87 protein-coding genes, 1 pseudogene and 1 riboswitch are annotated in these 115,343 nt (G+C 52.8%); of the genes and pseudogenes, 45 read left to right on the top strand and 43 right to left on the bottom strand.

The genetic code is table 11. The features are described from left to right. Positions 1-152: 152 nt before the first annotated feature. Positions 153-485 carry an STAS domain-containing protein gene (locus X474_RS08095; RefSeq protein WP_044348029.1) on the bottom strand — a complete coding sequence of 111 codons (333 nt, stop codon included), beginning with the start codon at positions 483-485 and terminating at the stop codon, positions 153-155. 429 nt (positions 486-914) lie between these two features. Then, on the bottom strand, positions 915-2,252 hold the full coding sequence (locus tag X474_RS08090) for an ATP-dependent 6-phosphofructokinase (protein WP_197282024.1): 1,338 nt from the start codon (positions 2,250-2,252) through the stop codon (positions 915-917). A 569-nt stretch (positions 2,253-2,821) separates the two neighbouring features. Between X474_RS08090 and X474_RS08085 the strand changes: the two genes are divergently transcribed. The 5 genes from X474_RS08085 to X474_RS08065 all read left to right on the top strand — a co-directional run bounded on the left by X474_RS08085 (position 2,822) and on the right by X474_RS08065 (position 10,264). After that, the gene (locus X474_RS08085; protein ID WP_044348364.1) at positions 2,822-3,985 is read left to right on the top strand and encodes an iron-containing alcohol dehydrogenase; all 1,164 of its coding nucleotides are present in this window, start codon (positions 2,822-2,824) and stop codon (positions 3,983-3,985) included. 329 nt (positions 3,986-4,314) lie between these two features. Further along, complete coding sequence (locus tag X474_RS08080) at positions 4,315-5,508, top strand: DegT/DnrJ/EryC1/StrS family aminotransferase (RefSeq protein ID WP_044348028.1); 1,194 nt, start codon at positions 4,315-4,317, stop codon at positions 5,506-5,508. A gap of 4 nt (positions 5,509-5,512) precedes the next feature. Further along, entirely contained in the window at positions 5,513-6,250 is a 738-nt protein-coding gene (gene kdsB, locus X474_RS08075) for a 3-deoxy-manno-octulosonate cytidylyltransferase (RefSeq protein ID WP_044348027.1), read from the top strand. 110 nt (positions 6,251-6,360) lie between these two features. Further along, positions 6,361-8,346 (top strand): heterodisulfide reductase-related iron-sulfur binding cluster, encoded by a 1,986-nt coding sequence (locus tag X474_RS08070; protein WP_044348026.1) that lies wholly within the window; start codon positions 6,361-6,363, stop codon positions 8,344-8,346. Between the two features lie 142 nt (positions 8,347-8,488). After that, positions 8,489-10,264 carry a sensor histidine kinase gene (locus X474_RS08065; RefSeq protein ID WP_044348025.1) on the top strand — a complete coding sequence of 592 codons (1,776 nt, stop codon included), beginning with the start codon at positions 8,489-8,491 and terminating at the stop codon, positions 10,262-10,264. Positions 10,265-10,469: 205 nt separating this feature from the next. Here the strand turns inward: X474_RS08065 and pheA are convergent, their stop codons facing one another. The 3 genes from pheA to X474_RS08050 all read right to left on the bottom strand — a co-directional run bounded on the left by pheA (position 10,470) and on the right by X474_RS08050 (position 14,113). Beyond that, positions 10,470-11,543, bottom strand: coding sequence for a prephenate dehydratase (gene pheA / locus X474_RS08060; protein WP_044348023.1), 1,074 nt, complete (start codon positions 11,541-11,543; stop codon positions 10,470-10,472). A 340-nt stretch (positions 11,544-11,883) separates the two neighbouring features. After that, a complete protein-coding gene (locus tag X474_RS08055) occupies positions 11,884-13,539 on the bottom strand; it encodes an AMP-binding protein (protein ID WP_044348021.1) in 1,656 nt (551 codons plus the stop codon). Between the two features lie 7 nt (positions 13,540-13,546). Beyond that, on the bottom strand, positions 13,547-14,113 hold the full coding sequence (locus tag X474_RS08050) for a helix-turn-helix domain-containing protein (RefSeq protein WP_044348020.1): 567 nt from the start codon (positions 14,111-14,113) through the stop codon (positions 13,547-13,549). A gap of 434 nt (positions 14,114-14,547) precedes the next feature. Between X474_RS08050 and X474_RS08045 the strand changes: the two genes are divergently transcribed. The 3 genes from X474_RS08045 to X474_RS08035 all read left to right on the top strand — a co-directional run bounded on the left by X474_RS08045 (position 14,548) and on the right by X474_RS08035 (position 16,784). After that, entirely contained in the window at positions 14,548-15,171 is a 624-nt protein-coding gene (locus tag X474_RS08045) for a TetR/AcrR family transcriptional regulator (RefSeq protein ID WP_052515002.1), read from the top strand. A gap of 76 nt (positions 15,172-15,247) precedes the next feature. Continuing rightward, positions 15,248-16,012, top strand: a complete 765-nt coding sequence (locus X474_RS08040; RefSeq protein WP_044348019.1) for a tectonin domain-containing protein — start codon at positions 15,248-15,250, stop codon at positions 16,010-16,012. Positions 16,013-16,151: 139 nt separating this feature from the next. Beyond that, complete coding sequence (locus X474_RS08035; RefSeq protein WP_082464232.1) at positions 16,152-16,784, top strand: pyruvoyl-dependent arginine decarboxylase; 633 nt, start codon at positions 16,152-16,154, stop codon at positions 16,782-16,784. Positions 16,785-16,824: 40 nt separating this feature from the next. Here X474_RS08035 and X474_RS08030 read toward each other — a convergent pair whose 3' ends face one another. From X474_RS08030 to X474_RS08010, 5 genes are all read right to left on the bottom strand, one after another. Then, positions 16,825-17,970 (bottom strand): mechanosensitive ion channel family protein, encoded by a 1,146-nt coding sequence (locus tag X474_RS08030; protein WP_044348018.1) that lies wholly within the window; start codon positions 17,968-17,970, stop codon positions 16,825-16,827. 151 nt (positions 17,971-18,121) lie between these two features. Then, a complete protein-coding gene (locus tag X474_RS08025) occupies positions 18,122-19,591 on the bottom strand; it encodes an acetate--CoA ligase family protein (RefSeq protein ID WP_044348017.1) in 1,470 nt (489 codons plus the stop codon). Beyond that, positions 19,584-20,270, bottom strand: a complete 687-nt coding sequence (locus X474_RS08020) for an acetate--CoA ligase family protein (protein WP_044348016.1) — start codon at positions 20,268-20,270, stop codon at positions 19,584-19,586. The genes X474_RS08025 and X474_RS08020 overlap by 8 nt, the downstream gene beginning before the upstream one ends. Positions 20,271-20,277: 7 nt before the next feature. Beyond that, positions 20,278-20,736, bottom strand: a complete 459-nt coding sequence (locus X474_RS08015; RefSeq protein ID WP_082464231.1) for a MarR family winged helix-turn-helix transcriptional regulator — start codon at positions 20,734-20,736, stop codon at positions 20,278-20,280. A 137-nt stretch (positions 20,737-20,873) separates the two neighbouring features. Beyond that, on the bottom strand, positions 20,874-23,585 hold the full coding sequence (locus tag X474_RS08010; protein WP_044348014.1) for a glycosyltransferase family 39 protein: 2,712 nt from the start codon (positions 23,583-23,585) through the stop codon (positions 20,874-20,876). Between the two features lie 342 nt (positions 23,586-23,927). Here X474_RS08010 and X474_RS08000 point away from each other — a divergent pair, with 342 nt between their 5' ends. Continuing rightward, on the top strand, positions 23,928-24,407 hold the full coding sequence (locus X474_RS08000) for an acyl-CoA thioesterase (protein ID WP_052515001.1): 480 nt from the start codon (positions 23,928-23,930) through the stop codon (positions 24,405-24,407). A 259-nt stretch (positions 24,408-24,666) separates the two neighbouring features. Here the strand turns inward: X474_RS08000 and X474_RS07995 are convergent, their stop codons facing one another. The 5 genes from X474_RS07995 to X474_RS07975 form a co-directional block, all read right to left on the bottom strand. Next, positions 24,667-25,374, bottom strand: a complete 708-nt coding sequence (locus tag X474_RS07995) for an ABC transporter ATP-binding protein (protein ID WP_044348011.1) — start codon at positions 25,372-25,374, stop codon at positions 24,667-24,669. 1 nt (position 25,375) lies between these two features. Next, complete coding sequence (locus X474_RS07990; RefSeq protein ID WP_044348010.1) at positions 25,376-26,158, bottom strand: ABC transporter ATP-binding protein; 783 nt, start codon at positions 26,156-26,158, stop codon at positions 25,376-25,378. After that, complete coding sequence (locus X474_RS07985) at positions 26,155-27,204, bottom strand: branched-chain amino acid ABC transporter permease (RefSeq protein ID WP_052515000.1); 1,050 nt, start codon at positions 27,202-27,204, stop codon at positions 26,155-26,157. The genes X474_RS07990 and X474_RS07985 overlap by 4 nt, the downstream gene beginning before the upstream one ends. Before the next feature lie 2 nt (positions 27,205-27,206). Continuing rightward, positions 27,207-28,103, bottom strand: coding sequence for a branched-chain amino acid ABC transporter permease (locus X474_RS07980; RefSeq protein WP_044348009.1), 897 nt, complete (start codon positions 28,101-28,103; stop codon positions 27,207-27,209). 92 nt (positions 28,104-28,195) lie between these two features. Further along, positions 28,196-29,347 (bottom strand): ABC transporter substrate-binding protein, encoded by a 1,152-nt coding sequence (locus tag X474_RS07975; protein ID WP_044348007.1) that lies wholly within the window; start codon positions 29,345-29,347, stop codon positions 28,196-28,198. Positions 29,348-31,716: 2,369 nt separating this feature from the next. Here X474_RS07975 and X474_RS07970 point away from each other — a divergent pair. Both X474_RS07970 and X474_RS07965 read left to right on the top strand, forming a co-directional pair. Beyond that, a complete protein-coding gene (locus X474_RS07970; RefSeq protein WP_044348006.1) occupies positions 31,717-32,361 on the top strand; it encodes a cytidylate kinase-like family protein in 645 nt (214 codons plus the stop codon). A 625-nt stretch (positions 32,362-32,986) separates the two neighbouring features. After that, positions 32,987-33,514, top strand: a complete 528-nt coding sequence (locus X474_RS07965) for a metal-dependent transcriptional regulator (RefSeq protein WP_044348005.1) — start codon at positions 32,987-32,989, stop codon at positions 33,512-33,514. A 719-nt stretch (positions 33,515-34,233) separates the two neighbouring features. Then, a riboswitch (cobalamin riboswitch) is annotated at positions 34,234-34,422 on the bottom strand. A gap of 110 nt (positions 34,423-34,532) precedes the next feature. On the opposite strand, the gene X474_RS07960 is transcribed toward X474_RS07965, so the two are convergent. The 3 genes from X474_RS07960 to X474_RS07950 all read right to left on the bottom strand — a co-directional run bounded on the left by X474_RS07960 (position 34,533) and on the right by X474_RS07950 (position 38,181). Continuing rightward, positions 34,533-35,831, bottom strand: coding sequence for a thiamine pyrophosphate-dependent enzyme (locus X474_RS07960; protein WP_044348004.1), 1,299 nt, complete (start codon positions 35,829-35,831; stop codon positions 34,533-34,535). After that, entirely contained in the window at positions 35,824-36,942 is a 1,119-nt protein-coding gene (locus X474_RS07955; RefSeq protein WP_044348003.1) for a transketolase C-terminal domain-containing protein, read from the bottom strand. Before X474_RS07955 ends, X474_RS07960 begins: the two co-directional genes overlap by 8 nt. Positions 36,943-37,284: 342 nt before the next feature. Next, positions 37,285-38,181 (bottom strand): alpha/beta hydrolase, encoded by an 897-nt coding sequence (locus tag X474_RS07950; RefSeq protein WP_044348002.1) that lies wholly within the window; start codon positions 38,179-38,181, stop codon positions 37,285-37,287. 500 nt (positions 38,182-38,681) lie between these two features. On the opposite strand from X474_RS07950, the gene X474_RS07945 reads away from it, so the two are divergent. Both X474_RS07945 and X474_RS07940 read left to right on the top strand, forming a co-directional pair. Then, the gene (locus X474_RS07945; protein ID WP_044348001.1) at positions 38,682-39,572 is read left to right on the top strand and encodes a multiheme c-type cytochrome; all 891 of its coding nucleotides are present in this window, start codon (positions 38,682-38,684) and stop codon (positions 39,570-39,572) included. Next, positions 39,569-40,846: a tetratricopeptide repeat protein gene (locus X474_RS07940; protein ID WP_156360675.1), complete on the top strand. Its 1,278-nt coding sequence runs from the start codon at positions 39,569-39,571 to the stop codon at positions 40,844-40,846. The genes X474_RS07945 and X474_RS07940 overlap by 4 nt, the downstream gene beginning before the upstream one ends. A 64-nt stretch (positions 40,847-40,910) precedes the next feature. Here the strand turns inward: X474_RS07940 and X474_RS07935 are convergent, their stop codons facing one another. The 11 genes from X474_RS07935 to X474_RS07885 all read right to left on the bottom strand — a co-directional run bounded on the left by X474_RS07935 (position 40,911) and on the right by X474_RS07885 (position 53,717). Continuing rightward, positions 40,911-41,657, bottom strand: coding sequence for a hypothetical protein (locus tag X474_RS07935; RefSeq protein WP_044347999.1), 747 nt, complete (start codon positions 41,655-41,657; stop codon positions 40,911-40,913). 286 nt (positions 41,658-41,943) lie between these two features. Further along, positions 41,944-42,930: a hypothetical protein gene (locus tag X474_RS07930; protein WP_044347998.1), complete on the bottom strand. Its 987-nt coding sequence runs from the start codon at positions 42,928-42,930 to the stop codon at positions 41,944-41,946. A gap of 321 nt (positions 42,931-43,251) precedes the next feature. Further along, positions 43,252-44,289, bottom strand: coding sequence for an ABC transporter ATP-binding protein (locus tag X474_RS07925; RefSeq protein WP_082464264.1), 1,038 nt, complete (start codon positions 44,287-44,289; stop codon positions 43,252-43,254). A gap of 31 nt (positions 44,290-44,320) precedes the next feature. Then, entirely contained in the window at positions 44,321-45,319 is a 999-nt protein-coding gene (locus X474_RS07920; RefSeq protein WP_044347997.1) for an ABC transporter ATP-binding protein, read from the bottom strand. After that, positions 45,316-46,305 (bottom strand): ABC transporter permease, encoded by a 990-nt coding sequence (locus X474_RS07915; protein WP_052514998.1) that lies wholly within the window; start codon positions 46,303-46,305, stop codon positions 45,316-45,318. The genes X474_RS07920 and X474_RS07915 overlap by 4 nt, the downstream gene beginning before the upstream one ends. Before the next feature lie 3 nt (positions 46,306-46,308). Continuing rightward, the gene (locus X474_RS07910) at positions 46,309-47,229 is read right to left on the bottom strand and encodes an ABC transporter permease (protein ID WP_044347995.1); all 921 of its coding nucleotides are present in this window, start codon (positions 47,227-47,229) and stop codon (positions 46,309-46,311) included. Between the two features lie 17 nt (positions 47,230-47,246). Continuing rightward, positions 47,247-48,728: an ABC transporter substrate-binding protein gene (locus X474_RS07905; protein ID WP_044347994.1), complete on the bottom strand. Its 1,482-nt coding sequence runs from the start codon at positions 48,726-48,728 to the stop codon at positions 47,247-47,249. Positions 48,729-48,993: 265 nt separating this feature from the next. Beyond that, on the bottom strand, positions 48,994-50,277 hold the full coding sequence (locus X474_RS07900) for an FAD-dependent oxidoreductase (RefSeq protein WP_197282023.1): 1,284 nt from the start codon (positions 50,275-50,277) through the stop codon (positions 48,994-48,996). A 79-nt stretch (positions 50,278-50,356) separates the two neighbouring features. Beyond that, positions 50,357-52,075 carry a thiamine pyrophosphate-binding protein gene (locus X474_RS07895; RefSeq protein WP_044347992.1) on the bottom strand — a complete coding sequence of 573 codons (1,719 nt, stop codon included), beginning with the start codon at positions 52,073-52,075 and terminating at the stop codon, positions 50,357-50,359. A gap of 36 nt (positions 52,076-52,111) precedes the next feature. Next, on the bottom strand, positions 52,112-52,900 hold the full coding sequence (locus X474_RS07890; RefSeq protein WP_044347990.1) for a TrmB family transcriptional regulator: 789 nt from the start codon (positions 52,898-52,900) through the stop codon (positions 52,112-52,114). Between the two features lie 247 nt (positions 52,901-53,147). Further along, the gene (locus X474_RS07885) at positions 53,148-53,717 is read right to left on the bottom strand and encodes a flavodoxin family protein (protein WP_044347989.1); all 570 of its coding nucleotides are present in this window, start codon (positions 53,715-53,717) and stop codon (positions 53,148-53,150) included. A gap of 315 nt (positions 53,718-54,032) precedes the next feature. Here X474_RS07885 and X474_RS07880 point away from each other — a divergent pair, with 315 nt between their 5' ends. From X474_RS07880 to X474_RS07830, 11 genes are all read left to right on the top strand, one after another. After that, a complete protein-coding gene (locus tag X474_RS07880) occupies positions 54,033-54,311 on the top strand; it encodes an NHLP leader peptide family RiPP precursor (RefSeq protein ID WP_044347988.1) in 279 nt (92 codons plus the stop codon). A gap of 62 nt (positions 54,312-54,373) precedes the next feature. Next, the gene (locus tag X474_RS07875) at positions 54,374-54,652 is read left to right on the top strand and encodes a nitrile hydratase subunit alpha (protein ID WP_052514997.1); all 279 of its coding nucleotides are present in this window, start codon (positions 54,374-54,376) and stop codon (positions 54,650-54,652) included. Positions 54,653-54,766: 114 nt separating this feature from the next. Next, complete coding sequence (locus tag X474_RS07870) at positions 54,767-56,848, top strand: RiPP maturation radical SAM C-methyltransferase (RefSeq protein WP_082464229.1); 2,082 nt, start codon at positions 54,767-54,769, stop codon at positions 56,846-56,848. Next, on the top strand, positions 56,845-58,863 hold the full coding sequence (locus tag X474_RS07865) for a RiPP maturation radical SAM C-methyltransferase (protein WP_044347986.1): 2,019 nt from the start codon (positions 56,845-56,847) through the stop codon (positions 58,861-58,863). Before X474_RS07870 ends, X474_RS07865 begins: the two co-directional genes overlap by 4 nt. Beyond that, complete coding sequence (locus tag X474_RS07860) at positions 58,860-60,401, top strand: radical SAM protein (RefSeq protein WP_044347985.1); 1,542 nt, start codon at positions 58,860-58,862, stop codon at positions 60,399-60,401. The genes X474_RS07865 and X474_RS07860 overlap by 4 nt, the downstream gene beginning before the upstream one ends. Next, the gene (gene hutW, locus X474_RS07855) at positions 60,394-61,923 is read left to right on the top strand and encodes a heme anaerobic degradation radical SAM methyltransferase ChuW/HutW (protein ID WP_044347984.1); all 1,530 of its coding nucleotides are present in this window, start codon (positions 60,394-60,396) and stop codon (positions 61,921-61,923) included. Before X474_RS07860 ends, hutW begins: the two co-directional genes overlap by 8 nt. Positions 61,924-61,935: 12 nt before the next feature. After that, complete coding sequence (locus X474_RS07850) at positions 61,936-64,275, top strand: TOMM precursor leader peptide-binding protein (protein ID WP_044347983.1); 2,340 nt, start codon at positions 61,936-61,938, stop codon at positions 64,273-64,275. An 11-nt stretch (positions 64,276-64,286) separates the two neighbouring features. Then, positions 64,287-65,648: a SagB/ThcOx family dehydrogenase gene (locus tag X474_RS07845; protein WP_044347982.1), complete on the top strand. Its 1,362-nt coding sequence runs from the start codon at positions 64,287-64,289 to the stop codon at positions 65,646-65,648. Beyond that, positions 65,645-67,336: a M50 family metallopeptidase gene (locus X474_RS07840; RefSeq protein ID WP_044347981.1), complete on the top strand. Its 1,692-nt coding sequence runs from the start codon at positions 65,645-65,647 to the stop codon at positions 67,334-67,336. Before X474_RS07845 ends, X474_RS07840 begins: the two co-directional genes overlap by 4 nt. A gap of 236 nt (positions 67,337-67,572) precedes the next feature. Continuing rightward, complete coding sequence (locus X474_RS07835; RefSeq protein WP_052514996.1) at positions 67,573-68,232, top strand: TetR/AcrR family transcriptional regulator; 660 nt, start codon at positions 67,573-67,575, stop codon at positions 68,230-68,232. Positions 68,233-68,994: 762 nt separating this feature from the next. Beyond that, positions 68,995-70,782 carry a YadA family autotransporter adhesin gene (locus tag X474_RS07830; RefSeq protein ID WP_197282021.1) on the top strand — a complete coding sequence of 596 codons (1,788 nt, stop codon included), beginning with the start codon at positions 68,995-68,997 and terminating at the stop codon, positions 70,780-70,782. 78 nt (positions 70,783-70,860) lie between these two features. On the opposite strand, the gene X474_RS07825 is transcribed toward X474_RS07830, so the two are convergent. Next, a complete protein-coding gene (locus X474_RS07825) occupies positions 70,861-73,095 on the bottom strand; it encodes a glycyl radical enzyme family protein (RefSeq protein ID WP_052514994.1) in 2,235 nt (744 codons plus the stop codon). Between the two features lie 232 nt (positions 73,096-73,327). Continuing rightward, a complete protein-coding gene (locus X474_RS07820) occupies positions 73,328-73,915 on the bottom strand; it encodes a TetR/AcrR family transcriptional regulator (RefSeq protein ID WP_044347980.1) in 588 nt (195 codons plus the stop codon). A 468-nt stretch (positions 73,916-74,383) separates the two neighbouring features. Here X474_RS07820 and X474_RS07815 point away from each other — a divergent pair, with 468 nt between their 5' ends. The 13 genes from X474_RS07815 (at position 74,384) to X474_RS07755 (ending at position 91,983) form a co-directional block, all read left to right on the top strand. Continuing rightward, positions 74,384-75,391, top strand: a complete 1,008-nt coding sequence (locus tag X474_RS07815; RefSeq protein WP_044347979.1) for a TRAP transporter substrate-binding protein — start codon at positions 74,384-74,386, stop codon at positions 75,389-75,391. Positions 75,392-75,482: 91 nt separating this feature from the next. After that, positions 75,483-75,965 carry a TRAP transporter small permease gene (locus tag X474_RS07810; RefSeq protein ID WP_044347978.1) on the top strand — a complete coding sequence of 161 codons (483 nt, stop codon included), beginning with the start codon at positions 75,483-75,485 and terminating at the stop codon, positions 75,963-75,965. 4 nt (positions 75,966-75,969) lie between these two features. Beyond that, on the top strand, positions 75,970-77,259 hold the full coding sequence (locus X474_RS07805; protein WP_044347977.1) for a TRAP transporter large permease: 1,290 nt from the start codon (positions 75,970-75,972) through the stop codon (positions 77,257-77,259). Between the two features lie 22 nt (positions 77,260-77,281). After that, a complete protein-coding gene (locus X474_RS07800; protein WP_044347975.1) occupies positions 77,282-78,775 on the top strand; it encodes a class I adenylate-forming enzyme family protein in 1,494 nt (497 codons plus the stop codon). A gap of 65 nt (positions 78,776-78,840) precedes the next feature. Beyond that, entirely contained in the window at positions 78,841-79,986 is a 1,146-nt protein-coding gene (locus X474_RS07795) for an acyl-CoA dehydrogenase family protein (protein WP_044347973.1), read from the top strand. A gap of 477 nt (positions 79,987-80,463) precedes the next feature. Further along, on the top strand, positions 80,464-81,417 hold the full coding sequence (locus X474_RS07790; protein WP_044348351.1) for an HlyD family secretion protein: 954 nt from the start codon (positions 80,464-80,466) through the stop codon (positions 81,415-81,417). Further along, entirely contained in the window at positions 81,417-82,334 is a 918-nt protein-coding gene (locus X474_RS07785; protein ID WP_044347971.1) for an ABC transporter ATP-binding protein, read from the top strand. Before X474_RS07790 ends, X474_RS07785 begins: the two co-directional genes overlap by 1 nt. Next, a complete protein-coding gene (locus tag X474_RS07780) occupies positions 82,334-83,473 on the top strand; it encodes an ABC transporter permease (protein ID WP_044347969.1) in 1,140 nt (379 codons plus the stop codon). The genes X474_RS07785 and X474_RS07780 overlap by 1 nt, the downstream gene beginning before the upstream one ends. Positions 83,474-83,740: 267 nt before the next feature. Beyond that, positions 83,741-84,415: a response regulator transcription factor gene (locus X474_RS07775; RefSeq protein WP_044348350.1), complete on the top strand. Its 675-nt coding sequence runs from the start codon at positions 83,741-83,743 to the stop codon at positions 84,413-84,415. Then, positions 84,412-85,701, top strand: a complete 1,290-nt coding sequence (locus tag X474_RS07770; RefSeq protein WP_044347967.1) for a sensor histidine kinase — start codon at positions 84,412-84,414, stop codon at positions 85,699-85,701. Before X474_RS07775 ends, X474_RS07770 begins: the two co-directional genes overlap by 4 nt. Before the next feature lie 240 nt (positions 85,702-85,941). Beyond that, complete coding sequence (locus tag X474_RS07765) at positions 85,942-87,477, top strand: efflux transporter outer membrane subunit (protein ID WP_082464227.1); 1,536 nt, start codon at positions 85,942-85,944, stop codon at positions 87,475-87,477. Positions 87,478-87,544: 67 nt separating this feature from the next. Beyond that, entirely contained in the window at positions 87,545-88,843 is a 1,299-nt protein-coding gene (locus X474_RS07760) for an efflux RND transporter periplasmic adaptor subunit (RefSeq protein ID WP_052514991.1), read from the top strand. Next, positions 88,840-91,983, top strand: a complete 3,144-nt coding sequence (locus X474_RS07755) for an efflux RND transporter permease subunit (RefSeq protein WP_044347966.1) — start codon at positions 88,840-88,842, stop codon at positions 91,981-91,983. The genes X474_RS07760 and X474_RS07755 overlap by 4 nt, the downstream gene beginning before the upstream one ends. A 134-nt stretch (positions 91,984-92,117) precedes the next feature. Here the strand turns inward: X474_RS07755 and X474_RS07750 are convergent, their stop codons facing one another. Further along, complete coding sequence (locus X474_RS07750) at positions 92,118-93,134, bottom strand: hypothetical protein (RefSeq protein WP_044347965.1); 1,017 nt, start codon at positions 93,132-93,134, stop codon at positions 92,118-92,120. Positions 93,135-93,554: 420 nt separating this feature from the next. Here X474_RS07750 and X474_RS07745 point away from each other — a divergent pair, with 420 nt between their 5' ends. From X474_RS07745 to X474_RS07720, 6 genes are all read left to right on the top strand, one after another. After that, on the top strand, positions 93,555-96,191 hold the full coding sequence (locus tag X474_RS07745) for an ATP-binding protein (protein ID WP_052514990.1): 2,637 nt from the start codon (positions 93,555-93,557) through the stop codon (positions 96,189-96,191). Between the two features lie 366 nt (positions 96,192-96,557). Next, positions 96,558-97,604, top strand: coding sequence for a helix-turn-helix domain-containing protein (locus X474_RS07740; RefSeq protein WP_044347964.1), 1,047 nt, complete (start codon positions 96,558-96,560; stop codon positions 97,602-97,604). 265 nt (positions 97,605-97,869) lie between these two features. Continuing rightward, entirely contained in the window at positions 97,870-98,760 is an 891-nt protein-coding gene (locus tag X474_RS07735) for a DUF4198 domain-containing protein (protein ID WP_044347963.1), read from the top strand. A 167-nt stretch (positions 98,761-98,927) separates the two neighbouring features. Next, complete coding sequence (locus tag X474_RS07730) at positions 98,928-101,357, top strand: efflux RND transporter permease subunit (protein WP_044347961.1); 2,430 nt, start codon at positions 98,928-98,930, stop codon at positions 101,355-101,357. After that, complete coding sequence (locus X474_RS07725; RefSeq protein WP_052514989.1) at positions 101,350-102,153, top strand: outer membrane lipoprotein-sorting protein; 804 nt, start codon at positions 101,350-101,352, stop codon at positions 102,151-102,153. Before X474_RS07730 ends, X474_RS07725 begins: the two co-directional genes overlap by 8 nt. A gap of 3 nt (positions 102,154-102,156) precedes the next feature. Continuing rightward, complete coding sequence (locus tag X474_RS07720; protein WP_044347959.1) at positions 102,157-103,662, top strand: DUF1302 family protein; 1,506 nt, start codon at positions 102,157-102,159, stop codon at positions 103,660-103,662. 293 nt (positions 103,663-103,955) lie between these two features. Here the strand turns inward: X474_RS07720 and X474_RS07715 are convergent, their stop codons facing one another. The 10 genes and pseudogenes from X474_RS07715 to X474_RS07670 form a co-directional block, all read right to left on the bottom strand. Continuing rightward, the gene (locus X474_RS07715; protein ID WP_044347957.1) at positions 103,956-105,023 is read right to left on the bottom strand and encodes a potassium channel family protein; all 1,068 of its coding nucleotides are present in this window, start codon (positions 105,021-105,023) and stop codon (positions 103,956-103,958) included. Positions 105,024-105,345: 322 nt separating this feature from the next. Then, positions 105,346-105,588 carry a TIGR04076 family protein gene (locus X474_RS07710; protein ID WP_044347956.1) on the bottom strand — a complete coding sequence of 81 codons (243 nt, stop codon included), beginning with the start codon at positions 105,586-105,588 and terminating at the stop codon, positions 105,346-105,348. Between the two features lie 100 nt (positions 105,589-105,688). Further along, positions 105,689-106,156, bottom strand: coding sequence for a MerR family transcriptional regulator (locus tag X474_RS07705; protein WP_044347955.1), 468 nt, complete (start codon positions 106,154-106,156; stop codon positions 105,689-105,691). A gap of 457 nt (positions 106,157-106,613) precedes the next feature. Then, positions 106,614-106,853, bottom strand: coding sequence for a tetratricopeptide repeat protein (locus X474_RS27220; RefSeq protein ID WP_156360673.1), 240 nt, complete (start codon positions 106,851-106,853; stop codon positions 106,614-106,616). Then, positions 106,804-107,166: a tetratricopeptide repeat protein gene (locus X474_RS07690; RefSeq protein WP_052514987.1), complete on the bottom strand. Its 363-nt coding sequence runs from the start codon at positions 107,164-107,166 to the stop codon at positions 106,804-106,806. Before X474_RS07690 ends, X474_RS27220 begins: the two co-directional genes overlap by 50 nt. A 512-nt stretch (positions 107,167-107,678) precedes the next feature. After that, on the bottom strand, positions 107,679-107,936 hold the full coding sequence (locus tag X474_RS07685) for an SEL1-like repeat protein (protein WP_269433186.1): 258 nt from the start codon (positions 107,934-107,936) through the stop codon (positions 107,679-107,681). Beyond that, positions 107,916-107,996: pseudogene (locus X474_RS27005) on the bottom strand (SEL1-like repeat protein); the annotation flags it as partial. The pseudogene X474_RS27005 and the gene X474_RS07685, both read right to left, overlap by 21 nt. Before the next feature lie 54 nt (positions 107,997-108,050). Continuing rightward, positions 108,051-109,334: a tetratricopeptide repeat protein gene (locus X474_RS07680; protein WP_052514986.1), complete on the bottom strand. Its 1,284-nt coding sequence runs from the start codon at positions 109,332-109,334 to the stop codon at positions 108,051-108,053. A gap of 446 nt (positions 109,335-109,780) precedes the next feature. Continuing rightward, the gene (locus X474_RS07675) at positions 109,781-111,136 is read right to left on the bottom strand and encodes a tetratricopeptide repeat protein (protein WP_044347951.1); all 1,356 of its coding nucleotides are present in this window, start codon (positions 111,134-111,136) and stop codon (positions 109,781-109,783) included. Between the two features lie 80 nt (positions 111,137-111,216). Further along, positions 111,217-111,537 carry a hypothetical protein gene (locus X474_RS07670; RefSeq protein WP_052514985.1) on the bottom strand — a complete coding sequence of 107 codons (321 nt, stop codon included), beginning with the start codon at positions 111,535-111,537 and terminating at the stop codon, positions 111,217-111,219. A 114-nt stretch (positions 111,538-111,651) separates the two neighbouring features. Here X474_RS07670 and X474_RS07665 point away from each other — a divergent pair, with 114 nt between their 5' ends. Both X474_RS07665 and X474_RS07660 read left to right on the top strand, forming a co-directional pair. Continuing rightward, positions 111,652-113,481, top strand: a complete 1,830-nt coding sequence (locus X474_RS07665; protein ID WP_197282020.1) for an ATP-binding protein — start codon at positions 111,652-111,654, stop codon at positions 113,479-113,481. A 2-nt stretch (positions 113,482-113,483) separates the two neighbouring features. Continuing rightward, positions 113,484-114,815, top strand: coding sequence for a sigma-54-dependent transcriptional regulator (locus X474_RS07660; protein ID WP_044347948.1), 1,332 nt, complete (start codon positions 113,484-113,486; stop codon positions 114,813-114,815). On the opposite strand, the gene X474_RS26455 is transcribed toward X474_RS07660, so the two are convergent. Next, positions 114,816-115,343, bottom strand: a 528-nt coding sequence (locus tag X474_RS26455; RefSeq protein WP_044347945.1) for a hypothetical protein, incomplete at its 5' end; no start/stop codon positions are given.

The following is a 115,343-nucleotide window of genomic DNA, read 5'->3' as shown; positions in this document are numbered from 1 at the left end:
AGATTTGCAGTGACCTTTCCGGGGATATTAAACTGTGTTTTTGGGGTTAACCCGATCCAAACAGGAAGGTCTAAGAGCAATATCCGTCTATTAAAATCGTTGCCGCCCGTTAATAGGGCGGCTTCGGCGGTTTCGGTCTTTCAAGTGGCTTCCTAAAAAGCCTCCATGGCTGACTCAGTGTTCTGGGTGATTTGAAAAATAGTATTGAAACCTGCTACTTCAAATACTTCTTGAACATAAGGCCTAAGGGCGCATAAAACCAGTTTGCCTTTTTGGGCGCTTATCTTTTTGGCGGTGGCCAACAAAACCCTTAGGCCTGCAGAAGAAATATATTCAACACCCTGCATATCAACCAGAATATTTACTTCGCCCTTTTCCATGGAGCTGTTTAAGCTGCTCTCCACTTCTCCGGCGGATTGCGCGTCAAAGCGTCCGGTTAGGGAAACAATCAATACCTTGTCTTCCCGACTCTGGTCTACCTGCATTAGTTTTACGCCTCCTTAAAGGACATTTAACAACTGGAGCCTCAAGTTATCAGCAAAAACCGTCTGTGGCAAGACAGTCGGTTCAAATGCCAAGAAGGCTGATCAAAATGCCCTGTGCTAAACCGGTGTGCGCCTTCTGAACACCTTTTCATATTTTATTGCCCGACTTCTGAGTTTAACCTGACAAGCGGGGCTTTTCAGCCCTTAGTTTGCTGACAAAGTCCTCCTGGACTTTGTCAGAGGCCATTTGGTAAAAACGCGGTTTTGCCAAATGGCTCGAATTACTCGTCTTAAGAAATCCTCGCAATTCGGCGGGCCGTCATCCGGGGTCCCCAAAATCTCTGATTTTAGGGGTATTTCATGGCCCGCGTTCAGGCTGTTTGTCAACATCCTGGGGGCTTTTCAGCCCTCTTTGTCTAAAAAATTCAGTTATTCATTCACCATATGGGGTTGTCCGGTGGCTTCCCGCACGGAACGCCAAAGACTGCCCTCGGGGTCCACTTTTTTGCGGTTTTTTATGGCCAGTTCCACAGGCACATGGACAAAGTGGTTGTCCCATTGGGAGACCATCATCCCGGTCTTGCCGGTCAAAGCCGCGTGGACAGCCGCGTGTCCCAAAAAACCTGTGTAGATGCGATCGTTTGAATTACAAGGCACAGAGCGAATCAGATATGAGGGATCTATGTATTTCAGGTTCAGCTCAATGTTTTTTCCCTCAAAGTGCTGGTTGATACGTTTTTTGAGATAAGTCCCGATGTCTCCCAGGCGCAGGTTGCCGCTTGCGTCTCTACCCAGGTCTTCCTCGGTAAAGATATTCTGGCCCGCGCCTTCGGCCACCACAACAACGGCATGGCCTCGGTCCCTTATTCTGTCTTCCAAGTGCTTTAAAAGCCCGCGTTCGCCTTCCAAGTCAAATTCCACCTCAGGAATCAGGCAGAAGTTGACCTCGGTCAGGGCCAAGGTGGCATGGGCCGCCACAAATCCGCTCATTCGCCCCATGAGCTTTACCAACCCCACTCCGTTCGGCGCGCCGGTCGCTTCATTGTGGGCGCCTAAAATGGCTTGAGCAGCCTCCTCCACCGCAGTTTGAAAACCAAAGGTCTTGCTGACAAAGCAGATGTCGTTATCAATGGTCTTGGGAATGGAGACCACTCCCGTTTTAAGGCCTCTTTTGGTTATCTCCTCCACTATGGCCCTGGAGGCCCGCAGGGTGCCGTCGCCTCCGATCATGAACAAAAGACCTAGATTGAGCCTTTCCAGGGAATCCACGATCTCTTCCATGGATTGGGAGCCTCGACTCATGCCGAGATAAGAACCTCCCCGTCCGTGTATGCCTTCCACCAACGTAGGGGTGAGCTCCACAATGTCGTGGCCGAACTTGGGGATGAAACCCTGGAGCCCGAATTTTATGCCGACCACGTTGGTGACTCCGTAAATGTGGTGGAGCTGTAAAACTATTGAGCGGACCAGGGAATTGATCCCCGGGCACATGCCCCCGCAGGTGACAATGGCCGCCTTCAGTTTGGTGGGGTCGAAATAAATTTTGGAGCGGGGACCGGCCAGTTCAAAGGTCACTTCCCTGGGTTCACATGAGTCCGCTGTGTCCATTACGAAAGGGTTAACCCTGACAAACTCATTATTGTCGATAAAATGCCTGAAGCCCGGACTGTCTCCTTGCCTGGTGATGATGGGGTTTTGAATTTTGGCAGGCCCCAGACTTTGGATTTTGGTGTCTTCGGGTTTCAGGTTTCGGATGATGGACTGCACTGTATCCCTCCATTGAATTGGGAAGAAAGGCACTTTCGGCTTGGCCTTGTCTAAACCACCGGCCCGCTCGCATCACATAATTGTAATAGCCCTATAGCTTATTTGGAATCATCTAAAAAACAAAACCAGATCCGGCAAGCAAATCAAAAGGATGGATCTATGCTACCTAATTCTTCGAGGCTAGCACCGCCTTTTATGCGGGGTCAAGCGGCAACTATGTGACCTGAAAAACTGTTTTTGAAATGAGACAGTGGTGTTCCTTGCGCTTTTTGCCTTTTTTATGTCTTTTCCCGTAAATTAGGGGCCGGGGTGGCAGGCTCAATAAATCGGTATATAGTTCCCACTTAGCCCCGGTGCTTTACATTTCATACTCTTATGCTACCATCAAGAGGCTGATGTGTTGCGCTTTTAGGTGCGATTTACCAAAATAACGCCAGGATATGAAGAACATGCCCTGGATGGACGGCTTATTTTTATCATGCCGACCACTTTTTTCCCGAGCGATGAGGTTTTTTCATGAAACCTGCCGTTTTAAAACAACCAAAAATAATTTAAATCGAGGAAGTAATATGGTGACTCAATTCACCCTGGAAGGGGTGCGCAGAACGATTTTCGGGCAGGGGTGCGCCTCTGAATTGGGAGCGGAAGCAAAGCTTCTGGGAGCCAAATCCGTTTTGGTCGTTGTGGACCCCAATGTGCTTGAGGCCGGCGTTGCGGAACCCGCCCTGAAAAGCCTGGAAGACGCGGGACTTGAGACAACGGTTTTCAGCGGATTGACCAGAGAGCCTGAACCGGCGGAAGCTGACGAAGCGGCCCAGGCCGGACGGGGCGCCATGGCCGACGTTGTGGTCGGTATTGGCGGCGGCAGCGCCCTGGACATGGCCAAGGCGGCTTCGGTCCTGCTGACCAACCCCGGCAAGGCTGTGGATTATGTGGGACTGGACCTGGTCAAGGAACCGGGAAAGCCGGTTATCTGCCTGCCCACCACTGCGGGCACGGGCAGCGAGGTTACCTTCACCGCTGTCTTTACCAGGCGTTCAGACAAATTCAAGGGTGGGATAAACGGGCGCTTTCTGTATCCCCATACCGCCATGCTGGATCCCTTGCTCACCGTCACCTGCCCTGAGTATGTGACCGCCACCACCGGAATAGACGCCCTGACCCATGCCATGGAAGCCTATACCAGCCTGGCGGCCAACCCCATCAGCGACAACAACGCCCTGATCGCCATTGCCCTTATCGGCGAAAATTTAAGGAAGGCCGTGGCCAACGGTGAAAACCTGGAGGCCAGGGAGGGCATGCTTCTGGGAGCTTACTATGCCGGTTTGGCCCTGGCTCAGGCCGGAGTGGGCGCGGTCCACGCCATGGCTTATCCCTTGGGCGCTTTCCATGATGTGCCGCATGGCGAGGCCAATGCCGTGTTGTTGCCCTATGTGCTGGAATACAATGTCATGGCCTGCCCCGACCGCTTTGCGGATATGGGCAGGGCCCTGGCCGAACTGCCTGATTCCATGACCGAGAGGGAGCTTGCCGAGGCCTGCGTGGAAGAGGTTTATTCCCTGGGCAGTGACGTCGGCATACCCCCCACCCTGCACGAGCTTAAGCTTCCCAAAGACGAGATAAAGGCCTGGGCGGAAAAGGCCATGACTGTGGCCAGGCCCATTGCCAATAATCCCCGCAAGGTGACAGCCGAAGATCTTGCTTCCTTATACGAAGACGCTTTTGGCGTTTAGGCTGCTGCCTGATATAAGTGCTTTTGACCTTACCCGCTTCAGGGGGCGGTCCGTTTTCGCCTCCTGAAGCCCGAATAAATTCCTGAACGCACATTTTGGGCCCCACCTTTAAATATTATGCTGTTGTCAGTTTTGTTTCGGGTGCAAAAGGCCCTTTGGCATAAATGCAGATTCTTAATTTTTTAAAGGGCGTTCAGTGATGACTGTGATATTTTAAACCGATTAATTGGCCGCCGGCCTTAAAAGAACAACCAGTGGGAGAGCCGGTTGGCCCGGCGCAAGGCAAAATGACATTCTGTGTCCTTGCCTAAGCGCAAAAAGGAGTGAAAATGCCTGGATTTGAATGGTTGGGTGAAGAAGAAAAAAACGCCGTGGCCGAGGTCATGGAACGCAAGGTTCTTTTTCGTTACGAATTCGCCAATGAACGTAAAGGTGTTTACACGGTCCGCGAGTTTGAAAAGGCCTATGCCGATTTCGCCGGTTGCTCCCACGCCCTGGCCGTGACCAGCGGAACCACCGCCCTTAAGGTGGCCCTGGCCAGCCTGGGGATCGGACCCGGCGACGAGGTCATCACCCAGGGCTTCACCTTTGTGGCCACCTGGGAATCAATTCTGGATGCCGGGGCCACACCGGTCTTCTGCGAGATCGACGACACCCTTTGCCTGGACCCCGAAGACCTTGAGGCCAAGATAACCGATAAAACCCGTCTTATAATTCCGGTGCACATGATGGGGGCGGCCGCCAGGATCAAAGAGATCATGGCTGTGGCGGACAAACACGGCATTCCGGTTATGGAGGATACGGCCCAGAGCGTGGGCGGCACCTTGGACGGCAAGGCGCTCGGCACCTTTGGCCGCATGGGCACCCTTTCCTTTGATCCGGTCAAGACCCTCACCTGCGGCGAGGGGGGCATGGTCATTACAAATGATGAGGAACTCTATGTCAGGGCAAGTGAATATCATGACCATGGTCATGACCACAGGCCCGTGGGCAGGGGCAATGAGGGACGCCGTTTTTACGGCTTTAACTGCCGCATGAACGAGATGCAGGGTGCGGTCGGTCTGGCTCAGCTGGCCAAGCTGCCGAAGATGCTTGAAACCCAGAAACAAACCAAGGCCGCCCTTAAGGAGGCTCTGGAGAGGGTTCCCGGGCTCACCTTCCGCCATGTGCCGGACGAGGCCGGAGACACGGCCACTTTTATTTCCTGGTTCATGCCCGATGCCGAGCAGGCTAAAAAATTGGCCGAATTATTGGCCAAACACGGGGCCGCGCCTGTGCCCTGGGGGGTGAACACCTGGCACAACTATGCCCATTGGGAGCACCTTCATGCCGGTTCCTCGGTGATCAGAAGCGGCTGGCCTTTTAAACGGCCCGAGGGAGACTTAAACTACGACCCCGCCGCCTTGCCCCGCACAACCGCACTTTTGGACCGTTGCCTTTCCTGGCAGATCATGCTTGGTTGGGATGAAGATAAACTGAAGCAAATGACCCAAGCTATTAATCAATCTGTGTCGGAGTGGTAGTTAATTGTCCCTACACGTAATAATCCCGGCTCGCTACGGCTCCAGCCGTTTTCCGGGCAAGCCTTTGACCCTGATACAGGGCAAACCCATGATCCAGCATGTCATGGAACGGGCGGGCCAGGCTGAAAATGTAGAAACCGTGGCTGTGGCCACGGATGACGAGCGCATCAAGGAGGCTGTTGAGGCCTTTGGCGGCAGGGCCATAATGACCCCGGCCAAGATGCGCACCGGCAGTGACCGGGTGGCATTGGCCGCCGGTGAGCTGGGACTGGGTCCTGATGAACTGGTGATCAATGTGCAGGGGGATCAGCCGCTTTTGCCCCCTGCCTTGATTGACCAGATAGCTGCGCCCATGCAAAAAGAACCGGACCTGGATATGGCCACACCTGTGGTGGTCATAACCAGGCCCGAAGAGATAGACGACCCCAATCACGTCAAGGCCGTGATGGACCAAAAGGGAAATGCCCTTTATTTCTCCCGCCAGGCCATACCCTATCCCCGTGATGGTGGAGAAGTCACCTATTACAAACACCTGGGGGTTTACATTTACCGCAAGTCCTTTTTGGACCGCTTCCAGGAGTTTGAAAGCGGCAGGCTGGAGAATATTGAAAAGCTGGAACAGCTTAGGACCTTGGAGCAGGGCTGCACCATCCGTCTGGTGGTGAGCACCTGGGATTCCCCTGAGGTGGATCGCCCTGAAGACGCCAAGCGGGTGGAGGAGTTGATGGCCCGGACGGGCTGATTAAGAGATGAAGCCCCCGGGTGTGCAACCTTTTGCCGGTCTTTTGAGATCGAAAAAAGGGTGAAGTGCGTGTTCTTGCTTGAACCTGTGCTTATCTCAAGGGGGCTTCAATGGATACTAGTGCGGCAAGAGAAACTTTTTTCGGGTCAGGCCCTGCCTGGCCCTTTTATTTGCTGGCCTTTTTGGCGGTCTGTATTTTTGCAGCAGGCGTTTATTCCCGCATAACTGTCTGGCAAAAGGGCTATCCGGCCCGGTTTAAATTTTCCTTGGGAGGCTTGGTGAAAAACGGCCTTTTGCTGGGACGTTTATGGATGCAAGACCCCCTGGCCGCATTGCTTCACTGTATGGTCCTTTGGGGTTTTTTGATTCTTTTTCTGGGAACCTGTCTTTTATCCTTTCATGAATGGATTTTGACCTTTTTAAACGGCCGTATTTATCTGGTTTTTGCCCTGACCCTGGATCTGGCAGGCATTGTTTTTGTGCTCGGCGCGGCAGGACTTTTTCTAAGGAGGATTATTCTCTCCGGATCCCGTTTACCGGGCAATTGGCAGGATTGGGGACTTTTGGCTCTTTTACTGTTGGTTGGCTTGACCGGTTTTCTGGCCGAGGCCGCCAGGCTGGCTGTGGTGAGGCCTCCCTGGAGTTGGAGCCAGCCTGTGGGTTTTTGGCTGGCCGGTATTTTGTGGCCTGCCGAGCCGCCAGGGGCCGCCGCCCTGGCCGGGGTCTGGTGGATTCACGCCTTGGCCTCCCTGACGTTGGTGGCTTTTTTACCCTGGTTCAAGCTCTGGCATTCCCTGGCCGCTCCCCTGAATCTGGCCCTGACTCGCAAACGGGTTTATGTTTCCGCCGAAGACTGGGAAGAAAAAGGGGCTGAGTTTTGGTTTGAAAACCTTTTGAGCGCCGATGCCTGCGCTCAATGTAATCGTTGCGAGCTGGTTTGCCCTTCCAGCCGGGCAGGTGAGGGCCTCTCTCCCAGGGCCTTTACCAAGGAATTTGCAGAATACGCACGTTTAAAAAACGCCCCCCAAGGCGGAGTTTTTTTGGGGAAGGGCGGCCTGTCAGATAGAGGGAGCGAGACAACCCTTTCGGCTCAAGAGGCCTTTTACTGCACCACCTGTGGGGCTTGCAAAGAAGTTTGCCCGGTAATGAACAGCCCTTTGGATCTTTTGCTGAATATGCGTGGTAATGTGATAGAGCAGGGCACCGAAGTTCCGGGGCCGGTGAACAAGGCCCTGGGCAGCCTGACTAAATACGGCAATCCCTGGGGCGCGACCCGCAAGAAAAAGGCTGCTTGGGTCAAGGAACTTGATTTGGTGGATCTGGCCAAAAATAAAGCTAAAGTGGACTGGCTGTTGTTTGCGGGCTGCACCACCTCCCTGGATGCCACGGCCACGCCCATGGCCCGGGCCATGGCCCGGATAATGCTGAGGGCCGGTCTTACCACCGGAGCTTTAGGTAAAAAAGAGCCCTGTTGCGGTGACCTGGCCAGAAGATTGGGCGAAAACGGGCTGTTTGAAATGCTGGCCGAGGATGCGCTTGAGCTTATGGAGGCAAGGGAAGTTCATAAAGTGGTGACCATGAGTCCCCATTGCGCATATACCATGACTCAAGAATATCCTCCCCTGGCCGGAGAATTGAAATCCGAGATAAATTCCCTGCCCGAGGTTTGGCACTACAGCCAGGTTTTGGATAATCTTATTGAACGCCGGATTATAAAACCCGGTGTTCTGGAAGGAAAGACGGCTGCTTTTCACGATCCTTGCTATCTGGGGAGGCACCGCGGCATTTTTGATCCGCCTCGCAGGGTCTTGAAATCCCTGGGGTTGACAGTCAGGGAGATGGCGGATCACCATCAGAATAGCCTTTGCTGCGGAGCAGGCGGCGGTCGCATGTGGAACGCGGAGCTTGATGGGGCCGAAACCCAGATATCCCATTTGAGGGTGGCCCAGGCCAGGGAGACCGGCGCTGAATATTTGGTTACGGCCTGCCCTTTGTGCTTGATAATGCTTACCGACGCAGTCAAGGCCATGAACTTGGAGGAGGAAATACAGGTTGTTGATCTGGCCTGCCTCACCGATGAGTCTTTGGCTGGTTAGCTTTTTTGCTGCCTATGTTAAAATACCCACCCTGAAAGTATTACGCTGCATGCTGAAATAGTATGGTTTTTTTATTGGAAAGGTAAGCAAAAAACGGTAGGTTCAAAGTTTTAGGATCCAGTCGTCAAAAACGGGAGAATAGATGAGCGCTGCGCAAAAGACCAGTAATACTGCTTCCACGGAACTTCCGGAAAATCAAGAAGGGCGTTTTGACCGGCCGGGAATGTATACCCGGGTGTTGCCTCAAGATCAGGATTTTTGTTCGTTTCTGGCCCAAGCCAAGCCGTTTTTTGATATGGCCGCGACTATGCTGGTCGGTATAGACAGCGATGGTGCGGTTCAGATGGCCAATGAAAAATGCCTTTTGATGCTCGAAGCCACGGAAAAACAGGTGGTGGGGCAGAACTGGTTTGACAAATTTGTGCACAAAGCCGATAGGTACAGGGTCAAGCAAAGATGGCAGGGAGTTCTATCCGGGGCTCGCAAACCTGCCAGGACTTTGGAATATCGCGTAACCTCTCTTTCGGGAAAAACAAGGGATCTTTATTGGACCAGCAGTCTGCTTACTGACCGGAAAGGCGCGATTGTCGGGTTGCTTGGCACGGGCGAAGATATTACCCAGCATAACCTGATGCAAAAAAAAGTGGAGCAAAAGGCCAGGGAGATGGAGGCCAACAATAACGAACTCCTGACCCTGAAAAAGATTCTGGTTAAAAGCCGCAACAAACTTTCCGCTGTTTTTGATTCCTTAAACGATATCATTGTCTCTGTTACTCCCGAAGGAAAAATCGAATCACTTAACCTGGCAGCGGCCCAAAGGGCCGAGCTTCACCCCAGTAAGCTGGTTGGTTTGCCGAGCTTGGAGTACCTGGATAAAGCCCGGGTTCACCCCAATATCAGGGCCGCTCTTTTGCACTGTTTTGACTTGATGGAGCGTAAAGGCGCCAGCGAGTACAAGGTGGTGGAAGCTCCCGGCCATGACGGACCCCAATTTTTCGAGGTTATCGGCATGCCGGTTTTTGATTCCCAGGGGGATTTTTCTCTGGGGATTATTCACGTAAAAGATGTAACGGTGTTGAAACGTATGGAGATAGAGGTGCGCAAGGCCAACGAGTTGTTGGAAGAAAAGGTGGTGGAACGCACCAAGGAACTGAGCCTGGCTAAAGACGAACTCCAGGAGGAGAGGGACCGCCTGGCAGAGGTTAACGCCCAGTTGCGCCGGTTGGACCAGTTGCGTCACGACCTGACCAATATGGTGGTTCACGACCTCAAAGGCCCCTTGGCCGAAATAATGGGCAACCTGGATCTGTTGTCTTATGGTGATTTGAGTCAAACTCAAGCCGAGGCCAGGGATTTGGCCCTATTGGGGGCTGACGACCTTTTACGCATGATAATGAACCTTTTGGAGATCGATCGCCTGGAAGAAGGGCGGCTCACCATAAATCCCCGGCAGGTGGAGATGGGCGAACTGGCCCAGGGGGTGGTGGATAAATTCAAGACCCTTATCAGCCTGAAAGGTACAGACGTAAAGGTGTTGAATGAAAAAGAGGTTTTTTTAAAGGCTGATCCGGGGCTCTTGGAAAGGGTGATACAGAACCTTTTGACTAATGCCCTTAATCACACTCCCGGTGAAGGCGGCATAACTCTATGGTCTGAACCTGGTGAGGATAAGGGAGGCGTGTTTCATATCCAGGACACCGGCGAGGGCATCCCCCCGAAATATCATCAGCATATCTTTGAGAAATTCCGCCAGGCCGGTGACACCAACCTCCCTCGCACCAGTACGGGTCTGGGCTTGAGCTTTTGTCGCATGGCGGTTGAGGCCCATGGGGGCCGCATATGGTTTGACAGTGAAGAGGGCAAGGGAACGGTTTTTCATTTCTGGCTGCCCCAGGAGCCAGTCACGGAAAAGGACTGAAACCCGGCGGGAATATACCTGAATGCTTCGCATCTTAGGGGCTCCGGGGGTGACGGGCCGCCGAATTGGAGCCTTTGTTAAAGCGGGCAGCGTAAGTAAAAAAGGCAAAACAGCTATATTGGCAAGGAAGAATCCGCCAAAGTCCAGGAGGATTTTGGCGGTGGAAATAGACCCCGGGCGGATGATTTCCGCCCGGGGTTTTTGTTCAGGCAGCCTTGGCATAGGAGCCAAAGACCTTGATCAAGGACACGCATTTTTCCAGAGAAGCCAGGGCCTGCTGGACCTCTGGCTGCTCCACATGGCCTTCCAGATCGGCAAAGAAATAATAATCCCATGGCTTGTCCCTGATGGGACGGGATTCAATGCGGGTGAGGTTGATGCCTTGCTCCGCCAGGGCGGCCAGGGCGTTTAAGAGTGCGCCGGGCTGGTGGGGGGCCACAAAAAGGATGGAGGTCTTGTCCTGGCCGCTCTCCGGCAACTGGGCCTTGCTCAGGATCAAAAAACGGGTCTGGTTAAAGACCGAATCCTGGATATCCCCGGCAATTATGGAGAGGTTATGGACTTGAGCCGCCTGGGGCGGGGCCAGTAGGGCGGTTTTGGGGTCCTGGAGGACCATTTCCACTCCCTGGGCTTCGTCCTTGAGTTCTATCCAGGCGGCCTGGGAGAGGTTGGTGTTTAAAAAATTCCGGCATAATTCAAGCTGATTGGGTTTGCCCGCCACTTTGTTTATCCGGGATAGGTCCCTATTCTGACCCAAGAGGGAATAGGTGATGGGGGTGAGGATCTCACCGATTATTTTGAGGTCCGAATCAATCAAGCGGTCCAGGGTGGCGTGCCTGGGGCCGGTGAGGCTGTTATCAACCGGCACGACTCCAAAGATCGCCTGGTCCCTTTCCACCATTCTGAACACCTCACAGATCGAGGATTGCAGTGAATATTCTGCACCTTTGCCGAAATGGCTTTGCGCTGCCTGAAAAGTGAAGGAGGTTTCGGGACCGGTGCAGGCTATTTTGCCCTGGGGTTCGTTATTGCGGCAGGCACTCACCACCTCCACAAAGACTCTTTCCAAAAGGGCGTCTCGCAAGGGGCCGGTATTGTGTTGTTTTATAGCCATAAGAGCGTCTTTGCGGCTGGCTGCGCCAAAGGCCTCGGGCAGGGGCAAAGAACTCCTGCGGCCAAGCAGAATCGCTGTTTTAGCCCGCCGGTTCAAAAGTTCCAGGATTTCCCGGTCCATTTGAGCTACTTTGTTTTTAAGTTCCAAGGCCTCATCGTGGGTCATTTTGCGGCATCCTTGTTTGTTGGGAAAAGGGGCTGATTAAAAATTGTGATAAAAAAAGAGCCCACCGCTTTAGCGGTGGGCTCTTGCTTTTTTCGTTCCGGGTTAAACGAAACCGGCTACAGACCACCACCTATGGCGCTCTTAAAGCCGAAAAATCGAAAACCCTTGTCAGATGATCCATTCAAGAGGCAAAAGTGCACTTCTCCCCTTAACCTTGTATTGGTCAGAGAAAGTTGAGAGGATATGTCTGCCTTTGTTTGAATCATGCTTCCTTTTATCTTATCCGTGTAATTTGTCAAGAGCCTGTTTAGAATAACTGTAAACTCGCCCCACAAAAAAATCAGGCATCGGGCCAGAGTTCTGCCGAAATATCCCGCAGTTTGTATTTCTGAACCTTACCGCTGGCTGTAAGGGGATATTCTTCCACAAAAGTCACATACTTGGGAATCTTGAAACGGGAGATCTGTCCCCGGCAGCGGTCCCGGATATCTTCCGCCGTATAGGCAGCGCCTTTTTCAAGCTGGATAAAGGCCCCAATCTCCTCGCCGTATTTTTTACTCGGCACGCCCACCACCTGCACGTCTTTAACACCTTCCCAGCGGTGCAGGTATTCTTCTATCTCTCTGGGGTAGATGTTCTCTCCGCCCCTGATGATCATATCCTTACAGCGGCCTGTTATGGAGAGATAGCCGTGTTTGTCAATGGCGCCCATATCGCCGGTGCGCAGCCAACCATCTTTGGTGAGCACCGCCTGGGTTTCCCTGGGTTTGTTGTAGTATCCCTTCATCACGCTGTAGCCTCGGCACCAGATCTCGCCCTGCTCCCCTTCGGGCACGGGTTCAAGAGTGTCCGGGTCCATAAGCTTCATTTCCTGGCCCGGCATGATCTTGCCCACTGTCTCTGTGCGGCGTTTTATATTGTCTGTGGGCTGGGTTTGGGTGAGGACCGGCGAGTTTTCGGTTAACCCATAGCAGATGGTGATTTCGGTCATGTTCATTTTTTCCATGACTTCGTTCATGGTCTTCACCGGGCAGGGGGAACCGGCCATGATGCCGGTGCGTAGATGCTGCATGTTGAACTTGTCAAACAGGCGATGCTGCAAAATGGCTATGAACATGGTGGGCACCCCATAAAGGGCGGTGCAGTTTTCATGCTCCACCGAGGCCATGACCTGAACCGGTTCAAATTCCTCCAGGATCACCAGGGTGCTGGCGTGGGTTATTGCGGCCATCACGCCGAGCACGCAGCCAAAGCAATGGAAAAGGGGCACAGGCAGGCAAATGCGGTCTTGGGGTGTGAGCCTCTGGTTCTCGCCTATCCAGAAACCGTTGTTGCCGATTCCGGTATGAGTAAGCATGACGCCCTTGGGAAAACCGGTGGTGCCGCTGGTGTACTGCATATTCACCACCTGATCCGGGGTCACTTGTTTTTGCCTGGCCTGGTATTCTTCTTCGCTTACCATGCGGGAGATATCCATGATCTCCGGTAGGGCGAACATCCCCCTGTGCTTGGCTTGATCAAGAAAGCAGACCCGTTTTAGGTGAGGGAAGCGCTTGCTGTTCAAATGCCCCCGCTCCTGGGTGCGCAACTCGGGAACAAGTTCATAGACAGTGTCCAGGAAGTCACAGTCCCGGTAGGTGTCGACCAGAAACAGGTTTTCCGTTTCAGATTGCTGCAACAGGTATTCTAGTTCAGCCGAGCGGTAGTGGGTGTTCACTGTTACCAGGATCGCCCCTATCTTGGCTGTGGCGAACATCAAAGTCACCCAGTAGGGAACGTTGGTGGCCCAAATCGCCACTTTTTGGCCGGGCTCCACCCCCAGCGCCATGAGGCCCTTGGCCAGCTTATCCACACTGTCTTTGAATTCTCGGTAGGTGAGGCGGAAGTCCCTGTCCAGATAGACCATGGCGTCCCCGTCGGGGTTTTTGCCCACGGCCCGGTCCAGGATTTCTCCCAGGGTGATGCGGTTGGGAATTTCAATACGGGATTGGTCCATTTTAAAATTACTCCGGGAAATAGAGCACAGCGTAGATGGTGGCCTTTTCATCGCCATAACAACCCAGGTGATGGGGAACCACGGAGTTGTAGTACACACTGTCGCCTGTGTTCAGGGTATAGGTCTCCTGTCCATAGATGAGCTGGGCCTTGCCGCTTGTGACCACAATGAACTCCTCGCCTTCATGGCTGCTCAAGCCCGGCTCTTTAGCGGATTCGGGCATCAGCTCCACAAAAAACGGCTCCATATGGCGGTCGACCTTGCCTTTGCCCAGGGAATAGAAGACGGTCTCCGGCTTGGCCTTGTCCCCCCGATGGGTTACAATCTGCTGTTGTCTTTTTTCCAACCGGGTAACCAGGGGATCATCTGTGAAATGGTCATCTAGAAAGGTGCCCAGGCGTACTCCCAGTGCCCGGGCGATCTTAAGCAGAGGCCCCAAAGAGGGGTAGGTCTCCATTTCTTCAAGTGCCCGCAGGAATTCGCTCTCCAGGTTGGTCCTTAGGGCCAGCTCCTCCAGGCTCAAGTTCTGCTTTTTGCGGTAAGATGCGATTCTTTGTCCCACTTCACTTTTCATGCAGCCCTCCCATGGTGCATCGTGATCCCGAACTCATTAAAATAGAGCTCATTTGAAAAAAAACCGAACAACTTATATACACTCTGGCTACGCCTTGAGCCAGTATTGTCCGGAAACGGGCAGGAAAGATGATTGTCGTGGTGTCCCGGCATCTACCTGATAATTATCAATTTTTCAGGGAGAACCTTCGTCATGTCAACGCAGGTCCTAATTTGACGGGGTTCGGAGTAATTGCCTTTAGCGTTTCTTGGCAACAAGAAACAAGATCGGCTTTACCGGTGATTCCCCCGGCAGGAAACCAAGGTTGACATAAGAGTCACGTTTTAGCTATAGAATATGTATTCAAAATCGGAATTATCGTTTTCGTTTGCCGCAACCCGGTCCCCGATGCGCAGACGATAATCTCCGCCCAAGCAATCCCGGAAAGGATGCCCATGAATCAGAGCAAACTCACCCGCAGGGAAAAGGAACAATTGCGCCACAGAAACGAAATTCTGGATGCTGCGGTGAGCGTTTTCTGGGAAAAGGGTTTTAATGGGGCGGGAGTGCAGGAGATAGCCCAGATGGCCGAGTTCGGGGTCGGCACCTTATATCGGCTTTTCCCGGGCGGAAAAAAGGAAATCTATAATTCCCTCCAGCTTAAGGTTGTTTGCACCTTTGAAGATGAATTAAAAAAGGCCATGCAAAAGGCAAAAGACGAAGTGCAGATGATTCGGGCCTATATCAGGGCGGGGGCCCACACCTATGCAGTGCATCCCAAGGCCATGATGGTTTATCTGCGCGAGACGGCCTGGGTTGGGGGCAGTATGGAAAGGGGATTGGACCCTCAGCCCATGGAACGCTACCGCGCCTGCGCGGGCCATGTTTTCAAGGCCATCACCTCGGGCATAAAGCGTGGAATATTCCGTAAATTGGATCCCAGCGCGGCCGAGGTTTCTTTACGCGCCCTGATCATCAGCCTTTTCATGCGTTGGCTCGAAGAACCCGAATCCATGGAAGTGGAAGATATAGTTTCATTTATTGAAGACGTATTTTTGAACGGTATAAGAGTGGGTTAAAACCCGGTTGCCTGGGCCAGGAGGCGGGGCTATCCTGTATGGCGTAGGGGGGATATCAACCGGGAGATGTATATTCATGCGTAGATTTAAGACATGCTTTTTTCTTAGTCTGGTTTTCATCTTGATTCTGGCTTCCGAAGCGGCCTTTGCCTGGGATAAGCTGCCCGGCAAGGCATTTGATATAGCTATCGGCGCAAACGGCAGTGTTTGGGTTATCGGCACTTCATTTTTCCCGGGCGGTCACGGCATACATCATTGGGACGGCCATGACTGGCAAAGGGTCGATGGCGGCGCGGTTCGCATTGCGGTTGATCCCAGGGGAAGGCCCTGGGTGCTCAATGCGGAAGGCGAGATCTTCAGACAGTCCGGATACGGCTGGGAAAAATTGCCCGGCCTGGCCACAGACATAGATATAGGGGCCGACGGCACGGTCTGGGTTATCGGCAGGGCGTCTTTTCCCGGCGGTTACGGCGTTCACCGCTGGACAGGCCATGACTGGGAGCGCATCGACGGAGGAGCGGTTGCGGTTGCGGTTGATCCCAGGGGACGCCCCTGGGTGGTGAACAGCTATCATGAGATTTATCGCCGGAGGGGAAGCGATTGGGAGAAAATGCCAGGCAGGGCGACTTCTATAGCCATTGGCCCCAAGGGGCAGGTCTGGGTGACCGGACGCTCATCTTATCCCGGCGGTTACGGCATTCATTACTGGACAGGCCGTGACTGGGAACGGATTGACGGCGGTGCGGTGCGTATTGCCGTGGACCACAAAGGACGCCCCTGGGTGGTGAATGACAAAAACGAGATTTTCCGTGGCCAAAGGCCCCGACACCACCGGTATTAATATCCTTGAGCCCCCCCGATGTTCTAGATTGAAGGCTTCCCTTGCCGGGAAGCCTTTTTTAGTTCATAATTTTTAGTAACTATGTGTTAATTATATGAATTTTAGAATCATTAAAAAGCCAGCCCCCGGGAGGTTTGAAATGTCGTTTAAGTACAGATTTGCCCTTGCGCTTTGTCTTGTCATCACCTTTTTGGCGGCCGGACAGGTTTTGGCAGATGAGGCGGTGTTTGGCCCTCGGATTCCCCAGGACTATTTTGTGACCACCGGCGCCGGGCAAACCGATCTGGGCTCCGGAATCGACCCCTGGGAGACCGGGGCCTATGATCTGGCTCTTTTGCAAGCGGGGATCGAGAATTTCAACATTGTGACCTACACCTCTGTTTTGCCGCCCGAGGCCAGGGAAATCCCCTTGGCCCAGGCCAAAAAGAATTTCCATCACGGCGCTGTGCTGGAGACGATCATGGCAGCCATAAACGGCCGCCAGGGTGACACGCTCACAGCCGGTGTGGGAAGAATACAGGTGCGGCGCAAGTCCGACGGCAAGCATATAGGAGGTTTTGCGGCCGAGTACAGGGGGCACGGCAGCAAGGAAGCCGCTGCCAAAATTCTGGAACAGTCCCTGAAGGGAATTTTTGATCGACGTTATGACCCGGCTGAATATGAGACCTATGATCAGAAGCTGAATCTGGTTTCCTTTGTAGTTAAAAAGAAATGGGGCACAGCCTTGGCTGCCATAGGTTTTGTAAGTTATATCTTCCCCCGGGTTAAGTAAATCAGGCCGTTATAAAAAGGCCGGAAAGGCCAGAATCCCTTTAGGCCCGCTTTTCTTTTTCTGAAGGAACCGTGAAAATCTCCGGCCTGTCTTCGGGCAGGGTTTCCACATAAAGCGAAGTGCTGGGAAAGGCAAATGCGCATCCGGCCTTTTCCACCACTTCCTTTACCTTGATCGCCAGGGCTTCCTTGATTTGGAGCCAGTCCCCCCAGACAGTCGTCTCGGTAAAGCAATAGAGCATCAGGTCAATGGAAGAGTTGTTGAATTTGTCCACCCGTACAAAAAGCGGGGCTTTGGGCGGATTCACAAAGTCCGGGTTCTCTATGATATAGGCCTCAATCTCGTCTCGCACCATACGCAGCTGGTCTATTGTGGTCCTGTATTCCAACCCAATCGCCCAGTAGATGCGGCGATGGATCATGGCGCTGAAGTTGGTGACCGCATTGTCTGCCAATTTTTGATTGGGTACAAAAACCGGGGCCTTATCAAAACGACGCACCAGGGTGGAGCGGAAATTGATGTTTTCCACGGTTCCTTCCACCACTCCATCAACCCTTATCCAGTCCCCCACACTGAAACGGCGCTCAACCAGAATCAAAAGACCGGAGATGAGGTTTTTGAAAAGGTCCTGGGCTCCTAAGGCCACAGCCACGCCAAAGAGCCCCAGGCCTGCGATTATGGGGCCGATCTCAATGCCCCATATCTCCAACACAGTGGCGGCCCCTACAAACACAACCGCCCCCTTTACGGTCTTTACAAACCAGGCCACTACAGGGGTGGTAAAGGTTTCTTCCATACGCTTTAAGAAAAGCGAAAGGGGCTGGATCATGTTGAAGACGGCCCAGAAAATAACCGTCACAATAAGGGACTTCAAAAGGTGGTTGCTGAAAACACTCAAGGGGCCTTTCAGCTCCAGGTATTCCAGGGCAAGGAACAGCCCCAACACCACCGGAACAAAACTGACAGGCTTTTTCAGGGCCTTTAGGCTGTAATCATCAATGGTTGTCTCGGTTTTGGAGGTGAGGTTTTGCAGGCGGTCCAGGATAAACCTCGTAAAGAGTCTGCGCAAAAGGAGAAAAACAACCAATATGCCAAGGGCGGTGAGGAGCTTTCCGATATCCACTCCCGCCCAACCCTGGGTCCATACTTCATGAACGATTTTCCAGAATTGTTGCAACTTTTCCATTTGAAGCCCTTAAACTTTTGGGTTGGCTTTTGGGCAAACAATAACCGGAAGCAAGAGCTTGGGCAAGGCGAAAAAAAAGTGCCCCCGGCTTGTCCTTTTAGTGACACGCCGGGGGCTTGGGGTATGTACGGGCCTCCGGGTAAAAAAATATTCAGGCCGCTTCTTGTGAAAAGTTGTTTTTAGCCTTTAATTTTTTGTATAAAAACAATGCCTTCATGGCACGAGCCGCCCTTTCCGGGCTGGGCAGGACAGGCAGGCCCTGCTTTTGTACGACTTGGATCGGCAACTCGTCCCTTTCCATGAACGAGAATCCCAGCACAGGCTTGGGACTGTTTTTCATCATGCGGGCCACGCCCCCGGCCTGCTGGTCAATAAATTCCCCTACTTTTTCCTTGATTTCTTCCTGGGGCACCCCCATGACCTCCAGCGCCTGCTCGGCCATGAAACCGGGCAACAGGAAATAGATCAGAAGGCCGTCCACCATGGGATTGTTCAGGATCAATTGGGGCATGTCCCGGAAGTACTCCATGGGATTTTTGGAAAAGGTGACATCCACCGGGTTTCGTAAGGAGCCTGTATGGGGAACATATTTTGACAGGGCCTTTTTCAGGTCAAGGGGCAGCTCGGGCAATTTCAGGCCTTCTCTGCCGCAGGCATCGGCACAGGCCGCCCCTGGGCCGCCGGAGTGGGTGAGGATGATCATATTATCGCCCTGGGGCAGGGGGCTTGCCCCGAGCACCCAGGCAAAATCAAACAATTCCTCGATGGTGGCAGCCCGGATCACCCCGGCCTGACGGAAAATGCCTTCGTAAAGGGGATCAGGGCCCGCCATTGCGCCTGTGTGGGAAAGCCCGGCCTGACGGCCGGCCTCGCTGCCGCCCACATAATAGGCCACAATGGGTTTGGTCTGGGTAATGGACCGGGCCGCCTCGATAAACTCCCGCCCCCTTCTTATGGCCTCGATGTATAGGGTTATCACTTTGGTCTCAGGGTCCCTGCTCAAGTGCTCCAGACAATCCACCAGATCCAGGTTGGCCTCATTGCCCACGCTGAAGGCGGTGGAAAAGCCCAGGCCGTAACGTTTGAGATAGGTGAAAATTTGGGTGACAAAGCTGCCGCTCTGGGAGACCATGCCTATGAACCCGGGGTCGCAGTCACACGGAAAAAAGGTAGTGTTCAGTTTTTCATGGGTGTTCACCAGGCCCAGGCAATTGGGGCCCAGAAAACGGATTCCGTGCCGTTTGGCTGTTTCCTTGAGTTCTTCCTGCAGGGTCTTGCCTTCGCCTCCAACCTCTAAAAAACCTCCGGAAACCACCACTGCCTTTTTGATTCCCAGGCGTCCGCACTTATCCAGTATATCTATCACCACCTTAGTGGGCAGGATCAGAACCGCCAGGTCCGGAACCTCCGGCAGATCCGCTACATCTTTATAGGCTTGAAGCCCCTGGACCATGGTTTCCCTGGGATGGATGGGGAAGACTTTCCCCTGATAGCCCATCTTTAAAAGGCATCTGAGCTGGGTGGTGCCCATGGATGCGGGATTGTTGGAAGCACCGAAAAAGGCGATGCTTTTAGGCGCGGTCATTTTCTGCAAAGGGGTGGCGTCAATTATTTCAGGCATGGAGTTTTTCCTCCAGAACAACCAGAGCATCCACAGCCACCAGGTTTCCCCTGGTGTCTATCTTCACGGGGTTGATATCTATCTCCCGAATCTCCGGCCTGGCCAGTCCCAGTTCGCCCAGACCGACCAGGCAGTTTGCAATGGAATTCAGGGATGCTGATTCCTGGCCCCTGAAAGGGCCCAGCATTTTGGCGCAGCTCAGCTGGTCCACCATGTCAAGGGCTTCGGTTTGGTCAAAGGGGGCCGCGCGAAAGGCAATATCTTCAAAGACTTCGGTCATTACCCCGCCCAGACCCAACATTATCGCCGCTCCGAACTGGGGGTCCCGCACCATTCCCAGGACCAGTTCCCTGTTGCCCTGAACCATCTCCTGCACCAGGATGCCTTCTAAGTTCTCAATGCCCATGTTGCTCAGTTGGTCATAGGCTTTGGTGATTTCATCTTCGGTCTTCAAATCCAGGCGCAAGGCGTTTAGCTGGGTTTTATGGGGCAAGGTTGGTGAACATGCCTTCATGGCAACAGGCAGGCCGATTCTGAGCGCCGCGTCAATGGCTTGCTTTCGAGTTTTGGCCAACTCTTCTTTGCAGCAGGGGATGCCCCACTCGGCCAAGAGGAGTTTGGACTGGTGTTCGGACAGGCTTTGTAAAAACCGCTTTTTAAACAATGGTTGCGCTTGCATCTTGGGCTCACTCCTCAAGATCCAGATTCAGAATGGTGTGCAATCCCTGAACGATGGTTTTTAGTTTTTCCTGGCCTATGGCTTCTTCCATGCGCTTCTCCAACTGGCTGACCTGGGCCGCCACTTGCGGGGCCAGTTTCTGGCCCAGAGGCGTCAGCGAAAGGGTGTTTAACCTGCCGTCTTTGGGGTCCGGACGGCTTTTGACCAGGCCCCTGGACTCCAGGCGTTTGATCATGCCTGTAGCCGCGGCCTTGCCTATACCGGCTCTTTCGGCAAAAACGCCCAGGCTCACTCCCTCGCTGCAGCAGAGTGAGTCCAAGGCTATCATTTGCCTGGCTGTGAGCCCTAAAGGAGACAGCACCCGGTCATAGTGGGCCGTCATCTTGCGGGCTACGCAGCTGGTCAGGTAGCACAGGAAGTATTTTGGTTCCGGGAAGTTCGTATGCATGCGAACATTCGTTAGCATACAAAAAACCTAATGTCCAGCGGAAAAAGGGGAGTTACGGAGTCACTGGTTGAGAAACCTGAGGGCTGCTTCTGCAGGCAGGTGTTCAGAGCATATGCCGTACTGGAATGAATAGCCTGATTATATCTTAAAAACAGCTAGTTGCCGTATACCCTGGCGTTTATTTTTTGGGGCAGGGCCACGGGCTGGTATTGCCCTGAATCAAGGCGCAGGAAACGGCATTTCACGTCTTTGAACTCCAGGATGACCCTGGAAGGCTCTGCGGCCAGGGGCAGGAAACCGGCCCAGTAAAGTTTTGGCGAGTGACGCAACTGGCAGGGTGTTTTAAACCAGTTCTCACCGTCTGAGGAGTGATAAAGGGTTATGTCTTGCCTGGATATTCCGCCGGGACCGCTCCAGCTAAGCTGAAGCGCCTTAGCAGAGTGCACCTGACCCAGATCCAGTTGAAGGACCCTTGATTTCTGGAGGGAATTTTTAATAGGCCGGGATTTGCCATTTGGGGGGGAAACTGGCGGAGCCGCTTGGAAAAAGGTGTAGCCATAGGAAGTTGTTTCCTGAAAAGACCAACCTGATTTCAACAACACCTTTCTGGCGACCTTGCCCCAGTTTTGAGGCACTGCCAGATTCTGGCATTTGGTGGCCATGTGTAGCCTTGGATCGGGCAAAAGGGCAGGGGAGCAGCCGGTTGTCGCATCGTTGCAAGCCGCCCTCAAGTGCCTCGGCATTTGGGCCCAAAGTAAAGGCGGGCACCATAGCTTTTCCGAGCTTTTCAATTGTCCGGCCAGCCATAGGGCGGCATCGGCAGTCTGGTCTGAACTAGCCATTGGGTCCATGCCCACCATGATTTCCCTGATTCTTAAGGGCAATTTGGAAGTGTTCTTGGGCATTAAGCGCAGGTACCTGGCCTTGTGGGGGGGGAATTTAAGCTCCTGTAGGCAGGCTCCCACAAAATGAACCGGTTTATTCTGGTCCACGGCCCAGGTCCCCATCCGGTTGTCTGTTATAAGAATGGTCCTCCAGTCCAGAGCGTTTAAACTGGTTTCCAAGGTAAGTCGGCCTGGGCCTTTTTGCCCGAATATCCAGAGTTGACTTACATCTTCTCTTGTTCGGCCCAGGTCCAGGGTAAGGTGCTGATTGCCCAGGGCATTCGGTATGATCTCAACAAAAGAGCCCATATTTTGGTCCAGGGCGAGGCCTGGGCTGACCAGGCTGTCGGCGGTTGCCTTTATTCCACTAGCGGAGATGATAGTGCATTTTTTCTTGGCCCCTCCGGTCAGATAAAAACCTCGATAATCTCCCAAATGCTTGTTTTTGAATTTGAGCCCCAGTTCGGCCAGGGTTCCGGCGAGGGCCGGGGCGTCTTTTGGTTTCAGCAAAAAGCCCGCACCTGGGATTCGGAATATTTTTTCCATATACACCAGGGGCATTTTGTTACCGGTGGAAGTGAAAAGCGGCTTTTCCCCACAATCAAAGCTCAGCATGGGGGCCAGTTCAGGACACAGGGTGTAAACGTGTTTGACTTTGTTTGAGTTGAACCATTGACCTGCCTTGTGGGCCAACTCCGTGCCTTGTGGGTAGTTCAGCGGTTTTTGGGTAAAATTATGGCCAAATGATTGGCTCAGCCAGATTAAAACAGTCAAGGCCGTCAATATGCGCATCCCTGCCTTGAACCAGGTTTTATCCTGGCCCACACACACCATGACATAGGCCAGGGCCACTGGGGCTAAGAGGTGCAGGCCGAGAAGAGAATTGAGTCTGCTTATCATTCGCGGGTCGATGAACAGGTAGACCGCCAGCGTAAATATCAGACTTAATAATAAAATTCCGCTGCCTCTGGATTTACTGTCCTGTTCCCCGGGTTTTGGAGGCGAGGTGGCCAAGTCCTTGCCCCAAGCCAGAGCCGCCACCCCGACAAAGAAGAGGAAAAAACCCGCCATAACCCAGCCGTACCAGGCAACTTGCAGCTCAGGCCTCTGCGCCCTGAAGAATCCCAGGGCCTGGCTCAGATCTATGAACAGGTTTTCTTTAAGATTAAGCGGCAGGTTTTTGAGGCCGAAAAAAACACTCAGTTTTTTAAAATAGTCCAGTGGGTGGTTAAGGCTGTGATGAATTAAAGGCGAAGCACCGGCCAAAAAGCCCGCCATAGGCAGAAAAATGCGCGGGCTCGTAAAAAAAATTGGAGCCTGGCGTAAAAAAATTATGCCACTGGCCAGGATAAAACAAATAAAAAACGGGTGAGCCCAGAAGCCCAGACCGGCCAAAAGTGAGGCTGTCAAGGCATAGCCCTGAAAAGTTTTGCTTTGGGCAGGTTTTTTCACTGCCTTGACTGTGCACCAAAAGAGCCAAACCCCCAGGCAAAGGAGTTCCATGCCTCCCCCTTGGGCCAAAAGGGAGCTTTTGATCATAAAATCGGGCCCAATGCCTGTCAGGAAAAGCGCCCATAATCCGGTTTTGCGTCCATAAAGCTCCCTGGTGAGAACAAAGACACCCAAAAGAAAGACAAGGTACAGAAAAAACGCCATAAGATTGAGGCTCAGGCGGCTGACTCCGAAGACAGAGAAGAAAAGTCCGGCCAACAAGGCGTTGGGGCTGCCTGTAAGGTGATGCCCCCAGAGAAAGGCGCTGAATTCGCCGGTTTTGTTAAGGTGGGTCGCCATGAGGCCCACCCAGGCCGACTTGGCGTCCAAAAGAGGCCTGCTCAGTTCAGGCAGGCGTATTGTCAAGGCCAATAAAAAGACAAACCCCAGTATGAGCCAATGCCACTTGGCAAGGGGAACCAGCTCATGGGGGTCCAGCCTTTGTGCCGTGGTGTTTTTCAGATTGATGGTTTTAGAAGATTGGGCGCGCATGATTTTCCTGACAATCGGGTATTCAGATGACACGGTAGGTTCAGATAATCAGCCTGTCAGGATTTTAAAACAGCACACTATAATTACTCCATCAAAATATTGCTTGTTTTGCCGTGCGCTTTAAGGGAGTGGAATAAACGCCAAAATTCGTTTGGGCCGACCCGGTGGAGAGCTGCCTGTCTGGTTTTCAGGAGCGAAAGCCCTTGGGCTGAGCCTTTTGGGGGAATTCTTTGATTTGCCTTTTAGCCTTTTCACCTGTAAGTTCAATTTTTTAAGTTTACTTATAAAATTACTTGGTACTGAATTCGCTTCGGACCCCAATCCCATAGTTTGAGGACTTAATTGAGCATAAAAGGCAAAACCGTGGCCGACTCCAAGGCCACCTTGACAGTGCAAATGATGCCTCATCATGCCAACCCCATAGGGTTTGTGCACGGTGGTGTGATAATGGAGCAGATAGACGACGCAGCCGCGGTTACGGCCCGGCGGCATTCCGGTTTTCTTGCGGTCACAGCCTGCGTGGATCGCCTGGTTTTTCAGGAGCCGGTAAAGGTCGGAGAACTTTTGATTCTCCATGCACGCCTTTTGCGGGTGGGCAGAACCTCCATGGATATTGAGGTGCAGGTGGAGTCTGAAGAGCCTCGCACCGGGCAAATAAACCAGGTGGCCTCTGCTTTTGTCACTTTTGTGGCCAAGGATGAAAATGGTGCGTCGGTAGCTGTTCCTCCTTTGATCCTGAAAACAAAAGAAGAGGAGGAGCTCTGCCGCATGGCCGCCGAACGCAGGCGCTACTACCAGCAATTGAACGGTAAGAAAAAGTAAAAACTTGCGGTTTTTGTGGTTCCTGCCGCTCATTTTAAGAAAGCGGCAGGAACTTTTGCCTTTTGCGTAGGTGCGCCGGAACTGTTCTAAAGGCCACTTGATGAGAATTTATAGTTCCGGCAAGTGTTTTCAGTTGCACACCCTTGATAAGAGATCGTGATTTAGCTGGCCGTCATTCAGGTCTCCAAAAAGTGTTATTGGGGGAGGAGTCCACGGCCCGTGTTCAGGTTGTTTGTAATCAGCGGTGGCTTTTTTGATTCTATTCGCCGAGATATGCCTTGCGAACCTCCTCATTTTGACTTAACGCCTGACTGCTGTCGGCCAAAGTGATCAACCCTGTTTCCAGCACATAACCGCGGTCGGAGAATTCCAGGGCCAGTTGGGCGTTTTGCTCCACCAGGAGAATAGTGGTTCCCCGCTCGGCGATGGTTTTGATGATTTCAAAGATGGCTCCCACCACAATCGGAGCCAGCCCCAGGGAGGGTTCATCCAGAATCAGAAGCTTGGGCCTGCCCATAAGAGCCCTGCCAATGGCCAGCATCTGCTGTTCCCCTCCGGATAGGGTTCCGCCCTGCTGCTTGAGCCTTTGCTTTAAAATGGGGAAGAGCCCGTAAACCCTTTCCAGGTCTTTTTGCACCTCCGCCTTGTCCTTGCGCAGGTAGGCTCCCATTTCAAGGTTTTCCTTGACCGTCAAGAGGGGGAAAATCATGCGGCCTTCGGGCACCTGGCTGATGCCTGCCTGCACTATTTTGTCCGGTGTGTCGTCCACAATGGATCTGCCCTGGTAGAGCACATCCCCTTCAATGGGGGTGAGCACCCCGCTTATGGTCATCAAGGTTGTTGATTTGCCGGCCCCGTTGGCTCCGATAAGACAGACGATCTCTCCCTGGTCCACGTTAAGGGAGATGCCTTTAAGAGCCCTGATGTTGCCGTAATTCGTTTTTATATTTTTGAGTTCAAGGAGCATCTCAATCCGTCCCGCCGCCCAGGTAGGCCTCGATAACCTTGGGGTTTTTAGCCACGTCCCTGGGATCGCCTTCTGCCAGCCATTGGCCGTAGTTAATAACCACCACCCGGTCACACACACCCATGACCACCTTCATGTCATGCTCGATCAGTAAAATGGTGACGCCCTGATCCCTGATCTTGAAGATAAGGTTCATCAGGGAGGCCGATTCCTGGGGGTTCATTCCGGCCGCCGGTTCGTCCAGCATCAGAAGTTTGGGGCCTGTGGCCAGTGCTCTGGCTATCTCCAGCCGCCTTTGATCACCATAGGAAAGCGATGAAGCCGTTTCATGGTCATGACCTACAAGACCAACAAATTCCAAGGTCTTTTTGGCATAGTCATAAACCGAGGTTTCTTCATTTTGCTGTTTTTGGGTATGAAGCACCGCTCCCAGGAAATTGGAGGTGGTGCGGCAGTGACGCCCGATTTTTACGTTATCCAAAACCGTCAGCGCATCAAAAAGCCGTATGTTTTGGAAGGTCCTGGCAATCCCCAGGGCGGTTACATTTTCCGGCTTTTTACCGCCTATACTCTTGGGCTCCTCACCCGGGGAACAAAAGTTTATGGTCCCGGCGGAAGGCTTGTCCACTCCGGCCACGCAATTGAACAGGGTTGTTTTGCCCGCGCCGTTGGGACCAATGAGGCCGATGATTTCACCAGGATTGATATCAAAGCTCACCTCTTGCAGAGCTTTGACTCCACCAAAATTCTTACTAAGATTATCAACGTTTAGGAGAGCCGTCATTGTTCCACCGCCTTTGTGGCCGGTTTTCTGCGTTGTACCTTGGCGGCCCGCATCTGGGCTGCCACAGCCGGTATGGGGAACAGACCCGCCGGCTTAAGCCGCATCATCAGGACCATGATCAGGCCGTAGAACAAAAAGCGCGAGTTCATGGGCAGGCCCAACATAGGCAAAATTACACGTAAAAGTTCACCCAGGCCCACCATCACCGCAGCGCCCACCAGTACGCCCCAGATATTGCCCAGTCCGCCCAGGACCACCATGCAGAGCACTAAAAAAGACTCCCAGAAGACAAAATCCGAAGGCGAGAGCACCATGGCCCAGCGGGCATAGAAACTTCCGCCCACAGCGCCGACCCCGGCGGAAATGGCAAAGGCAATGACCTTGTAGTTAAGGATGTTGATGCCGCAGCTCACTGCGGCCAGCTCGTCGTCGCGGATGGCGAACCAGGCCCTCCCAAGCCGTGAGGTTTCTATTCGGTGCATGATGAAAAGCGTGGCCAGGACCATGCCCAAAATGAGGAAATAAACTTCGGGCGTATCTCCTTCCAGGTAAAAAACCGGCAGCCCCAGCCATGAAAGGTCAATAGAAGCCGGTTCAATGCCCGGCAAACCCAGGGGGCCCCTGGTCAGCCAGATCTCGTTGGTGAGGAAAAGCACCACCAATTCGGAAAAGCCAAAGGTGACAATAGCGAAATAGTCACCCGTGAGCCTTAAAGTGGGGGCGCCCAAAAGCACGCCCCATAACGCCCCGTTCAGGGCGGCCAGTGGGATTATCACCCAATAGGAAAGCCCGAAATGCACGGTGAGAAGACCCGAGGTATAGGCCCCTATGCCGTAGAAGCCCACAAAGCCCAGGTCCAAAAGGCCGTTGAATCCGGGGATGACATTCAGCCCCAAAGCCAGGATCATGTAAAGCAATATCAATATGCAGACATGGAGCATATATTCCGAGACAAAAGGAGCAAAGGGTAATATGACGGCCAGGAATAGGATGCCCAGCTTCAATATTATATCTGTATTTTTTTTGGTAGGGTTTGATGCATTCATGGTTACAGACTCTTTTTACTTTCGCGGCTCAGTTTGCCGAACAGACCGGCCGGGACAAAGATGATCACCCCTATCATCACCGCATAGGAGATGCCGTCACGATAAAGCGAGCTTAAGTAACCGGCCCCAAAGGCCTCGGCAATGCCCAGGATCAGTCCTCCCAGCATGGCGCCGGGCACAGAGCCGATCCCTCCCAAAACCGCAGCGGCAAAGGCCTTGACCCCGGCCACGTATCCCATGGTCGGAAAAAGGGAGTTGTAGTAGGCCCCCACTAAAATGCCCGCTGCGGCGCCGAGACTGCCCGCCAGGGCAAAGGTGATCGTTATCACCCGGTTGACATTGACACCCACCAACGCAGCCATGGTTTTATTCTGGGAGATGGCCCGCATGGCGCGGCCAACATCAGTTTTATGGATAATAAAATTAAGCCCGGCCATAAAGACCACTGCGCAGGTAAATATGAAGATCTGCAACCAGGTCAGGTTCACGCCTCCCACATGAAAAGCCGTTTGGTTCATGTATTCCGGTAAGGCGAGCTGGGGAAAGGGCAGGGGCCTGGAGCCCCAGATGATCATGGCCAGGTTCTGCAGGAAGATGGACATGCCGATAGCGGTGATAAGCGCCGCCAGCCTCGGCGAATTACGCAAGGGACGGTAGGCGATTACATCGAGCGCCATGCCGCAGAGCGCCCCGCAGATCATGGCCAGGGCAAAGGCGGCGTAAAAGGGCATGCCTAGTGCTGTGATAAAGGTCAGCGCAAAGAAAGCGCCGAGCATGTAAACCTCACCGTGGGCAAAGTTGATCAGCTGGATCACGCCGTAGACCATGGTGTAGCCTACTGCGATCAACGCATAGATTCCGCCCAAGGTTATTCCGTTGAATAATAGTTCAAGAAACAAGGTTGCACCTGTTCAGATTGCGTATTTGGACGAGGGGGCGGCAAAAGCATTCGCTTTTGCCGCCCGGTGGGAACATTGTCTTTTAAGTCTCCCTACTGCATTTGCTTGGCGGGTGCGAATTTCCCGTCCTTGACTGTCTTGACAAAGGCGGGCTTCCTGCAATCGCCGAACTCGTTAAAGTAAGTTTTTCCGGTGATGCCCTTAAAGGCCTTTTCCGGGGAGTTGTAAGCGGCAAGGCCGTCTCTGATCTTTTTGCGGTCCGGTCCGACCTTGGCAATAACCTCGGCCAGAATCGCCATGCAGTCATAGGCGTTGGCGCTCATCCAGTCCGGGTCGCGTTTGGCGCTCTTTTTAAACTCGGCCACGAATTTCTGCCCGGCGGGTCCGGAAGCTTCGGCCAGGAAGGGGACGGAAAGGTAGGAGCCGTTGGCCGAAGGACCGGCCAGTTTGATGTAGTCCGCATTGTCCAGACCATCGCCACCAAAGATGACGGCTTTAAGGCCCGCCTTTTCTGCCTGACGCGCGATCAGGGCGCCTTGCTGGTAATAACCGGAGATAAAGACGCCATCGGGTTTGGCGGCCTTGATTTTGGTGATCTGGGGGCCGAAGTCGGTCATGGTCTTGGTATAGGCTTCGGCGCCCACAACCTTCAGGCCCAAGCCCTTGGCCGCCTTGAGAAAGGCATCTTTCAAGCCGATGGCATAGTCGTTTTGCTCGTAGAAAATGCCTATTTTTTTGAGTCCCAGCATTTTCTGGGCATAGTTGGCCAAAAATTCACTCTGGTAGTCATCGGTGTAGCAATTGCGGAAGAACCAGCCTTTACTGACCTTGCCAATAGTGGCGTTGGTGGAGGTGGCTGAGATGCAGGGCAGGCCCTTGCGAATATAGATGGGCATGGCCGCCAGGGTGGCAGAGGAGCATACGTGCCCGATTACGGCGACAATTTCTTTGTCATTGGCGAATTTGGTGCCCACGGTGCCAGCCTCTTTGGGAGCACAAAGGTCGTCTCCAAAGACCAGCTCTACTTTTTTGCCGTTAATACCGCCGGCGGCATTGATTTCAGCTACCTTAAGGCCCACGCCCTCTTTAATGTTGTCGCCGTAGGCGGCTGCGTCACCGGTCAAGGGAGCGCCCACACCAATTTTAATGGTATCAGCGGCCTGGGCGGGTCCCGCCTGGCCTATAGCCAGGGCCAGCCCAAAAAGCACAACTCCCAAAAAGGTCACTATTTTTCTGCCGTTCATTGACGATCCTCCCTTGAGTTTTGGGTGTGGTTATTCGCCTTGCCTTAAAAGTCAGGCCAAAAAACCAGTTTATTAACAGTCGTCCACCTTAATCGCCTTGTTCATAGGGTGGCCATTTCCCGACTGATTGGTGAACTAATTTGTTTGGTGTTCCAAGCCCTGTTCAGATATCGATCCATATCCGGCAAGGCTTCGTATTCTCTAACTTTCTAAAGTTTTATGACTTTTCCCGTCGATACGGTTCAACATAAGCGCCAAACCCGTTTAAGTAGCCTTTGTTGGACAGGCTATGTGAAAATACACCGGGCTTAAACTCCTACCGGGCAGCACTCTTATATGAATGCTATTCATGGTGAAATTTTTTGCAGGGCATAAGTTATAAAAGAAAAATAACTTGCCTTTGTCAATAATATATTTTTCAAAATATTGTTTTTAAATAAAGCTTGACTTTGTCAACAAAAGGCATAGAAGCATTCTGCCTTTGAAGACAGACCTTTTTATCATTCGCCGCATATCTGTGTCAATCCAGATCATTCCTAGTGGTTTTTTTAAAAAGGTATATTGGGAGCCTGTATAATTAAGTAAAACAATCCTCCGAAAGAGTGTTTATGGGGCTTTATTATGTAGAGCATTGACATGTTGTGGGTTGAATTCGGCCATGTTATCCAAGACTCAAATAACTGAAAAATATTCACTGGTAAGTATTTTTGTAGTTATTTATTTTGGTTAATGATAGTCAACATACTAATTTTTAATAATAAATATTTTTTTAAGGATATTATTTCATTTTGACTATCCTGAGTTTTCCCGGATGAAAATTGCCGCGTAAATTTTCTATTGGAGTCGTTTGTTTTCTAGAACAGCAAGTAAAGCAACAGTCGTGCCGGTTGCATAGAAAAGTTATGATTTTAAAAAAACAAAGTAAATTAATTAGTTGTATATAACACCTATTAAGAAGGGTATGTATCCAGGCGACCGTTTGGTATGCAAATAAGGGAAATTAGCTCTAAGGAAAAAAATAAAGTCCGGATTCTTGAGACCTCTTTCAATTTAAGCCCCTGGTAAAGGAGCTGACCGGTGGCAGGTTTAGGATGGAAACAGTATTGCCGTAATCATACCGCTAGGTATTTTTTGAGGTGTAAGGCAACCATTTGGTGGGAAACTGAGCCGTATGATGGTTTTGTTTCGATGAAATTGGTTAAAATTTTGTGTCCTTTTCTAAAAATCGGCCTAAACCAAAGGTGCATGAAAGCTGTTCCTCTACAGTGATCCTGCCCCCCAGCTTTATTTCAGTTGAGATATCATGAAGCAAATTCCATATTAACTCTTTGTTATTATTTGTTTTTTTTGGAAAGATACCTGACGGGTGACTTGGCCGGATCCTGCTGAGGGATGTTTTTTTGAGTCTGGACGTTAATTCCACAACAGGTGGCGCAATTAGGTTCATGCCAACCCGGTAATCAGGATTCTCCGCCGGGACGATGAAAATGCCGGATAGTCTTTATTGATTAACCGCTTAAGTAAAAATGCAAGGGGTGGATGGAAATTGAAATGCGATTTATCTCGCTTTTAGCATCGTTTTAAATAAATTGTATTACTGATGTATTGCTTTGATGCTTATCTAATTTAAAAGCAGGGCTTGGGTGATCTATCTCAAAATGTTTATGTTGGAATAATTCCTAAGTTAAAGATTAACTATTCAAGGTGGATGCTGGCTGTTGCTTAATCTGGCCTTAATCACCGCCGCAAATCTGCATATGTGATCACCTGGGTTGCCCTGAAATTTGCAAAAGGCGTATGCCTTTTTATATGTCATTGTATTTCCAGGGGGATTCCTAAAAATGTCAAATAGTGAAACATGTAGCTAATGTGTTTTGAGAAAAATCGTGCGTGAGGCTCTGCGAGGGCAGAAAAATGTTTATAGCGACCATATAGCATAAAACCGATTTGCCTTCTCTTGAGTGATTTATATATTATTTAAGTAGGAAACTAGGCCGATTCGATCGGAGCCGGCCGGAACGGGCTTCAGCTGAAAGAAGCCTTTCCGGGAAAGGAGTTTCGATAAAGGGCCCTACCGGATTTTCCGGCTATGTGGGCTGGTAAACAAAGGGGTGCTATACACCTTTGCCGGCCTTCTGAACTCCGCCTGTTAAAAAAGATGCTGCTGATTGTCTGATATATGGCGCTTATGGTTTTCGGGGAGTGTGACTCGTCCCTTTACGACAAATTGTAAGTCTCTTCTTCATGGATGCGTTTGACGAAAATCTGGTGTTTTCAGGTTGATCCCTGTGAAGTGTATAAAGGGGCTTTTCCATATCGAGTGCTTTAAAGCCGTTAATTTGCCGAAATTCAACAAGGCGAGGTGAGATATGGCAGTACTCAGTATATCGCGTCAATTTGGAGCCGGGGGGAAGACAATTGGATTGATGGTGGCCAGGCGCATGAAGTATCAATTTGTAGATTCCGGCATACTGCGGAAGGTGGCTGAAGAGGCAAAAGTTTCGCTCGAATGGGTGGAGGGAGTTGAAAAAGAAGCCGGCGGCTACCTTATGCGTTTTTTATCCAACCTGGTTTCCTCTGATTTTATTGAACGCCATGTAAGCGGTTCTGCCGAAGATTTCGATGAAAAGAAATACGTTGCGTTTTTGCAAAAGGTTATAAAGAGGATTGCCGAAGAGGATAACGTGGTCTTTGTGGGCAGGGGCAGCCAATTCATACTGAAGGACAACCCGAACGTATTGTCGGTGCTCCTGGTGGCGGAGCGCAAAGACCGTATCCAGTTTTTAGTTGACCATTACCAAATGGATCCGGGTAAAGCCGAGCGCATGGTCACCCGGCATGAGAAAAAACGGGCCCGTTTTATGACCAACTTTGGCCATACAAACCCGGATGACCCTTCTCACTACCATATGGTGCTGAATACAAGCCTGCTGAGCCTGGATATGGCCCGGGATCAGATCTGCAACCTCTTGTTCCGTTTTATAGATGAATCATCCTCTCCCATTTGGGACTGATTTTCCGGGCCGGTTTTGATTGCAATCAATGCTTTTGAGACGGTAATAAAGTCTTTTGACCGTTTTTCAAAACCTAAAGCATTTTTAAAGTCATATTAAGTGTAACATTAATGTGTTTCGTAAATTATCTTAATCTATAAGATAACTATTTATTTTAATTAAGTTTTTCGAATTGAACCAGCTTATTTTTTGTGTGTGATGTCAGGAATTTTTTTCTACTTGGCCTTGCTGATATCAGCGATTAACTGAAAATAAATATAGGTTTAAAATTTTTTCAAAAATCCTAATTTAATTTCAGAATTACTGTAATGCTTAAATTTTAGTATCATTTTTCACTGATGTGGAGTGCAGCGTTATGTTTTTTTAAAAGTGATTTTTTTAAAGAGGGTTCAAATTTCCGGGTTAGTGGCGTAAGGAGAAAATATATTATTTTTGGTAGGTTAACTAGTTGGATACAGAACATATCAAAGGAGGATTGACAATCGTTGATGCTGACTATATTGCTTGGGCGCCAAATCAAAATAGAATAGTTTAAATATAGTTTAAGAAATGAAAAAAGTTTCTTGCCAGGCAGAGCTGGAACCGACATAATAACAGTGAACCTTTACAAGGGAAGAATATAGAGATGGATTCTAATCATAAAGAAGGCCTGTCCGCCAGCTTGGAAGATTACCTGGAGGTTATCCTACGCCTGGAAGATGAGAGCAGGGTGGCCAGAGCGAAGGATATCGCAGACCGGCTGGGGGTTTCCCGCGCATCTGTGACCGGAGCGCTAAAAACCTTGGCCGAGAGGGACCTTATCAACTATACGCCCTACAGCTATACAACTCTTACCGAAAAAGGTAAGGAAATAGCCAAGGAAATTATCCGCAGGCATGAGACGTTAAAGGAGTTTTTTCAGGATTTCCTCCAGCTGGAGTCGGAACATGCCGACGCCAATGCCTGTAGGGTGGAGCATGCCATTGATTCCCAGGCAATGGACCGCATGGTCTACTTTTTAAGTTTCATGCGCAGGTGTCCGCGCACTGGTGAGGATTGGCTGGAGTCATTCCGCAGTTATTGCAAAGGCAGGGTTCAGGAGAGCCGTTGCGGGGAGTGCCTGGAGAAGCTTAGATCCAAACAACACAAGGGCCTGGCAGGTTGCTCCGGTTGAGAGTTGTTGTCTGGTTTTAATACCAGTTTGGCTGAAACTGGAAAGTTAATGGCCCACTGTGGTTTCATTTTGAGCCAGAGGCGGAACAGCCGTATTGGTGGTACGCTTTGGGAAAAGACTTGCGTAATTATCACTTTCAATAAAATAAGAAGCCTTTTAGCCGGCAAAGCCTGTCTGGGCTTTGCCGGCCCTTAATCTGAACGTACCGCACATTTTTAAGATCCTTAACCAACTTTTCTGCAATCACGAACCGGCTAAGTTGGTTGATCCGTTCCAAGCATCTGCCAATGCAGATGCTTGTTTTTTGTGAAGTCAAGGCCGCTACACGCTTAATGTAAGTATTACATAATTAATTTAAATAGTTATGCTGTATCTGGGCTGTTTTTTGACGCACAAAACCCGCCAAATTGCAAGCAAGTCAAGCGAGCAATTTAAATACACCGGCAAAATCTTACGTCTCAAAATAAAAGGGGCGGGGACGCAACCCGAACTGCCGTTGAAACCAGGCAAAAAAATGGGTCCTGGAGGAAGGGAAGGACCCCCAGGACCCGAAAACTGATATCCCTGGTGTCGGCCCTAACATCAGGGAAACGGGAAGGAGTTCCCGGTATGCGCTTCAAGGGCAATAAAAAACCCCCAGCCCGCATAACCGGCTGGGGGATTGCACCCTGTTTTCTTCATCTCCCCAGAGTATCCTGATTCCGGTTCCTCGCCGGTTTATTCAGGTTTGTGGGTGGGCAGGTCTTCTGACTTCCGGTTCAGCCTACTTTCCGCGTCTTCCCCTTTCCCTGAAAGGAAAGAGTGACTTTAATTGCGGATTTTGTCCCCGGTTACAGCGGCGGGACCGTGACGGAATTTCACCGTCTTCCCTATTAAGCCCAGAGGGCACCGACTCCACTATCTATGCTTTGGGTATACATCTTATGGGGGTATGCTGTCAAGACTTCAATTGGCCTTAACCAGGGTAAGCAGCCCCTTACAATTTGCAAAGGGCTGCTTGTCTTTAATTTTCCTGAGGTCACGGCTCTACATTGGTGACCAGAACTTTACTAATTTCAAGCACTTTTCCTTTAAAGCGATTTTCCAGGGCTAAGTTCAGCATATCCAGGGTAATAACCTTGTTCAGCTTGGCCAGCACAGCCAGGGAGGCAAGGGACCAATCCACGTTTTTGAGGCCTTGCCCCTTGAAATCCACCAGACGCACCTGAGCCCCGGTTTCGGGGATCTCAACTCCGGCTGCCTGAATCACCAGGGTTTCAGGCCCCAATTTGGCGTAGACTTCCTTTCTGCGCTCCACCCCTTCCGGAGCCAGAGCCAGGACCACATCGGGTTTTTCGATACCCGTGTAGCCTATTTGCACAGGTGAAAAATTGAGTTCGGTAATGGAAGGCCCGCGCAGGACTGTGATGTTGTATTCATTTTTCTGGGTGGCGTAAAGCCCGGCGGACTGGGCGGCCAGGCCCAGGAGCTCCCCTGCCGTGATGGCTCTTTGACCGGCCGAGCCCTGAAGCGAAACACTCACCCTGCCTTCAAAGGGCGGATTGAAGTGCTTTTCTATGGTCAAAGGCCTGCCTAATGGCTCAAGAGCTTCGCATTCGGCCCGGTAGGCATCGCCATACTCGGTTCTTTGGTTTTCGGGTATGGGGCCTTGGGGCCTTTGGTCCGCGTCCAGGCCCTCTTGAATGGTCTTGGGTGTGATTTTGTTGCGCTTGGTGTAGCGCCCCGGACATACGCCTTCGATCTCCAGGATGGCAAAACCCTTGTAATTTATGGCCTGCTCCATGATTTGGCTCAGGTCTTTTTGATAGGCTGAACAGCGCATTACAAAAGGAGCGCCCGCGGCTGTGGCCACGCCGTAAAGATCCAGGGGCCGGTCCAGCCGGTTTAAGAAACCGGAGCTTACCTGGGCGTCGTTGGGGGTTGTGGCCGAGCATTGACCGCCGGTCATGCCGAAGTTGAAGTTATTCAGCACCAAAAGGGTGATATCCAGGTTTTTGCGGCAGGCTGCCAACACATGGGCCCCGCCGATTCCCAGGCCGCCGTCACCCATGGTCACCACCACATTCAAGTCCGGGCGGCTCAGCTTAAGCCCGGAGGCATAGGTCAGGGCCCGGCCATGCAGGCCGTGAAAGGCGTGGGTGTTGAAAAAGGTGTCAAACAACCCGGAACAGCCGATATCGCTGACCATGGCTATATCCCGGCCGTTAAGCCCCATGCGTACAAAGGTTTTGTCCAGGGTCCTGAGTACGCTGTCATGGGAGCAGCCAGGGCAGAAGACCGGGGGTCGGCTCAGGTTAAGCAAAGTCCTGTCAGCCATTTACCGCCTCCTTTATCTGGCTTGGGGTGATCAGCTTGCCGTCCATGGCCCCCAGGAACTCCACCTTGTGGCCGGGAAGAAGGCGTTTTATCTCCCGCACATACTGGCCCAGGTTCATCTCAACCACCAATACCCTTTTGGCTCCCTTGGCGAGAGTTTGGATAAGGTTTTCCGGAACCGGCCAAAGGGTCTTTAAAACCGCGACCGAAGTGGCGCGGCCCGACTGGTTCAACTCCTGACAGGCCTGGCGCGCGGCCCGGCCGCTTACTCCATAGGTAAGAACCAAGGTGTCGGCCTGGTCGTTTATCTCGGATTCGTGCAGGCTGAATTTGTCCACATTGGCTGTGAGCTTGCGTTCAAGCCTGGAAACCTGGGCCTGAATCTCGGCCGGAGAGGTGGTTATGTAGCCGTTCTCTCCATGGGTGGAAGAGGTCTGGCGAGAGATCTCCTGCCCGCCTATGGGTCTGAAGTGCGGCACCTGGCTTTGGGTCATGGGTTTAAAGGGCAGGTAATCCCCTCCCGGAGGGGCCGATTCCCTTTCCACCAGATCAGGTACGGCAAGGGCGTCTAAGTCCACCGATTCCTTGGTAAGCCCGATTTCCTTGTTCGAGGCGATGAAAACCGGGCAACGGTACTGTTCGGCCAGGTTAAAAGCGTGGATGGTAAGGGTGTAACAGTCCTTTACATCAGTGGGCGCCAGTACAATCCCGCTGATGCCGCCGGTGTTGGACCAGCGCAGGAACTGAATATCCCCGTCTGCTCCCCTGGTGGCGGAACCGGTGGAGGGCCCAAGTCGCTGCACATCCACAATCACCAGGGGGATCTCGGAACCCACGGCAAAGGAGATATGCTCGCTGTAAAGACTGATTCCCGGTCCGCTGGTGGCGGTCATGACCTTGCGGCCGGCCATGGAAGCCCCCAGGCAGTAACCCATGGAGGCGATTTCATCCTCTCCCTGGATCACAATACCGCCTTTGGGCGGCAAAAGGCGCAGCATGGTGTTGAAGACGCTGGTGGCGGGGGTGATGGGGTAACCTGCGAAAAAGCTGCAACCCGCATCATGAGCACCCCAGGCAATGGCCTCGTTTCCTTCTAAAAGGCAAAGACCCATTATGCTCTCCCTGGTCTGGCCGGGGATAGCCTGGGTCAGCTCCTCCCCGGGTGGTTTGGGGGTTTTTGAAGCCCTGATAAAGGCTATCTAATACAGGTTGATAATCTGGGAATCAATAAAAAAAGTCATTTATTTTCCTTAATTTACGTCTGGTGTAAGCCGGTTTTGTTGGTTTTTGAATTGCCCTTTCACTTTACCGGGCCGCTATCTCCTTAAATTTTAGCAGCTTGGGCGCCACACTCCGGAAGATTGAGTAAGAATTTAAAAAAACAGGTAACGCTCTGCGAAATTGATCCAATGGTTTATGCTTCCCAAACGGCTTAAAAGGTGTGGCTTCACTTTTTAAGGCTTTTGGTCTTTAATCCAATTGCAGATAGCGGAGATAACGTCCTTTTCTATCCCCCAGAAGCCGTGCGCGCTTCTTGCCTGGCAGGGGGCGGAACTTGCCGGGATGGTTTTTGTAAAACTTATCAGCTCTATAGCGGCCGCGTTATTAAGCCTGGCCTTGATCTGTCCTGCGCCTTGATAAGGGGTGTAGGGACAGGCGTCCTTTTTGTGGTGAACGAGCAGGACCGGTGGTTTTATTGATTCAAGGTCCAGCTCAAGCAGTTGCAGCCCCTTTTGATTGGGTATGGTCAAAGAAGAGCTGAGCACAATTCCGGCAAGATGCTTAAGCTTGTCTCCCTGGGCAACCGCCGCGGCGCCTGAACTGCCCCGACTGGCGCCCACCAGCCAGACCGGCAGGTTGGTTTCGGCGCGCAGATAGTCGATTACCGATTGAATGTCTCTTTTATATTCTAATAAATTCCTGAACCCATATAAAAGGCCGCAGTGGTCCTGACAGTCTGTAGGCGCGTCCATAAGCGCGGTGCAAAACCCTTGTGCCGCCAAATCACGCCTGGTGCGAACCAGGAAATTGTTTCTCAGCCTTGACGGGTTGCCCGAGTCGTCAATATCCAACCTGCCGTTGCCGCCGGGTAAGAGGATCAGACAGGCCACTGCGCTTTTGGGCTCAACAAGGTGCAACCGTACACTGACACTTTTTCTGGTGGGGATATCCACCACTTTTTCAAGGGGTGCGCCGTTAATTATGTGTTCATGGATTTTGGCGACCGGTTTTTGGTAGGCACAGGCCAGGACCAGCAAGGGAATGGCAATTAAAAGACCCAACAGGGGGGGATTGCCGAACAAGCCGGGGATTAACCCGAATTCAGGCTCTTTTATGCTTTTTACGGGCATGCTCACCTTTTTGTGCTGCACACGGGCGACTGGCTTTGGTCTCGCGGCCCGGGCTTGTTGCAAGCTCAATTGATTTTACACCCTGGAGAGCAAGGCGTTCACCGGGGGGGTATCCGGCTCATGTTTGTTCATAACTAAAAGCAGGATAGCGAGGGCGAGTTTTACCCTTAAAAATCATGACCTGTCTCTTTGATTAATTTGAAAGGGCATGGATCAGTATGTGTTATTCATATTAATATGATTACAAAATATGAATTATTTTTTGGGGTGAAGCCTTTTCAGTTTCAAACCTGATTGGGGGGTAAAATGATTTGCAAAAACCTGCTCTTGGGCCTGGAAAGAATTGGACTGGTTTTTGCGTTTATAACTTTGGTTTTGGTAGTTTTAGAAGACTGTTCTGCCCAAAAAAGCGGTGAAAATGCCTTTACCGGCAGTGAAAGTTGCCGCAGATGCCATGAAAAATTCTATCAACTTTGGGCCCGTCTCATCACGGCAAGGCCATGCAGCCCTATACGGAAGGATTCGCTGAAAAGAGCCTCACCCCCCATAAAGCTGCGGTCAAAGTGGATGGCCACAGCTATGAGGCCAAGGTGGGGCCGGGGCAGGGTTATGTCCTGGACAAAGGCCCCGAAGGGGAATCGCGCTATAACATCACCCAGGTACTGGGGGGCAAGAACATTTTTTATTTCCTCACCCCCCTGGAGCGGGGCAGGCTGCAGACCCTGCCCGTGGATGTAAAACAAAAGCTCTGGTTTGATGCGGCAGCCAGCGGAGTCCGTCACCAGGGGGATCGGCCGGTGAGTTGGAGACATTCTGGCTACACCTTTAACTCGGCCTGCTATGCCTGTCATGTGAGCCAATATAAACAGAATTATGATCTGGCCACAGACACCTACGGCACCACCTGGTCTGAGCCCGGCATAAACTGCGAATCCTGCCACGGCCCTGCGGCCGAACATATAAGGGTCTGCGCTGAAGCGCCGCCCGGGATTGTTCCCGAGGATCTCAGGATAAAGAGAGGAGGCCGGGACTTCACCCATGAGCAGAACAACGCAACCTGCTCCACCCGTCATGCCAAGTCCATCGCCTTGAGCACAAGCTTTGAACCGGGCGATGATTTCTGGGACCATTACGACCTGGTGACCATGGAGCATCCGGATTTTTATCCCGACGGCCGGGACCTGGGGGAGAACTACACTTATAACACCTGGCTGTTAAGCCCTTGTGTAAAGGCCGGGGAGCTGGATTGCACCCACTGCCACACCTCCAGCGGCAGGTTCCGCCAGAAAAAAAACCCAACCAGGCCTGCGCCCCTTGTCACCAAAAGAGGATCAATAACCTGGAAGCCCACAGCAGGCATAAGCCGGGGAGCAATTCCCCTGGTTGCTTGAATTGCCATATGCCCATGACCGGCTTTGCCCGCATGATGAGAAGCGACCATTCCATGCTGCCTCCCACCTCCGGTGCAACCGGGGAGTTTGCTTCGCCCAATGCCTGCAATCTCTGCCACCGGGACAAGGAACCGGACTGGGCCGACCGCCTGGTGCGTAAATGGCACGGCTCAAGTCACCAGGATCTGATCCTGCATCGGGCGTCTTTGATCAAGGCGGCCCGTAACAGGGACTGGGACCGGCTTCCTGAAATGCTGGACTATCTCAATGACCCCGGAGGTGACGAGGTGTTCAAGACTTCTTTGGTGAGGCTTTTGATCTCCTGCCCTTACGAAGAGAAATGGCAGGTGCTTTTTGAGTTGGCCAAAGATTCGTCCCCGCTTCTAAGGTCTGCCGCCCTTTCGGTCTTGTCTGATTTGCAAAACCGCCGGGCCCTTGATCTTCTGGTAAGGGCCGCGGGCCATGGGCCCCGCCTGGTGAGGGTGAGGGCGGCATCGGCCTTGGCCTCATTTCCCCTTCAAATGCTTTCTCCCGGGCAAAGGGATGTAGTGGAAGCTGCCGCCAAGGAGTTGGTCCAGGCGATTTTAGCCCGGCCCGACACCTGGCAGGCTTATTACAATCTGGGAAATTATCGACTCGGGCAGGGCAGGATCACTAAAGCACAAAAGGCCTGTGAAACAGCCCTTGGAATCAGCGGTTATGAGATAATGCCCATGGTAAAACTTGCCTTGGCCTGCGCCCAAAGGGGGGGCGCGGATTGCTCCCTGAAATACCTGATAAGGGCCAGGGAAAAGGAGCCTGAAAACCCGGTGGTAAACCTGAACCTGGGGCTCTTCTGGGCTGAAAAGGGAAAGAACGGGAAAGCGGAAAAATCCCTTAGACTGGCTTTTCTGAATGACCCCAAATTGGCCAGGGCCGCTTATAACCTGGGGCTTTTACTGGTAGAGAAAAGCCCTGCCGAAGGGGCTATGCTGTGCCTTAAGGCCTATGAATTTTCCCCTAATCCCAAATATGCGGCCACTGCCGCCTTTTGGTTGAAGGGTCAGCAAAAGACCATCCGGGCCGCTCGGCTGCTGGAAAAATCAATCGACAAATGGCCCGGTTATACTGACCGCTACCTTTTGCTGGCCAGGATGCACCGGGAAAAGGGGCTGCTGCGGGAGGCTGAAAAGGTGCCTCAAAAGGGGCTCAACAGCGGGCGCATGTTCGGCCTGGATAAAAAGCGCCTGCTTTATCAGTTGGGGCGTTTGCAAAGCGGCGGCCCGGCTGATTGACCGGGCTGCCAACTTTTCGGCGAAGTTATCCTGGATCTTGCCAAACGGCTTTATTATCAACTAACTATTTACCGCTTCCCTGGGCTCCTCCAGACAGGCCCTTGCCTATCTGCATGGTGAGCCACAGGTAAAAATTCATGGGTTCTCCCTTAATTTTGGTTTTGGCTTTTTTGCCAAAGCTTTTCAGCTTCATGGTCATGTCTTTGGTCTCTGCCCTAACCAGGCCCAAGGGGGGAATATATTCGCAGACTATGGCCTTTACCGGGTTGCCCTTTTCATCCTCGGCCTCTACTTTTATGGCTTTGAGTTTGCGCTTGCTGGTTTTTAGGGTGATTGTCTTGGCAGAGCCATCCTGAGGCTTGATGGTCCTGGGTTGCTGGGCGTTTTTTTCGCCTTCTTTCAGAAAACTATCCGGGACGGTAAAGGGGTCCATTCCGTTGGGCTGGACAATAACCTCCAAAGGTTTGCCGGGTCCCTTGGGCGTTTCTTCCATAAGCACCCGGGTCACCACCCGGCCCTCACCCTCGGGGGTGATTGCGATTTCCATCCATATGGCCGGTATGCCGTCCCTTTCTTCTCTTTCCAGGGTGGAGATGAACATGGTGGAACGCTTGTTTTTCTTAAGATCGTGAATCTTGTACAGAGCCCAGGCTCCGGGATGAAATTTAAAATAACCGTCCACCACCACCATGGAACTTTGGCCCGATTTAGGCATATTGGAGTCGGCAGACCAAACCGGGCTTGTGCAAAAGGCCGCCAGACATAAAAGAAATGTCAACAACCCACTGATCTTCAAAGTTTTTTGCAACATGACGACCTCTTTCAGTTTTAGGTAGCCGGGTTATTCTTAATTATCTACTTCTTCAGACGGATTTCAAAAGGCAAAACCTACCATTTGCCCAGGGCCTCCAGGGATGCGGAGACCATCCCCACCGTGTCTATGGTGTCAAAGCCGGTGAGCTGGTTGATCTCCCGCTCCGCTGCCACTGGGTCCTGGTTGGCCTTGTCCCTTGCCTTGGAGAGCTTTTTGTAAAAGCCCAGCTTTTTCTGCAGTTCCAGTTTGGTTTTTTGGCTGGACGCCTTGTTTATCCTGTTTTTTAAAAGGGGGCCAACTTGGTCTTGATATCCTTCGCGGTTCCCCGGTAAATCTCCCGGTTTTGATTGTCTGTAAATGTGCCTCCGTGGCGGCGCATTTCATGGGCCTTATACAAGGTGACCCTGGCGGCGTCTTCGGCGTAGTTGGGGTCCAGGGCGCATCTGGGGTCGATGCCTTTGTTTTGCATGTTTTTTATGCGCAGCCAATTGGTGTCTCCATAGGCCTCCAGATGGCGGCTGGTGGTCACGTTCTGCCAGGCTTGCGATGCCTTGCGGCCGCCTGAGTTCCGGGCATAGACCGTGTTAAAGCGGTCTTGGACCATGGCGTTTGCCGTGTACAGGCCAAGGTGCCGGATCCTGCCGGTTTGAGGGTCTTTATAGCGCACCGTATTTCCGCTGGTGCTGTTCATGGCCAGGTCCAGGTCCATGCCGGGCGAGGTGTTGCCCGAGTTGCGGATAGGTTTGAAACTCAGCTCGTTGGCATCAAATCCCTGGCGGGCAAGGTCCTGCTTCAACTCCCGCACTATTTTATTTGTGTGCCTGCGGTCCCAGGCGCCGTAGGCCGCCTTTTCCTTTGAGGTGGCGTTGAATTTGAGATAGCCCTTGGCATGAGGCGCGTTTTTGATGGCAGCGGTCTGGTCCATGATCTGCCTGCTCAAAAGCCTCAAGGATTTTTTGTCTGCCCCGCCTGCCTTGGCGGTGTTGTCTTTACTCTGCAATTCCGCCAGGCGCTTCACCATGGCCTTGCCGTATTGGCGCTCCTGTTTGAATCTGTGGGAGCGTTGGGCCTGTTTCCATTGATCGAGCTTGGCCTTGCGGGCCGCTGTCCTTGCCCTGTGTTGATAACCCATGATTCTCTGGGTGACCTTTTGTACGGCCTTTCTCTTGATAAAGGTAATGGCCGTGTTTTTCAGACCTCCGAGTAGACCGCCTTCCCGGTATCCCTCGTAATTCGAATGCCGCTTCCGGGTTATTTCAGATATTAACAATTAAAGGTTATTTGCATAACCAGCTCAAACTATGCGCTTTAACAGAACAACCCATTGCCTCACAGACAGGGGCAAGCTTCATAGGGAATATTAACGCCTGCAAACCCCGCCTTAAGCCTTAACCGGTCGGCTGTTTTTTTTGATAAAGGCACTGAGAAGCCCAAAACGCCTTGGGCTGAATCGCCATTGTGGATCAATCCGCCTCCGGGATGACATTTCCATCTGCGTTGTCACAAAGTGATGGATATCTGTCGAGAAAAAGCTCCGCAGATAAAAGAAATAAGCCCCGGCAGAAAGGTATGCTGTCATTTGTACGACTGATTATCTCATCCAACAGGCCGCCCATTGGCCGGGCAGCCGCTCGGTCAAAGGCGGTTCCTCCTTGCGGCATTTCTCCGTGACCAGGGGACAGCGGGACTGAAAGCGGCAACCGGCCGGTGGATCCAAGGGATTGGGCGCTTCGCCGCTGTAGGCAATGCGTTTTCTGCTCCTCTGCACCTTGGGGTCTGGCACCGGCACGGCCGAAAGCAAAGCCTCTGTGTAGGGATGGACCGGCGATTCATAGATGGCGTTTCTGCCTGCGATCTCAACGATTTTGCCCGAGTACATGATGGCTATGCGGTTTGAGATGTGGCGCACCACAGCCAGGTCGTGGGCTATGAAAAGATAGGTCAGCCCGAATTCGGACTGCAAGTCCTGCATCAGGTTCACCACCTGGGCCCTGATCGATACATCGAGGGCGCTCACCGGCTCGTCGGCCACAATGAACTCGGGTTTCAAGGCCAGGGCGCGGGCGATCCCCACCCTCTGGCGTTGCCCCCCGCTAAAGGCGTGGGGATAGCGGGCCCCGCTGTCCGGCGGCAGCCCCACCAGTTCCAGAAGGTGCGCCACCTGGTCGGCCGCATCGTTTGCGTTTTTAACCAGGCCGTGTACAATAAGCGGCTCCGCCACAATATCTATGATCTTCAGCCTGGGGTTCAAGCTGGCGTAGGGATCTTGAAACACAAGCTGCATATGTCGGCTTAAGCCTCGCACCTCTTCCCTGCCAAGGTGGGTGATATCCTCACCCTTGAACATGACCTTGCCCCTGGCAACCGGCACTCGGCCCAATATGGCCCTGCCGGTGGTGCTCTTGCCGGAGCCTGATTCCCCGACCAGGCCCAAGGTTTCGCCCGGTCTTATATAAAAATCGATTCCTTCAACTGCGTGGACAAAAAGGCGGTGCTGTCCCCAGAACCCGCTGCGCCCGGCCGGAAACCTGACAGTCAGATCCTTTACCTCAACCAGGGGGGCAGCCTGGCCCTCCCGGGGATTTTCCGATAACAACTCCGCTTGCTGACTCACTTTTCCTGACTCCATGGTGATTATCCCGGCCTGGCCGGTTTTTTTTTCAGTTTTCGCGTTCCCTGCTTTTGGCGGCACACCAGCAACAGACCTGCCGGTCCTTGGTTATGTAGGCCAGGCTCTGGGGATTGGAGCACTCCTCCCTGGCCATCTGACAGCGGGGAGAAAAGGCGCATCCCCTGGGCGGGGCTATGAGGTTAGGCGGCGCTCCGTTTATGCAGACCATGCGGTCTTCCACCTTGTCCAGTCTGGGGGTGGCGCCCAATAACCCCATGGTGTAGGGATGGCCCGGGTTTTCAAAGACTTTTACGGCATCGCCTTCTTCCACAATGCGGCCTGCATACATCACGGCCAGGCGGTGGCACAGCTGGGCAATGACGCCCAAATCGTGGGTGATCATGATCACCGAAACATTGAGCCTTTCCTGCAAGTCCGCCAGAAGCTCCAGAATCTGGGCTTGGATCGTTACGTCCAGGGCGGTGGTGGGCTCATCGGCTATGATCAGTTCAGGCTCACAGGCCAGCGCGGTTGCGATCATGACCCTTTGGCGCATGCCGCCTGAAAGTTCGTGGGGATATTGCTTGAGCCTTTTTCCCGGGGCGTTTATATCCACCAGCTCCAAAAGTTCCATGGCCCTTTTGCGGGCTGCTTTTTTATTCATTTTCAGATGGTGCCTGAGCACTTCGGTGATCTGGGTGCCCACAGTGAAAACCGGGTTCAGCGAAGTCATGGGGTCCTGGAATATCATGGAGATTTCCTTGCCCCGGACCCGGCGCACATAGTCGCGCCCCGCCGCGTCCATGATGGAGCGTCCCTTGAAACGGATATCCCCGCTGATAATGCGTCCGGGGGTGTTTATCAGGCCCATTACCGCCTGAACCGAGACGCTTTTGCCTGATCCGGATTCCCCCACAATGCCCAGGGTTTGGCCGTGCATCACCTTAAAGGAGACCCCCCTGGCCCCCTGGACCACTCCGGCCCGGGTATAGAAATGCACCACCAGGTCCCTGACCTCCAAAAGGGGTGCTTGGTCGCGGCCGGTCATGAAGCGGTCACCTCCTTGGCGGTTTTTTGGTTTTTATTCCTGCGCATGCGCACCGCCATGTAACGGGCAAACTGTTTTTCCCTTTCCTGGGGATCCGATATGAGCCTCATCCAGCTTGCCACCAGGTTAATGGCCAGAACGGTTATGGCAATGGCCGTGCCGGGTATGGTGACCAGCCACCAAGCCATGAACATATAGTTTTTGCCGGTGGCCACATCCAGCCCCCAGGAGGTGGCCGGAGGTTGAATGCCGAGCCCCAAAAAGGAGAGCGCCGCCTCGGCCAGCACAATGCGGGCGAATTCAAGAATGGACAGGGTCAAAAGCGGAGAAGTCAGGTTCGGCAGTATGTGGCGGAAGATGATCCTGGGCCACTTGCAGCCCACAATCTCGGCGGCCTCCACATAGGGGGTCTGACGCACGCTCAAAACAGCGCTTCGGGTCATGCGCCCATATACCATCCAGCCGTTTAGGGAGAGCACCAGAACCACAGTGGTTATGGAAGGCCCGATCACCGCCAGGATGATAAGTGCCAGCAAAAGCCCGGGAAAGGCCACCTGGGTGTCGATCCAGCGCATGACAAAGCTGTCAACCCGGCCTCCCAGGTAACCTGCGATGAGCCCCATGACCACCCCGAATCCCCCGGCGATAAGCACCACCAGGGCCCCCACCAAAAGCGACACCCTGGAGCCGTATATGGCCCGGGCCAGCACGTCGCGCCCCAGGTGGTCGGTGCCGAATATGTGGGTCAGGCTGCCCTTTTCATACCAGAAAGGCGGGGCCAGCCGGGCGCTCAAGTCCTGTTCCGTTGGGTCGTGGGGTGAGATAAAGGGAGCAAGTACGGCCATGAGAACCAGGGCCACTATCAAGACCACGCCGAAAAAGCCTGCCTTGTCTCGCCAAAGTTCCTGGCCCAGCTCCTTGAGCTTCATTTGCCATTGTGGCCTGGACTGAGCCAGGGCTTTTTTCAGATTGCTTGCCTGATCCATTTGTTAAGCCAGTTTCAGCCTGGGGTCTAAGAGTTTATAGATAAAGTCCATGGCGATATTTATCAAAACCACCATGATGGCCACGGAAAAGACTATGGCCTGCACCAGAATCAGGTCTTCCCTTTCTATGGCCTGAATGGCGGTCATGCCTATCCCCGGCCAGGCAAAGACCGTCTCCACCACCACCGAGTACCCGGCCAGGGCGCGGATAGTCTCCCAACCCGCCAGGGTCATCACCGGCAGACTGGCGTTTCTCAAGGCGTGCACGCCCACCACCCGGATAAAGGGAAGGCCCTTGGCAAAGCTGGTTTTTACATATTGGGCGTTCAACTCGTCTATCATGGAAGAACGCACTATCATCACAATGCGGGCCAGGGCGGGCAGGGCCATGGTCAGGGCGGGCATTATGATGTGGCTTGGCGAACCCGCGCCCGAGGTTGGCAGCCAGTGCATCTGCACCGCAAATATCACGATAAAAAGAAGACCCAGCCAGAATTGAGGAACGCTCAAGCCCAAAAGGCTCAGGAAAACCGTGAGCCGGTCCACAATACCGCCCGGCCTTAGGGCCGCTATGATGCCCAGGGGCACGGCGATAACAAAGGCCAGGCCTATGCCCACTGCGGTCAGCTGAAAGGTGAAAGGCAGTTTTTCAAAGACAATATCCATGGCCGGACGGTGCTGCCAAAGGGAGTCGCCAAAATCCAGCCTGGATATGTCTTCCAGAAAATCCGCGAATTGGATGTAAATGGGCCGGTCCAGTCCCAGTTGTTTTTCAAAGGCGGCCCGCTGCTCCAGAGTTGATTCCAGGGGCAGCATCACCTTTACCGGGTCTCCCACCATGCGGGTGACTACGAAAACCACCACTGTCACCCCGATGATGACGATCAAACCTTGAATAATGCGTCTTAGAATGTACCGGCCCATTTAATTGAGATCCCTTATTATTTGACTTTCATTTCCTTGACCAGAAGCTGGGCGTCTACCCGGCCGGGCCAGATGAGCCTTTTGCTCAGTCCGTAGATGTCTTCAATATTTAAGAGCCAGACAAAATAGGCATTGTCATAGGCCCTTTTCACCGCCTGATGATAGAGATCTGTCCGCTTTTTCACGTCGGTTTCCGTGCGGGCCTTTTCAATCAGATCGGCCAATGTTTTATCTGTGTTGGAGGAGCCGATGCCGCCTGATTTGTAATAGGCGCTGAAGCTCTTGTCCGCGTCCAGAAGTTCGTTACTGCTGACCACGAAGATGGCGTCGGCCCTGGTCTTTCTGTCGAACAGGCGATTTAGGTATTCATTGAACTCAAAGATGCGCACCTTGGCGTTTATGCCGACCTTTTTCCAGTAGGCCGCCACCGCCTCCACCAGCTCCCGGTCCTTGAGCCAGCGGCCGGAAGTGCCGATAATCTCCACTGTGGCTCCTTCGGCTCCGGCTTCTTTAAGGAGCTTTTTGGCTTTTTCCGGGTCAAAGGGATAGGCCTTTACATTTTCGTTAAACCCGAAAAAGGAGGGGCTCAAAAGCTGGCCCTCGGCCACCTGGGCAAATCCCTCAAAAAGCCCTTCGGCCAGCGCTTTTTTGTCCACCGCATAGTTCAGGGCCTTGCGCACCCGCACATCCTTGGTAACGCCTTTGTCCGCGTTCAGGATGATGATGGGGTGTTCCAAACCCAGGATGTGAATGCTCTGTGGAACCTGTTTGGTGAATTCGGGCAGAAGGTTGGTGATCAGATCAAACTCACCGGCCATGAGACCGGCCAGACGGGTTCCCGGCTCTTCTATAAAGCGGTAGTTGACTGTGGCGATCGCCGGTTTTTGGCCCCAGTAGGCGTCGTTTTTGACGAGTATGATGTTTTGGCCCCGGTTCCAGACCTTTAACTTATAAGGGCCTGTGCCTATGGGCTTTTCCGCGAACTTGGGGTCCTTGGAGTGCTTGGGGGGCACTATCTTTAGCCAGTACAGGCGCGAGGGCAGAATGGGGTCCGGACCCTTGGTGGTGATATTCACCGTGAGGTCGTCCACCTTGGAAGCGCCGGTGATGGTGGAAAAGAAAGAGATCTGCTCCGAGTTGAATTTGGGGTCTATGACGCGTTTTACGCTGTAGACAACCGCGTCTGCGTTGCAGTCCTCCCCGTTGTGGAATTTAACGCCCGGCCGTAGCTTGACCTGCCAGGTGGTGGGGTTTTCCAAGGTGGGCATTCCCTGGCTCAGGCTCGGGATAAGCTCGCCTTTGGGCGTGCGGGTCAAAAGGGTTTCGTAGATGTTGTCGTTCACCGCCCGTTCACCGCCGTCTTCCCTTAATTGGGGGTCCAAGGTGGTGGGTTCCGAACCCAGGGCAATGGAAACTTCCGCATCCTTGGCCTGGACCAGGCCTGCGCCCAGGGCCAAGGTGGTTAAAAGAACCAAAAACAGCAGCCCGAATTTCTTCATGCCTCTCCTCCTTAAATGGTCTTTCCGCCAAGAAAGTTATGAAAGCTCCTGGAGGGAATCGAACCGGGCCTCCCCCTTTGGCCCTGTTCAATTCAGATTGACCAAACCCCCTCTCCCCCCGAAGCCGGATTGCCCCGGTCGGGTTTTATTATTTGCGGGATTTGGTTTGGATTCGTCCTAAGGTCCTGCTTAAGAGTAACCAAAATCGAGACCTGTTTAGTTCGAATCTTTACCTTATCCACAAAATAAACAGGTTTTGCAATGATTATTTCTGATTAAACACACCGGACACACCAGCTTCATTTACTCTTTTTGCAATGGTCTGTGGGTCTTTGGAGTAAAGCCCCTTTTCTTTCATGCGCTCAAAAAATACCGAGCCGCTAAAGGTGTACTTAAGGCTCATGCCCTTTTCCGTCTGCATACTCTTGCGCACATGCCTTACAGCGTCGCCAATGGCCGTGGCCTCCGGCAGAATCAGAAGATCCTTGCCCTGGGCGTATTTCACTGCGTTGTGACCGGCCAGAACGCCTGTGCAGATGGCTTCCGTATGGCCAACCAGAAGGCCCGCCTTTTCACCGCCGCAGAACAGGTTCAAGACCCCCTTGACTTTGAGGGAGTCGTCCCTGGGGCTCATGCCCATATAGCGCACCGAGTTGCCAATGCCGCCGGAGTAGGGGTCTTCAAAACGGGCGGTTTCAAAGCCGGGCACCTGCCTCAGCATATCCAGGGGGAAAAAGGAAGTCATCAGCTTGGCATGGCCGGTGTCCAACAAGATGATGCTGTTTGCGAATTCGGGCAGGGCGTATTGCTGACAGGCCTTTATGGCCAGCTTGCCGGTAAGGGCCTTGTCCTTGGGCAGGGGCACGACCACAACACCGTTTGTGTTCAAGGTCTCCAGGATCTCCGGAGCTAAAGATTCTTTAAAAAGCTTGCAGGATCCGCTGAACGCGCCTGTCTGATCACCCCTTTTACAGATCATCTCCTGTACACCGGCTTTGGCCGCCAGGCTCACCCTGCCGCCAAAGCTGTGGCAGCGCAGCACGCACATGGCACAGCCCTTGCCGTATTTTGTGCAGTTGGCCATGGGACCTGCGGTGCCGGTGGTGTCTATGAAGGCATCGCCTTCAAGCTTCACGGTTTCGCCGGTTTCCCTGTTTTTGGCCAAAACCGCCCTTATGGCCTTGTCTTCCATTTCGGCATCGGTGACCCTGGTTTGGCAAAGGATCTCCACCCCCGCCTTTAAAAGGAGCTTTTTGATGATGGGCTCCATGGTCGCCACATTGTAGAGCGAGGCATGGTCGTGACCCGGAAATTGGATGTTTTTATGCAGATAGTTTGTATCTATGGTTTGAAAGATTTCTCCGCCGCCCATGGCGATGAGTTCTTCCGTGGCGGTGAAGCGGCCGTTATTGCGCATTATGCCGCCAACCAGACCAGTGCCCAAGAGCATGTCGGTTCTTTCCAGCAGAGTTGCGTGAGCGCCCATTTTGGCAGCCTGTAAAGCGGCTGCGCATCCGGCCCAACCTCCCCCCACGATGATTACTTGCATGATTGATATCTCCTTTTGGAAATCCCTGTTCCTGATTGCGGTTCAGCCCTGAAGGCGGTTTAAGGACACCCCGCCGGCCTTAGCCGCAGGCGGGGTCCTTTCCGGTCGCCTTGAGCCAGGAAAACACCGGTGGTGTTTGTTTGGTTTCGGTCTCTGTCAGAACATCTACAAAAAACGGTTCCTTGGCGGCAAAGGCCTGGTCCAGGGCCTGGTCCAGTTCAGCCGCTGTCTTTACGTGGCAGGCTGCCAGGCCGAACCCCTGGGCCACTTTGCTCATGTCGCCTGAAGAAAAATCAACCGACTGGAAATTGCCCCGGCAGTGAATGGCCTGCAGGGCCTTTATCCAGCCAAAGCAGGAGTTGTTGAAGTGTATGAGCACCGCCGGGATGTTGAGCCTTTTCAAGGTCTCCAGCTCTCCAGCGCTCATCCCCAGGCTTCCGTCTCCGAAAAGGCCCACCACCCTTGCCCGGGGGCAGGCGAAATGGGCTCCCGCCACCGCGGGTATGGCATAGCCCAATCCCCCATAGCCCCTGGGAATCAGGAACCTGGAACCTCCTCCTCCGAGCCTCAGGTAGCGGGTGGTGTAGGGAGTGGGCGTGCCTGCGTCCGAGATCACCACCGAAGGCGAGGGGAGTCTTTGGTTAAGGGCGTGTATCACCCTTTGCGGCTTAAGCGGCACGGAATCGTCGGTAAATTCCGCTTTGGCCTTTTCCCAGAATTCACTGCGTTTTTGGTTCAGCTCCTCCACAAAGGGCCTGGCCTCCCTGGGATTGGCCTGGGCGGTGAGCATCTCAAAGAGCACCTCGAGGGTTTGGCGCACATCTCCGTTTAAGCTGATGGAGTTCTGATAGTTGTTCCCCAGTATGGTGGGGTCCATGTCGAGCTGGATGATTTTCAGATCCGGGCGCAGAGAGGGCAGGGTCCACTTCATGGTGGAGACCGAGCCCATTTTGCAGCCCAAATAAAACAAAAGATCCGCCTTTTCCACTGCTCCCACGGCATGGGGATGAAAACCGTTGTCTCCCACCACGCCCAGGGCAAGGCGGTGTCCGTCGTCCATAACGCCCTGGCCGCTGATGGTGGTCACCACAGGGGCTTCCAGCCACTCTGCCATCTTCAGAATTATCTCACCGGCCTGGGAGTGGTTGGCCCCGCCGCCGGTCACCAGCACCGGACGTCTGCACTCCAAAAGGTTTTTGACCACCTTTTTAAGCACCTTGCTGCTGGGTTGGGTGCGAAACGCGGGGTAATGGCGGCATTCGGGCTCCACCCAAAGGTCATCGCCCGCCTGGTTCAGATCACTTTTCATGTTTTCGATCGGCAAAACCAGATGCACCGCTCCGGGCCTGCCCGTGGTGGCTATGCGAAAGGCCCTGCGCAGTTCTTCAGGCAGCTTGGATCCCAGTTTGAGGAAGCTGGACCATTTGGTTATGGACTCGAAAAGCGTGTGGTGGTCAAGCTCGGTGATGGTGCCTTTGCCTTCTCCGGCCATGCTTATGCCCGAGGTGAAAAGGATAACCGGAATGGAAGAGGCATTGGCCTCGGCCACACCGGGGGTGGAATAAAGGGCTCCGGCTCCACTCGGGCACTCTGCCACGCCGGGCTTGTGGCTCAACCTGGCATAGGCGTCGGCCATGAAAGTGGCTGAACGCTCGTCCCGGCAGAGCACATGGGTGATATCTCCGCCTGCCTGGTAAAGGGCCTCGTAAAGGGCCAGCGAGGTGTCACCCGGTACGCCGAAAATATATTTAACACCATATTTAATCAGCATATCAACCAGAACCTGGGCGCCGGTCATGGGCTTGCTCCTGTTTTTAGAAAAGTGTTTAAGAGCTCAGTAATCCTCTTTGATCAGCTGGTATATCTCCTGCTCCTTAAGGGTCAGGATTTTTTTCTCCTCGTGGATTTTGTTCAGAAAAAAATGAAAAAAATCATGGCGCAGACTGTCTCTGCTGGAGGTGACGAACCAGTGGCTTCTGGTCCATTTAAAGGGGGCCTGGTCTTCCTTGCCTGCCTGGAATTTGCCGACCAAAACCTCTTTGCGATCTGTTATCAGGTCAAAACAGCGGCCGTCCAGGCGGCGCTCCAGATGCTCCCAGCCCGGGTGAACAACCTGGATCTCAAAAGGGCTCAAGGGGGGCCCCATGGAGATGTATTTCACCAAGACACCCCTTTTAACCGCCTGGTGGAGCTTTGAATCTATGAGCCTGCCTTCCATGGGAAAACAGCGTATGTAGATTTCTTTTTCCGCCGAGGCGGTCATCTCCTGGGCCTTGCCCATGGTTTCGTTCAAACCGCGCAAGGTCCAGATGTGTTCATGGTCGGAGCGCCAGGAGGTGCGGTCCACCTCTTCCTTTAAGAGAGCCAGGTTGGAGTCGAACTGGCTCTTTAGGCGCTTGATCAGCTCTTCGGGGGGCAGGGGGAGATACAGTCCTTCCCCGATTTCGTTTACCAGGCCTTTATGCAGCATTTTGCGCAGAATGTCGTAGATGCGTGAACGGCTGACGCCTGAGAGTCGGCTGATTTGGGAGCCGTTGGCCGGGTGATGGTTCACCAGGGCAAGGTAACAGGATATCTCGTATTTGGAAAAACCCAGCTCTCGCAGGCGTTCATTGACAATCATGGCCCGATCTTTTTTGTTTTTGTGTTTTGGGCTCACATGGAGAACAGTTGTGGTAAATGCGCGGTCTGGACCTGGGTCTCTTGATCGGGCTCTGGCGGGGACCCTGCCAAGTTTATGACTCTTTGGCCTGGACAAAAGGAAGTGCGCTTTTCTCCATGGCCCACAATAGCATGTTGCTCCCATGGGAGCAACAGATATTTTACCGGCCTTCCCTTTTAATGGAATAATTAGTAATCGTTTGTTTTAATTAAGATTTGCTTGCCAGTAGCCTGGCAAAATAACGGGTCCTAACCTGATCGTTGAAATCCGGTTTATCCGGCTGATAGGTGTGTTCAATAACCAGGCGCAGCAGAGGTTCTTGCTGAAAGTAATCTCCCGCCAGGGAGAATACACTTATCAACTGGTCTGCGTTTTCCGCCGGTCCGCCGCAGGTGGCCAAAAGGCCCAGTTTTTTACCGGCCAAAAGTGAATGGTGCCCCTTGTCCCTGAACCCTGTCACCAAGGCCGCACTGCGCTCCAAAAGGGCCTTGGCCCGAGCGGGAAGCGACCAGAAGTAAACCGGCGCGGCCCAGATCAGGGCATCGGCCGGGATCATCTTTTCCCAGATCAGGGAGACCTCGTCCGGCAGGGGGCAAAAGGGCGTTTCTTGTGCGTCCTGGCATTGACTGCAGCCGTTACAGGGCAGGATATTGAATTCGGCCAGGTTGATCACCTCGGCCTGATGTCCCATGAGGATGAGTTCATCTGTGAGCCAGTCAACCGCCCGGCTGGTGTATCCCTTGGGCCGGGGGCTTGCCATGAGAATCACAAGATCCACGGTTTTCCTTTCGTGAAAAAAAACAGGCGCCCGGAAATAATCCGGAGCTGTTCACTCATAGCATGTTTTTGGTGATTGCGGCTACGTGTTTAAAAAACTTGGCGCGAGGTGCGGCTGATTGCAACCCTAAATTTACGTGTTTTTTTATTCGGGCAGGTATGCGCGGCAAGGTTTATTCATTGTTAATTTATGCTTAATAGTATGAATAGACTTGACCTTTCCCAAACCTCTTAATACTATCAGTCTATAATCATCTACCGGATTTAACCGGCCCCAAGCCCCTTTGATTCTTTATCCGGAAAGGGAGGATAACCCATGTCCCAACAAGAAGAACGCCAAAAACATTGGGCCCGGATCGTGGCCAAGGCCTGGGCGGACGAGGATTACAAGAAACGCCTTTTGGCCAATCCCCATGATGTCTTCAAAAACGAAGAAGGCCTGAACTACCCCCCGGAGGCCAGCTTTGAGGTGGTGGAGCAAAAAGACGACAAACATGTGGTTTTGGTTATTCCGCCGCCGCCGCCGGATGAGGTGGGTGTGGAAAAATTGGAATCGCGCCTGGCAGACATGCAGTGCTGCTCCTGCTCCGGCTGAGAAAGGGCAACCTTATTTCAGGCGGTTAATCCGTATTAAGGAAATATCGGGAGGATAGGTCAATGGACAGCAAGAATTGGCATAAATCATGGGCCCGCATTGTGGCTAAGGCCTGGGCTGACGCTGACTATAAACAAAGGCTGCTCACGGACTTTGAAGGGGTTATGAAAGACGAGGGCGTGGATCTGCCCCCGGACATGGAATTTAAGGTCATAGACCAGAAAAATGAAAACCACTGGGTGCTGGTCTTGCCGCCTCCGCCGGAGAATATCGGCCAGGTGGAGGATGTGGCCTCCCGCATGGTGGCCTCTGCCCAATGCTGCTGCTGCTGCACTCCCTGAGAGGGAAGTCTTTCTGATTCCTGTTTTCCGTGGATCGGCAAAGTCAAAGCCCCCGGCCCCGGATTAAACCTGACCCAAAGGGTCGGGCACGGCTGCGGTTTGTCTTTAAACCGGATGCGCCGAGGGGCATTCCCTGAAATTCATGTTGATGTTGTCCGGTTGTTGCCGAAGCCGGTGCTCTTATTAAAGGGGAGTTTCATTAGCCAAGTGGATGTGTGCCTGGTCAATATGCCTTTCACCGTGCTGGAGCGTCCTTCCCTGGCCTTGGGGATACTAAAGGGGGCGCTCACGCAGGAGGGCATTGATTGCCGCTGCCTCTATGCCAATCTGGAGTTCGCCGAAAAAGTGGGTCTTTTCCCCTACCGCCTGGCCGGTCGCCAGGATTGCTGGGTGGGAGACTGGATCTTTGCCCGCTCCGCCTTTAAGGGGTTCGACCCGGACCCGGTTTCATATGTCAATTTGTTTTGGGAGCAGGTGAAGGACAGCCTTCCCGCCCTGGATAACCAGACAGTCACCGAAGCCCTGTTTGATCTTCGCGAACGGGCAGAAGATTTCATCCTTTATCTGGCCGGAGAGATCAGCCGGGAAAAACCGGCCGTTATCGGGTTGAGCTCCACTTTTCAATGCCAGACCGCCTCTCTGGCCCTTTTGCGTCGCTTAAAGGAAATTGACCCCGGCCTGGTCACCATGCTAGGCGGGGCCAACTGCGAAACCGTCATGGGGCTCTCTTTGCATAAGCATTTCCCCTGGCTGGATTTTGTGGTCTCGGGCGAGGCGGATCTCATTTTTGCGCCTTTGGTGAAATCTATTTTAGCCAAGGGCCCGGATTTGCAGTCAGATGAGCTTCCCCAAGGTGTTTTGGGACCGGCGCACCGAAAAAACCATTACCAGGGATTGGAGCCTGACCAGGTAAGGGCCATGATCTCCGATTGGGGTGCAAAGGATACAAAGCGCCCGATCCCTGATTATGACGACTACTTCACCCAACTGGAAAAATGCGAATTCCTGAATGAATGCGTCTCTCCCGGCCTTTTGGTCGAGGCCTCCAGGGGGTGTTATAATGCAACTAAAAAACCTTGTCTTTTCTGCTCGTTAAATGGACCGGCCAATCATTATCGGGTCAGGCCCGCAAAAGAGGTGATCAGGGAGATGCAACACCTCTCGGCCAGGTATCAGGTGGACCGTTTTATCCTGGCCGACAATATCCTGGCCCCAAACCACTTGAAAACTCTTTTCCCGGCTTTGCCTGCGGAACTGCCCGGGAAAAATATTTTTTGTGAACTGAGCCCCAGCCTGAGCAAAAGGCAGCTTTCCATCCTGGCTCAAGCCGGGGTTGTGGTGGCTCAGCCGGGAATGGAAAGCCTTTCCTCGGAGGCCCTGAAAATTCTCAACAAGGGCTTAAGCGGGATAAACAATATCCGTTTTCTGAAAAATTGCCTTGAGCTGGGCATTAGCCTTATCTGGATGATTCTTTACAATTATCCGGGGGAAAAGGACGCCTGGCATGAGGTGACCGCGGATATCATACCCCTTTTACATCACCTGCAGCCCCCCCTTTACCTGAACCAGGTGCAGCTTTCCCGTTTCAGCACCCTGGAACAAAAGGCTCCCAGGTTTGGGCTTAGCCTTAAACCCAAAGAGATTTTTAAGTGGATATACCCCCTGGGGGAAAAAGAGCTGGCTGACCTGGTCTGGGACTTCGAGGACCGCGAGTTCGCGGAAAGGCCGCGAGGCCAAAAAGGCCTGAAGCGGCTTAAAGAAGCGGTTCTTTTGTGGAATCGGCTCTTCAGGTCCAAGGAGCCTCCCCGCCTTGTTTACAAGGACCAAAACGGGGTGCTTGAGATAACAGACACCCGTCCGACCACGTTGGGTTCAAAATATGCCCTGACCGGTCTTTTGCGGGAAATCTGTCTGGCCTGCGATCAGGGGCTTGGGCTTAAACGCCTTGTTGGTAACGGTCTGGCGGAAAAATGGGGGGAACAGGAGATCGAAAATTCCCTGGAAAAGTTGAAACACGCCGGACTGGTTTTGGTGATGGATCAGAAAGCGCTTTTCCTGGCCCTACCCAAACCCAGGCGCTCCCTTTTACCCGACCGCCTTTTCCCGGCGGGTTCAATAGATAAAAACCTGTATTACGCCCTGAAGGCCACTCAATACCGGCCCGGAGCCCATTTTGTCCAGGGGGAAAAAAGATGACAAAAGGCGTGGATATTCTCTTGGTCAATATGCCCTACACCGATGTGGTGCGCCCCTCGGCCGGTCTGGGATTGTTAAAGGCCATATTGGATAAGGCAAAGGTCAGGACCAGGGTTATTGAGGCCAACTTGCTTTTCTGGGAAAGGGTGGGGCTTTACGCCTATGACATGGCCGGGTTTCTTAATTACCATCTGGCCGACTGGAGTTTTTCCGCAGCCGCCTTTCCCGAGTTGGATACAGATCAGACAGACTATGTGGAGGACCGCTACCAGGAGATGCTGATGTTGCAGGCGGATGCCTCCATGCGCCATCTGGGCAAAAAAGGCATCATCAAGACCATGCTGAATTTAAGAAAAGAGGCGGCCCGGTTCATAGATGAATTGGCTCGTGAACTGGTGGAGGAAAACCCGGCCATAATCGGTTGCTCCACCACCTTTATGGCCCATGTCTCTTCATTGGCTCTTTTGCGGCGGGTGCGCGAGCTTGACCCCGGGATCGTGACCATGATGGGCGGCGCCAACTGCGAGTCCGGCATGGGGCTGGCCACTCACCGTTCATTTGAGTGGGTGGATTATGTGGTGAGCGGCGAGGCCGATGAGATCATAACCGGCCTGGTCAAGGGTATTTTGCAAAAGGGCCGGGAATTGGAGCCTGCCTCTTTACCTTTGGGAGTTCTGGCGCCCGGTTATCGAAAGAACGGCTATCCCGAGGTAAAGGACCATGTGACCAGGGCTACGGCCATGAACCTGGCCAAGGCCCCTCCTCCTGATTACAGCTCTTATTTTGATGCCTTGAAAGAAACGGCTGTACTGAAGGAGGTGGTGAAGCCTTGCCTGCCGATCGAGGCCTCCAGGGGGTGCTGGTGGGCGGAACGCAAGCCTTGCACCTTTTGCGGTTTAAACTCCGGCGAACAGCCCTATCGCCGCAAGCTCGGTGAGCAGATACTGGCCGAGATGGATCATCTGGCCGGGGCCTATGGGGTCAAGAAGTTTCGGCTGGTGGATAATGCCTTTGATTTAAGGCTGTTTTATGATCTGGTCCCCGTATTGATTGAAAGGGGCGCGCCTTATGAACTTTTTGGGGATCTCCGTTCCACCTTGACCCGTCCCTTGGTGAAAAAATTGAAACAGGCCGGGTTCACCTCTGTCATGTTCGGCATCGAGAACCTGGAGACAGAGGTCCAAAGCCTCATGGGCAAGGGCGGGTTCGGCTGGCTCAGCCTGCAACTGCTTAAATGGTGCAGACAGGAGGGCTTACACACCCATTGGATCTATCTGTATGACGTGCCCGGCGAAGACCCCGGCTGGTATCAAAGGGCGGCTCGTCTGACACCCCTGATAAGTCACCTTTGGGCTCCGCTCACTCTGTGTCCGGTGCGTTTTATCCGGTTCAGCCGTTATCACAAAGACCAGTCCGAATTCGGGCTCAACCTGCACCGCCTGGGATCTTATGACAAGATTTATCCTCTGGACGGCCCTGACCTGGACAACCTGGCCTATTTTTTTGAGGATGAGGTTCGCCTGGAAAAGGACCGCATAGCAGGCAAACGGCTTACCGATATTCCGGGATATATCGACCTGTGGCAGGAGGTGAGCCGCTGGCAGGTGCTCCAGGCCAAGGATGCCCCGCCCCAGCTGACCATGGAAAATACTTCCGAAGGGCTTTTGATAAGGGACACCCGCCCGCAAGGGGTCATGCAGGGAGAGATGCTCAACGGCCTTTTAGCGGATATCTGCCTGGCCTGTGATCAGGCTCCCTTGGAGGAAAAGCTTATTGAGCAATTTAAAGGCGAGGGATACAGCGAGGCCCGGATCAGAAACAGCGTGGCCGAGCTCATGGAAAAAGGCCTGATTTGGCCCGCGGACCAACGCCTGGTGGGGTTGGCTCTGTGGCATCCCCTGCCGGGTTACATAAAGGAAACCGATTTTCCGGGAGGCATCCTGGATAAGCTGCATTATCAGGCCCTGGAGCATTTTGACCTTGTCCCGCGCCTGGACAGGGAGGGCGACATATGATCAGCCCGAACCAGGTGATTTTTGGGCCGGACCCAGGACTGGAAAGCGCCCTGACCCACCTGGACCCGGACCTGGCCCTGACCCGGTGGGCCGAGATGGAACCGGCGCAGAAAAAGGCCCTGTGGGGCGATCCTTCGGCCCAAGACCCTCTAGATGTCTTTGCCCGTTTGGGAGAGTACAACCAGTTTTCCCGTTTGGTGCGGCCGGTAAGGGCCGGAAAGGGAAAAGAACTCCTTTTTCGGGAGCTTTGCCAAGTCAAACCGGAGATGGTGACCAAGGCCTATGTGCATCTGCCTTTTTGCAAAAGCAGGTGCCTTTATTGCGGTTTCTACATGGCCCGGCCTGAACCCGGTTTGGTGGATAACTATCTGGATCTGCTATTAAAGGAGCTTTCGGATAAAAGATCCATGTTGGCAGGGCTTAGTTTCGACGCCCTTTACCTGGGCGGGGGCACGCCGAGCGACCTTAACCCCTCCCAGATGAAAAGGCTTTTCAAGGGCATTGTAAGCTCGCTAAATTTAAAACCAGGGGCGGAGATCACCCTGGAGGGTCGTTTAAAGGGTTTCGGCCCGGACCGTCTGGAGACTGCCCTTGAACTGGGGGTGAATCGATTTTCCTTTGGGGTGCAGAGCTTTGACACAGACCTGCGCCGCTTTTTGGGCAGGCGTCTTGACCGGAACCGGATCAAACAAAAACTGGCTCAAATAAAAACCCGGTCCGCCAAACCCGTATGCATTGATTTGATAGCCGGGCTGCCCGGCCAGAGCATGGAGCTTTGGCAAAGGGATCTCACCGAGTTTGCCGAGTTGGGCCTGGACGGCCTTTCCCTTTATCCCTTGCGGCTTTCCGGGCGTACGCCCTTGGATATGGCCCTTAGGGGCGGCCTCGCACCCCCTGTGCCCGAGGCCCGCGGCCAGGCTGAACTCTGCCTTTGGGCCGGGGATTTTTTAAATACCCTGGGCTGGCGGAGGCTGGATCTGGTCCACTGGAAAAAAGGCGAACAGGAAAGGTGCCTTTACGAGAAAAGGCAAAGGGAAAAGGGGCGAATATTCGGGTTTGGCTGGGGGGCCAACTCAGACCTGGGCAAACTGCGCCAGGTGAACCATATCGCACCGGGTTCATACAGGGCCCTGGTAGAAAAGGGCGTACAGCCGGTGATGGTATGGCTTGAACAGCCGGGGCATTACAGGCTCATAAACCGTGTGGCGGACCAGCTTAACCACGGCTTTTTAAATCCGGCCGGACTGGGGATCAAAAGCCGGTCTGCGCAGAGCAAAATCAGCGCCCTGATCGAGTCTGTCACCGGGCCTTGGCTCAGCCAGGGCCTTTTGCAAAAAACACCCCAAGGCCTTGCCCTCAGCAAACCGGGTTGGTTTTTCGCCCCCAACCTGATCCAGGGGTTGTTTGACCTTTTGGATCTGGCCCGGCCCGCGCAAAGGCCCCAAAGGCCTGTGGCCCCTCCCAGGCATTTTTCCCTTTTTATGGCTCAGAGAGCGCCCTTGGATTGCAACCAAAAGGAGAAACCCGGGCATGTTTGATCCTGATCTGCTTCAAAAACGCCTTGCCACCCTGGAGCAAAAAGACCGTGAGTTGATCATGGGGCTCACAAGGCCGCCTGACACTTACGAAAGTTTTGCCGACATGAGGGGGTATCACCAATACACCAAGCGCCGCAGGGTGATGCCGGGTTATGACTCCCAGCCCATGATGGACTGGCTGCTCAGTCAAAAGCCCTCAAACAACCTGCGCAAAATCTATATTCATTTTCCTTTTTGCCGGTCCAGATGCCTTTATTGCGGTTTCTTCATGGGATTCAACCGCCCGGAAAAAGTGAAAAACTATCTCTCCGCCCTTTTGAGGGAGATCCGGCAAAAGGCCAAGGAACCCTGGGTGCGGTCCGCTCCCTTTCATTGCGTTTACTTGGGCGGCGGCACTCCTTCGGATCTGGAGCCGGACCAGTTGCGCCTTTTGTTGGATACGGTGCGGGAGAATCTGCCGCTGGCCAATGACTGCGAGATCACCCTGGAGGGGAGGCTCAAGGGCTTTGACAAGGAGCGCAGGCAGGCGGCGATTGAATCCGGCGTGAATCGTTTTTCCTTTGGGGTGCAGTCCTTTGACACCCAGGTGCGCAAGCAGATGGGCCGCAAACTGGCCAGGGAGGAGCTTCTTGAGGCCCTTAAGGAAATAACCGATCAGGGCAAGGCCCTGGTTATCGTGGACTTGATCTACGGGCTGCCTGATCAGGATATGGATGTGTGGCAAAGGGATCTGGACGACCTTTTGCAAAGCGGGGTGGACGGGGCCTCGGGTTATATGCTGCGCACCGCGGTGAACAACCCCCTGGAAAAGGCGGTCAGAGCCAATCTTCTGCCTGCCGAGGCAGACCTGCCCCAAAGGGGACGCATGTACGCCAGGCTGCGCAAGACCCTTTTGGCCGCGGGCTGGAAACGCCTCAATATGACCCATTGGGGAAGAAACAGCCGTGAACGCTGCCTTTACGACAGCGAGAGCTTCTCAGACACCGATATGGTGGGCCTGGGCTGTGCGGCCCATGGCCAGGTGAATGGTTTTGGAGCTATTAACTTCCCCATTTTAAACGGTTACCTCAGCCTGATTGAGCGGGGCAAGTGGCCGGTGTTCTTTTGCACCCAGTCCCCGCCCGAATACAGGGCCTATTTTGACGTGGCCGACCAGACCGGCATGCGCATGATCTCTTTTGAGCGCTTTCGTCAAAAATTCGGCCTTGATCTTGAACCGGTGCTGGGATGGCTCACTGATCAGTGGCAAAAGATAGGGCTTCTGACCCCTGATCAGCACAGGATGGTGATGAGCGGGCCTGGCGAATTCTGGCAGCCCAACCTGAGTCAGGCCATGATCGACTGTCTGGACCTGGCCTCGCCCGACTTTGACATGGAACTCATTGACAATATGGATTTCAGGAAAAACCGAAGACGGTTTAATAGATCCTGGTTTGAAAGGCAAAAGGAATTGTCTCCAAACCTCGACGTATCCGTGCCGGGACCTGGTTTGGCTGAAGCAAAGAGAACGCCCCGACCCTAAGGAGATGGTAAAGTGATTAACCGGCCTTGTTTTGCCCCTCATTGCAGCCCTCTTATTCTGGGGCCCGAACAGGTGGCCATTGTTACGGAGTTGGAGCACTATTTTGTGACCAACCCCCTGGCCCGGCGAGTGGTCTCTTTGATAAACGGAAAGCGGTCCACAGATGAGATCGTCGATGAACTGGCTCCTTATCATGAGGCTTCCCACGTTTATTTTCAGATCCTGGCTCTGGCCAGGCAAGGCTTTATCGAAGAGACCAACGGCGACCTATCGGGTGCGGGGCGGTTTCATAGCCCGGAGGCATCGTCCAGGGCCTTTTGGTCCCTTTATCGGGATGAGCCTCTCCCGGATCCGGGACGAAAACAATTAAAGGTGGGCCTTTTGAGCGCAGGCGGTGCGGATGCCGCCCTGCTGGCCGACCATCTGCCGGAAACCACTGAAACCGGGTTTTTCCAGCCCACCTATGACGGTGGGGCGGATTGGCAAGGCCTTGATTGGCATGAGGCTGATATCTGGGTTTTGGTCACTTCCGATTATCTGGAACCGGATCTTTTGAGTTTTAACCGGGCGGCTTTAGAGGCGAAAGCCGCCTGGCTGCCTGTGAAACCCAAGGGGATGCTGGCCTGGCTGGGGCCTTTGTTTGTGCCGGAAAAGACCGGCTGCCTTGATTGCCTGACCCATTGCCTTAAGAGGCACCAGGATCTGGAGGCCTTTTTCATGGAGCAGACCCGGGCCGAATCCACCCTGCGCCTTTCCCGGGCCAGCCTGGGAGAGACCTTGGGCATGGTGGGCGCCACCCTGGGGCTGGAGCTTGCCAAACTGGCCGGAGGTGACTGGCTGACCGAACCGGAAGAAGATGCCCCTTTTGAGGCCAGGGGGCTTTTGGGCCAGGTCTTGAGCATTGATTTCAGGAACTTGGAATTTGAGTGGCACCTTTTACGCAAACGGCCCCAATGCCCGGTCTGCGGTGAGGCTCTGGTTCCCAAAGATCTTTCCAACCTGGCCGGACTGAAACCCCTTGTGCTCGATCCCTTGCCCAAATCACCTTTGTCCGAGGGCGGGCAGCGTTTTCGCTCCCCCGAGGAGACCTGGCGGGACTGGCGAAAACTCATAAGCCCCATCACCGGAATTGTGCCCTATGTAAAACCAAATCCCTGCGATCCCTCCTTTTTAGGGCACCATTTCGGCACTGTGATGAGCAAAAAGGATTGCATCAACCCCAATCAGGAGGGGCGGTCCTATCCGGTGGGGGCCTCGGCGGGCAAGGGATACACCGCCATCCAGGCCAGGGTGAGCACCGTGGGCGAGGCGGTGGAGCGCTATTGCGGACGCTATCAGGGAGATGAAGACCTGATCCAAGCCTCTTATGAACAGGTGGCCGACCGGGCCGTGCATCCATCAGACCTGCTGAATTTCAGTAAAGAGCAATACCAAAATCGGGAGCAGATAAATCGGGGCTCACTGTTGGCCTATGTGCCGAGGCCTTACCAGGACCACGAGGTTATAAGCTGGACCCAGGCCTGGTCCCTGACTGAAGAGCGCTGGAAACTGGTTCCCGGAGGGTATGTGTGGTTTGGCTTTCCCCTGGAAAACGGCGACCGCTACGCCAGGTCCAATTCCAATGGCCTTTCCGCAGGCTCCCGTTTGGAAGAAGCCATATTACAGGGCCTGATCGAGCTGATCGAGCGTGATTCCGTGGCCCTTTGGTGGGCCAACCGGATAAAGAAACCCGCCCTGGATCTTGAGGCCATACCCGGCCTTTTTGTAAAGAGGGCAATTAAGGGGTTTGCCGAAAAAAACAGAGGCCTGCATGTGTTGGATGTATCCAACGAAGTGGGCTTGAATGCCTTTTGCGCCATAAGCGCGCCCTTGGATGATCCTGTCAACCGTCACACCAGGTTTGGTCTGGGCTGTGATTTTGACTACACGGTGGCCCTGAAAAGGGCCTTGGGCGAATTGGGCCAGATCTGGGCCTCACCGAATCAGGAGATGGTCGGCAAGGCTTTGCAAGAGCTTATCAAGACGCCTTGGCAAGAAAAACAGCATCTTTTGCCTGATCCCAAGGCCCCTTTAAAAAGACCGGAAGATTTTAAAAACCTTTCCACAGATGACATCAAAAAAGATATTGAGTTTTTGAAAAAACAGTTGGCTCGAATGGGGGTGGAGCTTCTGGTCAAAGATTTATCCCAACCGGATATACCGATCAAGGTGGCCAGGGTCATGGCTCCGGGGTTGCGCCACATGTGGCCCAGGTTCGGGCCGGGCAGGCTTTATGACGCACCGGTGAAACTGGGCTGGCTGGATGAACCGCGCCGGGAAGAAGAGCTCTTTAAAGTTCCATTTGATTATTAGGAAACTTGGTAATGCTGAAAGTAACCTATAGGACAAGTAAAAAACTCACCCTTGACCAGGAAGACGGGGCCTGGCTTTATGGTAAGGGCCGCCGGGTGCTTATGCGCCTGGCCCCGGGGGCAAAAGCGGAAGCACGGTTGCTGGAAGTGCTTTCCACTGCCTGGCAGAGCCCGGAAGAGGCCCTGGAAAAGGCCGGGTTGGATGATTTCAACCTCCAGGCCAGAGGGCATTTTCTGATTCATCAGGCCCTGGGGGCGGGCCTTTTGGATGCCTGTTACGCCTGGGGGGAAAGACCGCTTTTATATGTCTTTCCGGCGATAAAGACGCCTTTGCCTGCTTGGAACGGAAAGGGGCTCTCCCGCTTTGCCTGGGCCAGGCCGGAAAAAACGGGCCTCAGGCTGGCTTCGCCCTTAAGTTCTTTTGTTGTGAGCACCGCCGAGCCTGGTTTGACCGGGCTTGTTTCCGCACTGGCTGGGAAAAATCCGGCCGAACCGCCTAAGGTTCAAGGGTTTTCAGAGGAAGAGATCGATCTGGTCCTCAAGGTGCTGACCGGTGCGGGGCTTTTGGCGCTTTTAGATGATGCCGAGGATAAACCGCCCCTGGCCTGGTGGCAGTGGCACGACCTTATGTTCCATAGCCGTTCCTTGTGGCGGCTTTCCGACTACGACCCGCCGGACACCTTGCGCTTTAAAGATGTATTTCCCTGCCCCAGGGTGGTCAAAACCAAAAGCGGCCGCCCCTGTCTGGAACTGCCGCCGGTGGATGAAAATTGCCTGGCGCTTTTGGATCGGCCCTTTGGCAAGGTGCTCTCGGACCGCAGGACCCGGCGCAGGCCCGCTAAAGAGCCGGTGGGCTTGGGATGTTTGTCCGCGCTTTTGCACAGTGCGGCCCGGCTCAAGTCCAGCAAGGAGCTGGAGCAGGAAGGGGTGGTGAGTTTCCGCCCCTATCCCAGCGCCGGGGCCAGACATCCCCTGGAGCTGTATTTGGCTGCCAATAAAGTAAACGGCCTTGAGCCGGGGCTTTACCATTACCAGCCCCAGAAGCATTCCTTAAGTCCGCTGGCCGGAAACCACCAGGGCATGGAAGACCTGCTTGCCTTCAATCCCCTGGCTCCCTGGGACTATGACCCGCCCCAGGCCCAGATCTGGATCAGCGCCCGTTTTGGCCGCACCGCCTGGAAATACGAGAGTGTCGCTTATCGGCTGGTGCAGATGGATTTGGGGTGTCTTTACCAAACCCTGTACCTGGTGGCCACGGCCCTGGAGTTGAAACCCTGCTGCCTGGGCGCGGCGGAGGTGGATCTGTTCGCCCGGGCCACCGGGCTGGACGCGCTGGAAGAACCGGCCGTCGGATTGTTTGTGGTGAGTAAATGAAAAAAACTCCCCGCCAGAAATTGATCCTGCCCCTGGAACAGAATTGGGCTGAAAAGGCAGGCCTCGCGGCCGCTGATTTTGCCCTTGGCTTTGGCTTTTCGGAAGAAGTAACAGGAGTTATCGCAGAATCAGTCACCGAGGCGGGGAGGGCGATAATCCAGGCCTCGGCCCAGGTGGGATTGGAAGCGCCTTTTCAGGTGGAGTTGGGCGTAAACGACCATAGCCTTGAGATAAAGATAAGCTATGACCGCAAAACGCCCCTGGATCTCACTCCCCCAAAGGCGTCCTTGCCCGAGGATAAGAAAGAAGAAGTGGATGCGGCCTATCTCCTGGCCCGGCTTTTGACCAAACAGATGGACAAGGTGGCTTATGGGGTGGAAGGAAACATCCGTTACATAAGCCTTTCCAAATACCCCAGGGGCAAGGGCAAGGAGGGCCAGTACTGGGTCATGGACCTGATCCCCGCCCTGAGGTCGGATCTGCGCATAGACTATATCCCCGGTTCCTCCCCGGAGTTGCCCTCCGGCGCGGTGGTTACAGACCCACGCACCGGACAGGGCCTGCGCTTTGACCAGGCCGGGGCCTTTGTCATAAGCCGTATGGACGGCAAGCGTAAATGCTATGACATGTATCTGGATTATGTGGATCTGGCCGGCCCCATCAGCCCCCGCAGGGTGGGGATGATTTATGAAACTTTAGAGGACAGAGGGCTCCTGGCTGGTCAGGACCGCCCTCAACCGGGCAGGCTGTCCCGAATTCTTCATGCCGTCGTTGGCCTTAACCTGGTCTTTAAAAACGCAGATTCACTGGTTGCCAGGATGCATAGGAGATTGGGTTTTCTCACCTCGACCCTGGGGCTTATCGCCATGTTTGCCTTGGGTGTCAGCGGGGCTATCCCCCTGATTGAGCATTGGGACAAGTATCTTGGCGGCTTGCACCAAATGGGCGGCCATTTTTTGGACTACACCTGGCTCTGGGTTTTGTTATACGGGCTTATTGTTGCCTCTTCCATTGTGCATGAACTGGGGCACGCCTTTGTGTGCAAGCGCTTCGGCGGCTCGGTGAACGGCATGGGAGCCATGTTTTATGTGAGCTTTATTATTTTTTACTGCGACGTGTCTTCCGCCTGGATTTTTCTGAAGAGGCGGCACAGGGTCCTGGTCGCCCTGGGAGGGCCGTTTGTCTCTTTTGCCCTGCTGGGGCTTTTTATGTGGCTGATTGATTACAATGCCGACTCCCAAGGCCCCTGGTTTCATTTCTGGGTGTATGCCGCTGTTTTTATCCTGGCCAGCCTGATCATGAACTTTAACCCTTTTCTGCGCATGGATGCCTATTACATGCTCATGGAAGGGCTCAATATCCCCAACTTGAGGGAGCGCTCCTTTGCCCATATAAAGATGGCGGTTTTAAGGCTGTTTTTAGGGGATAAGCTTCCCCCGCAGCCTTCTTTGCCAAGCCGTAAGGAAAGGATCGCTTTCTGGGTTTACGGCATCAGCGGATGCCTGGTTACGGTTGTTTTTTTCGGGCTGCCTTTAATGCATTTTTCCGCCATGGTTATAAAGGGTTTCAACTGGTTGGAGATTGTTATCTCAGCCGGTATAAGCGTCTTGATGATACTCATCCAGGCGGCCCGTTATTTTTGGATCAGGTACCAGGCCCTGCAACACCGGCAAATTCGTTTAAGCTGATTTTTTTATTTTTTGATTGTCAAAATGCGGTTGGCAAGGCACTGGTGCGGCTATTGCGTGGTTTTTATGGTTCTGGCGGAGCTGTCTTAAGCTAGCCTGCTAAAAAAACAGTATCAAATAAGCCCCGGCTGAATTAGGTTTGGCCGGGGCTTTTTATTGCCTGGCAAAAAGAAATAATTCTAATTTTTATGTTGATAGCGTCTACATTTTAGGTTACATCCTTGTCAGGAGGAGAGATGACTCAGAAAAAAGACACTTATCATCATGAAAATTTAAGGGAGCAGCTCATTGAGGCTGCCCTTACCATAATAAACAAACAGGGTATTGAGAGCCTGACCATGCGCAGCCTGAGTCAGGCAGTGGGGGCCTCCCGAACGGCGGCTTATCGGCACTTTGAAAGCAAGCTGGATCTGCTTTGCCGGGTGGCTGAGACAGGATTTTTGGAGATAGCCAGGGCTTATCAGATCATAACCTCAGAAGCCGCACCCAATGCCTGTGAAATCCTGGAGAACCTGGGCAGGGCCTATGTGGGCTTTGCCTTTGAGAATCCGGAGCTCTATCGGCTTATGTTCGGCCCCATGTTGACTACTGAGGAAAGGCCGCCCTTTTTACATCAGGCTGCGGATCAGGCCTTTGCGCCTTTGTTGGCCACTGTGGAACTATGCCAAAAACAGGGGCGTCTCGTGGAATTGCCTGCTCAGGCCATTGCCAGTGTTCTCTGGAGCACCATGCACGGTGTAGCCAGCCTTGTGATCGATGGCCACCTGCAGACCACAGAAGAATCCCACGGGCTTCCTGTTTTTTTAACCAAGGCCAAAGGGGTCTCCTTGGCCAGGGAAGGGCGGGTGCTTGACCTGGCGGTGTCCACCCTTTTGAAGGGGCTGGATCCGAGCTAAGAACCTTCTTGATGCTTAAGTCTTTCTCCTTTGCTGAAATTTTTTACAGGTAAGCCGGTTAGTATCGTTTAAGCTGGTTAATTTTTAAGATGATGTTGACCATGTCAACAGGTAAGAAATATTGAACTTTTATCATCAGGCTGCTTGAAATTTTAAGTCCAACCTGGTTGGTTCTACGCTTACTTGAACAGCAGTCAGTTATCCTTTATTGAACCGCTTTTCTTGAATGCAGATGAATTGATACTGATGCTTTGGAGGTAGTGATGTTTAGGAAATATGGTTTACTATTTGTCTGGGCTCTTGTTTTGGTGATTGTTGGAGTGGGGCCTTCGAGTTTGGCTTGGGGCGACAATGATTTAGATGCCGCAAATCATTTCACCTATAATGGGACTGCTAATTATAATATAATAGGGGGGGGGTAGGAATGAAGCGCGTGCATATGTGACGGGTAGTATCGTTACGGGTTACGGCAATATTTTGGAAAAATCCAGCACCTATAATAATGTTTCCGGGAGCTCTAACCACATCGGTGAAGGAGCTAAAGATAACATAGTCAGCGGTAGTAATAATAAGCTGCATTACCATGTGTCCTCTAACATAGTTGGAGGAGATAGCAATGAGGTGATGCGTACTTCTGCGTATAATTTGGTGAGCGGGTATGATAATAGACTTGGGGAGAGAAATGATGCTAACCAAGTGGGTGGCATACAAAATATACTCGACCACGATTCCCGGTACAACCAAGTTTCCGGCTCAAATAACATGGTAGATGGAGATGACAACCTGGTCGCGGGCAGGAGCAACCAGGTTACAGGATCCAATAGTGTTGCGCTCATGGGCGCCACGGTCAGCGGTGACAACAATATCGGCATGGGCTCGGGCGCACAGAGCACCGCTCTGAACACCATAGCTATCGGAAATTCTGCCCAGGCCACAGGAAATAACGCCATAGCCGTTGGCTCCGGAGCATCGGCTAAAACCAATGACACCGCCATAGGCGTTAATTCAACCGTGACCGCCGACGGCTCCACCGCGGTTGGCGCAAGCACCACCATCAATTCCACCAATTCGGTGGCAGTGGGCGCGGATTCCAGGGTTGAGTCAGGTGCATCCGGCGGCATGGCCCTGGGCCAAAATTCCATTGTGCAGACCGGGGCCACCGGGGCCATAGCCCTGGGCCAGGGGTCTATTGCCGATCAGGCCAACACCCTTAGCATCGGCTCATCCGGCAATGAAAGGCGCATTGTGAATCTGGCCGCGGGCGTGGCAGATACGGATGCGGTTAATGTGGGGCAGCTTCACGCGGCCATGGACCAGAGCACCCGCATGGTCTCAGATTCAGGCGCAGGCTCAGCCAGCACCAGCGGCACCGGCAGCCTGGCTGTGGGCTCAGGTGCTTCAGCCAAAACCAACGACACGGCCATAGGCGTTAACTCAACCGTAACCGCCGACGGCTCCACTGCGGTTGGCGCAAACACCACCATCAATTCAACCAACTCGGTTGCCGTGGGCGCAGATTCCAGGGTTGAGGCAGGGACATCCGGCTCCATAGCCCTTGGTCAGGGCTCAATTGCCGATCAGGCCAACACCGTAAGTGTGGGTTCCGTGGGCAATGAAAGGCGCATAGTAAATGTGGCTTTGGCTATTGATGATACAGACGCAGTGAACCTGGGCCAGATGAACTCCGCTTTATCCAGCCTTGGGGCGGATACAAGGTGGCTCTCTGATTCAGAGGGAGGCGCTGCCCAGGCCCACGGCACCTGCAGCGTGGCTATCGGCTCAAGCGCAACTGCTAAAAATTACGACACTGCCATAGGCTCCGGTTCCACAGTTGAGGCAGACGGCTCCACGGCCGTTGGGTCCAACACCTACATAGCCTCCACCAACGCCGTTGCCCTGGGCGCGGATTCCAGGGTTGAGTCCGGCGCAGCCGGCGGTACGGCCCTGGGTCAGGACGCCAGGATTGAAACCGGAGCCACGGACTCGGTTGCCCTGGGCCGGGGTTCCGTGGCTACGGAAGCCAATACCGTGAGTGTGGGCTCAGTTGGCAATGAAAGACGCATAGTGAACCTGGCTCCCGGCGTCAACTCGACCGATGCGGTGAATGTCTCCCAGCTGAACGCCGTGGATCAAAAGACTCAGGTGAACGCCAAAAATATAGCCAAAAACGCCCGCAACATTGCGGTTAACAGGTCTGATATTGATGCCAACCGTTCTTCTTTGGCCCAGCACGACACCAGAATCAGGCAGAATCAATCTTCCATCAATCAGAACCGGGCAAGCATCGAAAGCCTGGATCGCGGCTTGAACGAGCTGCGGGAAGAATCCCGGGCAGGCATCGCCGCAGCCGCCGCCCTGGTGGAGCTGCAACCCACTGCCCCGGGCAAGACCATGGTGAACCTGGGCACAGCCGCATTTAAGGACCAGTCCGCCCTTGGCTTAACCATGGTGCATCGGGCCAAAAAGTATGACTCGCTTTATTTTAACGCGGGCGCTTCCTATGCCGGGGACGAGGTTCTGGTGAGGGCGGGGTGCAGTTTTGAGTTCTAGTCGGGAAAACAGGGGTGTGGGTAAAAACGGATAAACGCCGGGCAGCGCACCTAAGCATCACCCGGCGTTTTTTCATTTCTAAAGGATTTCGCAGGCTCCCCCGCCGCAGGCTATGGTCTGCTCCAAGATGGTGTTGTCCTGGTCTTCATGCAAAAGGGTGTAGTCCACAATGGTGTTTTCCCTTTGCAGGTCTTCCCACATCTTGCAGTTGTGCACCCTTTTTAAGCAGCGGGTCATCTTAAGCACGTCATTGTCAAAGTAGTTGGCCGCGAATTTGTGCGCCCTGCGCACCCAGTCCTTGCGCGCAAAGATAACCTTGGCTATGGCCTCCTGCACACGCCTTGGCTGGCCTGGTTCCAAAAGGGAATCAATGTCATGCCCCCTCCCCAGGGCAGCGTCGCAGGCCTCCCACAGGTTTTCGTCAAAGGCGTGCAGGCCGTCCACAATCAGGCCCGAGGACATGATGGTCCCCACACCATACTGTTCCACTATCTCAGCGGCGGTGAGCACCTCGCAAAAAGGAGCCTGGGGATAGTCCAGATCCCCGCCATCCGGCAAAAGGGATATGCCCGCAAAATAGTCCCGGTTGTCATAGATGAAATCAGCCACGCAATCCCACATGCCTTCGGGCACGGTTATGGTGTTGCTCACATTGTGGCTGAGGTAGGGCTTGATGCAGCGCTCGGGCCGCCTGCCCGCGTCTATCCAGTTGGCCTTGGTGAGCTTGACGTATTTTAAGAGGTCCACCGGGTCAAGCTCTTTGCGCACCTTGGCATCTTCACCGGCTTCAATGCAAAAGGTGATCACAATGCTGTGGCCGTTGGGATCCCATACGCTTTCGTCCACTGCGTGTGGGTTTTGCCTGCGGAAAAAGGCGGCCACCGGCTCGTCGTCATTGGCTTGAGCTCGTCTGAAATAGCGGCGGGCATGGTGGGGATGAATGCCCGAGCTGGTCCCCAGAATGCAGCTGGTGGAACCGGCGGGTTTTACGCAGGTGGCCCTGGCCGCCGGGTTTAAGCCTATCCTTTCGGCCACCTGCTCGTTGATTTCAAGGATCAGCCTGGCCATGCGTTTTTGGATCTCCGGGTCGAAACTGGTCTCCGGATGCTCCATCATGCCGGTCATGGAAACGCCCAAGAGCGCTTCCCTGCGGGCGATTTTAGTGCTCAATTCCCCCAGATAGTCAAAATTCGTGTAATCGGCTTGCAGTGTGCCCAAGATGGCCGCCGCCCTGGCCGCCTTGGTAAACTGTTCTTCATTTTCCACAGCGCCCAGGTTGATCTCGCAGAGATTGCAAAAGGCCCAGCCGGATTTTCCGTCATATTGGGGATAGAGCCCGATCTCCACGCAGGGGTTATAGGTGACGTCTTTGTCATCGGCCCACACAAAACCCGGCTCCCCGAATTCGCGCACCGACTTCATCAGTTCTAAAAAACGGCTTTTTTCAGTCTGATTCCTCAATAAAAGGGCGGAGTTGTTGGAGCGGGCCCTCTGGGGGTTTTCCACAAACCAGTTGCCTGTCTTGGCCTTGGCCATGAGCTCGTCATCAGGGGAGAACAGGCAGATGGTGGCGCTTCTTCTCACCCCGCCGGAAAGCACCGCGTCTGAGGCGTGCATCACCATGTCATAGGCATCTATGGGGCGCAGGCGGTTGCGGCCTTGGGCCAGGGTGCGGTCCATGATTTGCCGCACCAGCTCCAGGGAGCGCTTAAGGGGCTTGGGCCCCGGAGCCTTGCCCGAACCACTGGTGATGGAGGTCCCCTTGGGCCGGATAAGCGAGTAATCAAAGAGTATCTTGTTTCCGAAATATTCGGGATGAGGCTGCTTTTCAGTGAAATAACTGGAGAGCAAAACCCCCAGGGCGTCGGCCCAGCCTTCAATGCTGTCCGGGATTACAAAAACCTTTTCTTCGGAAAGAGGCTCGGCAAGCTCGGGCAGGCGGGCTATGTGGTGCTTTTGTACACTAAAGCCCACACCGCAGCCGCAAAGCAAAAGCCACAGGGCCTCCTGGAAGAACCGGGGCCTGTCGCAATAGGATGTGGTGCAGTTGTACATGCGGGCGTTTTTTTTAAGAATGGGGTCGCCGCCAAACTGAAGCGCCCTTTGGGAGCCCAGGACCAGACGGTTTTTCATGGCCTCGCCCACTTCCCGCAAAAGATCCTCTATCATAAGGTCCCTTTGGGCGAAATGGGCCCGGTGCATATCTATGACCCGGTCAACGGCCTCGCTGAAGGTCTCACGCCTTCCGAGCTGGGGATTATAGCGGCTGTAGCGGCTGGAAAATACATATTCCTGTAGGTTGTTGATGCTCATTTTGAGGTTCCTTAATACTATATGTAGCTGTATATGAGATCAGTACTACAACATGGTGTGGATAATTACAAGTAAATAGTAAGAGTTCTTAATAATGCAACTAAAGGCACAGGTGTAGACGACTTTTATATAAACCGTCTGAGATTGTTTGTAGTTACTGAGGAAGGCTGTTTAAGGCCGGCCCGAAAGTATTTTTTTCGGAAAGCGAGGCTTAAAAATTTTCCCCAAAAGTTCAGGCTTCAAGCCCTTTGGTGAATCGGGTGAAGATGAGGTCCGCCAGGTCCCCGGGCTTGAGCAAACCCTTGGGATCATACCACTGATAAATCCAGTTGCACATACCTGTGAGTAACATCACATGGGCTGATAGTTCAGGTATCTCCCGTCCGGTTCGGGATGCGTATTGTTCAAGGGTCCTTTTCCAATATTTAAGATAAGCCCGCTGCTTATCCTTAACAATTTGATAACGTTTTCCGGAAAGGCAGTTTTCATCATGGATGATCAGCTTGCTCCTGTGTACGTCCTTACAGTAAAGCTCCACCTGAAAGCCAATAAAGGCCCGCAGCCTTTTTCCCGGGTTTGTCTCCTGGTCTGAGATTTGCCGTACACCGTCCAGAAGCTTGTCCATATATCCGTCCAGGATAATGAATAGCAGGTCTTCCTTGTTTTTGAAATAGTAGTAGAGCCCAGCCTTGGTCAGACCGGTGGCATGGGCCAGGTCCCTTATGGAAGCCCGGTCATAACCCATCTCGCAGAGAACCTTGGCCGAGGTTTTGTAGATCTCCGCGGCCCTTTTTTCGGCCATTTCCTTGCGGGTCAACATGACGAATTCCTTTGCTGGTTTTTCTTTTGATCTATTCTTTCGGCGTCAGGGCCTGTCGACGCTTGGCAGCCAGGTTCACTCCCTGGCTGTTGTTTGAAATTTTAGTAATCCCGCACAATAACGGCATAATACCTAAAACCCTATAAATGATCCATGAAAAGTCGGAAAAATGATTGACAATCTGTAATCCCATGTGACAGGTTATATTATACCGAACGCCCGTTAGGTAAATCTACCGTGTGTCCGGTAAAAAAGCCGCAACTGTTTTTCTCCCAGAAACAAAAAGGAAAATTCAAAAAGCAAAGTTTTTCGATTTTAAAAAACACTTTTCCCATGGATAAAAATGTTTTCAGGAAAAAGTAGATCTTAAGCCAAGTCCCTAAAACGGGTGAGTGTTTGATTCAGAAATAAAAGGCCGTCGGGTCTTTCTCAATAATCCTGGTTTCAACAAAAGACAGGAGGGGTTAAATGCCTTCGTTACGTCGATGCTCCATTACCGTCTTCGCATTCATCTTTTTGTTTGGCTTGGCTGCATTGGCCTCCGCCAAGACCGTTGATTTCACCTTTGCCCATTTTATCCCTCCCAATGAACCGGGGGCAGAGGTGGGGCTTTGGCTGGAAAAGGATCTCAATCAAAAAATGAAAGGCCAGGTCAAGGCCAAGTATTTTCATTCCGGCCAGATGGGCAATGGCATTGAGATCGTGAAAAAGGTCCGCATGGGGACCCTTAAAGGCGCTTTTCTCACCGGCAACTACGCGCCTGAGCTTAATCCCAAGTTCGGCATCGGAACCCTGGCCTACTGTATGGACAGTTATGCCAAATGGGAGGCTTTTTTAAAAAACAAGGGCTTACGCACTGAGTTGTTCACCTGCCTTGAGTCCAAGGGGCTTCTGGTTCTGGATATGTGCTATTTCGGGACCTACGGCTTTGCCACCACCAAACCGGTGCAAACCCTGGATGACCTTAAATCCTTTAAGATGCGCACCACCCAGGCCAGGTATCCCCTGGCCTTTTGGAACGCCCTGGGGGTGAATCCGGTGCCCATGGCCTGGGGTGCAGTTTTCCCGGCCCTTAAACAGGGGGTGGTGGACGGAACCGATCAGACCGAAAACGTAACCCGTCTGCGTCTTGCCGATGTATGCAAATACTACACTCGCACCAAGCACATGGTGGGGCTCTTTTTCCTGGTGGTGAATAAAAAATGGTGGAACTCCCTTGATGACAACCTACGCAGCTCCATGGACGCCATTATCAGGGAAAACGTGGCCAAGGCGCGTCAGGCCAGTGTGGATCTGACCGAAAAGGCGCCTGAGGCGCTTAAGGCCAAGGGAGTCAAGGTCATGGACCTTTCCCCCGATGAGATGGCCAAATTCAAGGCCAGTCAAAAATCGGTTTGGAAAAAGTTCGAGTCTGAAATAGGCCGGGAATGGCTGACCAAGGTCAGCGACCTTGCTGCCGGGACAGAAGCCCAATAGGCACACCCTCCCTTTCGTGGGGTCGTCCGTCTTTTGGCGGGCGGCCCCATGGAACGGACCAGCATGAAACCGGATCTCGGGAAAAAGAAACATGTCCGCCTTAAACGCCGTATTGGACCGGATGGAGCGGTGGGGAATTTTGATCTGCTTCACTGTTTCCCTGGCGGCGCTTTGCATAAGCGTTGTCACCCGCTACCTGTTTCAAAGGCCTTTAACCTGGCCCGATGAGCTTACCACCTGCCTTTTCATGTTCATGACCTTTCTGGGGGCGGTCATGGCGGTTCCGAAAAAAGCGGAGCTTAAGGTGGATGTGCTCTACGAGTTTTTCCCAAAAGCCCGCTTCGGCCTGGACCTGCTTCTGCATCTGGTGCGTCTGGGGGTCGGGCTGACCCTGATCTACGCAGGCGTAAACTTCATGCTGATTGAAATGGAGATGGAGACCGTAACCCCCATTCTCAAGATTCCCAACAGCCTTCTTTCGGGCATGTTGCCGTTTTTTGGCCTTTTGTTGGCTTTGCGCTCAATAGGAGAGGTTCACAAGCTTTGGGCGAAACCCCGCCAGGAAGACCGATGAAGCCATGGAATCCCTGTTATTACTTTTGATCCTGTTTGTTTTTCTGTTTCTGCGCATACCTATCTATATTTGTCTTTACTTGACCGGCGTGGTTGGCCTTTGGATCTTCACGGATATGGATTTCTGTTTCGTGGCCCAGACCATGCTGAAAAAACTGGAGAATTTTTCCTTATTGAGCATTCCCTTTTTCATCCTGCTGGGGGCTGTGATGGTAAGGGGAGAGTCGGCCGGGAGGCTGGTGGATCTGGCCTGGAAGTTTGTCTCCTGGCTCCCCGGCGGGCTCGGCATCACGGCTGTGATGTCTTCCGGCGTCTTTGGGGCCATAAGCGGTTCTTCCATCTCAACTGTGGTGACGATCGGCGGGGTGATGTTCCCGCACATGGAAAAGTACGACTATCCCAAGCCTTTTTCCGTGGGCCTGGTGACCAGCGCGGCTATTTTGGGAATCATCATTCCACCGAGCATAATCATGATCATCTGCGCCCTTACCGCGGGTGAAAGCGTGGTGCGCCTGTTTGCGGCCGGGTATCTGCCCGGCGGCCTGATCATGCTTATGCTTTCCCTGTATGCCTGGCGAAAGGCCCGGCAAAAGGGGCTCGGCAGGGAATCCCTGGAGGCCTTTGACCCGGCCGGACTGGCCAGGGCTGTGAAGCGGGCGGTTTTCCCCCTGTTGATTATCGCGGTGCTCTTTGGGGGTATATATTCCGGGGCTTTCACCATAACCGAGGCCTCGGTCGTCTCCTGCGCCATGGTTTTGATTGTGGAACTTTTGATCTACCGCTCCCTGGGGCTTAAGGAACTCAAGGAGCTGTTCATATCTTCAGGCATGACCAGCGGGGCCTTGGTGATAACCGTCTCCGGCGCGGGCGTGATCAGCGAATACATTATTCTGCGCGGCATACCCCAGACCATACTGGAGGTCTCCATGGCCTATATCCCGGGCCAGGCCTCCTTTCTGATCTTCACCTGCCTGGTTCTTTTGATCCTGGGCACCTTTATGGACCAGATAGGCGCTATCATGATTTTAGTGCCGATCATGATGCCCATAGCCAAGCAGATGGGCATGGATCCCATTCATTATTGCCTTCTGATCACCGTGGGGCTGGGCATCGGCTACATCACCCCGCCCCTGGGTCTTTTGATCTATACGGCCCAGGCCATTACCCGCCTGGACTTTATGCAGGTTTCAAGGGCAATTACACCTCCTTTGCTTATCTATATCGCGGCGCTTCTCATATTGGCCTTTGTTCCCTGGATATCCACTGTGGTCCCCAATCTTCTTTTGGGGCCTTAAGCGGCGTTAGGAGAGTTTGAAAATGAACCTGGCCCATATCCTGGAAGACTCGGCCCGGTTTTTCCCGGACCGGACATTTGTTTTGGAGAACGAAAAGAAGCTGAGCTATGCCGAGATGAACCAATTGAGCGACCGAGTGGCCGGTGCCTTGCTCGCCTCCGGTTTGAAGCCGGGGCAAAGGGTCGCGGTCTGTCTGCCCAATTCCAGCGAATGGCTGGCCGTGTATTTCGGTGCGCTCAAGGCGGGATGCGCAATTGTGACGCCAGGGATAGCCATGACCGGCCCGGAACTCGTGCCCCTTTTGGTCGAGTGCCGTCCTGAACTGCTTGTCACCACCGAAGAAAAACTCCGGCAACTAAGGGATTGCGATGAAGAATGGCCTGTGAGGCTGGTTGTGGCCCCTTCCGGGGATCTTTCCTGGCAGGCGTTTTTGGAGCTGGCCGGAGATGGGGGTTTCAAGAGCATAGAGCGGGACCGAAGCGACCTGGCCGCGGTGCTTTTTACCGGCGGCACCACGGGCATACCCAAAGGGGTCATGCTGAGCCATCAGAACCTTTTGGCCTCGGCCCACACCATTGCCCGCCAGGAGCGCTCCACCGAAGCGGACCGGGTTCTTTGTTTCCTGCCCCTGAACCATGTTTTCGGCCAGGTGCATGTAATGCTTTCCACGGTTCTGACCGCCGGTTCCCTGGTGCTTATGCCCGCCTTTGACCTGGAAGAGGTACTGCACTCCCTGGAGCATCTGGAGGTGACCAAGTTTTACGCCGTGCCCACCATTTATGTGCGGCTTTTAGGGCAAAAGGATATCGGCAAGCTTTTGGGCAAGGTGCGCTACACCTTTTCCGCGGCGGCCTCCATGGCCCTGGAGCTGGTGAGGGAATGGCGCAAAAAGACGGGACTTGCCATTCACGAGGCCTACGGCATGACCGAATCAGCGGCCATGGTCACCTACAACCATTATTACCGTCACAAGGTGGGGTCTGTGGGCACGCCTGTGGGGGCCGTGGAAGTGGCCATAATGGACCCCATGGGCGAGCCGGTGGAGCAGGGGCAGGAGGGCGAGATTTGCATACAGGGACCCAACATCATGCAGGGGTATCTGAACCGGCCCGAGGAGACCAAAGACGCCTTCTGGGGGCCCTGGTTCCGTTCCGGGGACATCGGCCTGATTGATGAAGAGGGATATGTCTTTATTGTTGACCGGCTCAAAGACATGATCATCACAGGCGGAGAAAACGTCTATCCTCGGGAGGTTGAAGAACTTTTATATGAACTGCCCCAGGTTGACGAATGCAGCGTGGTGGGCCTGCCGGACCGGGAATACGGGGAAAGGGTCACCGCCGTGATCAAGCTTAAGCCCGGGGCGGAACTTGAGCCGGATAAGATCAAGGAGTTTCTGCGCGCCCGGCTGGCCCCGTTTAAGGTGCCCAAGGCCTTTAAGGTGCTCAAGGATCTGCCCAAGTCGGCCACGGGCAAGCTTTTGAAAAGAACCCTGCGCCGCCAATTAATGGCCTGACAGGCCGGGCGGTAAACAGCCTTTAAGGCGCTGTTTGAGCGAGGGGAGAAGTCAAAGGAGCAAGGGTGCTTTCAGATATCTATACAGAGGAACACAGGATTTTCAGGGAAACTTTCCGCCGTTTTGTGGCGGCGGAGATCACCCCCAATGCGGATGCCTGGGAAGAGTCGGGAACCGTGCCCAGGGAGCTGTGGCTTAAGATGGGAGAACAGGGTTTTTTGTGCCCCTGGATCGATGAAAAATACGGTGGCCTGGGTCTGGGGTTTGAATATTCCCTGATAATCAACGAGGAGCTTATCCGGGGCAACGGCTTTGGAGTGGGGGTGCCTTTGCACTCGGATGTGGCAGCGCCCTATCTGGCTTCATATGGCTGCGAAGAGGCAAAAGAGTGTTGGCTTCCCGGCTGCGTTACCGGCGAGGTCGTCTCTGCCGTGGGGTTCAGCGAGCCCGGCGCGGGCAGCGATCTGGCCGCCATCCGCACCACCGCGGTCAAAGATGGCGACAGTTATGTAATAAACGGGCAAAAAACTTTTATCACCAATGGTTACTACGCAGACCTCGTAGTTGTGGCGGCAAAGACAGATCCCCAGGCCGGGTACAAGGGCATAAGCCTTATCCTGGTGCATAAAGACGACCCTGGTTTTGAGCGGGGTAAAAAGCTCAATAAAATGGGGATTCACATGCAGGATACCGCGGAGCTTTATTTTACCGATTGCAGGGTGCCTGCCTGGCGCGTACTCGGCGAGCCGGGGCAGGGCTTTAAATATATGATGGAAAAGTTGCAGCAGGAACGCCTGGAGGTGTGCATCAAGTGCCAGGTCATGGCCGAAGAGTGCCTTAAGGAAGGCCTGGCATACGCCAGGACCAGGGAGGTTTTTGGCAAGCCGGTGGCCCTGCACCAGGCCAATGCCTTTCGCCTGGCCGAGATGGCCACAGAGGTTGAGCTGGGCCGGACCTTTCTGGATTCGGTTGTCTTATCTCACCTTAAAAAGGAAGACGTGGTGCGAAGAGTCTCCATGGCCAAACTCTGGTTGGGAGAGATGGTGAACCGGGTGGCTTATCAGGCTCTCCAACTCCATGGAGGATACGGCTATATGGAAGAGTATCGCATCTGCCGTTTGTATAGGGACGTAAGGGCTCTTTCCATATTTGCCGGCACCAGCGAAGTAATGAAGCTCATTATCAGCCGGGATATGGGGCTCAGGGAATAGGCAGACCAGTGGGCGGGTTGCGGCAGTACTAGGAAATCGCCAAATCCGTGACCCGCCTTTTTTAAGGTTATAAGTCTTTTTCGAGGTGGTTTTTGGCAAAGAACAGTTTGGGAAAAGACTTGGTCATACCGCCCGCCGATGCTGCCTGGCCGGATCAAGGCGGCTTTCGGTTTTTCGTGCTCTTTTCCGGCTTTTGGTTACCGGTCCGGCGCAATCAACTATGAACCCTGCTTAATGCCTTTTTAGGCCTTTAGGTTGACCTTGCCTTCTTCAGAGACCTCCTTCCACTTAAAGCCTGACAAAAATGCTATACTTTTAAAAACCGGCAGGTTACCCAAGGTTTGAGGGCGTTGGGTGATCCTTGGTCGGCAGTTTCGGCTAAAATTTATTGTAAGCCCGAATTGTTATTTCTTCCTGTAATCCGGCTTCTCGTCTTTAAAGTTGGGGTAAAGAATGCAAAGGCATTTCAGATTTATTATGGTTGCACTAGCGGCATTATTCGTGATTGGCTGCCAAAAATCCGATAAAGGGCAATATTGGCAGGGCTATGTGGAGGCGGATTACACCTATGTGGCCTCTCCCTTGGCTGGGCGTTTGCAAGACTTGGCGGTTCAAAGGGGAGAAAGGGTTTCCAAGGGCCAGGTGCTTTTTGGATTGGAACGGGTTATTGAAAAGCAGGCCCAAAATGAAGCCATCCAACTGTTGGATCAGGCCAGGGAAAAGTTGGCGGATCTGCAAAAAGGGGCCCGGCCCAGCGAGATATCTGCCATCAAGGCTTCCCTGGCCAAGGCCCAAAGCTATTTGGACCTTTCCATTCTTAATTACAAGCGCAAGCAAGAGCTCTACAGGAAAAACAGCCTTCCCAAGGCCCAGTTGGACCAGGCCCGCTCCCTTTATAATAGTGACAAGGCTCAAGTCGCCGAGTTAGAAGCCCAATTGGAGACCGCTCGCCTGGGGGGTCGCGAAGATCAGGTCAAGGCCGCCGAATCAGAGGTAAAGGCTTTGGAGGCAAAGCTGGCAGAGGCTTCCTGGAATTTTGGCCAAAAAATCCAAAAGGCCGGCGATGCAGGGGTGGTTTTTGACACCTTATACACCAAAGGCGAGTTGGTCCAGGCAGGCAGACCGGTGGTTGTGCTGCTCACCCCGGAGAACCTCAAGGTTCGTTTTTTTGTGCCCCAAGCCGATTTGGCTTCCCTGCGGCTGGGGCAGACGGTTTTCTTGTCCTGCGATGGCTGTCCCCAAGGGCTAAAGGCGAATATCAGTTTTATCTCCCCCGAGGCCGAGTACACCCCGCCGGTGATTTACTCAAGGCATTCAAGGGATAAACTGGTCTTTATGGCCGAGGCAAAACCAGCCGCCAAAGAGGCTCTTGATCTGCATCCGGGCCAGCCCATGGAGGTTATGCTCAAACAAAACCAGGCGGTTGAATAATGGAACAGCCGGTGGTGATAGATGTCAAGGGGCTGACCAAGCGCTTCGGGGGCCGCACTGTGGTCGATGACCTGTCTCTGAAGGTGCGCCAGGGTGAGATATACGGCTTTTTAGGACCCAACGGCAGCGGCAAGACCACCACCATCCGCATGATATGCGGGTTGCTCAAGCCCAATCAAGGCAACGGGGTCTGCCTGGGGTTTGACATCTCCGGACAATCGGATCTGATCAAGCGGCAGGTGGGCTACATGGCCCAGCATTTCAGCCTGTATCAGGACCTCACCGTACAGGAAAATATGGATTTCATTGCCCGCTTGTACGGCGTACCCGCCCATAAAAAGGCAGTGGCCAAAAGCCTTGAGCGCATGGGATTGGAACCTTACAAAGGTTTTTTGGCGGGCCAGCTTTCAGGCGGGTGGAAGCAAAGGCTGGCCCTGGCCTGCTGCACCATCCATAACCCCAGGCTGTTGCTTTTGGATGAGCCCACCGCAGGGGTGGACCCCAAGGCCCGGCGTGAGTTCTGGGATCATATCCATGAACTTTCCGCAACGGGCATAACTTCGCTTATCAGCACCCACTACATGGACGAAGCCGAGCGCTGCCACAGCCTGGCCTACATTGCCTATGGCAGACTCATGACCAAAGGGACAGTGGAACAGGTGGTGGAGCGCGAGGGGCTTACCACCTGGTCGGTGACCGGAGGCGATCTTTTTGCCTTGGAAAAACGGGTGAAAAGTTTACCCGGCGTGGAACAGGCCGTGGCCTTTGGCAACACCCTGCATGTGATAGGCAAACAGGCGGACCTGTTAAAACAGAGCCTCACTCCCCTTATGAAGCCGCCTTATCATTGGCAACAGGCGCCCACAAGCCTGGAAGAGGTGTTCATCAGCCTTATGAGCCGGGCGGAGAAGAACTGATGCCAAACTTAAGTTTTTCCCTGCGGCGGCTCTGGGCCATGATTACCAAGGAACTGGTGCAGATGCGCAGGGACCGCCTCACCTTTGGCATGATGGTGGGCATTCCCCTGGTGCAGCTTATCCTGTTCGGTTATGCCATTAATTCAGACCCCAAGCATTTGCCCACTGCGATTTTGTGTAATGACAACAGCCCATTTGCGCGCACAGTGGTGGTTGCGTTAAAAAACAGCGACTACTTCAAGATAGCGGGTCAGGTCAAAAGCGAAGCCAAGGCAAGGCAGTTGATAAACCTGGGCGAGGTTCAGTTTGTGCTCCATATCCCGGTCGATTTTTCCAGGCGCCTGGTCCGGGGGGAGCACCCGTCCCTGCTTTTGGAGGCAGACGCCACAGACCCCTCGGCCGTGGCCAATGCCGTGACCTCCCTTAACGTATTGGCAAATTCAGTGCTGAACCGGGATCTTTCCGGCCCGCTTGCCTATTTAAAGGCAGGGCCGCCCCCCTTCAGGGTAATCGTTCATCCGGCCTTTAATCCCGAGGCCATAACCCAATACAACATTGTGCCCGGGCTGATGGGGGTGGTGCTTACCATGACCATGGTTATCATAACCGCCCTGGCGGTCACCCGTGAGCGGGAGCGGGGCACCATGGAGAATCTCCTGACCACGCCGGTGCGCCCTTTGGAGGTTATGCTGGGTAAGCTCATCCCCTATATTCTGGTGGGTTACGTGCAGATCGGCTTGATCATCACCATGGCGATATTTTTATTCAGCGTACCCATTTTGGGGAGCGTCAGCCTGTTGATCCTGGTGAGCCTGCTCTTTATCGCGGCAAACCTGGTGGTGGGGGTCACCTTTTCCACCTTGGCCAAGAACCAGCTTCAGGCTATGCAGATGGCATTTTTCTTTTTTTTGCCTTCCATTATGCTTTCAGGGTTTATGTTTCCTTTCCGGGGCATGCCGCAATGGGCCCAGGCCATTGGTTCGGCCCTGCCGCTCACCCATTACCTGCGGATTGTGCGGGGAATTTTGTTGAAGGGGAACGGCTTGCCTGAGGTCTGGGTGCATCTGTGGCCTATTGGGGTTTTTTTTCTGGTGGTGCTGGTGATCGGGCTCATGCGTTACCAAAAGACCCTGGATTAGGCTTGACACCTATCAATGACTCTTTTAGCCGACCCCCGAAGGCTTTAATTTCCACACCTGTTTTGAAACACCCGCCGGACCAGATGCTGCACTTCATGCCAAATCGATTGATTTCACGTTTTTTTTACATAGTTTTCACAAGTGATTTACCCTGCGTGTTTTAATCTTGTGCCAGGTTTGGTGGAGCATGCCTGATAATATAGCTGAAATACCGCATCGGTATCGCGGTCGCGTAAAAAGCTCTGGAGGTGAAGAGTGAACCCGAACATCAGGCTTTTGATTATAGAAGACAACCCGGCCATTGTGGAGAATCTGACCGACTTTCTGGGGTTCAAGGGCTATGACCTGGATTATGCCATGGACGGTATCGGCGGCCTGCACCTGGCCCTTACCAATGACTACGATGTCATTGTGCTGGATCTGATGCTGCCGGGCATGGACGGGATAACCCTGTGTCAAAAGCTCAGGCGCGAGGCGGATAAACAGGTTCCGGTGATCATGCTCACCGCCCGCGACACCCTGGAAGACAAACTACTGGGGTTTGACTCCGGGGCCGACGACTACCTGGTCAAACCCTTTGCCCTAAAGGAGCTGGAAGCCCGCATCAAGGCGCTTTGCAAGAGAAGGGTTTCAGAAAACAAGGTTCTCGAGGTCTCCGAGCTTAAGATGGACCTGGGCACCTTTGAAGTGACCCGCGCGGGCCGGGAGATTCAACTCAACAACACCTGCACCTCCATCTTGAAAATGCTCATGGAGGCGTCTCCCAATGTGGTGACCAGAAAAGAGCTGACCAACCACCTTTGGGGGGACATGCCTCCGGGCACGGATGTGCTGAGGAGCCATATGTACACCTTGCGGCAAAAAATAGACAAGCCCTTTGAATACGCAATGATCGAGACTGTTCACGGGGTTGGCTTCCGGCTTAGGGAAAACAGGCCATGAAATTTTACCAAAGTATACGGTTCAGGGTTGTGGCCGGAATTCTGTTGTTCGGGGCCCTTTTGCTCACCCTTAATTCGGGCATCACTTTTTTTATAATGGGCAGCAATATGTCCAAAATGGTCGGCAACCTTTTAGCCACCGAGGTCGATACCTTTTTATATAAATATGAAAAGGACAAAACCACACCCTTGCCCCACTCCAAGTACATGCAGGTCTACACGGGAATCGAAAAGATTTCTGAGAAATTCAGAGGTTTGGTAAGGGATCTGCCGCCCGGAGTTCACGTGGTTAAAGGCCCGGGACACCCCGTGCATGTGGGAGTTATTAAACTGTCCGACAAGGCCCAGCGCTATTACATGTTTTTCAGGGGCAGGGAATTCTTTGAAGAAAACTCTTCCCTTCATCCCAGGCAGATTCTTTTACTTTCCCTGGCTCTTCTTCTCATACCGGCAATTGTGATGGTTTATTTTTTTTCCCGGGCCGTGTTCGCCCCGGTTTCGGTTTTGATGAAGCAGGTGAAGGCCCTGAACCCGGAGAATATCCCATCTCGTTTTTCCAAAAAGCATCCCAAAAACGAAATAGGCATGCTTACCGAGACAATTGAAAAGGCAATGAATAGGATAAACGAATTCATAAGGCGGGAAAAGGCCTTTACCAGAGACGCCAGCCACGAGCTCAGAACCCCCCTCACCATAGTCAAGGGTGCTGTGGAGATCATGGAACAAGAGACAGAGGTGGAGGCGAACCCCCTTTTAAAAAGGCCTTTGCAAAGGATTTCGCGGTCGGTGCGGGATATGGAAAACACCATTGAGACCTTTCTCTGGCTGGCCAGGGAAGAAAGCGGCGAAGAAGAGTTTTGCCTGGTGGCTCCTGTGGCGGAAAAGGCGATCAATGACAATCGTTATCTTCTGGACAAGAAAAACGTAGAGGCGAGCCTTTCGGTAGAACAGAACAAATCCGTAAGGGTAAAGGAAGAGGTTTTATATATCGCCATAGCAAACCTGGTTCGCAATTCCTTTAATTTCACCTCCCGGGGAACCGTCAAGGTAACGGTTTCGGAAAACAGCCTCAGTGTGGAGGACACCGGGGTGGGGATAGCCCAAGACAAAATCGCCTTGGTGACCCGGTCCCACACCAAAGGTGAAGATAGCCGGGGATTTGGCGTGGGGCTGAATATTGTGTCCCGGCTTTGCAAACGCTATGGCTGGCGGCTTGATATAAAAAGCGACCCAGAGCAATCAGGCACCAGGGTGGTGATTTTTTGGGATGCTGAAAAAGCCCGCTAAGCAGCTTTAAATATTTTCAAGTCCATTCAAGCCCCTGGAGATGAAGCCGGGGGCTTTTTACGTTTTTTTCACATTTCTTTCACGCCCGGTTCATGCCCCCCCCGCTATAGTCAATTTTAAAGAATTGAACAGTTGAAAAGGTCGGTTTCACAAAGGGTTGATCTGCTTTTTTAGCGGAACCCCGCTCCATAGGTGAAACAAAACAAGGTCTCTTTTCAAGAAAATTGAATGTGAAAAAACATGGCGTTCCAATCGACAAATAAGACCGGAAAGCCCTTTCTAAGGGATATGGGTATAACCGTCATGATCAGTCTTTTGATGATGAGCGGTTTTTTGGCAGGTTGCAGTTCCAAAAGCGCTGCAATAGCCCCCCCGCTTGAGGTTCCCGCCGGATTTTCCCGGTCCGGTGAAGTGGATCTGCCTGATAAATGGTGGTTGTCTTTTAATGATCCTGTTTTGAATGGGCTGGTTGAAAAGGCCTTGGCCAACAACTTCGACCTTAAAAGCGCCTGGGACCGGCTGAGGCAGGCAAGGGCCCTGGCCCGTAGCGAGGGTGCGAGCCTTTATCCCACCCTTGATCTGGAAACCGGAGCCGGCCAATCCTTTAACCGTAAAAACGGTGTTTCAAGCGATGCCCAGGAATTCACCCTTGGCCTGGCCGCGGGTTATGAAGTGGATCTTTGGGGGCGTATTGAATCAAAGGCGGCTGCGGCTGATTTCACCGCCCGGGCAAGCGCCGAAGACCTGCGCGCCGCTGCCATGAGCCTCTCGGCCGAGGTGGCCGGGGTGTGGTATCAACTGGTTGAAAAAAACGGCCAGCTTGATCTTTTGGATAAATTGATCTCAACCAATCGGCAGATTCTGGAACTGGTGGAGATTCAGGTCAGAACCGGCCAGGTCGGCATCTCGGACATGTTGCAGCAACAGCAACTGGTTGAGTCGCAAAAAGGGGAAAAGGCCCTGCTCTCAGCCCAGGCCCGGGTTTTGGAACACCAGTTGGCCATTTTGTTGGGCTCTCCACCGAACCAAAGAGTAGCGCCAAGGGTTGCCGCATTGGTGGATCTGCCCCTGTTGCCTAAAACCGGCCTTCCCCTGGAGCTGATCCGGCGTCGTCCTGATATCAAAAGCGCCTATTACCAGATAAAGGCGGCGGACAAGGAAACTGCGGCTGCCATAGCCAACCGTTTTCCCCGTTTGAGCCTTACCGCGGGGACCAGCACCACCCATGAAAATATCTCCGGCCTGTTTGAGAACTGGCTCGCCACTTTGGCCGCCAACCTGGTTGCGCCGCTTGTGGACGGCGGATTGCGCGAAGCGGAAGTGGAGCGCAGGCGGGCGATTTTATCAGAAGAAATAAACAGCTACGGCCAGGTGATTATCGATTCCCTGGGTGAAGTGGAAGACGCCCTGGTCCGGGAGACGCGGCAGCAGGAGGCCATTGCCAGCCTTGAGAAGCAGTTGGAGCTTTCGCAGATGGTGGTGAGGAGGCTTAATGACAGATATCTGCAGGGAACTGTGGATTATCAAAGGGTGCTGGATGCGCTTATCAGCAGGCAGGGCCTTATGCAGAGCCTGTTAAGCGGCAAACTGAACCTGCTTCAATACAGAATCGATCTTTGCCGTTCCCTGGGCGGCGGGTGGGAGCTCAGCCCGCCTGATTCAACCCGGACATTGAACCGGGAGCCAATGGAAAAGGGCGATATGTTCTCCGGCCGGGAAAGCCCGGTTCAGTATAAAACGCCGAAAGAAAATAACCCGGAAACATCGGGTGTGTGATCGGCAAGTTTTATAAGGGGCCTTTGGAAAAAGAACACTTTTTTGGAAAAAGTTTAAGGTGAAAATCATGCCTGAAAAAATAGATATTCCCCAGAATACCGAATCCGGGCAACCAACAACCACAGGCAAAGGCAATAAGGTTTCAAGGGCTCTTCGCTTGCTGGGGCGGATTCTCATGCCCTTGGCCGTATTGGCCGCGGGTGTCGTGATCTCCATTTGGTTGTTTGAAACCTCGCCCAAATTAAGAGCTCAGCCCAGGAGCCACAACAGGACTCTAGTAACGGTGAAGAGCGTGGAGTACGCGCCCCGTCAGACCCTTGTTTCAGGTATGGGTTCAGTGGCTGCGGCCCAGTCTGTGGAGCTTAAGCCCCAAGTGGGCGGCAAGATCATTGAGCTCAGCAAAGATATGTCCCCCGGCACGTTTTTTGCCAAGGGCTCTCTTTTGTTCAAGATTGACCCTGCCGAATACCTCCTTTCCGTGCGGCAGCTTTCCGCGGATGTAGCCAAGGCTGAATCAGAGATAGCCTTGGAACAGGGAAACCAGCTTATCGCCCAAAAGGAATATAAACTTTTGGGGCAAAAGCTAACCGAGCGGGAAAAGACCCTGATCCTGAGGCAACCCCAACTCAAGGGCCTGCAGGCAAGCCTCGATGCGGCCCAGGCCAAACTGGACCTGGCCAGGCTTGATCTTAATCACACCCAAGTCAAGGCGCCGTTCAACGCAGTTGTGCAGTCCAGCGACGCCCATCTCGGGGCCCTGGCAGACCAGTCAACACAATTGGCCACCCTGGTCGGCACAGACGCCTATTGGGTAAAGGTCTCCGTGCCGGTGAGCCAGTTGCGGTTTATAAAGTTGCCGAACCAAAATGGCGAAAAAGGCTCGGAGGCCCTTGTGTATAACTCCGCCGCCTGGGGTGAGGCCGCTTTTCGAAAGGGCAGGGTGATTCGCCTTGAGCCCAAACTTGAGGAACAAGGGCGCATGGCCCGCTTGCTGATCCAGGTGGACGATCCCTTGTGCATTAAGCCCGAGAACGCAAAATTGCCTTCCATGCTCATAGATTCCTATGTACGGGTGGCCATCAAAGGCAAAACCATTGAGTCTGCGGCATTGGTTGAGCGCAAGTACATCAGAAACGGTTCCAATGTCTGGATCATGAATCAAAAGGGCAATCTGGAGATCCGCCAAGTCAAGACCGCCTTTCGCAGTGAGAAGGATTTCTATGTTACCGGCGGTATAGAGCCGGGTGAGAAGTTGGTCCTGACCGACCTATCCACCCCGGTTTCGGGCATGGAATTGTGTATTCGTGAGAACGGGGCGGGGCAAACCGCCTGCCGCAAGGCCTCTGACCAGGAGGAACAGTCATGAAAACCAAGCGGCTTGCGGAAATGAAGGGCCCAATCTCCTGGATGGCCAAAAACCGGGTGGCTCCCAATTTAATGATGGTGTTTCTCCTCTTGGGCGGCCTGATTATGAGCATGAATATCAAGCAGGAGGTCTTCCCGGAGTTTGACCTGGATGTGGCCACCATCAGTGTGGATTATTCAGGAGCCAGCCCCGAGGAGGTGGAGCAGGGTATTGTCCTGGCCGTGGAAGAGGCTATCAGGGGCATTGAAGGGGTGAAGGAACTCACCGCTACGGTGGGCGAGGGCAACGGAACCATCAATGCCGAGTTGGAAGAAGGTTCGGACCAGCAAAAGATCTATCAGGAAATCAAACAGGAGATAGACCGCATCACCACCTTTCCCGAGGATGCCGAATTGCCCCAGGTCTCTTTGGTGACCCATATGCGGGAGGTGCTTTCCCTGGATATCTTCGGCGATGTTTCAGAGATGGTGTTGCGCCAGGCTGTTGAAAATGTTCGCGAACGTCTTTTGCAGAGTCCGGATATCACCCAGGTTGAACTATTGGGGGCCCGTGACTATGAGATTTCCGTTGAGGTGCCCCAGGAAAACTTAAGGGCCTATGGCCTGACCCTGGCCGGGGTTGCCGAGGCCATTGACAACGCCTCCACCGAACTCCCCGGCGGAGCCATAGACACCAGCGGCGGGGATATTCTCTTGCGGGTCAAGGACCGCCGTGACTGGGCAAGCGAATTCGCCCGCATCCCCATTGTGACCACTTCAGACGGCAGTGTGGTCTATCTGGAAGATATTGCAACGGTGCGAGAGGCTTTTAGAGACAGCGACCATTATGGTTTTTACGACGGCAGCCGTTCCATTAGCGTGGGGGTCTATCGGGTGGGTAAACAAACCCCCATGGGAGTCTCGATTGCCACCCGTGAGGCCATGAAAGAGATAGAGCGGGATCTGCCTGCGGGCATCGAGTGGCGCATAAGCCGGGATATGTCCGAGGTGTACCAGGAACGCTTGGATTTATTGCTCAAAAACGCCTTTTTCGGATTGATGCTGGTCCTGGTGGTTTTGGGGTTGTTTTTGGAGTTCCGGGTGGCCTTTTGGGTCACCATGGGCATCCCCACCGCGTTTTTGGGCAGCCTGCTCTTTTTACCGGGCATGGGCGTCTCCATAAATATGATATCCATGTTCGCCTATATCATTGCCCTGGGCATTGTGGTGGACGACGCCATTGTGGCCGGTGAGAATATCTACGAATATCAGCAAAAGGGAATGAGCTTTATAAAAGCCTCCATTCTGGGTGCTAAAGATGTGGCGGTTCCGATCACCTATTCCATTTTAACCAATGTGGTCGCTTTCTTACCCCTATGCCTTATTCCCGGGGTCATGGGAAAAATATGGAAGGTGATCCCGCTGGTGGTGGTGACGGTGTTCCTGCTCTCCTGGGTTGAGTCGCTTTTGATCCTGCCGAGTCACCTGGCCAAGGAGCACAAGGCGTCTGACGGCCGGTTACGGAGGCTTATCAAAAGACGCCAGGATGCCTTCACCAGGCTGGTGGAGCGATTCAACAAAAGGGTTTATGGTGGTTTCCTGGAGCTCTGCCTGCGTTTCAGGGGCTTGACCGTGGCTATTGGTCTGGCTTGCTTGTTTGTGGTTTTCAGCTATGTCATGAGTGGCCGCATAGGCTTGATCCTCATGCCCAGGGTTGAATCAGACACCGCCGAGGTCAGTGCTGTGCTGCCGGTGGGCAGCCCCCTGGACAGGATGAAATCCGTTCAGAATAAATTGACCGTAGCCATGGACAAAGTGGCCCGTGAAAACGGCGGAGATCGTCTGCTAAAGGGTGTATTCGTCAGGATCAATGAAAACGAGGTGGAGGTGAGGGCTTATCTCACCTCGCCTGAACTCCGCGACTTAAGCACTGCCCAGGTCAATCGGCTTTGGCGGGAAAAGGTGGGGACCATCGCCGGTCTGGAATCCTTGAGGTTCACCTCCGACGGCAGGGGGCCGGGTTCAGGGGCTGCCCTTACGGTTGAGCTTTCCCATACGGATATCAATGTGCTGGAGAAGGCCAGTCATGATCTGGCCCGGCAGTTGGAGGGCTTTCCCAATGTCAAGGATATAGATGACGGCTACACCCCGGGCAAGCAGCAAATTGACTTTTCCATCAAACCGGAAGGTCAGAGCCTGGGCTTGACTTCAAGGGAGGTGGCCCGCCAGGTGAGAAGCGCCTTTAACGGGGCCGAAGCCCTGCGCCAACAGCGGGGCCGCAATGAGGTGACTGTGCGGGTGCGTTTGCCGGAAAAAGAGCGTAAGAACGAGTATTATTTGGAAAATTTGATGATCCGCATTCCTTCCGGCGGGTTTGTGCCTTTAATGGAGATCGCCGATCTGAAACGGGGCAGGGCCTATACCACCATAAGCAGAAGAGACGCCCGCCGCACTGTAAGCGTCAGCGCCAATGTCGAGCCCCTTGGCGAGACCAGCCGCATCAAGGCCGCCGTTTCAGACAGCATTCTGCCTGATCTGGCCAGGAAATACCCCGGGCTAACCTCTGGTTACCAGGGGCGGCAGGCCGATATGAGTGAAAGCCTCATGAGCCTGATAACAGGCTTTACCCTTTCCATGTTGACTATTTATTTCCTTTTGGCCATTCCCTTTGGCAGCTATACCCAGCCGCTGATAGTTATGACGGCTATTCCCTTTGGCATATTGGGCTCCACCTTGGGGCATTTACTTATGGGGTACAACATCAGCCTCATGAGTATGATGGGGGTTGTGGCCCTGGCCGGAGTGGTGGTGAACGACTCTTTGGTTTTGATTGATTTTGCCAATAAAAAGCGGCAAGAGGGATTAACTCCGGGACATGCCATACGTTTGGCCGGCCTGCGGCGTTTCAGGCCTATTGTTCTAACCACCTTGACCACTTTTGGCGGGTTGGCGCCAATGATATTTGAAACCTCCCGGCAGGCCCGTTTTATGATACCCATGGCCATTTCCCTGGGGTTCGGAATATTGTTCGCCACTGTAATTACGCTGGTTTTGGTGCCTTGCCTATACCTTTTATTGGAAGACTTTCATGGCTTAAGGGAGGGCAAGAGTAAAAAGGCGGCGGCATTGGCCGATCTGCATGTGTCCCAAAAAATGCCGTGAACTGAGGTTGTTGTTTCCAAGCGGTCTCTGTCAAAGTCCAGCAAAATTTTGTCGGCAAGTAAAAGGGAGCCTTAAAAAGGGCTCCCTTTTACTGTTTAAAAATCATAAATAATTTTGGATTCTAAAGATGCCTCCTAAACAACAGCGTCAATTTGCGGAATTGGATTTTGCTCCGAGGTTAAAAGGCCCGCTGCTTCATCTTTATCAGGATTTTGCAGCATGCTTAGAAATTTGTAATAGGCAATGCCCTGATTGTCTGGAGGAGGGGAGAGGGGCGGAAGAACCGTAACCTGATCAAGCCTGTCCAGCAGGTCGTCAAGTTCAGCCGCCAGGCGATCTCCTGCGGTTAAGGCTGTTGCTTGGGGTGCTGACTCCGGGATTGCCGGCTCCTCATCAGCGGCTGTTCTTTGCCATTTGGCCAGAAATTCGGCAAGGAATTGGTTGGGGTCGGCTGCATCGGCTCCGGCCGCAACTTGCCCGGTCCCATCCCCTGAAGGTTCTTCCAAGGCATCCGGCTCCGGAATAACTTCCTGCTCCGGAACAGGAGCGGCAACGGCGGATTCTTCCTGCCCTGCCGCGACTTGCGGATCGACGGGCTCGATCAATTCCTCAAGGGCAGTTACGTTTTCTGACTGTTTAAGATAATCTCCGATTGCAAGCAGTAAATTGTCCAGTTCGGTTCTTAAATTATCTATCGCCGCCTTGGCCTGGCCGAGTTTTACTTCATCTTTTTGGGAGAGTTCCGCGACTTTTCCGGCCATGGCTGCGATTCTTTGCGCCAGTTCGGAATCCAAGGGCAACTCAGTATCAAGGGCCATTAACTCTTCAAGGTCTGATCGTAAATCAGCTAACATTTCGGTTGGTTGAGTAAGTACTTCCTTGACCTGCCCGGTTTCCAGGGCATCGAGTTCTCCCTTGTGAACAATACGGAGGCGAACATCCGCCACACCTTTGAAGTGACCGTTAAGTAAATTCCGAATCACCCCTTTGGGGGAAAAGCCGCCCTGCTCGGCTTTGTTCTCAGCGGTATCAAGAGGGGTGACGCTTGACTCCTCTTGAGGGGGGGCTTTTTCCGGTGGTGGCTGGTTTTTATTTTTAGATAAACCCCAAGCCACATGGTCGTGATTTGCAACCAGTGCTTCCAACCGCATTCCGTCCTCCTTGACTTTTAATGCCTTCTATAGTTCTTTTCGGCAACTTGCTGTGTTTACATGAGAATTTCTTTTATGGTCAAGGAGATCGGCTGGTTGGATATGCCGGTCAAAGTTTGGCGGGACTAATATGTGCTAGCCTCTGTCTTTGTGCAGGAGTTCTTAATTTGGTCTTTTATGCGGGCAAGTGCTCTTGGTATGTTTATGATAACAAGCAATGGGTCTAAACTACTTTCCCGATAGTTAAAATCTAAACCCATTTTTTCCCCAAATGTCCTTCAGGCGAACGATCGCCTTTTAAACCTTAATCACTGCCCCGCAAAAAAATTGTTTTTCGTCCGTGGTAAATGACTCATCATAGGTCCTATCGGAAGAGTGTTTTTCCCCTCGTGGAAATGAAACCAGGAGACGGTTTTTATTTTGCTGCGATTATTTAAACAGCTTGGTTGCCTATTTGTTGTGGTGCTATTGTTTTTTTCGGCGGAGACGGCGCGATGCGCCGAGACTCGGCCTAAACCTCCCATAAAGGTGCTTTTGCTGTTTTCCTGGTTCAAGGATATGCCTTGGCAAAAGGCCATAGAGACCGGCATCAGGCAAAAAATCGCTCAAAAGAAGATCCCGGTTCAACTTTTTGTGGAATATATCGAGGCCAGCCGTTTCCCCTTAAGCAAAACAGCGGATGGGTTGTATTCCTTATTCAAGGCCAAATATGCCGATGCCTCCATTGACATGGTCGTGGTCGAAAGCACCCCGGCGGCTGTGCTCATGAAGAAAACAGCCGAATTTTTCCCCAAGGCTCAAAAACTTGTAGTCCATAGCTCCGGCGGCGCTGCCCCGCAATTAGATAAAGAGCCATGGCGTATTGTTTTACGTTCGAACTATCTCCAAAATATTAAATCAATGTTGGAGGTCTGGCCGGCTGAAAGAATCGCGGTGATTGCCGACATATCCGATAGCCACGGAAAAAATAGATTGGCCGAGTTCAAAAAAGGGCTCAAAACCCTTGGCTCAAACTTGCCGGTTATCTATCTTACGGATTCATCCCTGCAGTCTATTATTGATCGTGCCGCAAAATTGCCCCCCAAAACGGCTATTTTTTTTCTTCTCTATTTTAGAGATGAAGCGGGTAATCGCATAACCCCATACCGGGCCGCTCAAAAAATTGTTGAAAAGGCATCTGCCCCGATTTTCACCCATTGGGACACCCTCATGGGCAGTGGTGTTCTGGGAGGTTTCGTCCTTTCCGGGAAAAAGGTGGGCGAGATGATTGGCGATGCCGTCTTCGCGCATTATGAAAACACCCCCTGGAGAAATGAAAGTTCACTAAGTGTATTCGAAAATATCTATGACTGGCGGCAGATGGAAAAATGGCATATTGAAAAGGATCAGTTGCCTAAAGATGCCCGCATATTGTTTTATACTCCGGGAATATTCGAGTCTTTTCCTGTTGAAATGACAGTTTTGATAAGCCTGCTTGCAGTTTTAGTCATCCTTTCGTTGTCCCTTTCCGTGCAGATCAGAAGAAAAAGGATAATCACCCAAAAGCTGGAACAAAGTCGTGAGGAGCTAAACGCGATTTTTATGGCCAGCCCGGACCCCATTGTTGTCTTTGATGCAAAGGGAAGCGCATTGTATCACAATCCTGAATTTGAGCGGCGTTTCGGCTGGGAAACGGCTCAATTGAAAGATTGGCGTTTCCCCTTTGCCGCTGAAGCCAGTCAAGGCGTCCTAAAGGCAATGCTCGAGCGGGTGATGAACAGGGAAGGTCCTATAAAGATTGAGATAAAGGGGGTCTCTAAAAAAAACACCAAATTGGATATAATCGCCAGCGCGGCCATGATCCAGGGACTGGACAACGGTTTCGCCGGTGCTGTTCTGACCTTGACTGATATCAGCGAACAGAAAAGGCTTGAGGAGCAGGTAAGGCAATCACAAAAAATGGAATCCATAGGCACCTTGGCCGGGGGGGTGGCCCATGATTTCAACAATATCCTTTTTGCCATTATAGGATACACCGAGCTTGCTTTGGCTGAACTCCCCCAATTGTCCCCTGTTCGGGATAATCTCGACCATGTTTTGGAAAGCAGTTTACGGGCCAGTGATTTGGTCTCTCAACTCCTGGCATTTGGGCGGAAGCAGGTTTTAAAGGTCAAGACATTCGCTATAAATGACTTGATCAACCAAAATCAGGCCATGCTCCACCGAATAATTGGTGAAGATGTGGAGCTGAAAACCGTTTTGGGCGAAGATGCCGGTTATGTGCGGGCTGATTTTAACCAAATAGAGCAAGTACTTTTGAATCTGATTGCCAATGCCCGAGATGCCTTGCCGGATGGGGGGGTAATAATCATAGAAACGGAAAAGGTTTACCTGGATGAAAGTTACGCGGTCAATCATCCGGAGGCTGAACCTGGCGATTATGTAATGCTCGCGGTTAATGACAATGGGCTTGGTATTGACGCAAGCATAATCGATAAAATATTCGATCCTTTTTTCACCACCAGGGAAATGGGCAAGGGCACGGGGATGGGGTTGGCCACTGTGCACGGCATTGTCAAACAACATGGTGGAACAATTTATGTGTACAGTGAGCCCGGCCAAGGCGCCAGTTTTAAGGTCTATCTGCCCTTTTTTGAGAGAGAAAAAGATGTTTTTGCAAAAGAGGCGGAACCAAAAGGAATAGTCACCGGCTCAGAGACGATTCTGCTCGTGGAGGATGAGCAGGTAGTGCGGGATTTTGTGGCCAAGGCTTTGCAGAAACTTGGTTATCATGTCATTGGAGCGGAAAACGGACCTGAGGCTTTGGAACTGGTGGATAAAACAGAAGAGAAAATAGATCTGTTGCTTACGGATGTGATTATGCCCCGGATGAATGGAAAAGAGCTTTACGACCGCCTGAGGCAAAAAGATCCCGAACTGAAGGTGCTCTTTATCTCGGGATATTCCAGTAATGTTATTGCGCATCACGGCGTTTTAGATGCCGAGGTGGACTTGATTCAAAAGCCGATAACCATAGCTTCTCTCTCAACTAAGCTGCGCCGGGTTTTAGCGGGATGACCGCAAACCGCCTGTTGGCTTTTTACTTTGCATCGCTCGGCCAAGGCCATAAAAAAGGCGGATCTGCCTGGTGTCAGCCGTTATCGGAAAGTACCTTCCGGAGCCTCATCGATATATTTGCCGATTTTTCAGCTACTGAATAGGCATGCCTCGCTTTCTTGGCTGACTATTTAGAGTTCCATGGAATATTAGTTACTGTTTTTACAAGACTTGCCAAACAAAATGTATTGACATTAATATCTTTTTAGATTAGCTAACAAGATAAGAGAGTCAATATTGACGTCCAGGGCGTTTGGGGCTTGTGGGCATGAACCATACAGGCGGCACACCCACCGGCCGATACAACCACTTTTGGAAGGAGCCCGAATGCCGCTCACCGTGTTCCATGAAAAGGATAATATCGGAGCCGGTTTCCCTGATGATGGAGACATCTTCTACAGCCTTGCCCAGGGGTTTACCACTAAGGGGCAAGTCAGCTTGGCTGAAGCGTCTCCGGATCATTCTGTCAATCGTTGGAAGTACTCGAGCGATTCTGGTGAGGTGGCCTTTAACCGCACAGAGCTAAGGCCCGGCTTTGAAGTGTGGGTGACCAATGCCTTGGTTAACAGGGAAATGGTCTGCCTGGCCAAGGATAATGCCATTGATTTGGCTTTTGGCTTTTGCCTTTCGGGCAATACGGTGTCACGCTTCAACAGCACAAATAAAGAACTGGAAATCCATCAGGGTTGCCAGGGTATTTTTTACTCCACACATAATAGAGGTGTTAGTCGTATATTCCCCGGAGAACCCCTTCAACAGGTCTTCATATCCCTTAAATCTAATCAGGTGCATCGCATCTTCAGCGATGATAGGCAGCCGTTGCCCCTGATTGTTAAACATGCCCTGGAGCGTAGTCCCGGAACTGGTAACTTCCAGCTTGGCTGCACCACGCCGGCCATGTTGAACGCTCTGCAGCAAATTATTAACTGCCGCCTAAGCGGTCTGGCCCGCAAACTTTTCCTGGAAAGTCGAGCCCTGGAGTTAATTGTCCATCAGCTGGAAGGTTTTGCCGGCGTGGAATTCGGCCATACGAGGCCTTTAGACATTCATCCGGAAGACCGGCGTAGAACAGAATATGCCCATGATCTTTTGGTGAGAAATATCGCCAAGCCACCTCATTTGGAGGACATCACCAAGGCTGTGGGCATGTCCCATCCCAAATTGAATCGTTGCTTCAAGCAGCTGTTTGGCTGCACGGTCTTCGAATACTTGCGAAATGAGCGTTTGCGAAGGGCCAGCGCCCTGCTTGAAGAACCGGGTGTTACAATTACCGAGGTTGCTTACACCATGGGCTACAGCAGCCCCAGCCATTTCACCAGAGCCTACAAAAAGCAATTCGGCAGTTTGCCCAGCATCAACTCCGCGAGAATTTAACTAACTGTCACTAAAGGCCATATATACTGCGGCCTTCCGACACCTGTCAGTAATTTGTTGGATGCCGGTTTTCGCAAGCTGGCGCCCGGGCTCTGCTCACCCCACTCTCCTTTCAATAATTTCAGCAAGTGCCGTCTTTTTTTCAGAGAGTGACAGCTCCAGTCAAAACCTGGTGGTATGTTGAGGTCCTGAGTAGATTAGCCGTTTTGAATTATGTTTAAAGTTCTAAATAATATTGGCATCCGAGGTAGCCAGGAGAGTAAGAATGAAATATTTTACTAAGTTATTGCTTGCAGCTTTCATGTTTATGTTCCCCGTTAGTCAGGCCAATGCTCATTCTATCTGGATAAATTCCTTTGAATCCCATGCGCACAAATCGTCCCATGCCATGGTATCCCTGGGGTGGGGGCACGCGCTTCCCATGGATGATATCCTCAACTCGCCCAATGGAAGCGTTGCCATAGACAAGTTTGAGTTGTTGGACCCTGCGCTCAAGAAAACCAACCTGCTGAAACCTGCATCCAAGATGAGTAAGCCGGAAATGAAAACAGCTGATTTTGATTTGTACGCAGCGGACCTGGCGGTTCAGAAAATCGCTTTCAAAAAGGAAAGCAAACCCGGCCTTTATCAGCTTTCCGCGGTTTCGAAGCCGGCATTTTATACCCAATATATTGACAATAAAGGAAGAAGCCGTCTTAAGCTGGTTTCCATGGATAAGGTCAAGGATGCCTCCAAGATTTTGATGGCTGTTAAATACGAGGCTTTTGCCAAATCCTATGTCACTTTGGGTAAATGGACCAATCCCAAGCCCTTGGGCCACGGCCTGGAGATAATCCCCAAAACCGACCTCAGTAATGTTCGGGTCGGTGATTTGGTTGAAGTTGAGGTTCTTTTTTATGGCAAGCCCCTTTCGGCCACTGCAAAAAGCATTGATTACATAACTGCCCGCAGCAACAGCTTTGGCCAGCCCGATGGATTTGCCCTTTTTTCTTACGTAATGGGTGGCAAGGCCCAATTCAGGGTGCAGAGCGCCGGTCAGTGGATCATAAGCATAAACCACAAGGATGATGTCAGCAAAGACGGGCCTCTCAAAGACCTCTTCGGCAAGGTAAATCAGGTGTACCACGGAGCATCCCTGACTTTTAACGTTAAATGACGCCTTACCTTAATTGCGCTTTTCCGGTTCACACCATTAGTGTCGGAGAAATGTATGGGCGGCCTTGGGGGGCTTGGCCCCTCGGGTCACCGGTCCCAAAAAGTAAGGATTACCATTTGCCGAAACGGCGGTTTCCATGACCGGCCTTTTCAAAAGAAAGTGGTTTGATGGATTATAGATCCGGGCAAAACAATGATAACCATATCGGCATCAAGGGGGCTTTTTTCGGCCGCGCTGCGGCACACTTTATCCGCAAGCGCTGGTGGTGGCTCGGGGCTGTAATCCTGGTCACCGCCTTTATGGTCACCCAGATGTCCACCCTTGAATTCGATAACGCCCCTGAAATTTGGTTTGTAGAAGACCATGACGCCCTCAAAGCCAGGGACCGTTTCCATGATGCCTTTGGCAACGATAGATTTGTCTTTCTTTTGTTCAGCAAAGATGAGATGCCCTTTAATCATGAAAATTTAAAGGCCATGACTGATCTGGCACTTCAATTTGAAACCGAGGTGCCATATGCCACCCGGGTTACCTGGCTGGGCAATGTGGAGCGCATTCGCAGCGGGGGCCAGGAAAACCAGGAGGTTTTGATAGAGCAGTTCATGCCCGAGGTTCCGCGGGACCAAAAGGCAATTGAGGCCCTGTTGCTGGAAGCATTGGACGAGCCGGCTTTTGTAAACGACCTCATATCAAAAGACGGGTCTGTCTTGACCATGGTCGTTGAGCTGGAATCCTTTCCCTCGGACAAGGGTATTAAAGACGAAAAGGCGGAAAACCCCAATTACACGGTTGCTTTGAAAGTAGACGAAATCCTGGCAAATCCCCGCTACAAACATTTGAAGCCCCATGTAGCGGGCGGCCCGCATTTCAACTACATGTACGACCAGCTGGCCAGGCGTGAAACCTCCAAACTGTTTTTGGCCGTGGTGGGGGTCCAGGCCCTTTTGCTGCTTTGGTTGGGACGAGGCCTCAGGGGGGTGGTGGTGCCGCTTGTGGTTACCGTAACCAGTGTTTTGTGGACCATGGGGGCTATCAGCCTTTTGGGCTATACCTTGAACCTCTTGAGCACCGCTCTGCCGATTATGTTGATTTGCGTGGGCATTGGAGACTCGGTGCACGGCATTGCGGCTTTTTATGACCATTTTGACAAGGGCGACAATCGCAAACAGGCGCTGAGAAAGGCATTTTCCGATGTGGGCGGGGCTGTGATGCTTACTTCCTTGACCACGGCCGCCGGTTTTTTGGCCTACCTCACCACCCATCTGAAACCTTACCGGGAGATGGGGATCTACATTGCCCTGGGCGTTGTTTTCGCTTTTTTGCTCACCATAATTCTCACGCCCATCTTTTACTCCTTTGGCAAGGAGCAGCCGAAGATTAATGCCAAGCGGAAAGGCCCCAAGGCCAATGGTGACATTTTCGATAAATGGCTGGCCTTCACCCACAGGATAGTCATGACAAAAAGCCTGGCGGTGGTGGTTGTTTTCGGGAGCATCATGGTGGTCACCTTTTTTGGCTATCTGATGATGGAGGTCGAATCAAACACCGCCAAGCTGATTTTCAAGCGGGAGCCCTTGCGCCAGACCCTGGACTTTATTGACGAGCACATGGGAACCAGCACGACCCTGGAGTATCTCATTGACACCAGGCGGCAAAATGGAATCAAGGATCCGGAATTCATGGGCAGCCTGGATGAGCTCATGACTACGGCCGATGCTTACCCCCTGGTCACCAAAGCGGTTTCCATAACCGACCTGCTGAAAAGGATGCGCCGCTCCCTGCACGGCAACCAGCCCGAGTACTATAAGTTGCCTGAGACCAGGAACTCGGTGGCTCAACATCTTTTCCTTTATGAAGGCTCCGGCGGCGCCACCCTGGACAGGCTGGTGGGATTTACCTACGATATGGCCAGGCTGTCGCTGAAGATGAAGACCGTGGACACCGGAGAGGCCAGGGCCTTGGAGGCCGCAATGAGGGCAAAGTGCGAGGAGCTTTTTGGCGGCGGCAAGGTGGAGATAGTGCAATCCGGCGGCATGTCCATGTATCTGGCCATGAACGACATCCTCTACGAGGGGCAGAGCCGCAGCTTCCTGGCCGCCTTGACAGCTATAACCCTGATGATGATTCTGGTGCTGCGCTCGATAAAACTTGGCCTTATAAGTATGGTTCCCAATTTATTCCCGGTTTTTCTGACCATGGGCTTCATGGGGTTGGCCGGGTTTTATATGGATGTAATAACCATAAGCTTCGCGGCCATAATTATCGGCGTTGCCGTGGATGACACCATTCATTTCTTCACCAGGTTCCGTTCTGAATTCATCCGGTGGGGAACCTATGACAAGGCCTTAAAGGAAACCTATGCCTCGGTGGGGCGTCCCATCACCTTCACCACCCTGATCCTCATCATCGGCACCGCTGTTTTCACCATATCCAGCCTTCTGGGTTTCTTTAAACTCGGCATCCTCTTTGGATTCGCCTTCTTGTGGGCGCTGTTGGCTGATTTTTATTTTGCACCGGCCCTGATTGTTTTGCTTAAGCCCTTGGGCCAGGAGCGTGAGGAACCGGAATTCATGTTGGCGGAGTCTTATAATGCCTAGAATAGTTTTGATGCTTCTGATGTTGACCCTGGTTTCAGGTGGCCAAGTGCTGGCGGGAGCTGCTGATGATGACGCCCGGCAAAAAGGCCGGCAAATCATGAGGCAGGTGGATTCAGTGGACACCAGCCTGGACTCAACCGCCTTGTCGGTGATGCTTATTGAAAGAGGGAAGTTAAAGCTGGTTCGCCGCATGAGGCACATGACCAGAAAAAATGAAGGAGAGATCAAGGGAGAACGCACCTTGATCCGCTTTATGGAACCGGCCGATGTCCGTGACACATCCTACCTTACCTGGTCTTACGATGATCCGGAGCGCACCGATGACATGTGGCTTTACCTGCCGTCGGAGAGCTTGGTGCGCAGGATCAGCGGTGGTGGGAAAAAAGGCGCTTTTATGCGCTCGGACTTGGCCAATGAGGATATAGAAGACCGCTCGGTGGATGACGATATCCACACCTTGATTGGCAATGAGAAACAGCATGGGGTTGATTGCTTTGTCATAGAGTCAGTACCCAGGCCGGAATTGAAAAAAGACACCAACTATTCCAAAAGGGTTCAGTATATTCGAAAGGATATCTATCTACCCTGCCGGGTGGAATACTATGACAAGCGGGGGAAGCTTTTAAAAATAGGCACCTATGGCGGCTTTAAAGAGATCGACGGTATCTGGACCATCACCAAGAGCATTATCGAGACTCCCCGGCGCAAAACCCGCACCCTATACCAGCGCCAGGAAGTGAAATATAACCAGGGTCTTGATGACACCCTCTTTTTACAAAGCAACCTCAGGCGTTAAAACATGCGAAACACCTCAGGGGCGTGCCTGGTTTTACTATTGGTTTTTCTGATGTTGCATGCGCCGCCGCTCAAGGCTCAGACTGAATCACCCGCCCCGCAACCCGGCGGGAAGGTCGCCGTGCAGGGGGATCCTTTTGCCGACACGCCAGTAAAAGATCCCTTTGCCGACTTGTCTGTTTTTGAGGAAAAAACCGATGCGGCCAGGAGTGGGGCAGGCCGTGAGCGAACCGTGGCTGATCAATCCGCGGGTCTTGAGCTTCACGGCTATTTGGAAAGCCGAAATCGGATCCGCACCAGCGATGCCGAGGCTTTATCTCTACGGCAACGGCTTTGGCTGGAATCCGAGCTTGACCTCCTCACCCTTGATGAGCCGCGCAGCGATTCTCCGGCCAGGCTGTTTGCCTCGGCGGCATTGGATTTTGATCCGGCGGCTTCTGACCTTTCCGATGATGTGCCTTTGTTTCACCCATGCTTGAAAGAAATGTTTTTCACCTGGGAAACAGAGTCCGCCGCCCTTATGGTGGGGCGCAAACTGGAGCGTATAGGCACTGGCGACGGGGTCAATCCCATGGATCTGATCAACCCCCTGGATCACAGGGACCCCCTGGCCACCGGCAGGGCGGACTCCAGGCTGCCAGTGCTTCTGGTCAAGGGATTGGCCCAATTGCCCACCTTTGACCTTTTGCAGGAAGCCAGCCTGGAATTGTTTTTGATCCCTTTTCCCCAGGTGAACCAGCTTAACAGCCCTGGGTCGCCTTGGGAAAGTCCGGGTCTCGCCAGTTTGCGCCGGGCCGGAGCCAGGGGGGAGTTAATCCTGAGGGATCAGGTCAAGCCTTCCCAATCATTGGCCAATGCCGAATGCGGGGCCCGCCTGGCCGCCACCTTTTCCGGCTGGGACTTGGCGCTTATCGGTTTTTACGGATTCACCAACGCGCCGGTTTTGGCTCGGAATATGGTCACTAATCAGGCTGGTCATGAGGAATTGGAGATAACCCCCATACACCCAAGCTTTGCGGCGCTGGGCTTCACTTTTGCCAAGGGCCTGGAGCACTCCACCATAAGGGGAGAAATATCGCTTAAGCCCAATCTGCCTGTGATGATAAGCGATTATGCCTCCCTGCCGGGATATGAAAGGCATCGTGTGGTGGAGGGGGTGCTGGGCTGGGACCGGACCTTTGGAACCAATTTCTACGTTAATTTTCAGTTGTTTTGCACTGCAATCGGCGGCGCTTCCGATTTGGAGGAATTGGTCTCCGATGAATACGAATACGGCATAACCTATGATGTGCATGATCTTTTTTGGGATGATGCCCTGACCGCCGGAGCACGCGGAATAGCCTCTTTTTCCGGGGAAGGCTGCACTTTTGAATGTTTTGCCGATTATGAGCTGACTGATGATCTACTGTTATCCGCCTCGCTTTTTTTGTTTGAAGGGCCGGAGAGCGGGCAATACGGTCAGTATGATTACAATGATTTCTTTTCCTTGCGTCTTCGCTACAGCTTTTAGCCTGAGGACGCTTGTAAAGGCTGGGGCAGTTTTTCAGGGCATCGAATCTGAGGGGGAATCCCGGCTGGTTTGCGGAATCAAGGCGAGGCTTGCCAAAAAAAGTGCAAAAACCGATAAAGGTGTGGGCCAAGCGGTTGGCCACACCTTTATTTTACTAATTAATTACAGGCGTAGAATCCGTATATTTAGTCAATAGGGGAGGATATCGGACGGAGCTTGATGTCCCCATGAGGTCCATGGAAAGGGCGCCTGCTGAATTTTCCTTCGGCAGTGTTTCTTTTGGTAACGGGTTTTTAATCCGAAGCTTTTTTTGCCGCTATTTTTTGCTGGATTTTCGACCAGTTAAAATTATCCTTCGCAGCTATAAGCAGATGGTCATCTTCTTGGATGATTGTTCCAAAAGCAGGGCAGGTTTGACTGGTTCCGTTATGAATCAAGGCAAGAGGGGAAAGCCTGAGTTTAAGATCCCGGCTGACTTGCATCAGCTTGACGGCATAATCATGATAATCCATGCCGGTGAGCACATCCGGTCTTACACTTTTGGGGTTGGCTCCGGTTTGGTTGGATAAAAGGGTCCTGACAAAGATGCTGCTGCCCGGGTCTGAAATATCCTGAACAATGGCCAATGTTTCCAAGTCAATGGGAATCGGGGTTGAGTTCAAGCCTTCAAAGAGGTGGTTGTTCTGCTCCGACATCTGAATGTGTTTGATCTTCACCGCGGATTTTTCTTCGGCAATATTAATGTGCCTCAAAACCAGGCGTATGATAGTTGCCGTCTGGCCGTCTGAATCTGGGTCGGTTGAGTTATCCGGATATATGATCACACTGTGCTGATTTTTCAGGTTTGCCCTTTCATAGGTGTTTTCAGCAAGATTGCTTCCCTTCAGAAAGTGAATATCCCCCAGGGCGGAGACATCTGTGGGCAGCTCATCCATTTCATTGTCAATCAGGCAAACCCCCATGCCTTTATACTCGGGTATGAACCTGATTTCTTCGACAAGTCGACAAATGATTTCAGCATTGGGGCAGTTAAAGATTACTATGCCGTTCTCAAAGGGGTTCCGCTCCATGCCGTGTTTTTTCCTCCACTTTCGATATTGTGAATAATCGAAATATGTACTGAATATCACCCCAAGATAGGCGATTCCTATAAGTGAGGTGAATATTGTTATGACCCTGCCGGGGATGGTTTTTGCAGGATTGTCGCCATAACCGACTGTGGTCATCACCTGCCATGCTTGCCATACCGCTTCTTGCCAGTCAATTGATTCGGCAATCTTGATGCCCAGGCAAAAGACTGCGGATATTAAAAAAAAGATGAGAGTGGCAAATACAAATCTCCATCCCGGTGTGTCTGCCAATAAAGATCTGTTCCGAAACTTCAATAGTCGAACAAAAAAATGCATTACCTAACCATTTTCATGCATTGACGATTATCAGTGAAGAGGCAAATCAAGTGGGAGTAGACAGCTTTCCTGAATTGCGCTTTAGAGTCGGCTGAAGGTTGCTATACCGCATCCGGGTTGTTTGACCGGCGTCCTTAGGTGAAAATGACGGATTTCAGCGGCCAGACCCGATGGCCGGCCACTGAAATCCAGAGCTGTCTTTGTCGATCAGTGTGCAACAAGATCAGGCGTTTGCTTGCGCCGTTGCCTCCCGCATTTAATTGTAGCAGGAAATTGGCTAGCGCACTCTCTCCAGTTTGTACTTCACAAAACCATCGGGACAAGTCACGAGTATTTCACCCGCTTCATTTTCCCAGGGAGTCTTATCGGCAAAGCGCATGGCAGTGGCAAATGTACTGACTGCACCATAGGCCTTGACGCACATTTCCGAGGGTGTCTTGCCTCCGATGAAATAATCACCATTGGCAATAGGGCATTTCTCGTTTTCCATCACACTGCATTTGACTTGATAATCCGCCATTTTGTTTCCTTTCTATTATATACAGTTACGTTACTGTACTGTTGCCGGTAAAAAATTTTCCCCTATTCGGCTAATTATTTACTATCCCCGCTTGGAAAGTTCAGTATACCGCTTTCATAGGGGCGGGTAGCTTTTCTGAATCCTTCAATACCCTGCATTTACTGCAGGTTGAATGCCTGGGCTTGTTCTGGCAGCCTTCGCATCCTTCAAGCACCTTGATAGTCCCTGTGATCTCCGTTTTAAGCTTCTTGAACTCTTCTATTTTTTCTTCACTCATCTTGAGCTGTTCGCCAAGCCGTTCCCGCAGGTGTTGTGCTGCTTCTCCACCAGTGTCTGAGCTCCGACGAATGTGGATCAACATCTTTATTTCCTGAAGAGAAAGGCCTATTTCACGGAGCATGCAAATATAGCGAACCTTCTCAACCGCAGCCTCTTCAAAGAGATAAAACCCCCCCTGGCTGCGGTCTGCTTCGCTGATCAGGCCTTCTTGCAGGTAATAACGCACAGTTCGGATGGTGGTATTACATCTTTTGGCTACTTCGCCTATCTGTAAAAGCGGTGTCTCCATGATGGAGGGCACTGTACTGTACAGTTACGTCACTGTCAAGAAGTTCTTTTTAAAGTTTTTTAGAATTGAGTGTGCCAACCCAGGAAAAGACTATGCCTGCTGTGGTTACATTGACCTCCTATCCCATAATAATCCTGGCCTGTTTGAGGTAGGACAAATGCACAGCCCTTTTGCCCAGGCTTAAATCGCTCCTCGGACTATTTGGCAAGAGGGAGATAAAAACCTGAAAGAGCGGGTCGAAAAGAAGGGCTCACCCTTATGTTCACTGATTAGGGCCCGGCTTTCACGTAATTTTGCCTAACCGCTTGCGGGTAATGACTATTCTTTGCTTTTAGGCTTCCACTCAGCAGCCAGACGTTTAGCCTCGGTTATCTGGGCAGGTGTCATGATCCGGGCAAGCTCGTCCCGGAATTTATCTGCATTTAGAACACCATTGGCAGCGGCAATTTCGGCCCATTTATAGGCCTTTATGTAATTTACAGGTACACCATTGAGCATTGCCTGTGGCGTAAATTAGGCAAAGATTGCGCTGAGCAGTCTTAAAACCCTGTTCAGCAGCTTTTTGGAACCAAAAGGCGGCTTCTTTGTTATTTTGGGGTGCACCCTGACCTTTGAAATACATGAGGCCAAGGTTAAACTGGGCAGCGTCATAACCTTGATCGGCAGCCTTTTTTATACCAAAAGAGGGCTTTTTCAAAGTTCCGGGGTGTGCCCTGTCCCCTGACGTACATATTCCCCAGTTTAACTTGAGCTGTTTTGTGGCCGTTTTCAGCGGCTTTTTGAAACCAATATATGGCTTTATCGTAATCTTGCGGAAGCCCTTCGTTCCCCAATAAATACAAAAAGGCCAAATGGTTTTGAGCCTGATCGTCTCCCGCCTCGGCAGCTGTTGTGATGTCTTTTATCTCATTCTCCCGAGATGATGCCGCTTTTCCAAGCCCGGCTACACCAAGGGAGAAAAGTGAAAGAAAGAAAATGACCACAATTATTTTCTTCAACTCACCAGACATTCAGCTTGTCCCCCCCTTGCACGCATTTTTATTCGTTTTAAGTCGGGAATATTTTTAGTTTTTAGATTTTGCTTTAAATGTTTTATTTAGTGTTATAGTTTTTTGTAATATGGCGTTTTTTAAAGTTAGCAATCGGTAAGCAATGGCTTTTCGCAATAATTAGCTTTTTAAGTTTTTTAGATATGGAAAACTTGATAATGAGAGAAAGTCTTATGTGTCGGCTGGGGAATTAGAGATTGTTCTTCCTAGCCTGGTTTTAAAAAAAAATTCTAGGCGGAGGGTATAGTTGAGTCCTCGCCTAAAGAATGTGATAAAATGCGATAAAAATCTCTTAAGTGACCCGCAAAGCAAACACCCCATGAAAAACTGCTACTTGATAGCACCTCAGGATTCCAACGTATAATTAGAAGAGTATTTATGGCCCCTTTAATCTGTTACAAAACCTGTTGAAGCGGCTTGAATATTGGCCCTTTTGATCAATCCAAGCTTTGAATGGCTTTGTAGCCGATTTCTTACTGGTAAGGGATAAAGGCCTTTTTAGGCTTCCATTCAGCAGCCAGACGTTTAGCCTTTGTTATCTGGGCAGGTGTCATATTACCTGCAATTTCGTCTTTAAATTTAATTGCTTGGCTATTATCAGCTGAGGCGGCAAGGTGGGCCCATTTGTAGGCTAAAATGTTATTTTTAGGTGTGGTCATGGAATAAATAACTGCAAGATTGTATTGTGCATCCGAACGACCTTGTTCCGCAGCTTCTCTGTACCAATAGATCGCCTTTTTAAGGTCGCGGGGTGTTCCCTGACCTTTAAGATACATGATAGCAATATCAACTTGGGCTGCCGGTAATCCTTTTTCTGCGGCCTTTTTAAACCAGAAATGGGCTTTTTAAAAATCTTGAGGCACCCCTAAACCTTCAGAATATAAATAACCCAGTCCATTTTGGGCTAATGGCTCACCTTGCTCTGCGGCTTTTTTATGCCAATAAACAGTCTTCTCTAGGTCCTGAGGCGTTCCGCAGCCGTCAGCAAGGTAGATGGCTGCGAGCATACTTTGAGCCGTTCGGTCTCCAGCTTTTGCAGCTTTTTCAAACCAGAAAATTGCTTTTTGGAAGTCTTGGGCTAAACCTTGGTTATTAAAATACATCAAGGCAAGTCGAAGTTGGGCAAATCTCCCTCCTTTTTTTGCAGCCTGTTCGAACCAAAAAGCAGCTTCCTTAAAATCCTTTCTTGTTCCCTGTCCTTTGAAATACATATCAGCGAGAAAAGTTTCGGCTGCCATATCTCCTTTTTGGGCAGCTTTTTGGAACCAACTAAATGATTTTTTTAGGTCTTTAGGCACCCCTTGACCTTTGAAAAACAGTTTGCCAAGGTGGCGTTGGGCCTTTACATTACCTCGCTTGGCTGCTTTGTTGTACCAAAAGAATGCTTTTTTAAAGTCCTGGGGTATGCCTTGGCCGGTATAGTATATAGACGCAAGGTCACATTGGGCTAATGTTTCACCTTTTTCGGCAGCTCTTTGGTACCAAAAAACAGCCTTTTCAAGGTTCTTCTGCACACCCAGGCCTTTAGCATATAAGAATCCTAATCCGGATTGGGCTAATACATCACCATTTTCGGCAGATTTTTTATACCAAAAGAAGCTTTTCTTTATATCTTTTGCTACACCAAGACCTTTGAAAAATAGGTAGCCAAGCTTAAATTGGGCCCTTGCTTCTCCCATTTGGGCCGCTTTTTTAAACCAAAAGATAGCTTTTTTTAAATTCCGTGGTGTGTTTTGGTCTAGGAAATATATTTTTCCAAGGGTGTATTGGGCATGTATATGGCCATTTTCAGCAGCCTTTTTCCACCAAAAGAAGGCCTTTTCATGATCCTCGGGTACTCCTTCACCTGTGGAATACATGATTGCAAGTTTATATTGGGATTCTGCTTGTCCTTTTTCGGCGGCTTTTTGATACCAAAATTTGGCTTTATTATAATCCCGGGCAAGCCCTTTGGTTCCAAGAAAGTACATATCCGCCAAGTGGGTTTGAGCTTCATGGTCTCCTCCCTCGGCAGCTTCTATGATTTCAGTTATTTTACTCTGTGTAGGCAAACTTTCTTCTCGGGCTCCGGCCACCCCAAGCAAAGCAAAAGACGTGAATAAGACAAAACAACATATTTTTTTAACCATGCCACTCACTTAATATGCCCCCTGTTGGATCTCTATATTCATTTTAAGTAGTATACATCTTTATCTCTTAGATCTTATTCCAAATACTTTCTTTGATGCTATAAATTTCTGAAATATAAAAAAGCTTGGTTTTTTAAAAGGCATAGTCATAATATCAGCTTTTGGTTATGGTTATATGTGTTGGATTTACTAATAAAAACCAAAAGAGTATAGGGCTCTAGATTTTTGATGGGTTGTGATTCAGAGGTTGCGTTTAATCCGCGACTTGGGAAGATAAATGCATTACATTCTAGGGCGTTGGTTTGGTTTTTAGGCCGGATCTGGTTTGAAGGTTCAAGGCTGGTTGAGCCGGTCTGAATAGGATTTTTTTGAAGAGCGTTTACATCTTCACTTAATCCGGACTCTGTTTTCCTGCGCTTCGCAACGGCGATAATAGCTTTTTACGCTTAGAAACGTAATTCCAGTCCCACATCCAGCGACCACCACTCGTCTTTGTCGCCGTTGTGTTCCTGGCCGTAGGAGGCCACGCAGGTCAGGCCCACGGCCGGTGTAATTTGCCAGGAAACCAGCGCCGAGCCCAGGCCCAGGATGCTGGACTCCTTTTTGGAATATTCCCATTGCCAGGACAAGTCCAGGGCCAGGCCTTTGAGTGGCGTCCACTGCCAGCCGGTCAACCAATTGACCAGGGTCTCGGGCTCTTCGGTGTAGTGCCCAACGCCCAGGCCCAGTCGCAGCTCCGGCAACCAGGAGGGACGGTGCAGCACCTGGCCGTTGATGTTGATCTGGTCGGGCCGGTCGCTGCCGTACTGCTCATAAAAAACACTGGCATTGGCCTCCCAGTTCAGGCCCAGGGAGCGACCGGCTGCCAGGCCGTAAAGTTCCTGGGCTTCAAGGCGCAGCACCCCCCGCCCGGTCTTGGAGTCAACCATGGGCCAGGTGTCGCGCTCCCGGCTGGCGCTTAAGTTGACCCACCAGGGAGCGGAAGAGTATTGCAGCAACCCGTAACCGGTCCACAGCTCCTGATCGTCTGGCATCTGGTAATAGGAACCCTCATTGTCGTTGCTGAAGGTCTCGCGCCGCAGGCGGAAGCGCAGGTTAAGGTCCGGCCTGGGGCGATACTGGCCGGTGAAAAAGACGCCGTGCCGACTAAGGTCAAAGTCATCATCGCCATAGATGATGCTTTCCTGGCGCAAACGGCCTTCTAAATACCCCGCGCCCAGCCTCCATAACTGACCAACCGGAGTGTCGGCCTGCACCTGCCAGGTTGTTTCATAGACCCGGTACACGTGCCGTTCATAGGACGGCCAGTACTCGCGGGTCAGGCTGTGGAAAAAACCGGCGCGCAAACGGGTTGCCCGTGACAAACGTAAGGATTCCATCTCGCCCTTCAGGCGGCGGTCTTCCGGGGTGAGGGCAAGGGCGCGTTCATAGGCTGTCATGGCTTCATCGCCCCTGCCCAGGGCGGCCAACACCCTGGCCAGTCCGGAGGCCGCCAGGGGATTTTCCGGGTCTTTTTTCAGGGCGGTGCGATAGAACCCCACCAGTTTCCAGAGAATCTCAGCCCTTAACCCCTGGCCTGCGGCCAGGGTGAAGTTGACTCCCTGACCCGCATCCAGAGCCAGGCGCCTCAGCTGTTCGTCCAACACCTGTTCGGTTTCCAATATTTTGGCCAGGTTCGAGGCTGCCTCCGAGCCGGTGGACGCCTCTTTGCTCTCAAAAGCCCGCGATTGGGCCGGGGCCGCCAGGATCAGGAAGGTGCAGAAGGTCAGGAGGGTTGCAACAAAGAGCAAGGAGCGCGGCATGGTGTTTTTCTCCAGGTGATGGTGGTGCCAATCGGCCGCGGGGCTTAAAGCCCCGGCGGCCGACGGAATTGGTTAAGTGCCTAGCGGCCGCCGCGGTAGCCCCTGCCGGTGCCGTCCAGGGGACGATCGGCGTAGTTGTCGCACACGCCGTCGCCGTCAGCGTCCACGTACTCGCCATACTGGCCGCCGGTGGCCTGATTCCAGGATTCGGCGCTCTGGGCCCAGTCACACACGCCGTCGCCGTCTTCATCTACAAAACCCGGTCCAGTGCCCAGGCCAGATCCGGCGTTAGGGCCGGGCGCGGCTGCTGTGCCGCGAAAACGGGCGTCAGCGTTAAAGGGAAGGACCAGGGCCAGGCTGAGAATCAAGGCGAGGGTTGCAATACCGGTCATGATTTTCATGGTTTTAACCTCCAATTAAAATTTGATTTCGTTTTCAGTTGCCGACCATAAATGCAACGCGCGTGCCAACTCTCTGGGATGGCTTATGGGGTGCATTCATCGGATCGGAGTAGTATGCTCCAAATCATACCCATGGATGCACAGGGAGGAATCCGGATGCCCCGGGGATCCATAAAATTAAAAATGTTTCTGGTGGTGTTTCTGGTGGCCGGAGGATTTGTGACCCTGGCCGGAGTTTGGTTTCACCAGCGCGCCAGGGAGGAACTCCTTAGCGAGGCCGCGGTGCAGGCCCGGGAGGTGCTTTCCCACGCCTCGCAAGAGATGGTGCTGGAAGGGCGCTGGCTGCCGCCCCCGCAGCTTAAGCGCATCATCGACTACCACACCCACTTGCGCACCCGTTTGCGGGCAATGTTGCCCTTTGACCAGGATGGCCGCCCTTTGCTGCCCAAGTCAGTTGATCCTGATTTGCTTGCCAAGCTGTCGACTTACCTGGATAAAGCAGGGACGTCCCTGGTGAGAATCGGGCCGGAGCCCCTGTTTGCCGCTCTGCAGCCGGTTGAGCGGGGAGACCGCAGGGCGGGCACTTTGGTGGGGCTGCTTTGGCTTCAGGATCTGGCCCGTCAGCTAGAGGTTATGCAGCGCAGTTTTTGGTGGCTGGGCCTGGGCAGTTGGGCGCTTTTGATTGCCGTACTCTACGGTGCGCTGCACTGGCTGGTGGTGCGGCCGCTGGAACGGTTGGAACGTGCATCCACTGCTTTGTCCCAAGGCGAGCTTGAGACCAGGGTCGCAGTGGTGGGAGGCGACGAATTGGGCCGTCTGGGAGCGGCTTTCAACCAGATGGCCGATTCCCTGACCAACTCTCTGGCCGCAACCGACCAGGAGCGCCAAAAGCTTCGTGTTATCATGGACACCCAGAGCGATTGTCTCTTTGCCGTGGACCCAAAGGGCCGCCTGATGTTTGCCAATCGCCGTTTCAGCGAGCTTATGGGCATGAGCGAAAAGGAGATGATCGGACACAAGTGTTCGGAAATACTGGCATCAGACATGTGCAGTATGGGTTGTCCCTTGTTGGGGCCAAACCGGATGCCTACAGGCGAGGAGGGGGTGGAGGCCAGCTTGCGCCTAGGGGGCGGCAAGGTGATCCCTATTCGCAAATTTGCAAAAGTTGTTCGCAATAATGCGGGAGAAATTACGGGCGCAGTGGAGACTTTTCGTGACATCAGCCATGAAAAGGAATTGACCAGGCTCCGGGCCGAGTGGGAATCGTTTATGCGCCACGAACTCAAAAATCACCTAAACCCAATTCAGGCTTTATCCGGGGAACTCTTGCGCCGGGAGCCAGAGTCCGAGGAAAACCTGCGCTATTTGGGATTAATTCACAATGGCGCGCGCAATATGACCAGACTTTTGGACCTCACCCGCGAGGTTCACCTCTACGAAGCCGGTAGGCTGCACCTGAACTTGGTGGAACACGACCTGTCCGCCACCATCTTTCGGGCTGCGGAGCAGGCTTCCACGGCAGTGCAGGCGCGGCCCGATCTGTGGACCGGACCAGAGGCCCCGGCCTGGCGACTTGAGGCCCCACCGGAATTGGACACAATAATCCTTCACGACCCCGAAAAAATGGCCCGAGTTTTTGCCAATCTCATGCAAAACGCCTGGGAGCACCACTCCGGTCTGGTGACGGTCAGCCTTGCCGATTCCGCTCCGGGTTGGCTAAAGGTTACGGTGCATAACCATGGCGAGCCCATCCCGCCCGAGCGCCTGTCCACTATTTTCGAGAAGTTCAACACCACCAAGGAAAAGCAAGGCGGTTCCGGGCTGGGCACCACCATTGCCCGTCTGTTTGTGGAGGGTCACGGCGGGGCCATCACCGCTGTTTCTTCGGCCCAAAACGGCACTGAGTTCATCTTGCAGCTGCCCAGAAAGAAAGCGGAGGAATAGGCATGGCGCGTTTGCTGTTGGTTGATGATGATCCCGGATCCCTGGCCGTTCTGGAGGTGCTTTTAAGCGGTGAAGGGCACGAACTGGTTACGGCGACCGATGGTGCCCAGGCTTTGGAGGCCCTGACCAGAGGCGGGCTGGATCTGGCCTTGGTTGATATCGGCTTGCCGGATATCAGCGGCCTCGAGGTGCTGAAACGGGCGGCGGCGATCAGTCCGGGCACGCCGGTTATCATGGTTACGGCCAACACCAGTGTGGACAGCGCTGTTGAGTCGCTTCGCTCCGGGGCGGCGGACTACGTGGCCAAGCCGGTCGAGCGGGAAGAGCTTTTGGCTACCGTGCGTCGGTTGCTTGAGTTGGGCCAACTGCGGGCGGAAAATCTTGAACTGAGACAGCGGCTGCGCTCCCTGGGCGCGGATAAGGCAATGGTGACGGCCAGTCCGGCCATGGCCCAGGTGGTGCGTTTAATGGAGAAAATCGCCCCTTTTGACACTACTGTGCTGTTCACCGGAGAGTCCGGCACGGGCAAGAGCCTGGCCGCCCGCCTGATCCACCAGGCCTCGCCCCGTGGCCAGGCACCCTTAATCAAGGTGAACTGCGGGGCCATCCCGGAAAACCTGTTGGAGTCTGAACTGTTTGGCTATAAAAAAGGCGCTTTCACCGGCGCGGCGCGGGATAAGGCCGGTCTTTTTAGCCAGGCCAAGGGAGGAACCCTTTTTTTGGATGAGGTGGGCGAACTCCCTTTGGGCTTGCAGGTTAAGCTTTTGCATGCGGTGCAGGAGCGCACCATCACTCCCTTGGGCGCAGGGCGGGAGGTGGAGGTGGATGTGCGCCTGATCGCAGCCACCAACCGCGATCTGGTAAGGGAGGTGGCTGCGGGCCGCTTTCGAGAAGACCTGTATTACCGCCTAAACGTATTTGAGATCGCCATGCCCCCCTTGCGCAAGCGACCGGAAGACGTGGTTCTTTTGGCCCAACGTTTTTTGGATCAGGCAGGTGTTCGCCTGGGCAAGCGGCTGGAGGGGCTGGGCCAGGACGCCATGGCCGCATTACAGGCTTACGACTGGCCGGGCAATGTTCGTGAGCTGGAAAACGTGGTGGAAAGCGCCCTGGTGCTCTCCGAGGGGCGGCGTCTTCACCTGGAAGACCTCCCGGCCAAGCTGCGCGGGGCATTGAATTCCGAGGAAGGCGGCCCGGGTTCACTCAAGGAGGCAGTGGCCCGTTTTGAGCGGTCCTTAGTGGAACAGGCTATCGCTGTCAACGGAGGTGACAAGGAAAAGGCAGCCGCCGACCTGGGCGTAAACCTGGCCACCTTGTACCGTAAACTTAAGTGATCACTTTGGGGAAGCTGTTTGCTCCTGATCACGGCGTGCTATGAAACGCCGCCATACGGGCAGACAGTCCTTGTCCGAGCGCAGCACTACAACTCCTTTGGGCAGGTGGAGTCTGGCGGCCAGGCTGCGCTTGATTCCGTTGTAGTTTACCTTGAAACCATCAACCGTGACGTGCTGGCCCACGGACAAGGGAGCAATTCCTTGAGCCTGCCAGAAACCCGCCGGGCCGGTGCCGTAGATTTTGGTTACCTTATCACCCGATCGGAGCAAAAAACCCCGACCCGCGCGCGGCCCGATTATCTCTATGATCACCCCGTGCAGGGTGAAGGGCCTGCCCTGGCAGACGTTATGCACCGGTAAAGGATTGGCATCGTCGCCGGACCCGCCGCCCGCGCCGGTGTTGCCTCCTCTACCTCCGGCCCCGGCTCCGCTGCCGCCTGGACCCCCGGCGCCGGAACCACCAGGACCGCCGACACCAGCCCCCCCGCCGCCGCCTGAACCGCCGCCGCCTGAACCGCCACCGCCTGA

The organism is Dethiosulfatarculus sandiegensis (assembly GCF_000931935.2).
Classification (GTDB): Bacteria; Desulfobacterota; Desulfarculia; order Desulfarculales; family Desulfarculaceae; genus Dethiosulfatarculus; species Dethiosulfatarculus sandiegensis.
This window is presented reverse-complemented; position numbering and strand designations above follow the sequence as displayed.

Bases quoted from the DNA above. Each gene is read 5' to 3' on its own strand.
- X474_RS07995 (WP_044348011.1), bottom strand. From the start codon at position 25,374: ATGCTCCTTGAACTCAAAAATATAAAAACGAATTACGGCAACATCAGG.
- hutW (WP_044347984.1), top strand. From the start codon at position 60,394: ATGTTTGATCCTGATCTGCTTCAAAAACGCCTTGCCACCCTGGAGCAA.
- X474_RS07960 (WP_044348004.1), bottom strand. From the start codon at position 35,831: ATGGCTGACAGGACTTTGCTTAACCTGAGCCGACCCCCGGTCTTCTGC.
- X474_RS07750 (WP_044347965.1), bottom strand. From the start codon at position 93,134: ATGCGGTTGGAAGCACTGGTTGCAAATCACGACCATGTGGCTTGGGGT.
- X474_RS08045 (WP_052515002.1), top strand. From the start codon at position 14,548: ATGAATCAGAGCAAACTCACCCGCAGGGAAAAGGAACAATTGCGCCAC.
- X474_RS07825 (WP_052514994.1), bottom strand. From the start codon at position 73,095: ATGAGCATCAACAACCTACAGGAATATGTATTTTCCAGCCGCTACAGC.
- pheA (WP_044348023.1), bottom strand. From the start codon at position 11,543: ATGACCCACGATGAGGCCTTGGAACTTAAAAACAAAGTAGCTCAAATG.
- X474_RS08040 (WP_044348019.1), top strand. From the start codon at position 15,248: ATGCGTAGATTTAAGACATGCTTTTTTCTTAGTCTGGTTTTCATCTTG.
- X474_RS07895 (WP_044347992.1), bottom strand. From the start codon at position 52,075: ATGACCGGCGCCCAGGTTCTGGTTGATATGCTGATTAAATATGGTGTT.
- X474_RS07840 (WP_044347981.1), top strand. From the start codon at position 65,645: ATGAAAAAAACTCCCCGCCAGAAATTGATCCTGCCCCTGGAACAGAAT.
- X474_RS08050 (WP_044348020.1), bottom strand. From the start codon at position 14,113: ATGAAAAGTGAAGTGGGACAAAGAATCGCATCTTACCGCAAAAAGCAG.
- X474_RS07785 (WP_044347971.1), top strand. From the start codon at position 81,417: ATGGAACAGCCGGTGGTGATAGATGTCAAGGGGCTGACCAAGCGCTTC.
- X474_RS08035 (WP_082464232.1), top strand. From the start codon at position 16,152: ATGTCGTTTAAGTACAGATTTGCCCTTGCGCTTTGTCTTGTCATCACC.
- X474_RS08080 (WP_044348028.1), top strand. From the start codon at position 4,315: ATGCCTGGATTTGAATGGTTGGGTGAAGAAGAAAAAAACGCCGTGGCC.
- X474_RS07780 (WP_044347969.1), top strand. From the start codon at position 82,334: ATGCCAAACTTAAGTTTTTCCCTGCGGCGGCTCTGGGCCATGATTACC.
- X474_RS07890 (WP_044347990.1), bottom strand. From the start codon at position 52,900: ATGATTGTCAATGAACGCCTGCGAGAGCTGGGTTTTTCCAAATACGAG.
- X474_RS07945 (WP_044348001.1), top strand. From the start codon at position 38,682: ATGCAGCCCTATACGGAAGGATTCGCTGAAAAGAGCCTCACCCCCCAT.
- X474_RS07880 (WP_044347988.1), top strand. From the start codon at position 54,033: ATGTCCCAACAAGAAGAACGCCAAAAACATTGGGCCCGGATCGTGGCC.
- X474_RS07675 (WP_044347951.1), bottom strand. From the start codon at position 111,136: ATGCCGCGCTCCTTGCTCTTTGTTGCAACCCTCCTGACCTTCTGCACC.
- X474_RS07810 (WP_044347978.1), top strand. From the start codon at position 75,483: ATGTCCGCCTTAAACGCCGTATTGGACCGGATGGAGCGGTGGGGAATT.
- X474_RS07985 (WP_052515000.1), bottom strand. From the start codon at position 27,204: ATGAATGCATCAAACCCTACCAAAAAAAATACAGATATAATATTGAAG.
- X474_RS08095 (WP_044348029.1), bottom strand. From the start codon at position 485: ATGCAGGTAGACCAGAGTCGGGAAGACAAGGTATTGATTGTTTCCCTA.
- X474_RS08010 (WP_044348014.1), bottom strand. From the start codon at position 23,585: ATGCGCGCCCAATCTTCTAAAACCATCAATCTGAAAAACACCACGGCA.
- X474_RS07725 (WP_052514989.1), top strand. From the start codon at position 101,350: ATGCCTAGAATAGTTTTGATGCTTCTGATGTTGACCCTGGTTTCAGGT.
- X474_RS07835 (WP_052514996.1), top strand. From the start codon at position 67,573: ATGACTCAGAAAAAAGACACTTATCATCATGAAAATTTAAGGGAGCAG.
- X474_RS07845 (WP_044347982.1), top strand. From the start codon at position 64,287: ATGCTGAAAGTAACCTATAGGACAAGTAAAAAACTCACCCTTGACCAG.
- X474_RS07690 (WP_052514987.1), bottom strand. From the start codon at position 107,166: ATGTCTGGTGAGTTGAAGAAAATAATTGTGGTCATTTTCTTTCTTTCA.
- X474_RS07925 (WP_082464264.1), bottom strand. From the start codon at position 44,289: ATGGAGTCAGGAAAAGTGAGTCAGCAAGCGGAGTTGTTATCGGAAAAT.
- X474_RS07905 (WP_044347994.1), bottom strand. From the start codon at position 48,728: ATGAAGAAATTCGGGCTGCTGTTTTTGGTTCTTTTAACCACCTTGGCC.
- X474_RS08055 (WP_044348021.1), bottom strand. From the start codon at position 13,539: ATGGACCAATCCCGTATTGAAATTCCCAACCGCATCACCCTGGGAGAA.
- X474_RS07790 (WP_044348351.1), top strand. From the start codon at position 80,464: ATGGTTGCACTAGCGGCATTATTCGTGATTGGCTGCCAAAAATCCGAT.
- X474_RS07720 (WP_044347959.1), top strand. From the start codon at position 102,157: ATGCGAAACACCTCAGGGGCGTGCCTGGTTTTACTATTGGTTTTTCTG.
- X474_RS07770 (WP_044347967.1), top strand. From the start codon at position 84,412: ATGAAATTTTACCAAAGTATACGGTTCAGGGTTGTGGCCGGAATTCTG.
- X474_RS07875 (WP_052514997.1), top strand. From the start codon at position 54,374: ATGGACAGCAAGAATTGGCATAAATCATGGGCCCGCATTGTGGCTAAG.
- X474_RS07710 (WP_044347956.1), bottom strand. From the start codon at position 105,588: ATGGCGGATTATCAAGTCAAATGCAGTGTGATGGAAAACGAGAAATGC.
- X474_RS07670 (WP_052514985.1), bottom strand. From the start codon at position 111,537: ATGAAAATCATGACCGGTATTGCAACCCTCGCCTTGATTCTCAGCCTG.
- X474_RS07735 (WP_044347963.1), top strand. From the start codon at position 97,870: ATGAAATATTTTACTAAGTTATTGCTTGCAGCTTTCATGTTTATGTTC.
- X474_RS07805 (WP_044347977.1), top strand. From the start codon at position 75,970: ATGGAATCCCTGTTATTACTTTTGATCCTGTTTGTTTTTCTGTTTCTG.
- X474_RS07740 (WP_044347964.1), top strand. From the start codon at position 96,558: ATGCCGCTCACCGTGTTCCATGAAAAGGATAATATCGGAGCCGGTTTC.
- X474_RS07965 (WP_044348005.1), top strand. From the start codon at position 32,987: ATGGATTCTAATCATAAAGAAGGCCTGTCCGCCAGCTTGGAAGATTAC.
- X474_RS08070 (WP_044348026.1), top strand. From the start codon at position 6,361: ATGGATACTAGTGCGGCAAGAGAAACTTTTTTCGGGTCAGGCCCTGCC.
- X474_RS07730 (WP_044347961.1), top strand. From the start codon at position 98,928: ATGGATTATAGATCCGGGCAAAACAATGATAACCATATCGGCATCAAG.
- X474_RS07955 (WP_044348003.1), bottom strand. From the start codon at position 36,942: ATGGGTCTTTGCCTTTTAGAAGGAAACGAGGCCATTGCCTGGGGTGCT.
- X474_RS07705 (WP_044347955.1), bottom strand. From the start codon at position 106,156: ATGGAGACACCGCTTTTACAGATAGGCGAAGTAGCCAAAAGATGTAAT.
- X474_RS07865 (WP_044347986.1), top strand. From the start codon at position 56,845: ATGACAAAAGGCGTGGATATTCTCTTGGTCAATATGCCCTACACCGAT.
- X474_RS07860 (WP_044347985.1), top strand. From the start codon at position 58,860: ATGATCAGCCCGAACCAGGTGATTTTTGGGCCGGACCCAGGACTGGAA.
- X474_RS07760 (WP_052514991.1), top strand. From the start codon at position 87,545: ATGCCTGAAAAAATAGATATTCCCCAGAATACCGAATCCGGGCAACCA.
- X474_RS07975 (WP_044348007.1), bottom strand. From the start codon at position 29,347: ATGAACGGCAGAAAAATAGTGACCTTTTTGGGAGTTGTGCTTTTTGGG.
- X474_RS07935 (WP_044347999.1), bottom strand. From the start codon at position 41,657: ATGTTGCAAAAAACTTTGAAGATCAGTGGGTTGTTGACATTTCTTTTA.
- X474_RS07915 (WP_052514998.1), bottom strand. From the start codon at position 46,305: ATGGATCAGGCAAGCAATCTGAAAAAAGCCCTGGCTCAGTCCAGGCCA.
- X474_RS07950 (WP_044348002.1), bottom strand. From the start codon at position 38,181: ATGCCCGTAAAAAGCATAAAAGAGCCTGAATTCGGGTTAATCCCCGGC.
- X474_RS07920 (WP_044347997.1), bottom strand. From the start codon at position 45,319: ATGACCGGCCGCGACCAAGCACCCCTTTTGGAGGTCAGGGACCTGGTG.
- X474_RS07665 (WP_197282020.1), top strand. From the start codon at position 111,652: ATGCTCCAAATCATACCCATGGATGCACAGGGAGGAATCCGGATGCCC.
- X474_RS08015 (WP_082464231.1), bottom strand. From the start codon at position 20,736: ATGCTAACGAATGTTCGCATGCATACGAACTTCCCGGAACCAAAATAC.
- X474_RS07815 (WP_044347979.1), top strand. From the start codon at position 74,384: ATGCCTTCGTTACGTCGATGCTCCATTACCGTCTTCGCATTCATCTTT.
- X474_RS07660 (WP_044347948.1), top strand. From the start codon at position 113,484: ATGGCGCGTTTGCTGTTGGTTGATGATGATCCCGGATCCCTGGCCGTT.
- X474_RS07990 (WP_044348010.1), bottom strand. From the start codon at position 26,158: ATGACGGCTCTCCTAAACGTTGATAATCTTAGTAAGAATTTTGGTGGA.
- X474_RS08030 (WP_044348018.1), bottom strand. From the start codon at position 17,970: ATGGAAAAGTTGCAACAATTCTGGAAAATCGTTCATGAAGTATGGACC.
- X474_RS07910 (WP_044347995.1), bottom strand. From the start codon at position 47,229: ATGGGCCGGTACATTCTAAGACGCATTATTCAAGGTTTGATCGTCATC.
- X474_RS08065 (WP_044348025.1), top strand. From the start codon at position 8,489: ATGAGCGCTGCGCAAAAGACCAGTAATACTGCTTCCACGGAACTTCCG.
- X474_RS07680 (WP_052514986.1), bottom strand. From the start codon at position 109,334: ATGGTTAAAAAAATATGTTGTTTTGTCTTATTCACGTCTTTTGCTTTG.
- X474_RS08020 (WP_044348016.1), bottom strand. From the start codon at position 20,270: ATGCAAGCGCAACCATTGTTTAAAAAGCGGTTTTTACAAAGCCTGTCC.
- X474_RS07870 (WP_082464229.1), top strand. From the start codon at position 54,767: ATGCGCCGAGGGGCATTCCCTGAAATTCATGTTGATGTTGTCCGGTTG.
- X474_RS07970 (WP_044348006.1), top strand. From the start codon at position 31,717: ATGGCAGTACTCAGTATATCGCGTCAATTTGGAGCCGGGGGGAAGACA.
- X474_RS08085 (WP_044348364.1), top strand. From the start codon at position 2,822: ATGGTGACTCAATTCACCCTGGAAGGGGTGCGCAGAACGATTTTCGGG.
- X474_RS07800 (WP_044347975.1), top strand. From the start codon at position 77,282: ATGAACCTGGCCCATATCCTGGAAGACTCGGCCCGGTTTTTCCCGGAC.
- X474_RS07830 (WP_197282021.1), top strand. From the start codon at position 68,995: ATGGTAGATGGAGATGACAACCTGGTCGCGGGCAGGAGCAACCAGGTT.
- X474_RS07755 (WP_044347966.1), top strand. From the start codon at position 88,840: ATGAAAACCAAGCGGCTTGCGGAAATGAAGGGCCCAATCTCCTGGATG.
- X474_RS08025 (WP_044348017.1), bottom strand. From the start codon at position 19,591: ATGCCTGAAATAATTGACGCCACCCCTTTGCAGAAAATGACCGCGCCT.
- X474_RS07900 (WP_197282023.1), bottom strand. From the start codon at position 50,277: ATGCAAGTAATCATCGTGGGGGGAGGTTGGGCCGGATGCGCAGCCGCT.
- X474_RS07820 (WP_044347980.1), bottom strand. From the start codon at position 73,915: ATGTTGACCCGCAAGGAAATGGCCGAAAAAAGGGCCGCGGAGATCTAC.
- X474_RS07765 (WP_082464227.1), top strand. From the start codon at position 85,942: ATGGCGTTCCAATCGACAAATAAGACCGGAAAGCCCTTTCTAAGGGAT.